The sequence below is a fragment of the Streptococcus australis genome, assembly GCF_003943615.1.
GTDB lineage: Bacteria > Bacillota > Bacilli > Lactobacillales > Streptococcaceae > Streptococcus > Streptococcus australis_C.
Window position 1 is genome coordinate 57672 of the sequence record NZ_RJPZ01000003.1, and the last position, 115343, is coordinate 173014.

Genomic DNA, 115343 nt, shown 5'->3' on the forward strand with positions numbered 1-115343 from the left:
CTTTACAAGAATGCAGAAGCTACAGTTTCACTTTTGACTATCACTTCTAACGTTGCTTACTCTAAACAAACTGGTAACTCACCAGTCCACAAAGGGGTATACCTCAACGAAGATGGTTCTGTGAACACAAGCAAATTGGAATTCTTCTCACCAGGTGCTAACCCATCTAACAAAGCTAAAGGTGGATGGTTGCAAAACTTGAACTCACTTGCTAGCCTTGACTTTGGTTACGCAGCTGACGGTATCTCACTCACTACTCAAGTGTCACCTCGTGCTCTTGGTAAAACTCGTGACGAACAAGTAGACAACTTGGTAACTATCCTTGATGGATACTTCGAAAACGGTGGACAACACGTTAACTTGAACGTTATGGACTTGTCAGACGTTTACGAAAAGATCATGAGCGGTGAAGACGTTATCGTTCGTATCTCTGGATACTGTGTAAACACTAAATACCTCACTCCAGAACAAAAAACTGAATTGACACAACGTGTCTTCCACGAAGTTCTTTCTATGGATGATGCATTGAGCTAAGATTCAAATAGATTTTTCAAACCAGTCGGAAACGGCTGGTTTTTTCTTGTCCTGTCTTGACTAAATCCGTGGTAACACTAGTACAAATCAGTGAAATTTTGATATAATGGAAGCAATCTATTAACAGAACAGGAAGAACAATGGAATCGTCTAAAGATATGGACCGCGTGATTGATGTCCTCATGTTGGCAGGAACCCTCCTTTTAGAGAGTGGTTCTGAAATCCATCGGGTGGAGGATACCATGATCCGGATTGCTCATTCTCAAGGAATCGATGATTGCAATGCCTTAGCGATGCCAGTCGCTATTTTCTTTTCAATCGAAAATGCCAATATCACGCGGATGAAGCGGATCCTGCGGACCAATTACAATATCGAGAAGGTCTGTGATGTCAATCAGATTTCTCGCCAATTAGTCTCTGGGCACATCAATCTCGAAGAAGCCTACCAAGCCTTGATCCAATTGAAGCAGAAGGAAGTCCCCTATACCAATTTGCAGTTAACCATCGCGGCAACTCTTAGCGCCCCTTTTTTCTCCATTATGTTTGGCGGGAATTTTTATGATGCGATAGGAGCAGGTATTGCGACTGTCTTTGCCTATGCTTTCTCTCTAGTAGTTGAGAAATACGTGCGCATCCCTTTTGCCACTGCTTTTGCGGCAGCCTTTGTCTTTGGCTTTTTGGCCCATATTTGGGCCCGCTATAGTGGTTTTCCTTCCAATACCGATCTCATAATTGCTGGTTGTGTCATGCCTTTCGTTCCTGGGATTGCCATGACCAATGCCGTCAGGGATCTGATGAACAACCACCTCAACTCTGGGATGAGTAAACTCTTTGAGACCCTGCTCATTACTCTTGCCCTTGGTGCCGGAACGACCGTCGCTCTTGTCCTTATGAAATAGAATCATGAATCTAATCGAATTTTTAATCCAAGCCGTGGCGAGTTTGATTGCCATCATTACCTTTTTAATCGTCCTCAACGTGCAACGTTCCATGCTACTCCCTGGAGGAATTTTAGGGATGGCTATTTGGTTGCTCTACTATATCTTGAAAGGACCTACCAATGTTATCATTGCGACTTTTATCGCCGCCATTGTCGGTTCTTGTATCAGTCAAATTTTAAGTATCATCTACAAGACGCCTGTCGTTGTCTTTATGCTAGCTATTCTCGCTCCTTTGGTTCCTGGATATATTTCCTATCGGACCACCTCCTTCTTTGTTAGTGGCCAATATCAGCAAGCCGTGACCAGTGTGACCCTAGTTGTTATTCTGGCCTTGGTTATCTCTATCGGGATGGCTAGCGGGTCTGTCGTCTTGAAACTCTACCATTCTTACCAACGCCATCAAAAAAGAAAAATGACCAATGCCAACTAGCATTGGTTTTCTAAATTTTTATATGTAATCGCTTGCATTTTTATTTAAAAGGAGTACAATGATAGTGAAAAAAACAAATCCTTTAAAGTATGCGAGGTGATGTATGATGCTAAACAAGTATATCAAGTATCTTCCTTGGATGATCCTAGGAGCCCTCCCCTCCTATCAATCAGCGACTATCTATGCCCGTAATTCATTTGACTTGTTCTATCTGACCTTGAACTTTCTGATTGTATACATCGCTTTAATCGTCTTCTACGAAAATGTTCTAAGAGACAAATGCAAAGAGCTCTTCATACGAATCATGAGCAATCCTAAAAAAGATAAGCAAGCATAAGAGTTGAAAAGCCATCTAGGGATGGCTTTTTTGTTTTTCGTCCTCTTTTTTTCAAAAAATCCCCTTGCCCAACTCGGTCCTAAGAATGATTTCCAAACTGTTCTGGCTTTTTCAAGGGAGTTTTGCTCTCAAATATGGTAAAATAGTAACGAAATATACTAGTAGATATCAAATTAAAAGAGGTTATTTATGACAATCGGTATTGATAAGATTGGATTTGCGACCAGCCAGTATGTCTTGCGCTTAAGTGAGCTAGCGGCTGCTCGAAATACAGATCCAGAGAAACTCAGTAAAGGGCTCTTATTGAAAGAACTGAGTATTGCCCCTATTACAGAGGATATCGTCACACTTGGAGCAAGTGCCAGCCATAGTATTTTAACCGAAGAAGAAAAAGAAGAAATTGATATGGTCATCCTGGCGACCGAGTCAGGAATTGACCAGAGTAAGGCTGCTGCTGTTTTCGTTCACGGTCTCCTAGGAATCCAACCCTTTGCTCGGAGCTTTGAAATGAAGGAAGCCTGCTATGCTGCAACGGCCGCTTTGGACTATGCTAAGCTTCATGTTGAAAAGTTCCCACTGAGCAAGGTGTTGGTCATTGCCAGTGATATTGCAAAATATGGGATCGACACCCCTGGAGAACCGACTCAAGGAGCTGGATCTGTCGCTATGCTAGTGACGCAGAACCCACGTATCCTAGCCTTTAATGATGATAATGTAGCTCAAACCCGTGATGTCATGGATTTCTGGCGTCCCAACTACTCAAGCACTCCCTTTGTCAATGGGATCTATTCGACCCAACAGTACTTGGATTGCTTGAAAACAACTTGGACAGAGTATCAAAAACGGACTGGTCTGACATTGGATGATTTTGATGCGATCTGCTTCCACCTACCTTATCCCAAGCTTGCTCTTAAGGGCTTAAAAAAGATTCTTGATAAGAGTCTTTCTCCTGAGAAACAAGCCCAATTGCAATACAATTTTGAACAGTCCATTCTCTACAGCCAAAAGGTTGGGAATATCTATACGGGTTCCCTCTTCCTAGGTTTGCTTTCTCTCTTAGAGAATCAGCCTCAACTAGTGGCTGGCGACCGGATCGCCCTCTATGGATATGGAAGTGGCGCAGTCGCTGAGATTTTTAGTGCTCACTTAGTCGAAGGATATGAGCAAATGCTCCATCCAAATCGTATGGCAGAATTGGATCAGCGAAAAGCTCTTACGATTGCCGAATATGAGAAGATCTTCTTCGAAGAGGCACAATTAGATGCTGAAGGCAATCAAACCTTCCAAGGTTACCAAGATCAAACCTTTGCCTTATCAGAAATCAACGAACACCAACGAACCTATGTAAAGGTAGAACACCATGGTTAAATTAACTGGTTTTTCAAAAGCAAGTCCAGCAGAGCGTATCGAGAAACTGGCTCAGGCCGGACTCCTTTCAGAAGAAGGACTACAAACAGTAAGGGACAATGACACATTGCCCCTTTCTCTTGCCAATGAAATGGTCGAAAATGTCCTCGGCACCTTAGCCTTGCCCTTTGGTATAGCTCCTGGCTTCCAGATAGATGATCAGGAAATTCAGGTCCCAATGGTGACGGAAGAACCCTCTGTCATTGCTGCTGCTTCTTATGCTGCAGGGTTGATCAAGCGTTCAGGTGGGTTTCAGACCCAGGTTCACAAGCGTCAAATGATTGGGCAAGTGGCTCTCTATGATGTCAGCAATAAAGAAAAGGCCAGTCAGGCGATTACAGAAGCTAAAGAAGAACTGCTCCAACTGGCCAATCAAGCCTATCCTTCCATCGTTAAACGGGGAGGTGGGGCACGAGATCTCTGGACAGAGGTGAAAGGTGACTTTCTCATTTGCTACCTATCCGTTGATCCAAAAGAAGCCATGGGGGCTAACATGCTCAACACCATGTTGGAAGCTCTGGTCGACCCTTTAGAAGAGTTATCCGGGGGCCAAGGCTTAATGGCTATTTTGTCCAACCTAGCAACAGATGCCCTCGTCACTGCAAGGTGTCACATAGACTACCGCTTTCTCAGTCGTGATCCCAAGGAAGCTGCCGAAATTGCTCAGAAAATAGCTCTGGCCAGTCAATTAGCGGCTGTTGATCCTTATCGAGCAGCGACTCACAACAAGGGAATTTTCAATGGCATCGATGCTGTCGTCTTAGCAACTGGAAATGACTGGCGGGCGATTGAAGCAGGTGGCCATACCTATGCCAGTCGATCCGGACAAGCTCTAGGACTATCTAACTGGATGGATCATCCAGAACAGCAAGTCCTAGAAGGTCAGCTGACCCTTCCCATGCCTATCGCTACCAAGGGAGGCTCCATCGGACTCAATCCAAGTGTTCAAGTGGCTCATGAACTACTTGGAAATCCTGACGCCCAGACTCTTGCACGGATTATTGTATCCGTTGGCCTAGCTCAAAACTTTGCAGCGCTTAAGGCCTTGGTCAGCACCGGTATTCAACATGGGCATATGAAACTCCAGGCTAAGTCACTCGCCCTACTTGCTGGAGCTACTCCGTCAGAGGTGGCTCCGGTGGTGCAAGCATTGCTAGAGGACAAACCCTTTAACCTGGAAAAAGCCCAAGCTGTTTTAGAGGAAATTCGTCAAAGTAAGTAAAAAATCCTTCCGTGTAAACGGAGGGATTTTTGCTAGTTTCTTCAAGTTAATCATGGATGGAAGAGATTTGTTCGTGTCCTTCTTTTACTCGTCCGTAAAGAATATAGGGAACCTTTCTTAAATCGGCAATTGTCTGACAAGAAAGGGCACACATAATCAGGCGTAAATCCTCTTTCCAAGCATTGACTTGGGCGATGGCCTCGTCAATCGGCTTTGTCTCTACCAATTCTAAAATGGTCCGAGAAAGACCGACCCCCTTGGCTCCTAGAACCAGTGCCTTGATCATATCCAAGGGATGACGAACGCCACCAGAGGCGAGAACCTCGACCTGATCCATCAGTGGTTGAGCCCCAAGTAGGGCTTGGACCGTTGTTTGTCCCCAGTCATTGAGATAGGAGCGATTGCCTCCCCGACGGTTTTCGATATAGGCAAAACTGGTCCCACCTCTACCAGAAATATCAACTGTCCTGACACCTAGTTCGATAGCTCTTTGGATAGTTCCGGCATCCATACCAAAACCGACCTCTTTTAGCACCAAGGGCACTGGAAGTTGCTTTGCATAACCTGCTAAATGGCCTTGCCAGTTTCTAAAGCTTCGTTCCCCTTCGGGCATGAGAAGCTCCTGCATGAGGTTGACATGGAGTTGGAGAAAGAGGGGCTGGGTCTCTTCAATCGTCTGTATGCCCAATTCAAGCGGTTTGTCAATCCCGATATTGGTCGCAAAGAGTAGGTCCGGATGAAGGTCCTTGACTCGATAGGAGCTATCCTGAGGATCCTTCAAAGCTGCACTATAAGAACCTGTCACAAAGAGAATACCACAGGCTTCTGCCACCTGGGCCAACTTCCGATTGATTTCTCCCCCCTTGGCACTGCCACCTGTCATGGCATTGATATAAAAAGGGTAGTCCCAATCACGACCCGCAAAATGAGTTGTCAAGTCCACCTCATCTAAATCGATAGTTGGTAAAGAGGAATGAATCAACTCAACCTCATCAAAGCTATTGTAACCCGGAGTTTGTTCCAAGGCCAAACGAATATGTTCATCCTTTCGGTTGGTCGTCATACTCTCCCATCCTTTCTGAATATAATAAATCAATCCCTGCTTCTTGCCAGCGTCTGACGATTTCTTGGGCAGCAGCCTCCTCAAATGCGAGGGCGATTCCACAATCTCCTCCTCCAGCGCCACTGGATTTTGCAATGACCTTTAACCCCTCTTCTGCCCTCTTTAATTGGGCTAGTTTTTTGGTATAAATTACCTCATTAAGAGATAGAAGTAAGTCACTAGCCCGACCGATAGAGGACCAGGCTAAGTCTCTGTCTGCTTCTTGAAAGGCCACTAAGAGGTCTTGTACAGCCTGCTCCGTCCCCTCTAAGAAGACAGGATCAATAGCTGAACGAACCTGGTTAATCAAGTCCCTTGAAATAGCAGGTTCTTGGGTCCAACCCACTAAAAAAGTATAGGACAACTGAGGGGAAAGAGGCCGGATTTCATATCCCCAATCAAGGGCTAAGACCTGGTCCAGATCCTGATCTTGTAATTGATCAGCCAGCGCCCGTCTGTCAAAAGAGCGGTAGCTAACCAAGCCTTCATAGGCAATACAAGCTAGGTCTCCCATTGACCCATTGTCACCACGCTGAATCAAGACCAAACAGGCCAAACGAAAGAGCAAGTCTGCAGGCAGGGGGAAATCATAAAGAGCTGCCATGGCTTTGAGGGTCAACAAGACCACACTGCCACTAGAGCCAATTCCGAATTTCTTACCCTCTCGCTCAAATTTCCCCCCAATACGTAAATCAAAGGGAGAAATCGCTACTCCTTGTGACTGGAGGTAGGCGTTCATCAGATGCACGGTTTCTTGGATCAATGCATAGTCCGTATTCGGAGTCAAATCAACCGCAAAAGGAAACATGTCCGACTGAATCCGATAAGTAGATGCTGGTTGGATTTCTGCCTGCATGTAAATAGGGATAAACTGAATGATGGCTGTTTGTCCAGGAGTTAAGATAGAATATTCCCCAGCGACATACAGCTTCCCACCTGCACGAACTTCTTTCTTAATCTTCATGGGATAAATCCTTGGTCTTGGAGACAATGATACGGTAGTCTTGTTCAAAAAGTGGAACCAATTGGTCCAGATCCTCTTCTAGACAGAGAACCTTCACATTCGGACCTGCATCCATGGTGAAGTAGCAACGTTTCCCTTCTTCACGAAGAGAGCGCACGAACTCCATGGCCTCGTAGCTCTTATCCGTCAAATAGGAAAAGGCTGGACTTGCAGTCTTGGTTGTAGAATGCATGAGAAGAGCATTCCGTTCGGTCAATTCCCCTACTTTTTCAAAATCATTGTCCTTCAGGTAACCCAGCATATCTTGGTAATCCCGGGCTGACTGGCGGATCCATTCTTGGAAATTGGTAGAGGTTTCCGTGCACCGTTTCATCCCTTCCCGACTAGAAAGAATTTTTTGTTGGTCGTTTAACACTAGCATGATCATAGCCAGTTTGAGGTCCGTTTCCACCTGGTAAATTTCCCCAGTATCCTTGTCCCAAGCAGCTAAAGGCCCAAAGAAGGAACGAGATGACGAGCCGGAAGCAAACTTAGCCGCTTGAGCTTGTTCTGCCTGAGTCATGCCCAGTTGGTAATAGCGATTGCAGGCTTTTACCAATGCAGACAAACCACTAGAACTAGAAGAAAGTCCTGCAGCTGTCGGCATATTGTTGCTGGTATCAACCCGAACAAAGCCTGTCTCCCCTTCTGGTTTAAAGCGGTCGATGACTGCTCCAATCTTGGCCTGCTCCGCTTCATTTTGGAAGACCCCATCAATATAGAAGGCATGAGCCTTGGCTTCAGGTCCCAAAGGGCTGATGCGAGTCTCCGTATACATATTTTCCAAGGTCAAGGAAATGGAACTAGTTGATGGTACCATCGCTTCACTGTTTTCCTTACCCCAATACTTAATAATGGCGATATTGGCATACGATTTCACACTTACAGGCTTTCGATCCATAACTCCTCCACTCCTTTATTTCTTAGTTCTTTTGCGATCATTTCTGCTTGTTCTTGGTCTGTAGCAAGGGCAATGATACAGCCACCGAGCCCGCCACCGCTCATTTTGGCTCCCAAAGCTCCATTCGCTAATGCTAGTTCTACCAGTTGATCCGCTTCTGGACAACTCACTCCTACTGCCTGCAAATAATGATGACAGTCTGTTAAGATACGTCCCAAGGTGGGAGCATCTTTTTGGGCAAGAGCTTTTTCTGCTTGCTCAGTTAGAAGTCCAATTTCATGGAAACTTGCCAGGGCCGCTGTTCCCAAATCCTTGACCTTCTGAATGACTTCTTTGGTATGGCCACGGATACCTGTATCTGCAATAACCAGCTTGGCACCCAAATCAACCTCTAATTCACTAAAACCGACATTTCGAATGAATTTAATAGGCTTATCACTTAGACAGGTCTTGGCATCCAGCCCACTAGGATTCATATGGGCAATCATTTCCGCTCGATTCACCAAGATTTCCAAAGTCTCTTGACTCAAATCCCGCTTGAAGTAATCAAAGACTGCTCGAATTGCTGCAATACTGACAGCAGCCGAGGACCCCATCCCCCGCTGGGACGGAATCATGGAGTCAATTCGGCAAGCGATGGCCGCCTCCTCAATCCCCAAATACTCTAAGGAAGCGTAAACAGCCATAGATAAGCTATCATTCTCAAAAAGGACCCACGGACGATCCGCAGGTACAATCTGACAGGTGACCTGAATGTGAAGGAGAGGCAAGGCAATGGCTGGATAGCCATAAACAACTGCATGCTCTCCTATTAAAATAATCTTGCTATGTGCCTGTCCGACACCTATCGATCTAGTCATACGTCTCTCAGTTATCTTCATTCTTTCTGCTATAGATTGCTTGATACAATCCTCTCTCCTACCATTTTAATATAAAAAAAGAAAAAAAGCGATGGCTAAACCACGCTTCTTTCTCCGTCTTAGGAAGGATTTTTACTGGCCACTTCCATTTCTGTTTTGATGAGCTCCATCAGTTGATTTCGATCTAGGATCCATTGGGCCCGCTCATCTTTTTCATAGGTCCGATTGGATAGAAAAATAGCCGCCAATTGGAGCTTGCGGTTATAGAGAAGGAAGGTCCCTGTATAACCTGTATGGTCCAACCAGTCTCCTTCCAGATTCCAGGCCAGAGAGCGCGTCTTCCCTTCTTCTAAGGCATAGTTCTGCGATAGAATCCCTGCAAAAGGATCCTGTAAATAATGCTCCAGGAAAATTTCCATATCTCTAATAGTCGAGAACAGGCCTGCACTTCCAGCATGGACTCCCAGCACACGCGCTTTCGGATCATGGACAACGCCACCTGGAAGGCCACGAATGGTTGGAACAGCTTGAGAAACCGGGCCAAAAGTAGTCTCCTTCATTTGCCAAGGTTCAAAGACTTGCTCCTGAAAAATATAGTCTAAGTCCAGACCAAACCACTTCTCCAGAAGAAAGCCCAATAAAAGAAAATTGACATCCGTATAGTGGAACTGGCGATTGTCCTTGAGTTTCAAGCGGTGCAAGGCTTCTTTTAAGCCCTCAGCATCCAAGTCATCTCGTCTAGGGATGAAAGGATCCAGCCCAGAAGTATGGGTTAAAAGCTGACGGATGGTCACCTCTGCCTGCTCCATATCCGGATAGTGAGAAGCTAAGGGACGATCGATATCAATTTGCCCTTGTCGGACCAGAAAAGCAAGAACCGTTCCAACTCCGACGACCTTACTCACACTGGCTAAATCATAGGTCAAGCCAGGAATAACTGGCTCTTGCTTGTCTGGATCAGCTAGTCCCAAGTAATACTCCTGCCAGCTTCCTTTCTGATAGAGCGCAAGAGAGGCACCTGGGTAGATGCCTGCTCCTATTTGCTCTTGAATTTTTTGGATGATTTTTTCCATTTTTCTTCACTCATTTCAATCAGCCAAAGACTTGCTTAGGCTTCGAACCACCATTCAATCTTGCTTGGATCCTCAACCAAGACAAATTGCTCTTTTCTCGGTACAAAAGTCACCTGATCTCCAAAGCAAGAGGCCACTTCACTTGCTACAAATGGCTCTAGAATGACCTTGACCTGACAAAGGTCCCAAGTCTGTCCATTAGCTAGTGTGAGGTCCGGACCATCTGATGCTTCTAAGTCTAAATACTCTTCTAAGCCAGGTAGTTGTTGATAGAAAGCTGTAGAAGTCTCTACATTAGGTACACGAAGAACTATCTTTTCTACGAAAAACTCCGTCAAGGTTGTAAACTCTTCATTCGCTTGAAAATCTGGAACTTCCTCAATTTCAGTTAAACTGTCCACTTGCTCTTCCGCATGGAGCAAGATACGATCTCCTTCTGGCGAAAGAGCTTCAAAGGCATAGCCATTTTCCCCTCTGAAGAGGCGATCAACTTGATGACCACGAGCCAGAAGCCACTCAATTTCTTGCGGGTTGGTCACGCGAATCTTTAAGCAAGCCAAGCGTTTTGGTCCCTCAACCTTACGGGTTCTCATACTAGGGGATTCCTCTAAATAGAGGCGGTCTGTCTTCGATTGATCTCCAAGGGATAATAAAGCCCCATCTTCCAACAGGGTTTTCATTCCTAAGACCTTTTCAAAAAATTCTTGATTGACATTTCGATTGTTTGTTTTTAATACGGGTGAAATACTACTAATCTTATTTATGCACATAATTCCTCCAAGTCTTTTATATTTTAAAAGATTTTCTTTTTTTTTACAAGAAATCTTGTGCAAAAAAGACAGATTTCTCAAAATTTTGAATCTGTCTTTCTTTACTTAATATACTGTTCGTGTATGGACCCGCCCGTTTGGAGCTTCAAATTCGTATTCTAAGTAATCCTGATAGGTCCCTGGTGCAATCACTCCACGCACATCTAATACAGCCGTTCCCGCCTGTCCCACAATGGAATCTGCTAACAGGCAGCAATTCGTAGACAGAACAAAGTAAGATTTAAAACGCGAAGAAGTAAATTTATATAGCTCAGCCCCTAAATCATATTTCAATTTGTAAGCGTAGGTCGGCTGACCGTCTTCCAGTAACCTACTAGGTGGATACCAAGGTTCTAACAACTGATCAATTTCAGCTAGACGCTTCTCTACTGCCTGATTCTCTTCTTCGGTAAGGGATAGGCTGTAGCCAAACAGCGTCTTTTGACTCTCTTTTTTACATAGTTCGATGTATGGTTCCTTATCCACTTTAAACAGTACGCCATCCCCAATCGTCCCAAATAGACGCTCTGAAAAGGGATCGTAACTTCCGTAAGAAATGACCTTCCCCTGATAACAAATATCTACATGCCCAATCGCTCCAAATAAGTTGCTGTCAGAAGTATGAACCAAAATTTCTAATTCCCTTGCCTCTTCTTCTTTTTTCACCAATCGATAAGGGCCTGTGTGTCCCGCCGAGCTCCCTTTTTGAAGAAACTGGTTAAACCGTTTTAACTCCTTAGCAGGGATAAAGGCTGCAAAGATAACCGGTAGGCTAATACGAAAGCGACGTTTTAACTCTTGGCCTTGTTGGTCTTTGTCAAATAAAATACCATCTCGAATATTAGAAATCCCCAACAAGACCAGATAAGCCCCCAAGAGGATAAATTGGAAGTGCCCATCTGAACCAGGTTCCAAGACAGTTGCTAGACCAATCCCACCGTTTAAAAGCGCATCCCATAAATAGAGCCAGCCTCCTTTTACCCGATTGGCCTTATAAAGCCAAAATGTGATCCCATAGACAATGGCACTCCCCAACTGATATGCCCCTAAACAAATCACAACTAAGTTTACGGGCAGACTACTCAGTCGATTCAACCAGATCAACGCAAGTGAAAGAAAAATAAACCAAATAGAGTGGCTATAGGAAATAGACTTGCTACGTAACAAAAAGCGAAGAAGAAAGCTTCCTAGTCCATCAACTAAAAAGTAAATGGCTAATAGATCCAAGGAAAATTTTGTGAAACCAACACCGTTTCGAAAAATGAGGATCCCAAAAATGACGGCAAGAACCCCAAACAATAAAGTCCGTCTTCTTGCAACTTCTTCAACAGATAATTTTCTCACCATGACACCCTCCTTCAGAGATCAAAGGTCTTTAGACAAATACTATTTTATCACGTATAATATAAGAAGTAAAGAAACAGTGAAGCTGATAAAAGGAGCATCCTATGAAATTCAATCAATATAGCTATCTACCAGTCGACCAAGCAGACATTCTAAAGGAACTGAAAGAAATCGGGTTTGACCTTCCCCTTCATCTTACAGAGAAAGAACTGTTTGAATGGTTTGTTCGCAAGGTTTATTTCACCTACAAAAATACAGATTATCCTCTCTCTAACCTAGTGGCGGATGCTGAAACAGATCTCCTGAGCTATTTCCAATCTGACCGCGAATGGTCTCCAAATATTTTCTACACAGTGGCCCTCCAATTGCTCGGTTTCCGCTATTTTATTGACTTTGAAAATACGGACAGCTTCTTAAAAGAAGTCCAAATTCCGATTGAGTATGGAAACTTGGTAGAGAACCTCTATCACCTCCTTAACACTCGTACGGTCAAAGGGAATTTACTAATTGAGCAGTTGGTCAGCGATGGCTTGATCCCCGAGGACAATCGCTACCACTTTTTCAACGGAAAAAGTCTAGCTACCTTTAACTGCCATGATGTAATCCGTGAAGTGGTCTATGTGGAGAGTCGAGTTGATAGCGACCAGGATAGTCTTCCAGATTTGGTCAAGGTCAATATTATTCGCCCACGCTATGAAGGAAAAATCCCAGCCGTCATGACTGCCAGCCCTTATCACCAAGGAACCAATGACAAGGCTAGCGACAAGGCTCTCTATAATATGAATGTGGACCTCGAGGTCAAAGAACCTCATACCATCCAAGTAGAAGAACCTCAATTAGAATTGGTGGATCCTGTCGGTTCAGCTCAACTAGTCTCTGAGGCTGAAGAAACCCTCACTCATATCAACTCCAGTTATACCCTCAATGACTACCTTCTCGCTCGTGGTTTTGCCAATCTCTACGTCTCCGGTTTAGGGACCAAGGACTCTCAAGGCTTGATGACCAATGGAGATTACCGTCAAATCGAGGCCTATAAAAATGTTATCGACTGGCTCAACGGCCGTTGCCGGGCCTTTACAGACCACAGTCGCCAACGCCAAGTCAAGGCCGATTGGTCTAACGGCAAAGTTGCTACGACGGGCTTGTCCTACCTAGGGACCATGTCCAATGGACTGGCTACCACCGGTGTCGATGGCCTAGAAGTTATCATCGCAGAAGCCGGTATCTCTTCTTGGTACAACTACTATCGGGAAAACGGACTCGTGACGAGTCCTGGCGGCTATCCTGGAGAGGATTTTGATTCGCTTGCTGAGTTGACTTATTCACGTGCCCTTCGGGCTGGAGACTATCTCCGCCACCATGCAGCCCATGTCGCTGATTTGGAAGAGGTTAAGAAGCAATTGGATCGCAAAACAGGGGACTACAACCAATTCTGGCATGACCGCAACTATCTCCTTCAGGCAGACAAAGTCAAGGCAGAGGTCGTCTTCACCCATGGTTCCCAAGACTGGAATGTCAAGCCCCTCCATGTATACCAAATGTTCCAAGCCCTTCCAGCCAACATCAAGAAACACCTCTTCTATCACAATGGAGCCCATGTCTATCTCAACAACTGGCAGTCCATTGACTTCCGTGAGAGTATGAATGCCCTCCTCTCTAAAAAATTACTGGGCTATGATTCAAGCTATGAATTGCCAACCGTCATCTGGCAGGACAATACAGGGGAACAAAGTTGGACTTCCTTGGAAGACTTTGGCAATCAAACAGCCCAGCGGACCTTCCCACTGGGAGATGGTGAGAGAGTCATCCAAAACCGCTATGCGACAGAAGATTATGAGCGCTATGGCAAAGCCTATCCAACCTTCCTAACTGATCTTTACCAAGATAAGGCCCAACAGGTGACCATCGATCTTCCGATCGCAGAAGACTTACACCTCAACGGAAAAGCTCGCCTTCACCTGCGGCTCCAATCTAGCACAAACAAAGGCTTGCTCTCAGCCCAACTCATGGAGCTAGGAAGCAAGAAATATCTCCAACCCTATCCAGCTGTCCTATCCGTCCGCACCCTTGATAACGGTCGCTACCATATGCTAGACAATTTGACCGAGTTGCCATTTAAGGAAGCCGGTCAACGGGTGATTACAAAGGGCTATCTCAACCTTCAAAACCGTCATGATCTCTTACAAGTCGAACCTGTAACCCCAGGGGAATGGATGGAATTCGACTTTGAACTCCAACCAACCATCTACAAGCTGGAAAAAGGGACTACTCTTCGTCTTGTCCTTTATACAACCGACTTCGAGATCACTGTCCGCGACCAAACGGACTACCAACTCACCATTGATCTGGCTAACTCCAGATTAACCCTTCCTAAGATGGATTAAGGAATTTCATGCTTTTTCCTTGTCGTCCCTTCCCTTGCTTGATTTGACAGCCTTGCCTACTTATGATAATATCTAAGAGAGTATTTCATAGAAAAAGAGTTTAGAGGATATTATGGCTATCGAAAAAACAGTCAGCGAAATTGCTGAAATTCTAGGAGTTAGTCGCCAAGCGGTCAACAACCGTGTTAAGGCCCTAGATCCTGAAGATACAGAAAAAAATGATAAGGGAGTTACCGTCGTAACCCGTAGTGGCTTGATCAAGCTAGAAGAAATCTACAAAAAGACCATCTTTGAAGACGAGCCTGTCAGTGATGATGTGAAACAGCGTGAATTGATGGAAATTTTGGTAGATGAAAAAAATGCCGAAATCGTCCGTCTCTACGAACAACTAAAAGCAAAAGACGACCAGCTAAAATCCAAAGATGAGCAATTAGCTAAAAAGGATGAGCAGTTGCGTGTCAAAGATGTTCAGATTGCTGAAAAAGACAAACAGCTCGACCAACAACAACAGCTAACCCTTCAGGCTATGAATGACCGTGAAACATTGAAATTAGAATTAGATCAAGCCAATGAAAAGGTTCAAGAACAAGAGAGTAAAGGCTTCTGGAGACGCGTCTTTGGTCGCTAAAAACTGACTTCGGTCAGTTTTTTCTATGCCTTTGCCTCCCCTCAATAATTAGAAAATCCAAAAACACCCAATAGATGAAGGAGTTCCCTTGAAAGAATTAAGCCACTATGTCTCCTTTGATTTAGAATTTAATCAATTTGAAGGAAAGTACCACATTATCCAAGTTTCTGCTGTCCGCTTTGCAGATGGCCAAGAAGTTGCCCACTATGATTCCTATGCCTATACGGATAAACCACTAAAGAGCTTTATCAATGGCCTCACCGGGATCACATCTGATAAAATCCTCCAAGCTCCCCCACTCGAGCAAGTCCTAGCGGAGTTCCGAGATTTTGTTGCAGATAGTCCCCTCATTGGATACAATGCCATCAAGAGTGACCTCCCTATCCTAGCGGAAAATGGGCTAGAGTTCACGGACCAATATGCTGTCGATGTCTTTGAAGAAGCTTCTAAACGCCGACCTTCTGACCTCCATGGGATTAAGAACTTGCAGCTTCATACAGTTGCTCAGTTTTTAGGAGTGGCTGGAAAATCGCATGATAGTCTAGAAGATGCACGAATGACCGCCCTTGTTTATGAAGCCTTTCTCGAATCAGATCGGGCACGGCAACTCCTAACCGAGCAAGAATCCTTTTCTACCTCTCCTTTTGGTGGATTAGACCTCTCCAATTTTTTTAACGACTAAAAAGAGAGTGGGACAGAAATCGGTCATTCGTTAGAATTCGATTTCGTCGTCCCACCTCCGCACAGTTGAGTAGGGCTGTAAAAGCTGATGAAATCAGCGTAGTAGAGCCCACTCAACCACTGCGTCTTGCTCGACAATCCTAAGACAATTGAGAGGCTAGGACTTTTGTCCCAGCCTCTTTCTCTGTATGCTTAGAATGGTAATTTACCAGCAAAAGCTCCCAATTTTTTCTTGGTTGCTGCATCAATTTCTTCGATGGCTGCATTGATAGCTTGAACGGTCATATCAGCAAGAGTTTCTGTATCTTCGGGGTCCACAACTGCTGGGTTAAATTCGATGGATACCACCTTCTTATCACCTGTCAGAGTTGCAACCACCAAATCCTGAGCGGATTTACCAACAAATTGAGAAGCAGCCAATTCTGCCTGACTTTGTTCCATTTGTTTCTGAAGCTTTTGTGCTTGCTTCATCATATTTTGCATATTCATCATAAGATTTTCTAGATTCCTTTCCTAGCAAGGGTTTAGACCCTTTTGTTTAATGCTTATTGCCCATTTCTGCCCAATTTCTAGTAAGATGAGCAGTTTTCTTCTATTATAGCATGTTTTCTCCGTCCGACAAAGCTGATTTTTTATTTAAACAGCGTTGTGACAATGAGTTGGACATTTAAAAGAGTCAGAAGAGTAGCTACTCCATAAGCTAGGTAGGTATTCCATTTTGCATTGACAAATTCTCCCATGATTTTTTTATTGGAGGTAAAGTAAACCAAGGGGAAAATTGAAAATGGTAAAGCCAGAGACAAGAAGACTTGAGAATAGACCAACAAATCATCTAGAACACTTTCCTGATCCCTAAATAGAAAGGCGACAATCAGGACCGGAGTGAGGGCCAACATCCTAGTAAAGAGGCGGACAAGCCATTGAGGAAGCCGGAATTTAAGAAAACCTTCCATGACAATTTGTCCCGTCAGAGTGCCTGTAATGGTTGAATTCTGACCACTTGCTAACAAGGCAACGGCAAACAGAGTGGACAGAAAAGGACTCGCAATAGCTCCTGCAATGGCATTGTTTTGCAAGGCATCATACATACTAGAGAAGGCTCCAATTTCTTCTGCGTGTCCAAAAAAGAGGGCTGCTCCGAGAATCAACAAGAGAGAGTTGACAACAAAAGCCAGGGTTAATTCAATATTGGAGTCCCAGGTCATGAACCGCACAGCCCGACGAATATCTGCAGGATCCTCATAATCGACCTTTCGTGTTTGTGAAATGGAAGAATGTAAATAGAGGTTATGAGGCATGACAGTTGCACCAATAATCCCCAAGGCTAGCGTCAAGGCTTGCGATCCCTTAGGAAGACCTATGCCTACGATTTCCTTTTGGGGAATAAACCCAGCAAAAATTCCACCTATATCTGGTTTTGATAAGACCACAAGATAGATAAAAATCCCCAGAATGGTCAAAATCAAGGTAGAGACAATGGCCTCAATCTTACGAAAACCCAAGTGCATGAGTCCAAGGAGGAGGAAGACATCCAGGATGGTAACCAAAATAGAAAAGAGCAAGGGCCATCCGAACAGCAAATGGAGCGCAATCCCCGAACCAATGACTTCTGCTAAATCTGTCGCCATCAAGGCTAATTCAATCACTATCCAGAGAATATAGCGGAGCCACTTAGGTAAATGTGTCGCCGTTGTCTGGGCCAAATCTTTCCGATGGACAATACCTAGTTTCCCAGCCATCTGTTGCAATTGCATGGCAATCAAGGAAGATAAGAGAACCACCGACAATAACAAGTAACGATAGTGAGCCCCTCCAACAACGCTGGTAATCCAGTTCCCAGGATCCATATAACCCACTGCTACTAGACTCCCCGGACCTGAAAACAATAATAAGGTCTTCCAAAAAGAAGTTCCCTTGGGAACCCTGACGGATTGATTGATTTCTTGGAGTGATTTCCGCTCTAACTGTTCTAAACTCATGATACTCTTCTTTCCACGACGTTACTTCCCCTTGATTATAGCACAAATGAAATATTTCGGTAAATTTTCTCTTTATTTTCAAAAAAAGATTCCCTTCCCAACTCCCACTTCACCATTGTCTTCGTATTCCTTTAGCGATTTTTTCTCCTTTGCTCCTCCAAATTGAACCGAATAGCTTCAAAAATGAACCAAATAGATTTTTCCCCCTATCCGGCTTCAAAAGCTTGTATACTAATCGTAACTGAAATATAGCTCAGTTATTTATTGAACAGCAAAGGAAAGAAACTATGATCTATGTCATTGAATACAATTATCCCTCTAAGATGTTGGTCGAACATATTAACAACTATCTGGAGAAAAAACGAGTTCGTAATCTACCAGTCAAGCTGGTCTATAATGGAAATATCTCCTATATTGATTATGACTTAAAAAACATCTACTTCTTCTCCTGTCAAGGAAATTCTGGAATCAACGCCTACAAAGAGCTCGAACGCATCCGGAGAAATGATCCTTTCGGACGCATTATCGTTCACTCTAACAAGGTGGACGGACGCAGACTCATGGACCACAAACTGCAAGTCTATGGTTTGATGGAACTAAGCCTTAGTGACTACGGTAAGCCAGACCTCTATTATCAAGAGCTTGACTTTTTGCTAGGTGATCTCTACGAAGAGCTCTGGGAAATGGCTGCAGAAGCCAAGTACGCTGCTGGGAAGAAAACCAATCAGCTCTTCCCACGCTGGGGTCCTGAAATCGGAATTTACCCACCTAAGCGTTATTCCATCCATCTCCGTCAAAATCCAAACGAAGACGATTAACTCATAAAAAGTGGAGCCTGGGGACAGGGTCCATTTTTTATGTTACAATGAACTGGAAATGAAATGAGACGAGAAAAAGGAGATCTTATGAACCACTACGATACCATCGTCATCGGAGGAGGCCCTGCTGGTATGATGGCTACAATCTCTAGTAGCTTTTATGGTCAGAAAACCCTTCTCATTGAAAAAAATCGGAAACTAGGGAAAAAACTAGCTGGGACTGGTGGAGGACGATGCAATGTGACCAACAATGGAAGCCTGGACGATCTCCTTGCAGGAATTCCAGGCAACGGACGCTTCCTTTACAGTGTTTTTTCTCAATTTGACAACCATGATATCATCCGCTTTTTCACAGAAAACGGGGTCAAACTCAAGGTCGAAGACCATGGTCGTGTCTTTCCAGCTTCAGACCGTTCCCAAACGATTATTCAAGCTCTGACAGATAAGATTGCCGAGCTCGGCGGTCAAGTCCGCTGCCAAGTAGAGGTAACCTCTGTTAAGAAAATCGACGGACAATTCGTCATCAAATCCAAAGATGAAACCTGGACTGCAGACCGCTTGATTGTGACAACTGGTGGAAAGTCCTACCCTTCGACAGGCTCTACCGGTTTCGGCCATGAGATTGCTCGCCACTTCAAACACACTATTACCGAGCTTGAAGCTGCCGAGAGTCCTTTATTGACGGATTTTCCGCATAAGGCCTTGCAGGGTATTTCACTGGACGATGTGACTCTCAGCTATGGCAAGCATGTCATCACCCATGACCTGCTCTTTACTCACTTTGGCTTGTCAGGCCCTGCTGCACTACGCATGTCTAGCTTTTTCAAGGGTGGTGAAATCCTCTCTCTAGATGTCTTGCCACAACTTTCTGAAAGTGATTTGCTATCATTTCTTGAAGAAAACCGTGAAAAATCCTTGAAAAATGCTTTGAAAATCATGCTCCCTGAACGCTTGGCAGAATTCTTTGTTCAAGGATATCCTGAAAAAGTCAAACAGCTAACTGAAAAGGAACGTGAGCAACTTGTCCAGTCTATCAAATCTCTCAAAATCCCTGTGACTGGAAAGATGTCGCTAGCAAAATCTTTTGTAACTAAAGGTGGTGTTAGTCTCAAGGAAATTAATCCTAAAACTCTGGAAAGCAAATTAGTTCCTGGCCTTCACTTTGCTGGCGAGGTACTAGATATCAATGCCCACACGGGTGGCTTTAACATCACTTCTGCCCTCTGTACCGGATGGGTGGCAGGCTCAAACTTAATCTATAAATGATTTAGTATCTAAGGATGTTAGATAAGAAAGGAGCTATTTTGGAACATATTATTTTACTAAGAGGTGTTACACCTAATGGACAAAATGCTATTCCTAAAATGTCATTTCTGGTAGATATCTTGACAGAGGCTGGTTTTAAACACGTTCGAACTTATATTCAAAGTGGGAATATCATTCTTGAAAGTGATTTATCCCTGGAAGAAATACGAGAACAGGTTCACACTCTAATAAAGGATAAAATTGGTGCTGACTTAAAAATGGTAATCAAGAGCAAAAGTGATTTTACGAAAATTGTCCAAGAAAACCCGTTCGGAGAACACTATCTTTATGACCGAATACATGTGATTCTTTTTCAAAATGCTATTCAAAGTCTACCATTAGAAAAATTGGATATTGACTATGGTGAAGAAGAAATTTGTATTGGAAACCATTGTCTTTACCTCTATCTCCCAAGAACTGCAAAACGAAAAAAGCTCAATACCAACTATCTTGAAAAGCTATTTGGTGTTGATCTGACCATGCGAAAGTTAAACGTGGTAGAAAGATTACTAACAAAATAGGAAAAATAAAATGAACAGAAGAGAATCAGTCGAATTTGTTAATATGTGCATGATTAAAAATGGGGATAAGGTCCTAGTTCAAGATCGAGTTAGTCCTGACTGGCCTGGCATTACTTTTCCTGGTGGGCATGTTGAACGTGGGGAATCCTTTGTCGATGCCGTCATTCGTGAAGTGAAGGAAGAAACTGGGCTGACCATTTCTAAGCCTCAACTCTGTGGTATCAAAAATTGGTATGATGATGAGGATTTTCGCTATGTTGTCCTCTTTTACAAGACCGAACACTTTTCTGGTGAGCCCCAATCTTCAGACGAAGGAAAAGTCTGGTGGGAAGAGTTTGAAAATCTATCTCGTCTTAAACTTGCAACCAATGATATGTCTGATATGCTTCGTGTTTTTTTGGAAGATGATCTCAGTGAATTCTTCTACTATAAAGACGGTGACGACTGGCTTTATGATTTAAAATAGAAAATAATCGGCGGAGAGTCCTCCGCCGATTATTTTATTTGCTCTGTTTTTCAACATAGTGGGCAATCACATCTGATGTGTACTGGGCTGTTCCAGGTCCAAATTTATCAATATTCTCCTTGAACTCAGGGTTATAGACGTATCCTTTACCGATATATCCGAAGACTTCAATAGAGCAGTCAAATCCATAAGTACGGATGGCTTGCAAGAGCTTGCCTGCTTGCTCTTGGTTTTCAGTTGCTGTTGCAGGTAAACCAGCTTGAAGATTTTGTGCTAAGGTTTGAAAGACTTGGTTAAAGGCGACCGTAGACTCATCTTCGCGACCATTTTGGCGTTCGAGGGCTTGATCCATGACTTCTTGTCCATACTTCTCTACCGCTTCTTGGTGATATTTTTGATGATCTTGATAGCTAAATCCAGTGAATTTTTCCTCAATGGTCATTTTTCTTTCTCCTTTTTGTTCTTGAATGGTTTTTTGCAAGGTGGAAATCAAGGTATCCAGATGTTGCCTTTCTCGAGTTAGATAGTCCAACTGCCTAGTCAAATGGGGCAATAAATCTATTCTTTCTTCCTTTAACAGCTCTGCTATTGTTTCTAAAGAAAAGCCTAGATATTTGTAGTAAAGAATGACCTGAAGGCGTTCCAAATCCTCTTGACTGTATGTTCGATAGCCGTTTTCCGACTTTAAGGGGACCAAGAGTCCTATCTTGTCATAGTGGTGCAGGGTCTTGACAGAGACACCTGAAAGCTGCGCAGCTTCTTTTATTTGGTACATGATTTCCTCCTTATACTCAATGAAAATCAAAGAGCAAACTAGGAAGCTAGCCGCAGGCTGTACTTGAGTACGGTAAGGCGACGCTAACGTGGTTTGAATTTGATTTTCGAAGAGTATTACATTGATAGTATAAACCCTCCCCTTAGGTCAGAGTCAAGTATTTTTGAGAAAATTTTTTAACTTTTTGAGAAAACTATGAAAACATGAAAATCGCTTTCTTGACAGTCTTTAAAAATCATGATAGGATAATCAAGTCTATCAATCAAAGAAAAAACTCAAAAGAGCAATTGAATGAAGGCTATTTGACAATTCAAGTAGCCTTTTCTTATTTAAAAATAGATCGGAGTCTTAAAAATGTCTGAAAAATCGCAATGGGGTTCCAAAATTGGCTTCATCCTAGCCTCTGCAGGTTCTGCAATTGGGCTTGGGGCTGTTTGGAAGTTCCCCTATATGACCGCTGCTAACGGAGGCGGAAGTTTCCTCCTCGTTTTTTTGATAGCGACTCTACTCATCGGCTTTCCTCTCTTACTGGCTGAATTTACGCTAGGCCGTGCAGCTGGTGTCTCCGCCATTAAAACCTTTGGAAAACTCGGTGGCCTTCGCTTCTACGATGGAATTGGTTGGATTGGTGCCTTTGCCCTCTTCATCCTTCTCTCCTTCTACAGTGTCATCGGTGGCTGGATCCTGATTTATTTAGGAGTCGCTTTGGGAGAGTTATTCCAAGTTCTTTCAGTTAACGACTACACCCAGCTCTTTAGTGAAATTATTTCAAATCCCTGGTTGGCTCTTGGAGCCCAAGCGATCTTCATCCTCCTCAATGTCTTGATTGTTTCCAAGGGGGTGGAGCAAGGGATTGAAAAGGCCTCAAAATTCATGATGCCTCTTCTCTTCATCATTTTCTTAGTCATGATTGGTCGTTCCTTGACCTTAGCTGGTGCTTGGGAGGGAGTCAGCTATTTCCTCAAGCCAGATTTCTCCAAGATGACTAGCCAAGGTCTGCTCTATGCCTTAGGCCAATCTTTCTTCGCCCTCTCTCTAGGGGTAACGGCCATGTTGACCTATGCTTCCTATTTGGACAAGGATACTGATCTGGTCCAATCCGGGATTTCCGTCGTCTTCATGAATATCGCCGTTTCCATCATGGCGGGCTTGGCGATCTTCCCAGCTATGTCAGCCTTTCAAATTCCATCTACTAGTGGACCGGGACTCCTCTTTGTAGTCCTTCCACAAGTCTTTGACAAGATGCCTTTTGGGACCCTCTTCTACCTGCTTTTCCTTCTCCTCTTTCTCTTTGCGACCATTACCTCATCCGTCGTCATGTTAGAGATTAATGTCGGAAACGTCACCAACCAAAACAACAAAAAGCGGGCTAAATGGAGTCAAATTATTGGCCTTCTGACCTTTATCTTTGGGATTCCATCAGCCCTATCCTATGGCATCCTCTCTAAATGGACCCTTTTTGGCAAATCCTTCTTTGATTGCATGGACTTTTTGGTTTCCAATCTCCTTATGCCTTTTGGAGCTCTCTGCCTCTCCCTGTTTACAGGCTATATCTTTGACCAAGTCCTAGCTCAAAAAGAACTCAAGGTTGGAGAAGAGAAAGCCAAACGCTTCCTCTTCAAGACCTGGATTTTCTTGCTTCGCTTTGTGATTCCAATCGTCATCCTCATTGTCTTTATTACACAATTTATCTAAAACAAAATCCACGAGTCCATAGGGATTCGTGGATTTTTCTTTATTTTGTTAGGGAAACACGGAAATCATTGTATTTGCTATAATCAAAGTCTTCATTAAGTCCTGTTACAAATACAATCGGTGTATAATGGCCCTCTTCCAAAATGAAACCAGCTTTTACCTTAGCATTGGCTCCCCCAAGTCCAGCAATACCAGGAAGAAGAGCATCAAAAGCTCCAGGTTCGTCTGTTTCCCAGTAGTAGATATTACCAGAAGCTTGGACTGCCTTTGCTTTCGTCGTTGCAGTACGAACAGGATTCAAATCAGCTTGATAAAAGTTCGCTGTCGTAGTAACTGTTCCGTCCGCAGCCACTGTCATTTGGACATCTTTTGCAATTTCAGTTGTTCCTGTCCAAGTCCCTACTAGCTCTTCTGGAACCATTTGAGACGAATCTGCGGCCTTATTAGCGCTTGCTGAAGCAGATCCTGCTTCAGTTTGACCTGAGTTTGCTGCATCTTGTGAAGCAGCTTGTGCCCCTTCTTGTGAAGCAGCTTCAGTAGCTTTTGTTTCTTTCTTTCCAGAAGCTGCCTTTGCTTTTTTCTGACTAGATTTCACCGTCGTTTGTGCTTCTTTGGCAGAAGAGTTGCTCTCCTCTTTTTTTGAACCACAGGCTACGAGTAGGCTTGCAGAAGTTAATCCTAAAACTGCTAAACTTGTCCATTTTTTCATCATCATGATCCCTCACTTCATTTGATGAAAATAATTATATTACAATATGACACAATGTCAAGTGTTTTTTGAAATATTTTTGTAATATTCGTAATAAAAAGAAATCTATCTAAAAATTCAGGAGATTCAAGCAACAAGCAATCGTAAGAGAGCGACCAAGACAATTCCAAATAGAACAGTGCCCATTAGGTTTTTGTAGCGAAAGGCTACCAGCATGGTCGGGATGGTTGCTAGCAGATCCACCCATCGAACCTGAGGGAGCTGGCCCACCTTCCCATTCACTAAACTTGAAAGGATCAAGGCAAAAATGATGGCAATGGGAAGGTACTTTAGAAAACGTAGGACTGGATCTGGTAGCCCCCTGTATTTGACTAGCACAAAAGGTAAAATACGTGGAATCCAGGTGACAACTGCAGAAATTACAATAACCAAGAAAACCCAACTATTCACGCGCATCGCAAATCACCCCCACTAAACAACCTATTAAGGTAGCTACTAAGACCGCCAACGATTGGCTCAAAAAGAAGGTCAAAAGGAAAAAGCTTAGGGCCACAGCACCTAAAACAAGGAGCATCGTTTTCAGCTTTTCCGTCAAACGCATCCCCTGAAATTGACCAGCAAAAATCCCAATAAACATAGCAACTAGGGCAAAGTCCAGGCCAAAGGCACTAGGATTGGGCAAGAGTGAACCCAAGGCGGTCCCCAAAATAGTTGATGAGCCCCAGGCTAGATAACCAACCACGTTATTGCCATGCATCCAGGGAACCGTTATCCGGTCATTTTTCAATTTTTCGCTCAAATAAACCCCGTAACTTTCATCTGTCAGCAAACTACCAATACCAATATTATGAACCAGGCTAGCCTCCTTAAAATCAGGGGTGGTATGCAGACTCATGAGCATATTGCGCAAATTAATGAAAAAGACGGTTAAGGCAATATTCATAATGGACGAATGAACCGCAATCAAAGAAATCATGGCAAACTGAGAAGCCCCTGCGTATACCAAGAAACTCATCAGCCCCATTTCTAAAGGAGAGAGATAAGGCGATGCTACCACACCACAGGCTAAGCCAATACTGATGTAACCTAAGGCTGTCGGGAGGGCATCCCTAACCCCCTGCTGAAAATTCTTCTCCACTCCTTCTTCCTTTCCATTTTATGATGCTACCTATTATAACAAAAGAGAGACGGGAATCGTACTCCCGTCCTTTCTGTTCGTTAGTTAACTATTCTAAGTTTTCTTCTCTCGAATCAAAAGCAAGACTTGGTTTGGCATTTAAGTCTAAGCTAGCAAAATTTCCCTTATTCCATTCGCTAATGCTGGCATAGGCAATCATCCCAGCATTGTCCCCACAAAGGCGTAAAGGTGGAATAATCACCTTGACATCCGTAATTTCTCTTGCTAAACGTTCTCGTAAGCCTTGGTTAGCCGCGACTCCTCCCGCCACCACCAGGGTTTTAACTGGGTATCTTTCTAAGGCTTTTTTGGTCTTGGCCATCAAGATATCCATCACCGCTGCTTGGAAGGAAGCCGATAGGTCTTCCTTGGACAGGCTCTCGCCTTTTTGCTCAGCATTGTGGTGGAGATTGATAAAGGCAGACTTAAGCCCTGAGAAGGAGAATTCCAGATTGTCTTCCTTGATCATGGCACGGGGGAAATCATAAACATCCTGACCTTGGTGGGCCAATTCGTCAATCTCGCGACCGGCTGGGTAGGTCAAGCCCATGACGCGTCCAACCTTATCATAGGCCTCACCAACCGCATCATCACGTGTTTCTCCAACAATCTTATAATCACCCGCCTCCGATACATAAACTAACTCAGTGTGTCCACCACTAACCAATAGAGCTAGCAAGGGGAACTCCAAAGGCTCGACACTCTGAGCCGCCATCAAATGACCGGCCATGTGGTTCACAGGAATCAAAGGAATTCCATGTGCCCAAGCAAAGGCCTTGGCTGCAGCAAGGCCTACCAAGAGAGCTCCAACGAGACCTGGTCCGTAGGTCACAGCAACCGCTGTGACTTCTTCTTCTGTAATTCCCGCTTCTTCTAGCGCTTCCTCGATACAGGCCGTAATGACTTCGACATGATGCCGACTGGCCACTTCTGGAACCACTCCCCCGAAGCGTTTATGACTTTCAATTTGACTGGCAATGACATTGGACAAGAGCTCATCATCGTTTTTTAAGACGGCGACACTGGTCTCATCACAAGACGTTTCAAATGCCAAAATATATCTATCCTTCATTTGCTTCCCTTTTCATCATAATGGCGTCTTCGGTAGGTGCATGATAATACCCTTTCCGGCAACCAATTTCTTTAAATCCTTGTTTCTGATAAAGAGTCCGAGCTGGAGTATTTCCTTCTCTCACTTCTAAAAAGACCTCTTTCTCCCAGGGGACTGTTTCGAACAACTGACGAGCAATCCCTTGACCTTGCCACTTTTTTCGAACAGCAATTTGAACGACTTCTAACTCGTATAGGTTTTCTTGTATGGCCAAGAAACCGACCAATTCTTCCCCATGATAGGCGAAGGCATACCAATTTTGAGCTTGTCCAAGATCCGCTAGGATTTGCTCCAAGGTCCAAGGACTTTGTCCATAGACATCGTCTAAGATTTCTAGCATCTGAGGGGCTAAATCTAATCGCCCCTCTTCCTTCTCGATTCTGATCATAGGCGTTTGATGTAGGACTGACCAGACTCTTGATGGTCCTTGAGCCAGTTTTCCTCTGCCTCTACGCGCTTGAGGTAGTTGGGTACAAAGCCATGGACAGAGACAGGTTCTTTTTTAAGTCCCAATCGGCCGATCCGTACCGCATCCGGTAGACTTTCTCTTATCAAAGCATGTGGCAAGGCTTCTTGAATCTGTTCCCCAAAGGCTTCTACTTCACCAAGAAAGGTCACCTTCTCAGCGCCCTTGGCTCTTTCTAACACAGCCTCAAAAGAGAGGTGAGCCTCCGGATAGAGAAGAACATCCTCTTGGTAAAAGCCCGCATAGACATGGTTGCGCCGCGCATCCATTACTGGAATGGCCAGACCTTCTATCCCTTCTGGCACCAAGGCTAGTAAACTAGATACCCCTACCAAATCAATCTTTAGTGTTTGAGCTAGAGTTTTAGCCGTTGCTACTGCAATCCGCAAGCCAGTATAGGATCCTGGTCCCTCTGCTACTACAATACGTTCCAAATCAGTTGGTTTCCAATCAATGCTGGCCATCAAAAATTCAATGGTGGGCATTAAGGTAATGCTATGGTTTTTCTTGATAGTAAGCGTCAACTCCGCTAATCGGTTTTCTTCCTCCAAAAGGGCAACGGATAGGGCCTTACTGGATGTGTCGAATGCTAATACTTTCATATTTTCTCCTCGTTGTCTGTCTCATATTATACTACAAATAGACGCCAAACGGTAGAGGAAGCACCCCCAGACTGTCAAATCACCCGCTCTCTATTCCTTTTAAAAAAGCGCTTCCTTCTGCTTTCAGAACCTGCTTGCATCTTTTCCTTAGAGCCTATTTATGGTATAATGAATAATAATTATATCGAATCAGGACAACACAAAGCAAGAATAGGTGTCTCAGCTAGCTACTAGCTGTTTCTTTTCTGCTACAGTCCGAACAAGTGAAAGGAACCGAAACGAAATGATTTACAAAGTTTTCTACCAAGAAACAAAAGAACGCAACCCTCGTCGTGAAACGACTCATGCCCTCTATCTCGATATTGATGCTAAGAATGAATTAGAAGGACGCATTGAAGCTCGTCGCCTTGTTGAGGAAAATACACCTTACAACATCGAATTTATCACCCTCTTGTCAGACCAACACCTAGAATATGAAAAAGAGTCTGGCGCATTTGAAATTACGGAGTTCTAATCCATGGCATATACCTTAAAACCTGAAGAAGTTGGTGTTTTCGCCATTGGAGGTCTCGGGGAAATTGGTAAAAATACCTATGGGATTGAATACCAAGACGAAATCATCATTGTAGATGCTGGGATCAAGTTCCCTGAAGATGATTTGTTAGGGATTGATTACGTTATTCCTGACTATTCCTATATCGTTGAAAATATCGACCGTGTCAAAGGGGTCTTGATTACTCACGGACACGAAGACCATATCGGAGGAATTCCCTTCCTCTTGAAGCAAGCCAATGTACCCATCTATGCGGGACCTTTGGCCCTAGCCCTTATTCGTGGAAAATTGGAAGAGCATGGCCTCCTTCGTGGTGCTAAACTCTATGAAATCAACCAAAATACGGAGTTGACCTTTAAGCATATTAAAGCGACCTTCTTCCGTACGACCCACTCTATTCCAGAACCTTTGGGGATCGTTCTACACACGCCTCAAGGGAAAATTGTCTGCACGGGAGACTTTAAATTTGACTTTACTCCAGTTGGTGAGCCGGCCGATCTGCACCGGATGGCCGCTCTAGGAGAGGAAGGCGTCCTCTGTCTTCTTTCTGACTCAACCAATGCGGAAGTCCCAACCTTTACCAACTCTGAAAAAGTCGTTGGCCAATCCATTATGAAGATTATCGAAGGCATTCATGGACGCATCATCTTTGCTTCCTTCGCCTCAAACATCTTCCGTCTCCAACAGGCTGCAGATGCCGCTGTTAAAACTGGCCGTAAGATTGTTGTCTTTGGACGCTCGATGGAAAAAGCCATTGTCAACGGGATTGAGCTGGGCTATATCAAGGTACCACCTGGAACAATTATTGAACCAAGTGAGATCAAAGACTACCCGGCAAACGAAATCCTCATTATGTGTACAGGGAGCCAAGGGGAGCCAATGGCGGCACTATCTCGTATCGCTAATGGAACCCACCGCCAAGTGCAATTGCAACCGGGTGATACCGTTATCTTCTCATCTAGTCCGATTCCTGGCAACACAACTAGCGTCAACCGCCTGATCAACATCATCTCTGAAGCAGGAGTCGATGTCATCCACGGTAAGATTAACAATATCCATACCTCAGGACACGGTGGTCAACAAGAACAAAAACTTATGTTGCGCTTGATCAAACCAAAATACTTCATGCCTGTCCACGGTGAGTACCGTATGCAGAAGATTCATGCTGGACTTGCTCGTGATTGCGGAGTAGAAAAGGATAACATCTTCATCATGAGCAACGGTGATGTCCTTGCCCTCACAGCCAACTCGGCTCGTATCGCAGGAAGCTTCAATGCCCAAGATATCTATGTCGACGGAAATCGCATCGGAGAAATCGGAGCTGCTGTCCTTCGTGACCGCAAAGATTTATCAGAAGACGGTGTCGTTCTAGCTGTTGCGACAGTTGACTTCAAGTCAAAAATGATTTTAGCTGGACCAGATATTCTCAGCCGTGGCTTCATCTATATGAGAGAGTCCGGTGATCTGATCCGTGAAAGTCAACGTATCCTCTTCAACGCTATCCGAATCGCCTTGAAGAACAAAGATGCCAACATTCAAACCGTACACGGTGCTATTGTCAATGCCCTCCGTCCTTTCCTTTACGAAAGTACGGAACGTGAACCCATCATCATCCCGATGATTTTGACACCAGATGAAGAAAATTAAGTAAAAAGAATGAGGCTGGGACAAAAGTCCTAGCCTCTCAATTGTCTTTGGATTGTCGGCAAGGCGCAGTGGTTGAGTGGGCTCTACTACGCTGATTTCATCAGCTTTTACAGCCTTACTCAACTGTGCGGAGATAGGATGACGAAATCGAATTCTAACGAATGACCGATTTCTGTTCCACTCTCATTTTCTATCTATGAAAAATGAGCCAGGTAATCAAACCTAGCTCATTTTTGTATGGATTTGCTTAATACAAGTCCAAGTAGTTATCAATTTCCCATTGTGAAACGAAGGTTGCATAGCTTGCCCACTCGATGCGTTTGGCTTCTAAGAAGCTCGTGTAGATGTGTTCACCAAGAGCATCCTTAACGACTTCATCTTCTGTCAAAGCTTTCAAAGCATTGTGAAGAGTAGATGGAAGGTCAGTGATTCCAGCTTCTTTACGCTCTTCAGCTGTCATGATGTAAATATTTTCTTCGATAGGAGCAGGTGCTTCGATTTTATTCTCAATCCCATGCAAACCAACTTCCAAAAGAACAGCCATCGCAATATATGGGTTAGCCATCGGATCTACTGAGCGCAATTCCAAACGTGTTCCCATCCCACGAGTAGCTGGTACACGAACCAATGGGGAACGGTTGCGGCCAGCCCAAGCAATATAGACGGGTGCTTCATAGCCTGGAACCAAACGTTTGTAGGAGTTGACAGTCGGGTTCATGATGGCTGTGTAGTTGTAAGCGTGCTTGATCAAACCGCCAAGGAAGTGATAAGCTGTTTCTGACAACTGCATTCCTTTTGGATCATTTGGATCAAAGAAGGCGTTGTTCCCTTCGGCATCAAACAAGGACATATTGCAGTGCATACCGGAACCAGCGATCCCAAATTTTGGTTTAGCCATAAAGGTAGCATACAAACCATGTTTGCGAGCAATGGTTTTTACAACGAGTTTAAAGATTTGAATCTTGTCACAAGCGCGAAGAACTTCATCGTACTTAAAGTCAATTTCATGCTGACCTACAGCGACTTCATGGTGACTGGCTTCTACCTCAAATCCCATTTGAGTTAAGACATTGACGATTTCACGACGAGTGTTATCCGCAAGGTCTGTAGGCGCCAAATCAAAATAGCCACCCTTGTCATTCACTTCAAGAGTTGGGTCTCCATTTTCATCCAGTTTAAAGAGGAAGAACTCTGGCTCTGGTCCAAGGTTGAACGATTTGAAGCCAACTTCTTCCATGTGACGAAGGGCACGTTTGAGGTTTCCACGTGGATCTCCTGCAAATGGTTCCCCTTCTGTTGTATAGACATCACAAATCAAGCCTGCGACACTACCGTTCTCATCTCCCCAAGGGAAAACAGTCCAAGAGTCCAAGTCAGGATAGAGATACATATCAGACTCATTAATCCGAACAAACCCTTCGATAGAAGATCCATCAAACATGGCCTTATTTGAAAGAACCTTTTCCAACTGTTCATCTGTTGCTGGAATTTCAACGTTTTTCATGGTCCCTAAGATATCTGAGAACATCAACCGAATAAAGGTTACGTTTTTTTCTTTGACTTCGCGACGAATATCTTCAACAGTAATTGACATGTGTGTCTCCTTATGAATAAAGCAATAAGTAAAAAGAATGATCAGCGTAACTGACCATATGGCGATGAGGTCGTATGAAAGCGACTTTGCTGAAGAATGTCGCGATGAAGGGCCTTGCGAACTTCCTTCTCGCTAACTACCTTGGCAGCTTGGCGTTTAGCTTCTTTCTCAGCAATCCGTTTTTTAATTCCTGCAATATTAAGGCCTTCAGATAAGTAATCCTTAATCTCCAACAGGCGGTCCATATCGTTGAGAGAAAACATCCGACGATTGCCCTCTGTACGATCTGGAGTAATGAGTTGTTGGTCTTCGTAGTAGCGAATCTGACGAGCTGTTAAATCTGTCAATTTCATAACACTACCAATCGGAAAGACCGCTAACGTTCGTCTTAATTCCTTTTCTTTCATACAAGACCCCCTTTCTATTCTATTATAACGCAAAAAAAACCGATGTCAAGATTAAAATGTTATATAATCTCACATGGTTTTTTTTCTTTCATTTATAAAATCCCGAATGCGATCCACATCTGAATTGACTAAAATCGCAATAAAGACTCCGATAAAGGTTTCAAAGATGCGTGCAAAAACATATAAGAAGGTTTCTCCCGTAGGAATGGAGAGGGTGATGATCAACATGGCTGAAACACCACCGATGATTCCAGCTTTGTTGTTCATGGCGACATTTGTCATAATGGTTAGCATGGTCGCAATGGGCACAAAAATCAGTGTGACCCAAAAAGCATCGTGGAAGAGGATCTTGATCATAAAGAAAAGTAGAGCATAAAAACCACCGATGCTGTTGCCCATCACACGCGAAGCACCGAAGTGAACACTCTTATCAAAATCTTCTCTCAAGCTAAAGACAGCTGTCAGTGCCCCAATCTGCAAGCCCCGCCAACCAAAGATACCAAAAATCAATAGAACCAGAAAAACGGCTATCCCTGTTTTGAAGGTCCGCATTCCCAATCGAAATTTGGAACGGTCAAATTTATGTCGTTTAAAGTAATCCATTGTCCCCTATCTTTCTATCTCTTTTATTCTAACATATTTCCAGAAAGGTTCAAGCAGGGAAATGAGGAATATCTGGCTCCCTTCTACTCTCGTCCAATAGAAAAAGCACCTTTCGGTACTTTTTCTATGGTTTATGAGGAACCGTCTTATTTTTCAGTCAAAGCTGCAAGTCCTGGAAGAACTTTACCTTCAAGGAGTTCCATTGATGCTCCACCACCAGTAGAGATCCATGAGAACTTGTCTGCACGACCAAGGTTGATCGCTGCAGCAGCTGAGTCACCACCACCGATGATTGATTTAACGCCTGGTTGTTTAACGATAGCATCCATGACACCGATTGTACCAGCTTGGAAGTCAGGATTTTCAAATACACCCATAGGTCCGTTCCATACAACTGTTTTAGCACCAGTCAAAGCTTCGTCAAATTTAGCGATAGATTTAGGACCGATATCCAAACCAAGGAATCCTGGATCAACTGCTTCACCTTCAGTGTCTTTTACTTCAGTGTAGTCAGCAAATGCGTTCGCTTCTTTTGAGTCAACTGGCAAGATCAATTTGCCGTTTGCTTTTTCAAGAAGAGCTTTAGCAACATCCAATTTATCTTCTTCTACAAGTGAGTTACCGATTTCGATACCTTGTGCTTTGTAGAATGTGTAAGTCATCCCACCACCGATAAGAACTTTATCAGCTTTTTCAAGCAAGTTTTCGATAACACCAATCTTGTCTGAAACTTTTGAACCACCAAGGATAGCCACAAATGGACGTTCTGGAGCTTCAACTGCTTCTTGGATGTAGGCAATTTCGTTTTCAAGAAGGAATCCAGCAACAGCTTTTTCAACGTTTGCTGAGATACCAACGTTAGATGCGTGTGCACGGTGAGCTGTACCGAATGCATCGTTTACGAAGATACCATCTCCAAGTGATGCCCAGTATTTACCAAGTTCAGGATCGTTTTTAGATTCTTTCTTGCCGTCAACATCTTCGAAACGAGTGTTTTCAACCAAAAGAACTTGTCCATCTTCAAGAGCGTTGATCGCTGCTTCCAATTCAGCACCACGAGTAACACCTGGAAGGAAAGCAACATCTTGACCCAATTTAGCAGCCAAGTCAGCAGCTACAGGAGCAAGGGATTTCCCTTCTTTATCAGCTTCTTCTTTTACACGTCCAAGGTGAGAGAAGAGGATTGCACGTCCGCCTTGCTCAAGAATGTACTTGATTGTTGGAAGAGCAGCAGTGATACGGTTGTCGTTTGTGATCACGCCATCTTTTACAGGAACGTTGAAGTCAACACGAACGAGAACTTTTTTCCCTTTCAAGTCAACGTCTTTAACAGTCAATTTTGCCATTGGATATGACTCCTTCTATTTTTAATACATGATAATTATATCACAAAAGCTGTAAAAGAGGTAGAAAAATCCAATGCTTTTCCCTCTAATTGACAGTCCTATCCAAAGAACCTATAATAGGATAAAAAATGGAGAACAAGATGAAACAAGAATTATCCACTCAACAAAAAGAAGTTGATAAAGATTTAAATATCCTAAAACTTTTCACCTTCCTTTGTAATGTCTTTTAAGCTCTTTTCAACAGAATCCAACCTCCTTTGACAGGTACGAGGGGTCTGAATCTTTTAGCCAGTCAGGCCAGAAGATCATCGCTAGAAAGATAGGGTTGTACTTCTTCCCAGCTTAGAGGGACTTCAGAGCGATGTTAGAAGAATTTAATCTCCCCTTTCAGGAGCATGCTCTGGATTTGTCCTTGCTAAAACTGCTTATGTAACATCTGCCCTTAGTCAAGAATACGATAATCTCATCGATTCATCACTTCATTACATATAGTATTAGACCATAACTTTAAAAAGAAAAAAAGAGGAGGGAACCCTCCTCTTTTCATACACATGAATTATTTAGCAATTTTTGCGAAGTATTCAAGAGTACGTACAAGTTGTGCAGTGTAAGACATTTCGTTGTCATACCATGAAACAACTTTAACCAATTGTTTACCATCAACGTCAAGAACTTTAGTTTGAGTTGCGTCAAACAATGAACCGTAAGCCATACCTACGATATCTGAAGATACGATTGGATCTTCTGTGTAACCGTATGATTCGTTAGCTGCTGCTTTCATAGCTGCGTTCACTTCATCAACAGTAACGTTCTTTTCAAGAACTGCAACCAATTCAGTAACTGATCCAGTTGGAGTTGGAACGCGTTGTGCAGATCCGTCCAATTTACCGTTCAATTCTGGGATTACAAGACCGATAGCTTTAGCAGCACCAGTTGAGTTAGGAACGATGTTAGCTGCACCAGCGCGAGCACGACGAAGGTCACCACCACGGTGTGGTCCGTCAAGGATCATTTGGTCACCAGTGTAAGCGTGGATAGTAGTCATCAATCCTTCTACAACACCAAAGTTATCTTGAAGAGCTTTAGCCATTGGTGCCAAGCAGTTTGTAGTACATGAAGCACCTGAGATAACTGTTTCAGTACCATCAAGAATGTCGTGGTTAGTGTTAAATACAACTGTTTTAACGTCGTTTCCACCAGGAGCAGTGATAACAACTTTCTTAGCTCCACCTGGGTGCAAGTGTTTTTCAGCAGCTTCTTTCTTAGCAAAGAAACCAGTTGCTTCAAGAACGATTTCTACACCGTCGTTAGCCCAGTCGATTTGTTCTGGATCACGTTCAGCAGAAACTTTAACGAATTTACCGTTAACTTCGAATCCACCTTCTTTAACTTCCACAGTACCGTCGAAACGACCTTGAGTTGTGTCATATTTCAACAAATGTGCAAGCATAACTGGATCTGTAAGGTCGTTGATGCGAGTAACTTCAACACCTTCTACGTTTTGGATACGACGGAAAGCAAGACGACCGATACGACCGAAACCGTTAATACCAACTTTAACTACCATTCGTGATTTCCTCCTTATGAAAATCAAAAAATTTTTTATGTGAAAAGAGTAACTTGATAGGTTACAAATCATCTTTCAACAATATTATTATATACTTTCTTCCCCTAAAATGCAACTGATTTCAGTAGGATTAGAAATATTACACAAACTTTCATATTCATTTTCACTATCTCTTATGAGGAAGAGGAGTTGAACTCTTTCGAATCAAAAAAGCCTTCCTTCTAAGAGGAAAGCTTTTAGCTAGACGGCAAAATTATGCTTCACCTTTAGCTTTTTTAATGATTTCTTCTTGTACTGATTTCGGTACATCTTCGTAGTGGTCAAATACCATCATGAAGGTACCACGTCCTTGAGTTGCAGAACGAAGGACAGTAGCGTAACCGAACATTTCAGCAAGTGGTACATAAGCACGAACGATTTGGCTTGCACCGTGTGCTTCCATACCATCTACACGTCCACGACGAGCAGTTACGTGACCCATAACATCCCCAAGATTTTCTTCAGGAACTGTGATGGTTACAAGCATCATTGGTTCAAGGATAGCTGGTTGTGCTGATTTAGCTGCTTCTTTAAGGGCAAGAGATGCAGCGATTTTGAAGGCAGTTTCAGATGAGTCAACATCGTGGTATGAACCATCGTAAAGCTTCGCTTTCACGTCAACCATTGGGTAGCCAGCAAGAACACCGTTCGCCATAGATTCTTGAAGTCCTTTTTCTACTGCAGGGATGAATTCACGTGGAACCACACCACCGACGATTGCATTTTCGAACTCGAATCCTTTTCCTTCTTCGTTTGGAGTAAATTCGATCCAAACATCACCAAACTGACCTTTACCACCAGATTGACGTTTGAAGAATCCACGTGCTTGTGTAGAAGCGCGGAATGTTTCACGGTAAGATACTTGAGGAGCACCAACGTTTGCTTCAACCTTGAATTCACGTTTCATACGGTCAACAAGGACATCCAAGTGCAACTCACCCATACCAGAGATAACTGTTTCACCAGTTTCAGGGTTTGTTTCAACTCGGAATGTTGGATCTTCTTCAGCCAATTTTTGAAGGGCAATACCCATCTTGTCTTGGTCTGCTTTAGATTTAGGCTCAACCATCAATTGGATAACTGGTTCTGGAACTTCGATTGACTCAAGGATAACTTTTGCTTTTTCATCTGTCAATGAGTCACCAGTTGTTGTATCTTTCAAACCAACAGCAGCTGCGATATCTCCAGAGTAAACTGTTTCGATTTCCATACGAGTGTTGGCGTGCATTTGAAGGATACGTCCGATACGTTCACGTTTACCTTTAGTAGTGTTCAATACGTAAGAACCTGAGTTCAAGACACCTGAGTAAACACGGAAGAACGTCAAACGACCTACGAATGGGTCAGTCATGATCTTGAAGGCAAGCGCTGCAAATGGCTCTTCGTCAGAGGCTGGACGTTCTACTTGTTCGTCTGTATCTGGGTCGATACCTTTGATTGCTGGGATATCAAGCGGGCTTGGAAGGTAGTCAAGGACCGCATCCAACATCAATTGAACCCCTTTGTTCTTGAAGGCTGAACCACACAATACTGGGAAGAATTCAACATTGATAGTCGCTTTACGGATACCAGCTTTCAATTCTTCGTTAGTGATTTCTTCACCTTCAAGGTATTTCATCATCAAGTCTTCGTCAGTTTCAGCAACTGCTTCAACTAATTTTTCACGGTATTCTTGAGCTTGTTCAAGGTATTCAGCTGGGATATCTTCTTCAAGAATATCTGTACCAAGGTCGTTGGTGTAGATTTCAGCTTTCATCTTGATCAAGTCGATGATTCCACGGAAGTCATCTTCTGAACCGATTGGCAATTGGATTGGGTGAGCATTTGCTTGAAGACGGTCGTGAAGAGTGCTTACTGAGTAAAGGAAGTCAGCACCGATTTTATCCATCTTGTTCGCAAATACGATACGAGGAACTCTGTATTCAGTTGCTTGGCGCCAAACAGTTTCTGTTTGAGGCTCAACACCTGATTGTGAGTCAAGAACGGTTACAGCACCGTCCAAAACGCGGAGTGAACGTTGAACTTCGATTGTGAAGTCCACGTGTCCTGGTGTGTCGATGATGTTTACACGAGTGTCTTTCCATTGAGCTGTTGTAGCCGCAGAAGTGATAGTGATACCACGTTCTTGCTCTTGCTCCATCCAGTCCATTTGTGACGCACCTTCGTGAGTTTCACCAATTTTGTGAATCTTACCAGTGTAGTAAAGGATACGCTCAGTTGTAGTTGTCTTACCAGCATCGACGTGGGCCATGATACCGATATTACGAGTTTTTTCAAGTGAAAATTCGCGTGCCATGAGGTTTTGTTCTCCTATATTTTTTATTTCTATACTATTATAACATGATTTAACAAAAACGGATAGGCAGGACCTACCCGTTCTCAGTGTTCTCATGTATGTGTTGGTTTCAACTTACAAATAAGTTGAATTGAACTAAAGAGCGGACCGAGCTCAATTGAACCCGGGCTAAAAGCTCGGAAAATAGATAAGCTTTCCTAGAATCTTTGATTCTGCGTCAAACTTCCTAATTTTCAGTCGCTTTTTTAACGCCCTCAGTATCTTATTCTTACCAGCGGAAGTGTGCGAAGGCACGGTTAGCTTCAGCCATACGGTGAGTGTCTTCACGTTTCTTAACAGCTGCACCAGTGTTGTTTGCAGCATCCAAGATTTCTTTAGCAAGGCGGTCAACCATTGTGTGCTCACCACGTTGACGAGCGATTGTTACCAACCAACGAAGTCCAAGTGTTGTACGGCGTTCTGGACGAACTTCAACTGGGACTTGGTAGTTTGATCCACCAACACGACGTGCACGTACTTCAAGTACAGGCATGATGTTTTCCATAGCTGTTTCAAATACTTCAAGTGCGTCATTTCCAGTAGCTTCTTTGATTTGCTCAAAAGCACCGTAAACGATTGAAGCTGCTGTACCACGTTTACCATCAAGCATAACGCGGTTGATAAGACGAGTAACTAGTTGTGAATTGTAAAGCGGATCTGGCAATACGTCACGTTTTGGAGCTCTATTTTTACGACTCATTTCTCTTTATCCCCTTTCCTTATGCTTTTTTCGGACGTTTAGTACCGTATTTAGAACGGCCTTGTTTACGATCGTTAACACCTGCAGTATCAAGTGCACCACGAACGATATGGTAACGTACCCCTGGAAGGTCTTTTACACGTCCACCACGAAGAAGCACCACGCTGTGCTCTTGCAAGTTGTGTCCGATACCTGGGATGTAGGCAGTAACTTCGATCAAGTTGCTCAAACGTACACGAGCAAATTTACGAAGGGCAGAGTTAGGTTTTTTAGGTGTCATAGTTCCAACACGAGTTGCTACACCACGTTTTTGTGGTGAAGAAACGTTTGTTTGAACTTTTTTATGACTGTTGTAACCAACGTTCAAAGCTGGTGATTTAGATTTTTCTACTTTTGATTTACGCGGTTTGCGAACCAATTGGTTAATTGTAGGCATCTACATTCTCCTGTGTTTTTTTTTATTTTTGGTGATGATACACTTGGTGACAGCTATCATCTGTGTGTACTTTTGCAACATTTGTCAGCACGTCCCTGTACACTCTTGAGAGACCAAAAGTAAAAAGTACCGTCTATTATTGTAACATAGCGGTACTTTCACTGTCAAGATTTTTTTCTCTTTTTTGCACGATTGCTTCTTCTTAAAACCGTGCTAAATTATTGTTCATATTGTTGCGTTACAGCTGGAATTGTAGCATTCGAAACTTGAGGAACTTCATTGGACTGATATTGAGGAACTTCTGCCGGAACCACTTGTTGAGGTTGCCCTGTTTGACTAGCTTGATTCGTATCAGTTGATTGAGTATTCTGGTTGGTTTGCATTCCATAGTAGTCTACAATGTACTGAATTCGAGCTTGGAAGGCCTGTTTCTTTGTTTCGTCCTTCACTTTTTCCACGGCTTCTCGGGCAGCTGTTAAGGTTTCTTGGGTTGCAGTCGTTTCAAAATGAGCGACTGCCTTTTCTGCATCTTCAGCGATTTTCGCTTCCTCTTCTTCTTTTGCTTTTTTAGGGTCTTTCTTTTTAATAGGAAGAGAACCTGTCTTTTTGGCTTCTTGTTTCACCACTGTAACTTGGTCTGCAGAATTTTTTCGAACCGTATAAAGCCCACCGACAAGAACTCCTGTCAAGATGAATATCGTTGCCAATCGAAGCCATAGGGGGCTACGATCAAAACGGTCTAAAATTGTTTTCATTTTCCTATCTCCCTCTCCAGACTTAATCCTTATCGAAAATATTTCCGATTTCTACATCAATTTTATTTTCTGCTACATCAATGTTGGTTACACGTAGAAGTGACTTGTGATCAAATAAATCTTTACTTCTAGCCGAAGCATTGTCCGCAAAAATAGCGACTCCTGCTAACTCTGATTCAAACTCAGCTAAGAGGCTAACCATCCCACTGATAGTCCCCCCCCCTTTAAGGAAGTCATCGACAATCAAGACACGGCTGCCCGCTTTCAAACTGCGTTTGGACAAAAACATTTTCTCAATCCGATCGCCACTGGAACCTGATACATAGTTCACACTGACCGTTGATCCTTCTGTAATTTTTAGATCTCGTCGCACAATGACAAAGGGAACATTTAAGACATTGGCTACCGCGTTTGCTAATGGAACTCCCTTGGTTGCCACCGTCATAACAGCATCGATTTTTTGATCTCGAAAAGCCTTGGCAATAATGCGCCCAATATTATTTAGGATTTTTGGATTGCTCAACAGGTCTGAAAGGTAGATATAACCACCTGGTAAAATCCGATTGCTTTCTGACAATTGATTGCACAAGTTTTGGACAATTTCTCTTGAATCTGCATCCGAAATCGATGGTGTAAAGATGACCCCTCCACCTGCCCCAGTGAGAGTTTCAATGTGTCCAATTTCCATTTCTTCAAAGGCCCGTTTAATAATAACAATGTCCTCAGAAATAGAGGATTTGGCAGATTCATATTTCTCCGCAAATATATTTAAACTTGTCAATTCGTAGGGATGATTAATCAAGTAGTTCGAGATCACAACCATCCGCTCACTTCTTCTTAGCTTCATTATCTCTCCACATAGTTTTTTTATTGTATTATACCATATTATACCAAAAAACGAACATTGTTAGTCTTACAACATTCGTTTCTCGTTTTTTTACTAACAAACTAAGAGAAGGCTTTTTTGCTCTAGTTTATTAGGAATCTTTTAAATTTGGCTTATAGAAGGAGCGGTTATCCAAGGCAAAAATCTTATTGGTCATTTCACCAGGACCCACTAAAGCCAAGGCTGAAGTCATCATCATCATTTCGGCATCTAGATTATCAATCATATGAATGATCTCTGCTTCCATAATTTTCGGACGAACTGGACTACCATACTCTAATAGACCATGGTGACTTAAAATGACATGTCGTAACACAATCACATCTTCTTTTTGATCATCAATCTTCAGCTCTTGTAAGACCTTGGTAATTTCTTCATCAATCAGAGCAATGTGTCCGATGAGATTTCCCCTGACCGTATATTCCGTATTTTCAGGACCTGAAAGCTCCAGTACCTTGGCAAGATCATGGAGCATGATCCCTGCATAGAGGAGACTTTGATTTAATTGAGGATAAACCTGAGAAATGCTCTCGGCCAATCGAACCATGGTTGCTGTATGATAGGCCAAGCCAGTCTCAAAAGCATGGTGGTTGGTTTTGGCCGCAGGATAAGAGTAAAACTCCTTGTCGTACTTGTTGTAGAGCGCCCTCACCACACGTTGCCAAACTGGATTTTCTATTTTGAAAATCATCCCCGACAGGTAATCTTTCAAATCAACTGGATTCACCGGAGGTTTTTCTTTAAAGTCTGCTGGATTAGACGGTTCCCCGCTTTGAGGCAAACGCAAGGTCAATTGATTGACCTGGGGCGTATTGTTGTAGACCTCCCGGCGTCCGCTCATATGAACTACGCGACCAGCTTGGAACTGCTCCACATTATGCGGCTGAGCATCCCACAATTTTCCTTCAATCGTGCCTGTCTCATCTTGGAAGACAAAGGCAAGATAATTCTTTCCAGCCCGTGTCTGACGAACATCTGCTGACTTAATGAGGTAGAAGCCTTCAAACAATTCGTCTTTTTTCATTTGATTAATTTTGACCATCATCTTCTCCATCTTCTAAATTCAATAGGCTTGCCATATCTAGATTTTCTGACGTTTCTATACTTCGAAGAGTACGCTCGATAGCATTTGTTCTTCGGTTTAAGAGCTCATCGATGTTTCCAGAAGCATGTTTCAACTGCCGTTGGGTCTTTTCTAAAACGCCTCCAAATTTTTGGAACTCTGTCTTGACTGAAGCAAGGACCTTGCTAATATCATCTGCACTTCGTTGAATATTCAGAGTCTTAAATCCGACCGATAGGGAATTTAACAAGGCTGAAAGAGTACTTGGCCCCGCGACGACGATCTGTTCCTCTCTTCGGAGGCGATCAAAGAAGGCTGGGTCGCGGACCACTTCTGAATAGAGGCCTTCCGTCGGTAAAAAGAGAATCCCAAAATTAGTAGTGGCAGGCGGATATAGGTATTTTTGATGAATGTCCTTGGCAAATTGTTTAATACTAGTCTGAAGGAGCTTGCGACACCGTTCAATCTCCTCTTTCTCTCCACTTTCATAGGCTTCTTCCAGTCGGTAATAACCCTCCAGAGGAAACTTAGAGTCGATTGGCAGATAGACGTATTCCCCTCTTACCTGACCAGGCATCTTGATTGCATACTCGACGCGTTCGCTGGAATGAGGAACTGTTACAAACTCTCTCTCGTATTGAGCGGGAGTTAGGATATCTTCAATGATCTGGCCCAGTTGAAGTTCTCCCATAATCCCACGGGTTTTGGTATTAGAGAGGACCTTATTGAGACTCCCCACATCTCTAGCGACCGTCTGCATTTCCCCAAGGCCTTTATTAACCGACTCCAATTGTTTGGAGACAGTCTCAAAAGAGGTTTGGAGACGACTATGCAAGGTTTTTTCCAACTTTTCTTCGACCGTTTGACGCATCTGCTCCAACCGCAAATCATTGGAGGCTTGAATCTGTTGCATCCGTTCGTCCGTTTTGTCTCGGTTTTTAGTAAAATTCTCAGCAAGTTCTGCTCGTAAAGCAGTCGTTTGCTGATGCATTTCTGTCCGTAATTCCATTAGACGGTCACTGATCGCCATCTCTATCTGCTGACCAGTGATTTGCTGAGCTTGTCGCTCTCTCTCAAATCGGTAATCCAGCTGATCCGAAAGATGATCTTCTTGGTCTTCTAGTAAGTCACGGATCCGTTTGTTATCAGCTGTCCGTTGTTGGTACAGCAAGAAGAGCAAGACAAGATTTCCCACTCCTAATACAAAAAGGATTAATTCCATCTTATTTCCCATCCTTGCTATAAATGATAACAGCATAGCCTCGATCAACGCTTAAGGTTATCGGCTGATTGCTAAATTCGTTGGAACCATAAATAGCCTTTTTAAAATAATTGATCGGATTTAAGGGATACTTGGCTCCTTCAATCTGGATGGAAGCTCCCTCAACCGGCATAAAAGCAACATACGTATAGCCTGCTATGGGCTGAATAGTGTGGCGACCTGCTGGACGATAGCAGAGATAATTTTGTCGGTCCATCAAGCAAAGTTGCGTCATAAAGGGACCAATCTCTGGATCAGTGGGCAAAAAAACGCTGGCCAAGTGGTGATCCAGGCGACCACCAAAGGCTCCAAAGATTAAAATTTCCGCTTGAGGCCAACGTTCTAGTACTTCCTTAATCGCCAATTCCAGGTCAGTATCATTTTTTTCTGCTGCCGAAGTCCGTAATTTGTGAGCCGTAGATTGAATCCTCTGAAATTCTTCTGGCTCAACAGAGTCAAAATCTCCAACTGCTAAAGAAAGTTCCAATCCTTGCTCTAATAGGAAAAGGCAGCCTGCATCCACCCCGACATAAACATCCAAGTCTAGCGGAATGGTTTCCACTCGGCCACCAGCTACAATCGCAACCTTAGTCTTGGATGGCTGCTCGAAGGGTTTGAACTCGTTCATTCACATCTCCATTAAACACATAGGAACCTGCTACAAAGACGTTTGCCCCTGCTTCTTTCGCGGCGTGAATCGTCTTATCATCAATTCCCCCATCGACTTCAATATCGAAATCCAAGCCTTTTTCTTCACGCAATTGAACCAATTGACGAATCTTATCCATGGTTTCTGGCAGGAAGGCTTGCCCACCAAATCCTGGGTTGACAGTCATGACAAGTACTTGGTCTACCAAGTTTAAGATATGTTGGATACTTTCAACAGGGGTTCCTGGATTGATGACCACACTTGGTTTCACCCCTGCCAAACGAATTTTTTGAAGGGCGCCATGGATGTGTGGAGTCGCTTCGACGTGAATGCTGATGATATCTGCCCCAGCACGCGCAAACTCTTCGATATGTTTCTCAGGATTGGTCACCATCAAGTGGCAGTCAAAAACTAGCTTGCTGTGAGGACGCATACTAGCAACTACACCAGCACCAAAGCTGATATTAGGCACAAAGTGACCGTCCATTACATCGATGTGAGCGTACTCCGCACCAGACGCTTCCAATTTCTTCAATTCACTTTCAAAATTTGCATAATCTGCACTTAAAATAGAAGGGGATAATTTGTTTGTTTTCATATTATTCAGGTCTCCTTATTTGGGTAATTTTTTCGATACTTTTTTATAGGTTTCTCGTCTATTTTCGATCTCACTCAAGAACTGTAAGTAATTCTCAAAGCGGAAGGAAGCAATGATCCCTTCCTCGACAGCAGGCTTGACGGCACAAGATGGTTCATGTGTGTGGGTACAAGTACGGAACTTGCAATCCTGGCTTACCTTGGCGATGTCTGGAAAAGCATGATTAAGATCTTCTGCATTGTCGACTTCATAATCTAAAGAGGAGAAGCCAGGGGTATCCGCAATCTTGCCACCATTGAGATCATAAAAGCTGACGGCTCGCGTCGTATGGCGGCCTCGTCCGAGGCTGTCGGAGATCTCTCCTGTCTCTAGTTCCAACTCCGGGGCCAAGGTATTCAAGAGGGTTGATTTCCCCACTCCTGTTTGGCCCATAAAGACCGTCACCTGATCCTTCAAGAGAGGCAAGAGCTCTTCCTTGTCAGTGACAAAGTCATACCCCATTTGGCGATAGACTTCTTGGAAAGGAAGCATGACAGCCGGATCTTCTAGTAGGTCCATTTTTGAAATATAGACAATCGGATGGATCACTTTTTGCTCCAAGAGGACCAAAAAACGATCCAATAAATTAACATTAAAATCGGGCTCTTTGGCAGACATGATGACGACAGCCTGATCAATATTAACAATCGGTGGACGGACTAAGCTATTCTTTCGCGGGAATATTTTTAAAATATAGCCTTCCGAATTTTCTTCTGCTGAAAATTCTACCTTATCTCCAACATAGGGAGTTTGTCCTTTTTTCCGGAAATTTCCTCGAGCGCGTGTTTGGTAAATTTCCCCTTCGCACTCCACATAATAAAAACCGGCCAAGGCTTTAACAATCGTTCCTTGCAACTAGCACTCCTTTAAAGTTAATACTACTATTATATCAAAAAATATAATATAGCGCTTGCTTACTTGAGTATGAAAAAAACGAAGGTATCTCAATTTTTTTGAATAGAATTCACATAAGAGGTTGTAAACGTTTTGGGATAGATTTGTAATAGAGAAAAGGGGATGATATATATGTTTCTTATGGGAAGTACAAACCATTTTACAGATAGTAAGTGACGGAGACTGATACAGTTATTGACGAAGCTATCTGATTAGTAATGAAAGAAGCCGATTTTGGTGGGAGTATTTCTGACTTTCTTACTAATCCCTGCCAGTTATAAGGAGGTCCTTTATCCCAGACGATGAGCTTGAACCTGAAGGTGGGCCCCCAGTCTCAATCGTCTTTCTTCTTGCTCTCTTATGGGTTATCTTTCTTCTCAAAGATACCTCTGCAGAACAAGAAGAACTTTATCCTCAACTGAGTTATGAATAAGTAAAAGAAAGAAGAGAGTGGGACAGAAATCGGTAATTCGTTAGAATTCGATTTCGTCGTCCCACCTCCGCACAGTTGAGTAGGGCTGTAAAAGCTGATGAAATCAGCCTAGTAGATCCCACTCAACCACTGCGTCTTGCTCGACTATCCAAAGACAATTGAGAGGCTAGGACTTTTGTCCCACTCTCTTTTCTGCTAGCTCCATACATTCGATAGAAAGGATGCTATTTTTTCTTGGCATTTCTGTCAAAAAGAGTATAATAGAACTATGCGGAGGTGGTGGAACGGCAGACACGCATGCTTCAGGCGCATGTGCCCCTTCGGGCGTGAGGGTTCAAATCCCTTTCTCCGCATCTTGGAAAGGTGGCCCAGTTTGGTACGGCACCGGACTCGAAATCCGGCAAGTGGATTTTCTTCACGCGCGGGTTCAAATCCCGTCCTTTCCTTTTATTACTCAAAAAGACATGGGCTTTGAAGCCCATGTCTTTTCCATTATTTAATTCCTGCTTCTAGAAGACTGTCAGCTAGACGGGCGAAGTCTTCTAAACTAAGAGCTTCTCCTCGTACAGAAGGTTTCAAACCGGCTGCTTGGATCCCGGCTTCCAATTTTGCCTTCACGTCTTCGGTCTTGCCAAAGCGACTGGTCAAGTTGTTCCAAAGAGTTTTGCGGCGGTGGACAAAGCTAGCCTTGCTGACGGAGAAGAGAAAATCTTCATCCTTGACTGCCACAGCTGGCTCTTCACGACGCACCATCTTGAGGATGGCAGAGTCGACGTTTGGTGCTGGCACAAAGACGGTGCGTGGCACGATAAAGGCTACCTTAGCCGTCATATAGTATTGGACCGCAATGGACAGAGATCCATAAGCCTTGGTATTCGGTTCAGCTGAGATGCGGTCTGCCACCTCTTTTTGCATCATCACCACAAATTCTTGGAAAGGGATTTTGGATTCGATCAAGTGCATGAGGATCGGAGTCGTAATATAGTAAGGAAGGTTGGCCACTACCTTGATCGGAAGGTCTGGATTTTTAAACTCTGCGATGTACTGGTTGAGGTCCACCTTGAGGATGTCTTGATTGACAACCGTTACATTGTCAAAATCCCGCAAGGTATCCGCTAAGATGGGAACCAAGCGGTCATCAATTTCAAAGGCCATCACTTCTGCGGCATTTTCCGCCAAAAACTCAGTCAACGCTCCGATTCCGGGACCGATTTCGATCACATTGACCTGTTTATCAATCTCAGCAGTGTCCACAATCTTTTGAAGGATGTTGGTGTCGGTCAAGAAGTTTTGACCAAAGGATTTTTTAAAGGTAAAGCCGTGACGCTCCAGCACTGCCTTGGTCACGCTATAATCTGCAATTCTCATATCTTCTCTTTTCTAATCAGTTTAGGAGGAGAAATAATCTCTATCTCACTTTTTTCTCCACAAGCTGGTCTAACAGTCTTCTACGAATGCGTTCTTCTCCGCTTGGTAGACATAAGCTTCCCCATCCTTGTCTAGGACCGTCTCCAATAAGGGTTCGATATCCAAGGCCGCTTCAAGGCTAATGAGGGTAATCTTAGATGGATCGTCCAAGTCTTCTTGAGACTCATAGCCTGTAAAGAATTGCCAACCGCTGTCTTGCGGGTGATGAGGTACATCGTGAACTGCCCAATTTATCTCACGTCGTAGGAAGCAATCCTTGGTAATTATCGCCCCTTTTTGTATATCAAGATTCAACTGGGGGACCATCAGGCTCGCAATATGTTCCCGCGCAAAATCCAGCTCATCTCCAAGCTGGATGGAGGTAATATAAGCGGGTTGATTGGTTAAACGTCCTTTGAACTTTCCATCGCGGATTTCAGTGAGTTCGACCCACATACGCTCTGCTCGACACCCATTCTCCAAGACTGTATCCAGCACAAAGATGAGGCGAACCTGGTCCCCAGGCTTCAATTGGTTGATTTCTTCTCGACTCGGAATCAAAAATTGCCGTGGATTCTTTTGATGCTTTGCTTGAACATCCTCTAAAGAATAGCCGATCCCTTTTTTCTTATCTGTAAACAGATTGAACAATCCCATCTTCCACCTCCATCACTATTTTTTATAAGAAGCCAAGGCATCTTCTACTCGAGACAGACAAACCCCAAACAACTCCAAACGTTTGAGCAGTTGTTTGCCATTGCAGTAGCCGATGCGCAAGGCTTCGCCTAGATATTCCCGTCGTTTGCGACTGTCACTGCCCATCAAGAGACCGAGACGCATCAGATCTGACTTGGTAATATCAAAGAAATGCTCATCTTCATAGGAGCCAACCAGTCCAGATAAGGCCTTTTCTAAGTCTTCAAAGCTGGCATGCTCCACTCCCAAGGAACGGCCCTTGGTTTTGGAGTTGGGCACTGCCTCACCACGATTTAAAAAGGCATGCTTGGCCTGCGGAATTTCTTGCATGATGATCTTACGAATCCGCTCCCCATTGTAATCTGGATCCGTAAAGACAATGACCCCACGCAACTCTTGCAATGTAGCAATGCGTTCTAAATCATCCTGATTAATAGCCGATCCACGTGTCTCATAGGTATCCACCTCATAATAGCGTTTCAGATTGGCCGTATCGTCCTTGCCTTCAACAACAATCACTTCTGGTATTTTTCTTTTCTCAGTCAAGGCCAAATACCTTTCTCGCATTGTCATAGGTGGCTTGTGCCACCTCTTCACTAGTCATTCCACGAAGCTCTGCGATAAAGTCTACTACATAACGGGTATAAGCTGTTTTATTTTCTCGGCCACGCTTAGGAACTGGTGCCAGATATGGTGCATCTGTTTCAACCAAGATTTTGTCCAAAGGTAATTCTTTGGCTGCCTCCTGAATGTCTGTCGCTTTTTTGAAGGTCACCACTCCCGAGAAAGAGATCATCATGCCTAAATCCATAAAGCGTTTGGCATCTTCTAGGCTTCCTGAGAAAGAATGCATGATCCCACCGCGTGGGCCAACTCCTTCACTCTTGATAATAGCATAGGTATCTTCTAGCGCATCACGCGTGTGAACCACAAATGGTAAGTCTAGTTCCTTAGATAGCTGAATCTGACGGCGAAAGACCTTTTCTTGAACGTCCTTTGGTGCTGTCATCCAGTGGTAGTCCAGACCGATTTCCCCTAAGGCGACGACTTTGGGATGTTTCAGCCGTTCCAGTAGATAGGCCTCTACCTCAGGACTATAATCGCCTGCCTCAGTAGGATGCCAACCAAGGGTGAGATAAACTTCTGGGTACTGGTCTGCCAATTCTATTGCTCGTTCAATGGTTGGTTTGTCAAAGCCAACAACATTATGGGCAATGACTCCCAGCTCTTTTGCTAATTCTAATTCCTCTTGTTCTCTTCCTGCAAACTCTTCAACGTTGAGGTGAGTATGGGTATCAAAAATCTGCATATGAATCCTTTTCTACGATTTTTCTCACTCTATTATAACAGAAAGCATAGCTGAATACACTTTTGGCAAAACAAAAACCAGTAGTCTCGAGTTTCTACTGGTTTTTAGGTTTTTATCTGAATTACGCAGCCAAAACTTTGCGTCCTTTACGACGACGAGCTGCCAATACGCGACGACCGTTTTTAGTTGCCATACGGTGACGGAAACCATGTTTGCGCGCACGACGAAGTTTACTTGGTTGATAAGTACGTTTCACGATGAATACCTCCTCATAGATTTTGTATTCGTTTAGCCGGCTATAATGTGATCAGTTACTAAACATACTTTACTATTCTATCTGATTCAAGGCTGTTTGTCAATAGCTATGAAAAATTTGTTGGATCAAGTTCAATGATACCGTATTTATTGGGCATCTCCTTCTATCCTTTGACGAGTTGCTTCATAGTAAGGAAGCAAGTAGGCCATTCCTTTTTTTAATTCCTCAAGAATAGCATCTCGGCTAGGCGCTTGTGATAGATTTACATCGACTTTTACCAAGACCTTTCGGACCTGGCCAGCTTCCACACCTTTGAGAAGTCTCAGACGATTGGCTTCTGTCCCTTGAAATCGTTGGCTGACACCTTCTATTTGGGCGAAGTAATAGACTGGCCAAGAAACCGGAAGAGTTATAACTTGGTTCTGTTTTTGTAGACTCTCCTCATCCTTCTTGCGTTCAATAAAACTCACTTCCAAGGATACACCAAAATTTTCAGCATCCCCATAAAGTCGCAAGGCAAACATCGGATCTGTGATTTCTCCCTCTCCTTGAAGGTAGGCCCAAAAATGAGGGCGAAGGATTTGAGCTTGATTCATCCACTGACTAGTCCGGTCTTGTTTTAAATGCGGAAAAATCTTCTGAAAATCACTGACCAAATCAGTGAACTCCTTGCGAGCTTCTTGTCCTAACTCGCGATAGGTCAACATTCGCTCCGCATCCTCTCCCGCTTTAGCAGGGGCTAGGTACTTGATTCCCTGACAATGCAAAAAGTCTCTCATCTTACCATACATTCCAATTTTCCTTTCTCAAACAGAAAAGGAGAGACCAAGCTTACACTCCTCTCTCCCTTTTTAGACGGTAGATTAGCCTTCAATATCAACGACAACGTAACGATTTGGTTCTTCCCCTTCTGAATAGCTCGTTACTCCATCCATTTTCGATACGATACGGTGGATGATCTTGCGTTCGCTATTAGACATTGGATCTGTATGTTGTGCTTGACCTTCTTCTAGAGCACGACTTGCCAATTTTTGCGCATAACTTTGAAGGACTTCTGCACGGTGTTCAACATAATCATTGACGTTGATAGCAATGTAGAAATTCTTAGAATACTGATTGTATAGGTAGTTCTGCGCCAACAATTGAAGGGCCTTGAGAACTTTCCCGTGGTAGCCAATCACACGACCCGGCTCATTGGTATCAATCTGCATATTGATGGTTCGACGGTTGTAGCTACTTGAAATGCTAGCTTCTACATCCATTTCGTCAATAACTGTTTGAACATAGGAAGTGACATCAGAAACAACCTTTTCAATGTCATAGCTTTCTTCTACTTCAATGCCCAAGTCAGCAAAATCAGACGTTTGGCGTGACTCAGTATCTTTAAGACTTGAATCGAGAATCTCCCCATGACCTTGTTCTTCAAGAATGGTTTCAGGAGCCTTTTCATGTTTGAGAATCTCAGCCTTCACTTCTTCCGAAACTTCTTGACCTTCTTCTTCAACTTTTTTAATCGCAGCTACCACGCGACCCAAATCAACAGTCTCTTCACTGACACTCTTGACTGGTTCGTTTTGAGCATTAATTTCCTCAGGAACTCCCTTAACAGCTTGTTGATTGGCTTTTGATACTGTAGTTTCTGCAATCGGTTCGATGTCTACCACAGCTGGCTTCTTACCAAAGAGACCGAGGAACCCTTTCTTTTCGCGAGAAACGACAGTAATATGTGCTTTCATGCGCGGGATATCTAATTCTTTCAAACCATTTTGAATGGCTTCTTCAACATTGACTCCTGTATATTGGACCATCTGTCGAACTCCTTCTTAGTTTTTCTTTTTCAGTGCTTTATTAAATGCACGTCGTTTTTGTTTTTCTAAATCTTTGATTGCCTGTTGCTCTGCTTCACGCGCCGCAATGATCTTAAATGGATTGTTCAACAGGTAAGTTTGCCCAACTTGGTAGGCATTGGAAACTACCCAGTAGAGAGCAACCCCGCTGGCTGAGTACATGGCGAAGAAGAAAATCATGACTGGCATTGCATACATCATGGCTGTCATTCCACCATTTTTTTCTGGCATGGCTTTGTTGCTCAACCAGGTACTAAAGAAAGTGAAGACGGCTGCCAAAACTGGCAAAATAAAGGTTGGGTCTGTTGCGCTCATATCCAACCAAAGGAAATGACCGACTTTTAGGAATTCTACCCGACTCAAAGCTTGGAACAAGGCCATCAAGACTGGCATTTGAATAAACAATGGCAAGAAGGCCGAGGAAGTCTTGACTCCTTTTTCTTTATAGAGGGCCCGCATTTCCTCTGACATACGAGTGCGACTTTCCAAATCCTTCCCAGGGTATTTAGCCTGGATTTCTTTCACTAGTGGCTGAATCTCCTGCATTTTGCGCGAGGAGGTCATTTGATATTGGAAAACTGGCAAAAGAATTGTCCGAATCAAGAGAGTGAAGAGGATAATCCCAACTCCGATGTTTCCTCCGATTGAAAGAAAACGGATAACTTCTGCAAAGAAGTAAACGAATTTTTCCCAAACTCCTGATGATTGGGAAGTCACTTCAGACGTTCCACAGGCAGTTAATAAAAGGAGGGCTCCTCCTAATAAGCTAGCTACTTTTAGTTTCTTTTTCACGTAATTACCTTTCCTGACGATAGACTTGCGCTAATTTTAATACATGGACTAGATTTTTTTCAACTTGGTCAAAATCCAGCTCTTCAACACCCTTTCGAGCAATCACAACAAAATCATCTGCCACAAGATGATCCTGGTGCTTCATCAAAACATGACGAATCAAGCGCTTGATTCGGTTGCGTGTCACAGCATTTCCTAGTTTTTTACTAACAGATAAGCCGACACGGAAATGGGGCTGCTCTTGTGGCAAACGGTAGATCACAAATTTTCTATTCGCACAATTCACACCACTTTTAAAAATGGCATTGAAATCTTTTTCTCGCTTGACACGATAGCTTTTTCTCAAACTCCCACTCCCTCTTTTAAATTTATTCTATTATACCATAATTTCAAAAAAAACCAACGACCTTCTGGCCCTTGGTTTGAAGCCTCCTCCATTACTGTTAAAACGACTAGGAGAAGAGTTGCTGGATAGTTGCCAAGATGATGGGTAAGCTATAAATGAAGTTCAGTCCGATATGAGCAAGGATAGGATAATACAAGGAACCCGTCTTTTCATTCAGTAATCCAAACAGGAGAGAAGGGATCGTATAGATTAAAAAACTCAAGACAGTAAAGGGATGGTGGAGGAATTGAAATCCGCTATAGATGAGGGCAGGCGCCCATACACTCGCATAGAGGGGCCATTTTTTAAAGTAGGCTTGGACAAGCGCTCCACGGAAGATCAATTCCACTGTCATCGGTCGAATGATGACCACTAGGACAAAGAGGATGAGAGATCCTAAGGCTTCCAAGGTCACGGGAAAGGAGTGATAAATAGCTAGACGTCCTTTGGTAAAACCACTGAGAAAATAGTCCAGCCAATAGATTGCACAGCTAGTGAATATAGTGGCATAGACAGCGGGGAGAAATTGTTTCTTCTTTGCCCACTGAAAAACAGTACGTGGACTGTACTTCTTTACGAATGAAAAAACCAGCATCAGATAACCTGCCTCTAAAAAGAGAAGGGTCCAAAAATAGCTAAGGGCTTGGCCGACTTGGTTGCTGACTAGCTGGGCTAACTCGCGGAATTGCGGCCGCACCAAGATGTAAAAGACCAGCAGTAAAAGTGGATAAAAGAGCTTGGCCTTTGTCTTTAAAAATTTCATACATTCCTTTCAAGGGATTAAAAATGATTTATTCATCTTACCATAATCATTCCTAGGATTCAATTAGAAAGTGGACAAAAAAGAGGTCGAGACAGCCGTCTCTAACCTCTAGTTTCTATTAGAATACAAGCTTATTGTAGGGGGCGTCCGCTTCCTTCTACCCTTTTCTGTAAATCATAAAACCCACTAGCACGGACACAAGAATGGCTAGGCAAAGAATGGTCTCTAACCAAACAAGGGGCCTTAAAAGAGAATTTTGCAATAGGCCTTGGGCCATTTTCAGGGATGTAGCTGTGATGACCGTGGGGAAGGTTAAGGCTGAAAAGGCTGGTTGGAAGCCCTCTTTTATCATTCTGGGCAGACGCGTTAAAACGAAGAAATAAAAACCTTGAGAGAGACCGATCATGAGGTATAAGAGCCAAACCGGTAGACTGGCTCCACCAAGACGGACAAGGGCTGCTAACAGAAGAGAAAAGGGCGCACAATAAATGCCTTCTTGCCCCAATAAGTGGCTCGGTAAAGGGGTGATTTTCAATCCCTGATAGATCAGTGGGTAAAGAATCAAGGTTAAGACAAAACCAAACCCGAGAGCCAGATAGGCCAACTCAACCACTCCTACCACTGGATAGGTCAAGGCTGCCACTGCAATCCCCACATAAAGGACGGTCCAACTAGGGGTGGCATTGGCTCTTGGTTTTGCCAATATATGGGTCTTGGTAAAGTAGAAAATTAAGCTACAATCTAAAAGGAAAGCAGACCACCAAACTGTCTGGGCAAGTCCTCCAAATGTAGGAAACAGTCGGAGGAGATAAGTCGATAGAATCATCCCAGCCATGGGAAAGGTCGCCATTCCAGATAGAAGGGCTGGTTCTTGAAGTTCTATCTTGGTTTCTTGCCAGTAGATCAGATGGTGAAACAAAAAGAAAACCCATAGGATCAAACCCGTCAGACTGAAGAAATGGGCCAGAACTGGGAAGGTATCAGACAGAAGGTTTCCCGCTCCTGCTAAACCTAATAGACAACCTGAAAATGCTAAAGGAATCTTTTTCATCTTGATCTCCAATTATTTTATCGCTTTCAGTATAACATAAAATATCAGGAGGCATCATCAAAAAAAGAAGTAGATATAAAATCTCCTTCTCATTTTCTTATTTTTAAGCTTTGCTCCATCATTTCATGCACAAGCTTGGTTCTTTTACGCGTAGGGCTGCAATTCTGGATTGATAGGTGTATTGGCCAAGTTATTGGCATAGTTACAGAGACTAGCCAGACTCACACCTAGGACCACATCCAAAGCATTTTGGTGACTATAACCTGCTTCTAAAAATTCAGCTAAGGCCTCATCTCCAACGCGTCCCTTGGTATTGATCACTGCTAGGGTGAATTTAGCCAAGGTATCCAATTTCGGATCTGTTTCAATCGGAGTACGATTGCGCAGAGCTTGAAGAAGGTCGTCATTCATTTGGATCTGTTTGATCGAAAAAGCTGTATGCCCTGCCACACAGAAGGCACAACCGTTGGTCACCGCAGCAGTGATTTGGACAACTTCACGTTCAACTGGTGTCAAACTGTTGCGACGGTTAATCGCACCGACTGTACGATAGGCTTCTAGAGCTGTCGGCGCATTTGCTAAAAGACCGATGAGATTTGGAATATAGCCGTTATTATCTTTTTGAACAGTTTCAAGAACCTCTTTTACCTCTTCTGGCGCTGTCTCAACTGTATGAATCTGAAATGTTGTCATAAATCTACCTCTTTTTCTCTTGGTGACACTTAGTCTATCATAGAATAGAAAGCTTGAAAAATATATATTTCATATACCTTCCATAAAAAATAGTTATCACCAAGAAGAAAAGATTCAGACGTATCGACCCCACTTCTGCTCCCGTTTAAAGTAGCTGTTTCAAGAGAAAGGTCCTTCTTCTTATTTTCCTATCCTTCTAAGCCCGAGCAAGTAGCAGATAGATTAACAAGACTAAGAAAAAGAGGACACTAACGATCAAGGTCGCTAGCTTCATCCCTCGACGGGCTAGCCAATAATTTGGCTTCCCTAAGTTACTGGTCGCATCTGTTGACAGCGATTGTTGTTGACGAGGTTGAAACATCACCAACAAAATTAAACTGATCGATAGAAGGAACATCAGCACAACAAATAGCATTTCCATCTTATCCTCCAAAAACTCGGAAAAGGGTGAGCAGTACCCCCAACAAGATAACGAGACCGATAACAACATTTAAAGTCAGGTTGACTTTTTCCGAGCGGGTTGCTTTTTCTTTTTCCTCGGATCGGCGCTTCAGAGCATTCATTCGTCCTTCTACTTCTTTATAGAACAAGTCCTTCTTCTGATCAGGCATTTCTATCACCTATCCCTTCTTGGAATCTCGAACGGAATACTTCCTGTTCGATCGCATTAGACTGTGCAATTTGATTTGAAACTGCGTGTCGATAGTTCTCTATTGATTGATAAATTTCTTTAATACGTGCTACGAGTTTGTCTTTTTCTCCTTGCCTAAAGACATTTTCTTGAGCAAGATAAGGCGGGTCATGTAAGGTCTGTTCAAAGCCAAGGATTAGCTGTTGGTGCTCAAAGGCCTTGCGAACAATCCCTTGTACCTCCCCAAAATGATTGATGTCTAGATAGATACTAGATTGGTGGAGGAGCTCCTTGATCCGCTCCTGGCTAATATTCTGATACAGGACCAAATTGGGGTAGCGGACTAGAGACATGAGCTCTGGAGACATTTCTGTCACTGCAGCAACTCGGAAGGTCACATCCGGTAATTGCTCTAACAAATAAGGTAAGGCTTCAATTTGATCTGAATTTGTTAATACAAAAGCATCCTTACGAACATCATCTTTGATTACAAAATCATAGATATAGCCAAGAGGGGCAAAAAAGCCCTGCTGCTCTGGTGATACCAACTGTAGAGCACGGAGATAAGTCTCCCTTTGAGGGATGAAGATCTTCTTCGTCCGTATCTCTGGACTGTTTAGGATGAGTTGCATATTGCCTGGCAGACTATCCCGTAGTGGCTCTTGCCAAACCAAGACATCCCGGCCTACCAGCCCCATTTTGCCGAGTTGCAAACTCAAAGCAAAAGACTGAGCCAGCGTATTGAAAAGCACCTGATCTAAAGCAAATCCTCGGTATTGGACATAAAAGACGCAGAAATCTAGTCGATTTTTGAAGATACGCATAGGCTCATGATCCAGTGTCAAGAGCAGATCACCTGTTTGATGATTTTCTGTCAGGCGTTCAACTTCTTCTTCAAAGTAGGTGGTTAACAAAGGATTGCCCTGACCATCACAACTGGTTACCGCTATTTTGCGACCATACTGATCATAGCGATCCACTGTCCTTACTTGTCCCTCTTGATTGAACCACTCTACCCGCTCAACAATTCGCTTATGAGTCGCTCCTTGGTAATAGATACGCGCTTTTTCTTGGCCGTAATAGGAAATCCGGCCACCGGACGCATCTCCAGTGATTTCCCAAAAATCAGGAACTAAAATTTCGTTAAAGAAGCGCCCCCGCTTTTCACCTGTCGGTCGACCTAAAAAGTAAAGAAAGGGCGACTCCACTCCATCGGGTAAAAAACCATTTGGTTCCAAGACAATTGTTGGATGCGTGTAATCTGCTCTTTGTAAAGAATAGAGCAGATCTTGGCTTTCGCGCGAAAACCGATCAAACACATTAAGCATGGGTCACCTCCTCAATCAATTGAAACCAAGCTTTTTCAACCTTACTGGTTAGAAAATCTTCTGCACGCGCATAAGATGCTTGACGCATGGATGCCACATTTTGACTCTGGTATAGCAAGCGGATCTTTTCAGCGAAGGACCTCGCTATCCTGTCCACAATCTGGTCTGGTTCAGTCGGAAGCAAGTAGCCATTCTCCCCATCTCTAACAAAGTTCTGATTGCCGTAGGGTACATCAAAGCCAATGATTGGAAGACCAGAACCAATTGCCTCCATCAAGGTGAGACCAAAGCCTTCACTGGTTGAAGCCGATAGGTAGACTTCATAATCTTTGTAAATAGCGGTCAAATCCATATGCCCTTTGAGCTGGATATAGTCCATCGCTCCTAACTCTTCAATTAGAGACCGCAGTTTCTCTTCCTCTCCGCCTTTTCCATAAATATCAAAAGAGAGAGCAGGTAGCTCTTTTTTTGCTTCGACAACTGCTCGAATTAACCAGTCGATGTGTTTTTCTGTCGCCAGACGCGAAGCAGTTATCAAAGAAAAAGGTTTACGAGAGTCCTTTTGCGGTAGACTTTCAAGACTTCCTACCGGAATGGTATAAATAGCAGGAGAATGCTGGGTATATTTTTCAAATTGCGCTGCCAAAACTTCCTTTTGGCGATCTGTCGCGACAATAAAGAAGTCCACCTTATCCGCATTAGTAAATTGGTAATCGTAATAATTGTTCCACAAAATATATTGATTATCAGTACTGTTGACACTATAGTGCTCCGCATGGACCACGACTCCTAGACGAGCTTTTTGGGCCTCTTCAAAAATGGGTTGGCCGATGTCCGTCTCCCGATCCAAAATCACCAGATCTTGTTTGGTCAAGTTGAGGGTTTGCATGAAGTAGCGAATCAATTCCTGCCGGCCCAGGAGATAACGATCCGGGAAACGGTAAATCTCCTGACCATCTGCCACCTGCATCCGATAGGCCACACTTCCGTCCTCATTGTAGAAACGTCGTTCAATCAAATTGGCTTGATTATTTTTTGGGATAAAGTACTCTGTACAGTAGCGAGTATAGGAAAAATAATCCTTTCTGACTAGGATCCCTCCGGAAACATACTCACAACGCTCTACATAGGGACTCTTTTCGTCCCGAAAATAGCAGGTCAAAAAACTGTCCTGGTCTTCGTAGAAATAGCGTTTCACCTTCCCCGTGGTCTCTTCTCGCGTTGGGCTCCCAGCGAACCCAGCCAGGACTTGCTCCACCGTGTAAGTCGTTGGCGCAATTTTGATATCTGTAAAATGGGTGTAGAGCCATATGATTTCATGGTCTTTAAAGCCAATATTCTCTGTTAAGTGTTGAATATTGTCTGCTAATATCATATCCATAAAAATAAACTTTGCGGGTTCTTGGATCTGTCGTAGCAACTTGGCCCGATAGGCTTGTGCATACTCGACGCCACTACTGGCCCATCCAATCCCAAGATTGATATTGTATACTGTCATAAATCCTCTTTTATGGGAAATACAGGACAATTTCCCCTTTTGTATTGATTTCTACTCGACTGAGTAAAAGATTGCGAACCATCTGCTCTTTTGCCAAAGCCTTCATCCGATCGAAAGACAAGTAGGCTTCTTGGTAAAATTCGACCAGCGGATTCTTTTGACTGGTGTACTGGCCAGATAAGGCCACACGTAATTGTTGCAAATAATCCACTTGTTCCACCCAATTTTCATCAATAGCCTTTAAAAGTACCATCCGTTGAAATTGAGCAACTACCTCATCGGATTCAAGCGTTTGATATTTAGCAAGTAACTCAGAGCGGGCTAGCTCCCAGAGAAAATCCTCTTTTGCCTGTTTGGAAGGAAAGGCTTGAGGGATCTGGGCAGGAACAACCTGATAACTGATATGATCTAGAATATAGTGATAGAAGGCAATCGGGTCTTGATACTTCTTGTTTTTGGCTACCTGGGCGAAAACTTCTCGGGCAATTTTCTCGATTAGTCCGTCCAAACGTCTACCTAACCTGATTAAACGATCCCGTTCCTTATAAACCAAATCACGTTGAATATTCATACTCTCTGCAAACTCTAAGGTCAAGCGACGACTAGCTTGCGCAGCACTTTCACTCGCATCCTGAGCTTGAGCGATTATACGTTGGTATTTTCTCCGAGATAGAGGTTTGGCTTCTTGAAGTCGATCCTCTACGTCATAATCTTGGTACCTATCTTGGATCCAATTTGGTCCCCAGTTTTTGATCAAGTCATCCTCCAGAGAGACAAAAAACTTGGTTTTTCCAGGATCTCCTTGACGTCCTGATCGTCCTCGAATCTGGAGATCTATCCGGCGATTCATCATCCTCTCCGTCCCGACGACCACTAATCCGCCTAAGGCAGCTACACCGTGCCCTAATTTGATATCTGTCCCCCGACCTGCCATCGAGGTGGCAACTGTTACCGCTCCTTTTTGACCAGATTCAGCAATCATCTGTGCTTCACGAGAAGCCTTGTTGGCATTCAAGAGATTATGGGGAATTCCTTCACGAAGCAGAAGGTTTGAGTACAAGATAGACGTCTCAACCGATCCAGCAAAAATCAAAATCGGATTTCCCTTTGCATGGACTTCTTTGATGTAGGCCACAGAGGCATAGACTTTTTCTGGCAAGGTCTGGTATATCTCATCTGGAAGATCCTGGCGAATGCGTTTTCGATTGGTTGGGATCTGAACCACTGACATGGCATAGGTCTCCAGAAATTCAGCTTCTGCAACCTTCCCAGTTCCCGTCATACCGCCGAGTTTCCGAAACATCTTGAACAAGTTTTGGTAAGTGATCGAAGCCATGGCCCGTGTCTCTGGTGTCAAAGGAAGTCCTTCTTTGGCTTCAAGTGCCTGATGAAGTCCCCCTTGAAGGCGAGTCAATTCCATGAGACGCCCCGTTGCCTGATCTAGAAGGACAATCTCCTTCTCCCCTTTTTCATTAACACGGACGACATAATCCTTATCTTTTGTATAGTTTTGATGCGCTTGTAATGCCAAATTGATATGGCGGACGAGATCACGATGTTGAGGATTATACAAATGTTGAATGGATAAAAAAGCCTCGGCTGCCTTCACCCCTTTAGGGGTCAACCAAACTTGTTTCTTGTCTCCGTCAATCTTGTATTCTTCTCCTTTTTGAAAGGTTCGGACCAAGGTATCTACAATCCCATATAGATTGGATTGAACTCGAGGAGAACCTGAGATAATCAAGGGCGTCTGAGCACTATCCAACAAGATAGAATCAATTTCATCCACAATAGCATAGTTAAACTTTGCTAGGAATTGACCTTCGACAGAGGCTGTTAAATTTTCTGAAAGATAGTCGAAGCCCAAGCTACTATTAGTAGTGTAGACAATGTCAGCTTGGTAGAGCGTCCGCTTCCTAGCTGGGGAGAGTTCGCCCTCCCTATCTTGGAGTGGAACCCCGACCGTTAAACCTAGGAAACGATAAATCTTACCCATTTCTTCCGCATCACGAGTTGCCAGATAAGTATTGGGGGTAATCACCATAACCCCCTTCCCTTCTATAGCATTCAGGTAAGCTGGCATGGTTGCCGTTAGGGTCTTTCCTTCCCCAGTTTCCATCTCTGCAATATTTCCTTGGTGGAGAACGATAGCTCCCATGACTTGAACATCGTAAGGAAACATCCCCAAGACTCGCTGAGAGACTTCTCTCACGACTGCATAAGCTTCTGCTAGCAAATCGTCCAGTGACTCCCCTTTTCGGAAACGACGGCGGAATTCCTCTGTCTTTTCTTGTAACTGCTGGTCTGTCAATTGAGACATTCTATCTTTCCAGCCATTAACCTTTTTTAAAATCTTTTTTATTTTTTTCAATTGAATAAAATCCACTAGGTCCTCATTTACTGCAATCTATTTAGTCTGTATCAGAATAGCTCCTTGTTCAGACGAAATCGGAGAAATCGTGATATGGTGAAAGGTAAACTCTTGCATCCCAGCACTGAGGAGACGCACTTGGTAAGAATAAGCTTGCTCTGGATAAACAAACCTGACCTGCCCCTCTGTACTGACCTGCCGGTCCACCATCTTACCAAAACGGTCTTGGCAAACAATTTCCAACATTACCGTATGAGCAGGCCTAGAAGTCATATGAACCTCAAGTAAGTACGTTTGTCCTCTCTGCAAAAGTGGCAGACTGGGTGCCATCCGATCCTCCCCATAGCTTGTGAGGGATTTCCAGGTTTTTAAGACTTGGCCAGAAGGCATTAAAGGATTCGTAAACCGAATCTGATCGACTGCCAATCTCTGAATAACAGACCCCCATAAATAGTCTGCCGAAGAGGTTGACCCCCAATAAATCTGGCGACCTTTTTGTTTTCTCATCCTAATCATCCGCTTCTACCAAAATCTCTTTCCATGATTTCTTTGTATTGGGTCAAGAACCACTCGATGATGGATTCCGTTGCATCATTGTGGCGACCCGGCCGACTCGAACTAATGATCCGAACAGGTTGGTGATAAAGAGCTTCTAAAATATCCGAATAAGCCTTCTGGTCGTAGTCATCATCTCTCATGTAAGCCAAGGCTAATAGAGTATCCTTTAACGCTGCTTGACCAAATCGATCCCAAAAACGCTTGTTCAAGGCCTCAATCCCTTCACTCGTCACTTGACCGACTAGCAACTGCATCATATCGAGTGATGTCCCAAATTCATCTGGCCGTTTAAACTTCAGATTGGCCGCTACATCCCCAAGATTGACAATAGGTTTTCCAACCAAGATTGCATGGGGTGAATATGAAGCTCCATAGTAGAGGGCTCCATAAGTGCCCATTGATAGACCTGAAAAGTTCAATTCTTTTGGACCAAATCCTAAGGCTTGGAGATGGTAATCGATAAAATCCTGAATCTTCTTTTCTAACTCTGGAGAGCCTAGATAGAAGCATCCTCCCTCTAGACGCGGATCCGAAAAGAGAATGAAGGGAGCTCCCATATTTTTCATCATGGAAAAGCCTTCAAAACCCTCCGCAGGACGATAGCCAGAGAAATAGATATTCAGCGGTGGCTTCAGGTCTCCTGGATGGAAATAAGCAAAAATTTCCTGACGCTTGCTGTCTCTGAGAACCTGGGACCCAAGAGAAATTTCTCCAAAGGGACCGTGAGAGAAGCGCTTGTGCAAAGCACCGATAATGAGTTGTCCCTGCCCCCTCGCTTCCAGTAAAAAGGATAGGTAATAAGGACTAGTCTCGTCAATTAGAACCGGCCTTTCCAAGTCTACTTCCGAATAGACGAGTTCCTTCTCTAACGATCCCAGACTACCACTCTGGAAAAATTGGACCCGCAAACGGATTCGACAGCCTGCCGTTTTCTCATACTCTAACCATAAATCCGCAGGAATGGTCCCATTATAAGAATAGGTGTTGACCCACTGGGCTATAGGAGTAAACTCCTCTCCATATGAACCATCTAATTCCAAAAAGTGTTTCCCTCTGACCGTTTGCATCCCTTCAAAGTCTGCTCTAATTCGTAAATCTCTGACGCTAAAAGCATCTCCGTACTGACCGTCATAAAGGAAACGATGAAGTTGATAGAGAAAGTGAGCCTTATCAGAAAAATCCCAAGCCTTAGCCTGAACCAGTTGCATCAAACGAGCCAGTTCTTCTGTAAATGACTCTTGATCATATGTTTGATCATAGAAAACAGTGTAGGGCTGAAATAGAGCCAGTTCTTCTTTGAAGTTCAATAGCCTTTCAGGATGATCCAGCACCAAGGCCTTAAACTGCTTGATGCCTTGCTCCGCCATGTAATCCTCTATCTGTAGAGGTGTTTGGATAGAAAAATAATGCCAGTTCAGACCTTCTGGGATCGTCACTTCTCCTTGCCAATTTGTAGGTCCAATTTGAAGAATATGGCCTGTTTCCAACTTTCTGTCCATCCTAGTTTTCCATCCATCCTTCCCATTTGGCGATCAAGCGCTGGCCTGTGTATTCTTGAATCTTTTCGACGGAATAAATCAGCGATTCATTCCATGGTTTAAGATCTCTAAGGAAATAGTCCATCGCTTTTTCTAGCTCTTCCTCCAGCTCCCCCAGGACATATCCATTTTTTAAATGGTCTACATACTCTGTTTGGGTGCGATTGATCTGAGGAATCCCTGCCGAAATACCTGCAATCTGTGTATACAGATTGGGTTCCTCACTCATATCTACTATTAAGCGAGTCTGTTCTAATTCTTTGATGATGTCGTTCTCATGAAAGAAATTTTGAACCTTATAACGATCTAGCTTCTTTTCAAAGAGAGAAGCATCTTCGAGGATGTGGTTTTCTCCCAGCTCGCGAGAATCAACCTGAACACCTCTAGCAGCCATCCCCATCTCGCCAGCTAAGTCTTCTAACTGCTGATCCAGTGTCGCTACTGCTTCATCAGAAGCATTGTAGATCGCGAAAACGACTTCAAATAAAGGGTTTTTCGCTAAGATTTCGAACACTTTCTCTAAAGCGGATGGAGAGGGGAGGTTCTTTTCATCCAGATAGAAAAAGATTTTCGACTCTTTCCTCTCCTGACTGCTTCCCAATCTCAGCCGCGAATCAAAGGACGTCAGGCGATGGACCTTAGAAGCAATACTTGGAGCAAGACGAAGCAAATCTTGTTTCGTTTTTTCACTATCAGTTAGCACCAAGTCAACCTCTTTTAAAGAAAAATGAAGCAAGGAATCTTCTTGTGATAGTGGCTGGCGTTGCCCATAAAAAGAGAGAACCTTTGAAATGCCCCGCTCCACTTGTTGGATAAAGGGTAGGTTAGCTGGATGGGCCGCAATCACCATACGATCGTGACCGGGAACTAGGTCTTCTAGTATAGCTTTCATTTTTTCAGCAACCACTTCGCCCATGTCCGAGTAAGTTTCTCGTTTAAACTGCTTCTGAAAGGCTTCATTAACAAAGACCATGTGGCTAGCATCCATCAATAACTCTCTCAAAACCCAGTCCCCTTCGGGGGTTAGATAGTCTTGGAAATACGGACTTCCCTCTTTGTAGTATAAGACACTGGAAATAAAGCCTCGATCATCTAGATACTGCACATAAACCGTTTCTTTATCCTTTAGCCGATTAACTGAAAGAAGATTCCCATCTGTCCCCAAATCGATACTAGCGATGACCTGACCGCGACAGAAAGCCACTATTTGAAAAGGAGTATAGGCAAAGCTTGTTTGAGCTGGCCATTCCAAATCCTCGACCTGGACCGGTATCATCTCTTGGCGAGGGGAAATCCCCTGAATGTGATCAAAAATTGACAGATAGTCTGTTTCCAACAAATCTTGCCGATGGAGGTAGTAACGCAGTTGTGGGCAATAATGTGGAAGCACTAATTTCCGCTCCACTCCCGCTTCCTGGAAGACTAGAATTTGATGAATGGTCTCATCAAATTCAATCATATCTTTCGACCAATACCAAGGCGTCGTCGTACTGTGCCAAATACGCTCGCTGCCATACCAGGCTGGTATAAAGTAATACATAGCAACTCCTAAAACAATCTTGTATAGCGTTGGTTCACGCGAAGAGCTCGAACTTCCTCCCGGATCGTCGAGATCATCCCCACAAACATGAGAAAACTTCCGGGAATCATGACCAAACGCAAGAGTCCTCTATCCCAAAGCAGAAGAAGGAAGGGCAGCACGGTAAACAGGATTAAATACAGCGTCCCAAAAACCGTTAAACGAAAGACAATTCGATTGATGTACCTACGCGTCTCTTCTCCAGGATAAACGAAATCAATATACTCTGAGTTTTTCATCATTTTGTCTGCAATTTCTTCCCCATTGACCGTTACAAAGGCAAAAGCAAAGGACAGAAGGACCATCATCAGACCGTAGAGAAATATCCACGCTGGCTCTCCTATTACCAACTCCTTAGCAATAGTGCCAGCCCATGAAGCACGGGGATTAATGGCTTGGACCAGCAAAAAGATGTATTGCGGGATAGAAACCAAGGTCATGGCATACATAAAGGGCATGCCTCCAGCTGGATTGAGCTTTACATCTAAAAACGTGTGAGCTTTCAAACTGTTGTGAATCCCCAGCTTATTCACAGGGATCCGATAGCGAGCATACTCGATGCATACGACCATATACATAAATGCTAACAAGAGGAGAAATAGAAACAGAAGGCTGTATGCTGGAAGCCCACTCTTTGATAAGGTCCCAAGGACATCCTCTGGTAAGTACAGAAGCATCCCCGCCATCATGATCACAATAGAATTCCCCAAGCCTAGTGCGGTATTTAAATCAGCTAACCAGACTAAGAAAAAAGTACCTGCTATCATAATCAAGGCATTAAGCGAGACCACTAGAAGAGGGCTCAGGTCTGTTTCTAACGGGAGATAGAGGGAAACTGCCAAAGATTGCACAAGAGCCAAAGCAAGTGTCAGATACATCTTCCGTCGCTCCACAAGGTCCGAACTGGTTCTCTCCAGGTTATGACGTTTAGATACTGTAAACAACCGCCACAAGATCATTGAAGACATCCAAGGCGAAAGCCCGAGGGCAAAAATGGACAAGCCACGAAGGTTTCCACCCATGATAGCACTCGTCAACTCCAGACCCCTTGCAGTACCTTCGTTCACATTTAAAACCTTTGCTAGGTCCACAAAGGGTAAGGTGATTTTACTTCCTAAAACATAAACAAAGATGAATAGGATCGTCCAACATAATCGATTCCTAACTCCAGATTGTTTCATCATATCCTACTCTTCTACTCCCCCTTCTCTCAAATGGTTATCCTACCTAAATCCGCTCATCAAACACTCGCATAAGACTGAACCATTTCACCTAAACAATCTCTTATCTATAAGAGAAAAAAGTTCTTCAGAAGATGATCTGAAGAACCACTATTCATCTAGCTTTTCTCCATTCATTATACCATATTTCACGAGGCTTTTCACCCCGACATTCTCAAAGAAAACCGACAAATCCTCTCATGGATCTGCCGGTATATCAGTAGAATCGAAATAAGCAAATTTTCAATTTTAAGAAAGATAATTGTATTTACTTTTTACGATGGAAAAATGAGGCCAAGCCTGCAAAGAAAGCTACTACAAGCGTGATGAACAGCTCACGTGAAGTCACTCCGAGAGAGTCCGACGTCGATTTTGCTTCGGATACAGAAGCAGCCGATTTCTCTCCAGAGGAGCTCATCTGAGGAGTCGCTTGACTTTCTGAATGAGATTGGCTTGCCGAGCTAGAAGTAGACCTACTCGTTGAAAGAGAAGTCGATTCCGATAAGAGCTGGCTTGCTTTTGATGAAACAAGTGTGCTCCTTGGTTCCTGAGGGCTCGCCGAAGCAGACTCGTACACCACTGTAGATTCGTTTACCGCGTTTGAAGCCAAGGCGGAAACGGATGACCAACTTGATGTCAGTGACATCGAATAACTAGACGAAGTCGATCTATCTGTCGAAGGCTGGTTGGATGCACTCACTTGGAGCGATGCTGATGCCAATGTTGAGATAGACCCAGATGTTGAGGCTGACTCTAAGGCAGAAGCTTGGTTACTTGAAGTTGGCACGCTAGTGGATGCCGAAGTCAATTCAGAGACTTGCTTAGTTGAGGCAGATTCTGAGGCACTTGCTGAAACCGATGTAGAATTCAAAACAGACTCGGAGCTACTTACTGATAATGACTCAATAGTGGACACTGAAGCAGATGCCGAAGCTGACGCCAACTCAGATGCTTGCGTGCGTGAAGTGGATTCAGAGCTACTGATTGAAACAGACTCTGAACTCAAGACTGATTCTGAGGCACTTGCTGAAATCGACGCACTTGCTTCTGACACACTTATCGATGCTGAAGTTGACACGCTAGTGGATTCTGAAGTCAACCCAGATACTGAGGCAGACTGAAGTTCAGACGACTCCACTTGAGCTACAGATGCTGATGTGCTGGTTGAAACTGAATCAGATGCTGAAACAGATTCCAACTCTGAAGCTTGTTTGCGTGAGGTTGATTCTGAGGCGCTTGCTGAAACCGATGTAGAATTCAAAACAGACTCTGAGATACTTACTGATACTGACTCACTAGTTGAAACTGACTCTGAGGATGAAGCGGATGCCAATTCAGAGGCTTGCGTGCGTGAAGTGGATTCAGAGCTACTGATTGAAACAGACTCGGAATTTAAGACTGATTCGGATGCGCTTGCCGAAACTGACTCTCTAGATTCTGAAGCACTTGTTGACGCTGAAACGGAAACGCTCGTTGATTCCGAAGCCAACTCAGATACGGATGCAGACTGAAGTTCAGAAGATTCCATTTGAGCTACGGATGCTGAAGTGCTGGTTGAAACTGACTCTGAGGCTGAAACTGATTCCAACTCTGAACTATGTTTGCTTGAGGTTGATTCAGAGGTACTGGTCGAAACAGATTCTGAACTCAAGATTGATTCGGATGCGCTTGCTGAAACTGATGTAGAATTCAAAACAGACTCGGAGCTACTTACTGATAATGACTCAATAGTGGACACTGAAGCAGATGCCGACGCCGACGCCAACTCAGATGCTTGCTTGCGTGAAGTTGATTCAGAGCTACTGATTGAAACAGACTCTGAACTCAAGACTGATTCTGAGGCACTTGCTGAAATTGACTCTCTAGATTCTGAAGCACTTGTTGACGCTGAAACAGAATCGCTTAGTGATTTCGAAGTCAACTCTGATGTTTGCTTACTTGAGGTAGATTCTGAGCCACTTGCTGAAACTGATTCAGAATTCAAGACAGATTCAGAGCTACTTGTTGAGGCTGACTCTGAGGCTGAAACAGATTCCAATTCTGAGCTTTGTTTGCTTGAGGTTGATTCAGAGGTACTTGTTGAAACCGATGTAGAATTCAAAACAGACTCTGAGATACTTACTGATACTGACTCACTAGTTGAAACTGACTCTGAGGATGAAGCGGATGCCAATTCAGAGGCTTGCGTGCGTGAAGTGGATTCAGAGCTACTGATTGAAACAGACTCGGAATTTAAGACTGATTCGGATGCGCTTGCTGAAACCGATGTAGAATTCAAAACAGACTCTGAGTTACTTACCGATTCAGACTCACTGGTTGACACTGACTCCGAGGCTGAAGCGGACGTCAACTCAGATGCTTGCTTGTATGAAGTTGATTCAGAACTACTGATTGAAACAGACTCGGAACTCAAGACTGAATTAGATGCACTTGCCGAAATCGACGCACTTGTTGATGCTGAAACGGAAACGCTGGTTGATTTCGAAGTCAACTCAGAAACTGAGGCTGATTGAAGTTCAGAAGATTCCATTTGAGCTACAGACGCTGATGTGCTGGTTGAAACTGAATCAGATGCTGAAACAGATTCCAACTCTGAAGCTTGTTTGCGTGAGGTTGATTCTGAGGAGCTTGCTGAAACCGATGTAGAATTCAAAACAGACTCGGAGCTACTTACTGATACTGACTCACTAGTTGACACTGAATCAGATGCCGAAGCGGATACCAATTCAGAGGCTTGCTTGCGTGAGGTTGATTCTGATGTACTGATTGAAACAGACTCGGAATTCAAGACTGAATCAGATGCACTTGCTGAAATCGACGCACTTGTTGATGCTGAAACGGAAACGCTGGTTGATACCGAAGTCAACTCAGAGACTGAGGCTGATTGAAGTTCAGAAGATTCCATTTGAGCTACAGATTCTGAAGTACTTGTTGAGACTGATGCAATCGATTCTGACACAGACAGGGAACTACTTAATGACTCAGAAGCGGTTTTCTCTGAAGTTGATAGAGAGCTGCTTACTGATTCCGAAACGGTTGCCTCTGAGGCTGATACCGAAGCGCTTGTCGATGCTGAAGAGATCGACTCCGATACAGACATGGATCCACTCACTGATTCAGAAGCGGACTTCTCTGAAGCTGATAAAGAGCTACTTACCGATTCCGATACAGAGACCTCTGATGCCGATACCGAAGCACTTGTTGATGCTGAAGAGATCGACTCCGATACAGACACAGATCCACTTAATGATTCAGAAACTGTTTTCTCTGAAGTTGATAGAGAGCTACTTAATGATTCAGAAACGGCTACCTCTGATGCTGATAGAGAAGCACTTGCCGATGCTGAAGAGATCGACTCCGATACAGACAGAGATCCACTCTCTGATTCAGAAACTAACTTCTCTGAGCCTGACAAGGAGCTACTTACCGATTCGGAAGCTAATGCCTCTGAAGCCGATACCGAAGCACTTATTGATGCTGAAGAGATCGACTCCGATACAGACACAGATCCACTTAATGATTCAGAAACTGTTTTCTCTGAAGTTGATAGAGAGCTGCTTACTGATTCCGAAACGGTTGCCTCTGAGGCTGATACCGAAGCGCTTGTCGATGCTGAAGAGATCGACTCCGATACAGACAGCGATCCGCTCTCTGATTCGGATGCAGACTTCTCTGAAGCTGACATCGAAGTACTCGTTGAGGCTGATGCAACTGACTCCGATACAGACAGGGAGCCACTCACTGATTCAGAAGCGGTTTTCTCTGAAGCTGATAAAGAGCTACTTGCCGATGCTGAAGCGATTGACTCTGATACAGATAAGGAACCACTTAATGATTCAGAAGCTGACTTCTCTGAGGCTGATAGAGAGCTACTTAATGATTCAGAAACGTCTACCTCTGATGCTGATAGAGAAGCACTTGCCGATGCTGAAGTGATGGACTCCGATACAGACAACGATCCACTCTCTGATTCAGAAACTAACTTCTCTGAGGCTGACAAGGAGCTACTTACCGATGCTGAGGCAGAGACCTCTGAATCATTCTGCAAATCAGACTGAGAAGAAGATAGCGATTGAGATTCAAGTACCTGTGAAATGGATAGACTATCTGATACTGAGTCACTACTTGACACCGACTCAGATAAGGAGGTTGATTGACGAGCCGACAGAGAAACAGCTGCAGATAGAGATTGAGACTCTGAAGCAACTACTTGTGAGCTGCTTTCTGAGTAGGAAAGACTATCTTGTGCTGACATCGAATGAGAAGCTGAATAACTGAGTGATTGAGATCGCAATTCAGAAGGAGTCATTCTTCGGTAATAGTAATTCACACTCTTCGATGGCGAGTAACTCACCCCGGTCGAAACTGTATGATAAAACTTAGAAAATCCGTCAGCGCCTTGCAGTGATGCATCATCACCCACAATATGGCTACCACTCAGCTGTGCCTGCTTTTCTGGAGCGGAAGTATATGGTTTACGAAAAGAATATTCCTTACCCGTTTTTTCATCCGTATAGCTTACCTTCTCTGTCAAGGAGAACCAACCTGAGATTTTTAACTTAAAGTTTTTTCCATCTGAAAAATCAGGAGTAACTGTAAGAGAATAATCTTCTTTCTTGCTTTTTACCTCTCGCGTCTCAAGATGTTCAAAGGTTTCATTCCAATGATCGTTTCTAAAGGCCTTTTCATACACTAAGGTATAATTTGCAAGATCAAATACTGTACCGTTATCTCCTTTGCGGTAATTCCATAGTTTAGAAGGATCCAAGACATAGTATTTTAAGGTATAATCACCATTTGGACTCGTTACTTCTCGGACAAGCTTAATATAGTGGTCTCTTGCCCCTCCTCGATAGGTTTCGACAGTCTGTTTCCCGACTTCACTAAGATCAAAGACACCAGACATCTTATTCTGATGATAGTCTACCAGTGGAACTTGCACAAATCCGTCCAATTGTCGAGCAGCTGAAGCTGTGTACTCCTGACCTTCAATACCAACCTGGGCATAAGAGGCCAAAACAGTTTCTCTACCATTCGGAACGTAAGCTCCTTGCCGGAATTCTCCCTTGTCGTCAACGAGCTTGTAATAAGTGACGTGTTCAGCACTTCGTGATGGGACAATTGATGCTACGGTCGATGGTGCATAAATACCTACATTCTTAGGTTCTACCACATCATAAAGCTGATGGATCATAAACTTAGGAGTCTGGTAATCCACACTTTGCATCCGTATAACTCCAGGTTTCCCATCATCATAAATTGAGTAAGAAACCCTATATTGGCGGTTTGTATCTGAACCTGTTAATTCCTTTGGTAAATCAAATTCAACCACACTATTTGCTTTAACTGTTTGAGCAAAAACCTCCGTACCACTAGATTTTTTAACCAGACGGAAGTATACATCGAGACCTTTAGGAGTAGTTGAACCAATCGAGCTACGGTCGACGGATAAGGTTGCATAATAATCCAGAGGGTCCGGCTTCACTCGATTAACGAAATCCCAAATAGCAAAGGTATAGCGCGTCACATCATGTTTCTCAGACAGAGACTTAAGAGTCACAGGATCGAGATTTATTACCGATTTATCTAAATTCGGATCCTTTTCTATGTCTTCATATTTCAAAGCAACGTCTTCTATGCTAGCCCCGTTTCGATCATCCAAATTAGGAGTGATATTGGACAACTCTTTAGAGTCTGTTACGATTTCATAAATCGGTGCCAACTGAGCTACAATAGCAGGTTTGCCGTTTACACTGCTATTCCCCACAAAACCTGTCGCTTTCAGTACAAGCATCATTTCATCAACAGACTTATTTAATCGTTGACGTTGATCCACATAGGCTTGCATCGCCACATGTTCATTAAGCAACTGAGTACCAGTTGACAATTCTGTTTGTACCTTAGCAATCGCAACTGAGAGAGCTGTTTTCTGATCCGCATCTGCAAGGTTTGAGGCATGATTTTCAGCCATCTGGGTCAATAAGGTAGCCTCTGACATATTCTGTTCCAAGATAGCCTTATCCGTTGCTCCTAGAACCGTTTCGGTCGTTTCCTCGTTTGACTCTGATGTCGTCAATGTTTCTGAAGTAGATTCACTCTGAGACACAGAAAGACTCTCAGATGTTTGCTCGCCTAAAGAGGCAGAAGAACTTGTCGATTCTAGACTTTCTTCTGACATTGATCTAGCATCAGATACAGAACCAATCACCAAGCTATTCGCTTCTGCTAAGGTTTCTTTCTGTAATTCAGAAGTTGTAGCCACATCAACACCTGCTTCATCCGCATAAGCCGTATTGATAATGGCGGTGGCACCAACAGTTGCTCCCGTCGCCAATAAGCCTTTCAGTACGAATTGACTTGTAGAACGGATCCCATACCGCTCCTTATCTGACTTCGTTCCGACTGTTGTTTTCACTTCTCCACGAACAATTTTAAATAAACCTAAGGTAGAATTTTCAGATCGAACCCAATGCTTCCCAGACTTGATTAACTTGAAACGAGTCGTTCGATCCAGCTCCCTAACTTTTCCATTCAAACGTTTAAATAACATGAATATCCCCTAAACATTATAGTCATTAATATTATACATCATTACTATACATATTCAAGTAATTTGAGGTAGATAACCATTCAATTTTCAAAAAATTTCCTTCCCAAAAGTAATTCCGTTTTCTTTTACTAAAATCCGTGAAATCTACTAGGGTAAAATAGAAAAAAAGAACCTCAAAATGAGATTCTTTTGTAGACACTTTGAATACTAGATGGGTGTTTCCCTATAAAAAAATACCGTTATTCTTCCTCTTCTTTTTTACGGCGTCCCAATAGAGTTAGTCCAATGAAAGATGCAAGAGTAGCAAATAAGGTTGATGTCGCAGATTTCTTTTCACCAGTTGCTAGAAGAACGGCTTTCGATGAGCTTTCTTTATTGGATAGGATCACTGGAGTAGAAGAGGATAGGGACTGAATGAGCACTCCCGAAGTCCCACCAGAATGAGCTTCACTTGCTGAATCTAGCATTGAAACGGACTGAGAATGACTGATTGACTCTGATTGTCTATGCGAGTTAAATGAGGACTCTAAAAGGGTTTCGCTTCTTGAGATCGAACCACTCAAGGATTCTGATGACGACTCGGTTAGACTGAGTGAATCAGACTGACTGTTAGACCTAGACTCCGGTGTCGAAACAGACTCACTTGATGGAGCAGATTGACTCGAAGAACTCGAAATAGATTCTGAACTCCTTACAAACTCGGATTGAGAAGCCGACATAGATTCACTGGCGAAAATTGAGGTACTCATGAATTTAGAGACTGACTCTGATAACATGGCTGATGTCAGCTGGCTTGTCGACTCGAACTGGGAAGTTGAAACCGACTCTCTTGTAGAATCCAAGGTACTCAAAGAAATGGATTCTGATTCAGAACTACTATGCAATTGACTATCAAAGACAACTTGAGAAGCTGAAACACTTTGAGAGTCTGAAAGGGATTCTAAGATACTTGCCGACGCAGACTGGCTGACCGACTCGGATTGAGAAGTCGAGATAGAATCACTTGTGGAAACAGAGGTGCTCAACGAGTCCGAGACTATTTCTGAGACACTTGCCGACGCAGACTGGCTGATCGACTCCGACTCAGAGGTCGAAATAGAATTGCTTGTAGAAGCCAAAGTACTCAACGAGTCTGAGGCTGATTCGGAAACACTTGCCGAGACTGACTGACTTAACGACCCTGACTCAGATTTCGAAATAGACTCACTGGCGGAAATCGAGGTGCTCAACGAGTCCGAGACTATTTCTGAGACACTTGCCGACGCAGACTGGCTGATCGACTCCGACTCAGAGGTCGAAATAGAATTGCTTGTAGAAATCAAAGTACTCAACGAGTCTGAGGCTGATTCGGAAACACTTGCCGAGACTGACTGACTTAACGACCCTGACTCGCTTTCGGAAACTGAAGCACTCTCCGATTCTGAAATTGATTTTGAGCTACTTGCTGACATCGACTGACTGATCGACCCTGACTCAAAGGTCGAAACAGAATTGCTTGTAGAAATCAAAGTACTCAACGAGTCTGAGGCTGATTTCGAGACTGATTCGGAAACAATTGCCGATAGCGACTGACTGACCAACTCGGATTGAGAAGTCGAAATTGATTCACTTGTGGAAACAGAGGTACCCAAAGAGCCTGAGACTGACTCGGAAACACTTGCCGATACCGACTGACTGATCGACTCGGATTCTGAGGTCGAAGCTGACTCACTTGTGAAAACCGAGGTACTCATGGAGTCAGAGACTGACTCTGAAATACTTGCCGACGCAGACTGGCTTACCGACTGACTGATCGACTCGGATTCTGAGGTCGAAACTGAAGCACTCGTGAAAACAGAGGTACTCAAGGATTCGGAGACACTTACCGATACTGACTGACTTAACGACTCTGACTGAGAAGTCGAAAGAGACTCACTGGCCGAAACCGAAGCGCTCAAGGATTCGGAGATTGTTTCTGAAACACTTGCCGATGCAGACTGGCTGATCGACTCGGATTGAGAGATTGAAACTGACTCACTTGTAGAAACCGAGATACTTAACGATTCTGAGATCGACTCTGATACACTTGCCGATACCGACTGACTAATCGACTCGGATTCTGAAGTCGAAAGAGACTCACTTGCTAAAACAGAGGTACTCAAAGACTCTGAACCACTTACAGATTTTGACTGACTCTCCGATACCACCAAACTGACTGATGTAGACTCACTCTCTGAGGCCAAAGCAGATTCTGAACGTCTTTCTGATTCTAAAACACTCAAAGATTGAGATGTCGCTTTTGATACCGAGAGACTTGTAGAAAGCGAGGTGCTTTGAGAAGCGACGATTGATGTTGAAGCACTCTCCGATTCTGAATAGTTGTCAGACAAAGACTCTGATAACTTAGCCGATTGCGACCGCATTTGAGAAGTACTTTGCGCTTCAGATACGCTCTGTGAATAACTCACCGAGAGCGACTGCGTTCGAGGATCCTCTGTCAAAGGCACCTTCACAGTATTGGACGTATCATCCTTGAAGACAACCGTAATTTCTCCAGTTGCAGAGACTGAATAACTCTTAAAATCTTTGGACGCCAGTAGACGTGGATTTGCCTCCTTGAACTTTTCCCAAATCTGCGCTTTTTCAGACTCTGTCAGATTGGTCAAATCAGTCACTTGAGTATTAGAAGTCACTGGAGCAATCGGATTTCGGATGCCATCATTTTGAGGCAAGACTTTAATACGGAAAGAACGGTCAAGAAACTGATTTCTAGAATTGGTAAAACGAACCGTGATTGTATAAGTTTTCCCAGGTTCGACAACCTCTGTACCTCCCACTTTTCCTTCGATCAACATGGGCGCAAAAGGCGATTTCAAGGTTGCATTGGGAACGAGAACCCCCTCAACCCGTTCACTATTGGGAGCATAGCCCATATAGGTGAGAATGACGCCACCATTTTGCTCTCTCACAATGTACTGCAACCTAATCGGATCAGAATTATAAGCTGTAATGAGATGATTATTTGCAGGACCACTCATGACAAAAGGAGCACGAAATGCACTGTCCGCTTCTAAGGCACCACCTGTACGCAGATCTCTCTTCCCTGATTGCTCTCTTAACACAGCATTGACCAAGCGATTCCGGGTAGACTTGACCTGAAGAAGAGTCGCCTCTCCATCTTGATTCGGATCGGCTAATTGGTTACGGATCGCTTCCAGAGCCCCTTCCGCTTCCAACACAAGTCCTTCTCCATCCTTCAATTCTTTCGCTTGTTCTATATACGAATAAAGATCTCGGGCAATACTTTGAAGCTGTTTTTCCCGAGCAGGATCTGAGACGGCTACAGCCTTTTGATTCCCATTTGAAAGGACGCTAGCTTCCGTCATTGAAGTAGAGCGTACTTCTGAATGCGTCATGGACAAAGTAGTAGAAAGAGAGCCACTCTGTGAGTCTAATGGAGACCACTCGCTCGTAGACAGACTCGTCGTTGACGACTGTCCCACACTGCTCAGCACTAAGCTATCTTTGCCTACTACGCCCACTTCCGAAGCTATTTCTGACTGTAAAGTTGGACCTGCTAGCTCATCAGCATCCGTCGGATGCACGATTGACGTAGCACCCATAATAGAACCAGTAGCAATCAAACCTTTTAAGGCTATAGATCTTGGAGCATCCATACTAGAATAATTGGAAACATCTCTTTCTTTTTTAGGGCGCAAAAAAGAAGCATTCGAACAGGCTACTCGAATCCAATGTTTCCCTGATTTCACTAATTTAAATCTTGTCACTCTATTCCATGTTTTTTTCAGCAAGGTAAGGATGCCCCTCTCTCCTCAAAAATTATTCTCTCTTGATTATACATGATTGAATCCTATTTTCAATCATTTTGGCTATATCAATGCTCTATCTCAGCAAAAAAGCCATCGAATCGATGGCTTTTTAGAAATGAACAGCATATTTTCAAAAGCTGATTCCTATTTTGCAATTTCTTCCAACATTTTTTCAATGTGTTGGATAGATTTTTCACGGCCTAGCAAGTAGATAGTATCTGGCAATTCTGGACCATGCATTTCCCCTGAAACAGCGATACGGATCGGCATGAAGAGGTTCTTCCCTTTGATACCTGTTTCCTTTTGGACCGCTTTGATTTGTGGGAAGATGTTTTCTACCACAAACTCTTCGTCTGACATAGCCTCAAGTTTTGCCTTAAAGGCTTCAAGTACAGTTGGCACCGTTTCACCCGCCATGACTTCTCGTTCCGCTTCTGTCAATTCTGGGAAGTCTGAGAAGAAAAGGTCTGTCAATGGAACGATTTCGTCAACTGACTTCATTTGTGGTTTGTAGAGTTCCACCAATTTTTCAGCCTTATCCGTCAAACGACCAGCTTCTTCAAGGAATGGTTTGGCCATTTCAAAGATAGTTGCCAAGTCAGCTCTCTTAATGTAGTCGTTGCTCATCCAGTCTAGTTTCTTCTGATCAAAGGCTGCTGGAGACTTACTAAGGCGGTTTTCATCAAAGAGTTTGATCAGTTCTTCGCGAGAGAAAATCTCGTCCTCGCCACCAGGGTTCCAACCTAGAAGGGCAATAAAGTTAAAGACTGCTTCTGGAAGATAACCTTTCTTGCGGTAATCTTCGATAAATTGAAGGGTATTGGTGTCACGTTTAGACAATTTCTTACCCGTTTCAGAGTTGATGATCAAAGTCATGTGACCAAACTCGGGTGCTTCCCATCCAAGCGCTTCATAAACCATGAGCTGTTTTGGTGTATTGGCAATGTGGTCATCTCCACGGATAACGTGAGAGATTTGCATATCGTGGTCATCGATGACAACGGCAAAGTTGTAAGTTGGGTAGCCATCTTTCTTTTGGATAACCCAGTCACCACCAATATTGCCACCTTCAAACTCGATATCGCCTTTGACCATATCATGCCACTTGTAGATACCTGACTCATTAACAGCTAAACGAACTGTAGGAACAATACCCGCCGCTTCACGTTCAGCGATATAAGCTGCTTTTTCTTCTTCGCTCATACCAAGGTATTCGTTAATGTAACGAGGTGTTTCACCAGCAGCTTCTTGACGTTCACGTTCCGCTGCTAATTCTTCTTCTGTAACGTAAGATTTGTAGGCTTTTCCTTCAGCCAAGAGTTGGTCGATGTATTTTTGATAGAGTTCCAAACGCTCAGACTGGCGGTAGTTCTCATGCGTCTCAGGACTTTCATCCCAGTCCATGCCCAACCAACGAAGGTTTTCAAGTTGGGAACGTTCGCCGTCTTCCACATGTCGCTTGCGGTCCGTATCTTCAATACGGATGATAAAGGTTCCACCATGGTGGCGCGCATATAAGTAGTTAAACAATGCAGTACGGGCATTACCGATGTGTAGTAGTCCTGTTGGACTTGGTGCATAACGCACACGAATATCTTTAGTCACGTATATTTCTCCTAATTGTTCATTGATTCTGGGCTTCTCATCTAACTGGCCCAGCACTTTTCACTCTATTATAGCACATCTCCGAAGGAGTAGCTTCCTAATCGAGTCGTTCTTCTAGTTCAAAATCGATCGGCAGGGTTGCTAAGAAATGCTCCAACTCCCGCTCCCAATAAAACCATTCATGTTTTCCTGGCCCATGGCTATAGGTGATATCAAATCCGAGGTCCTTCAGATGATCCACAGCTGTATTGTTGGCCTCATACAGAGCATCTTGCTCTCCACACCAAGCCCATAAGACCGTCTTTTTATCTGAATACTTGTCCGCAATACTTTCCAAGGAGTAAGGACTCGTCGTCCAATCTTCTAGCTCTCCAAAGACCCCTTTCCAGTAAGCTGCACTTCCAAGGTTGGTGTCTGCCAGTTGACGCCCCTCAAAGCTAAGAGCACCAGAAAAGCTAGCGGCATGGGAGAAGCGATTGGTTTGAAGGGCCAGTTTGAAAGATCCATAGCCCCCCATCGATAGACCAGCGATAAAGGTCTTCTCCCGTTTCTTGGTCATATTGGGGAAGAAACGCGCCAAGGTCTTAGGCAATTCCTCTGCAATGGCTGTGTAGTAGGGATAACCATACTGAGTATCCGTGTACCAACCATTATTGGTATTAGGCAAGACGACAATCAAATTGGTCGAACGTAGGATTCGTTCTACATTGGTCCGTTTCAACCAGGAGTACTGATTACCATTCATCCCATGAAGGAGATAGAGGACCGGGATATCTTGATCATCCGGATTTTTCACTCGAGACGCATCTGGATAGAGGACGTTGATCCCCCACTCCATTGCGAGCGCTTCTGAATAGTATTCAATCTGCATTACTGCCATCTATCTTTCCTCACCATTTCTTTCTTCCTTGACAAGAAAAAGCCGACGATCGACTTTTCCTCTTATGTTCATCCTAGCGTACTTCCATGATTACTGGCAAGATAGCTGGTCGACGTTTGGTCTGGTCAAAGAGGTACTTAGCCAAACTATCACGAACAGCACCCTTGAGCTCACCCCAGTCGAAGCTATCCTGAGCCAAGTATTCTTCCACACTTTGGTTGACAATCTCTGCACTTTCGCGCAAGATGTCGCGACTCTTCTTCACATAGATAAAGCCACGGGTGTGAACTTTTGCCTTCGAGATAATGCGTTTCTCACGACGGTTAACCGTAATAGCCACAATAAAGATCCCATCTTCTGAAAGGACTTTCCGGTCACGGAGAACGACATTCCCAACATCTCCAATGGCATTCCCATCAATGAGGACATCTCCAGCAGAGACACTGCCAGCAGGAACGAAGTCACCATTGTCATATTCCATGATGGCGCCTTTCTTCGGAATGAAGATATTTTCAGGCAAAATCCCCACTTCCATAGCAAGCCGTGCATGGGCATCCAATTCGCGGTATTCCCCTTGGATTGGGAACAGATAGTTCGGACGAAGGAGGTTGATCATCAACTGCAAATCACGCGCATTTCCATGTCCTGATACACGCAAGCTTTGAGTAATTTGTTTGACGACTCCGCCTGCTTGGTAGACCATGTTTTCTACACGTGCCATAACCGCTTCTTTGGCGATAGATGGAGTCGTTACGATATAGACCAAGTCACCATCCTTGATTTCGACATAACGGTGACGGCCAATGGACATCTTACGAAGTCCGTTAATCGGCTCACCCATACGTCCAGTTTCAAGAATAATCAATTCATGATCCTCAAAACGAGACATTTCTTTTGGCTTAATCAATAATTTTTCGTTGGCCAAAGAAAGCTTATTTAAACGAATCCCTGTCCGGACGATATTTTCTACGTCAAATCCAGTCAAAACAACCCGACGCCCTGTCTCTGCAGCTGCGTCAAAGACCTGCTGGATTCGTGATAGGTTACTAGCAACAGCAGCAACAATGACACGGCCATCCCAGTCCCCAATGGTATCCAGGATTTCATCTCCAACTTCTTGCTCACTAGCAACTTGAATCTTGCTATCTGCATTTGCAGAATCACTCAGGAGCGCCAACACCCCTTCACGACCAATCTCTGCTAAACGACCAAAATCTGTCGCATAAGACTCACTCGCTGTTTGGTCAAACTTGAAGTCTCCTGTATAGACGATATTTCCCTCAGGAGTCTTGATGACAATTCCTAAACTTTCTGGAATGGAGTGGGTGGTCTGGAAGAAGGAAACAACGGTTCCTCCAAAATCAATTTCTGAATTGGCATCGATCACATGGAAGTCATTGAACTTCTTGACACTGTCATTGCTCTTGACAAAGAGCTTGGCCAACTCGACGGTCAACTCCGACCCAAATACGGGAACTTTAGCTTCCGCTAAAAGATAGGGAAGAGCTCCGATGGCATCCGCATGCCCGTGCGTTAAAAAGACTCCTGCGATACGATCGCTATTCTCAAAGAGGTAGTCCATGTTGGGAATAACAACATCGACCCCTAGTTGCTCATTTTCTGGATACTTGAGTCCAGCATCCAAAACAAAAATAGAGTCATTTACTTCAGCTATGTAGAGGTTTTTCCCGTTTTCACGGACTCCACCTAAAGTAATCAACTTAATGTTACTCATGTTTTCTCCTTTATGTGATGGTTCATACTTACGGTCCTTGGCTCACCAAGTCGAATTACAGTTTTGCAAATTTCTTGCATATCTAGAACATTATACTATTTTTTCACGATTTTTTCAAAAATCAGATCAAACAAAAGCCCTCCATCATCTGATAGAGGACCCTTTATTAAGACGAAGATCAAGAGCCTAGATTGTCAGCTTGGTAAAGAAACACTAGTCCGTATGATAATCATTTTTCTTATTCTCAATCACCCGTATCGCCGCCTTGATCACGTGAAACTCATTTAGCAGTTCTTCCAAATGCTGGTAATTCCGATCGCTGAGAGCCCCCTTCTTAAGGGTTTGAGACAAGCTATAAAATCGATCCAGATGCTCTTCAATATTGGCTAGTAACTCTTTGGCTTCTTTCAAGCGATAGCGATTCAGGAGCTTGCTTTGACTATGTTTATAGGCTAGCACATTCTCACGATGAATATCTTGACAAACCTCCTTCTGCTCTTCATCCACCGTCAAATTGACAGCTTGGAAGCAGGTAATAAATTCCCGATTCTTCAGATCACACACAAAGACGACACCGTCCTCTGCTACATAGGCTTCCGTATCGGGCCGTTGATCAAAACTGCTATCAAAATGATGAAGCGAGGGCACGTGTTGATTGACCCAGCGTCTCAACTGATCTTCATCGACTCCAAATCGTTCCATTGCTCTTTCTTTAAAGTGAGCTCGACAGCTATATTCATGTGCATACGGCAATCCCACTGCCCTCACCTCGACTTTCTACCATGACAGACAAAAAGACCTCCAGTCTTACGGGACTAGAGGTCTGGTCTGCTTCACTGACAAGAGGCGATTAACCATTTAGGCTAACGAAAACAACAGTTATGATTTTCATTTCTATTCATGGTACGTTTTTACATACCAGTGGTTTTCTTTGCAATTTCTCTTTCAGTTTTGTTACAAAGCACTCAGTTGAGCATACCGAAGTTCGAAAACCATCTAAAGCTTCCACTACTATTTCCACGTATTTCAATGTCATTTAGTAAGTTAAGCAGACTTACTTGACGGCTCAACCGATTTAACATTTCCGACGTTCTAGCTTTTTTATAAAAAGCACAATCAAGTGTCAGCGAAGACAGACCTAAAGCGAAGTAACCTAATGTATGAATCTATAAGGCATTGGTATCAACCCCTTCTCCCTTATCTTCACCTATAGTATACTCCTTTAATATCGGTATTGCAAGCGATTACACACTGAAACTAGTTTCTAAATTTACTCAAAGAAACGGTAGTAATCAGACAAGGCCATCTTAGCCTTTTCCTCTTGATTCAAGTCCTGGATAATCTTTCCATCCTGCATAACAATCAAGCGATTTCCGTACTTGAGCGCATCCTCCATATGGTGGGTAATCATCAAGGCAGTCAGTCGATCTGTTTTGACAAAACGATCCGTCAGCTCCATCAAGGCTTGACTCGTCTTGGGATCGAGCGCAGCTGTATGTTCGTCCAAGAGTAAGAGTTCAGGGCGTTTCAGGGTAGCCATCAAAAGGCTCAAGGCTTGACGTTGTCCGCCAGATAAGAATTCTACCGCCGTATCGACATGCCTCTCTAAACCATTGCCAATCTGGCTCAAAACCTCTTTAAATTCGTCTTTGTAGTGGGCAAGGCGACGAGGAACCAAACCCCGCTTTTCTCCTCGGAATTTTGCAATCAGGAGATTTTCAGCCACTGTCATACGAGGGGCTGTCCCCATCTTTGGATCTTGGAAGACACGGGATAGGTATTTTGCCCGTTTTTCTGGACCATAGTGAGTCACATCCTCTCCCTTGATCAAGACTTGACCACTCGTCAGCGGAAGGGTCCCAGCCAAGGTGTTGAAGAGAGTTGACTTCCCAGCACCATTGCCCCCAAGAATGGTGATAAAGTCATGCTCATGAATCTCCAAAGAGACATTATCCAAAATGACTTTTTCTTCATTCAAGCCATTGTTCACCACTATGGTGGCATTTTTTAATTCTACAATTGCGGTCATTTGCTGAGTTTGACTCCTTTCAGCAGTTTCTCTTTAAAGGTTGGAATCATGAGACAGATAGCCAAGATGATAGCACTAAAGATACGGATGTAGCTGGTATTGACCCCAATAGCAATCACAGCCCAAATCAAGAATTGATAAATGATCGATCCAATAACGATACTAAGTAAACGTTCTGCTAAGGTCAGTTTTGAGAAAAGGACCTCTCCGATAATCAAGCTAGCCAAGCCAACGACGATAACCCCGATTCCTCGAGATGCATCTGCATAGCCTTCTTGCTGGGCCATCAAGGCACCCGACAAGGCAATAATCCCATTAGAAACCACTAGCCCCATCAACTCCATCCGGCTGGTATGAATCCCAAAGCTCTTAGCCATCTCAGGATTATCCCCTGTCGCAATATAAGCCTGCCCCAGTTTAGTATCTAAAAAGAAAAGCATGGCAGCAATCACTAAGGTCACAAAGATGATCCCAATGATAATCTCGTTTACGCCACTGGCGATAGGAATCATATCTTGGATTTTTGAGTATCCTAATAAGCCTAGGTTGGCCCGTTGCATCACAAAGAGAATGACTGAGTTACAGGAAGTCATCACCAAAATCCCCGATAAGAGCGTCGGAATCTTCCCTTTGGTATAAAGTAGACCTGTAGCCAATCCAGCCAAACACCCCGCGCCTACGGCCACTAGAGTGGCTAATAAAGGATGAACCCCTTTGGTGATCAAGGTTACTGCGACTGCTCCCCCTAGTGGAAAGGAGCCCTCTGTGGTCATATCTGGGAAATCCAAGATACGGAAGGTCATAAAGATCCCTAGCCCTAAAATAGCCCAGATCAAGCCTTGTGAAATAATCGAAATAAGCATACCTTTGTCCTAACTATTGTAAATATCCTCTATTGTATCATATTGCAAGACGTGATTTCAATGCTTTCAAGAAATAACAAAAAGGCCCCACTCCTTAGAGCGAGGCCTCCTTGTGGAAAACTAAACTAATCACGACACTAGTTCGAATCAGTAGTTTCAACTACTTGTTTAGTCTTCGTTTTTCTTGCGTCTTGCAAGGCCAGCCAATCCAACCAAACCAAGAGCAGCGCCTAACAATGCAACAGAAGCTGATTGTTCTTCACCAGTAGAAGGAAGTTCTGGTGCTGGCGGTGTTACCGGTGGTGTTGGCGGTGTTACCGGTGGTGTTGGTGGTGTCACCGGTGGTGTTGGCGGCGTTACCGGTGGTGTTGGTGGTGTTACTGGTGGTTTTGGTGGAATTACCTTGTTGTTGAACTCAGCATCTTCCGGTAATTGAGAAGTTGCTGTTAAGACTTTGCCATCTTTAGTAACTGTTACTGTTACTGTAGCTACCATCTTATCGTATTCAACTCCTGCTTCAGTACCTTTGACTTCTTCCACTGTGTAAGTGTGAGTTCCTTCTTCACCACGTTTGAACTCTAATGCAGAGAACTTGATGTTTCCTGATGCATCGTTCTTAACTGTTTCAATAACTTTTCCATCTTTATCTTTAAGTACGAAGCTAAATTCACCTTCTTTTAGCTCACGTCCTTCAAGTTTCTTAGTGAAGTTAAATTCAACTTTAGTTGGGATGTTAACAACACGTTTTTCTGTTGGTTTTTCTGGTTTTTCAACAGATTTCTTAGTTGGATCGTATTGGTGAACAGTTTGTGAAGCAGTGTTTTCGATATCTACACCATCTTTAGCTGTCGCTTTGATAGTTGCAGGGATCTCAAACTTGTAGTAACGTCCGAATGCCAATTTAGCAGTGTCGATTACTGGAGTGTTTTCTGCATCTCCAAGTGACTTAGTCAAGTCTGTCTTAGAAGTTGCAGTGATCACACCATTTTCAACCTTGATATCAAATTTAGCTGTCACATCTTCTCCTGTTACAGAGTCGTATGCTTTAATTTCTGCTACGTTGACGTCTAAGTTTTCGCTGTCATATTTATCTGTTACACCTACAGATTGAATATTGTGCGCTTCAGTGAACTTAGTTGTATCCAACCATACTTGGTAGTATACTTTATCACCCTTCTTAAGTGTCTTCGTATTGATATTTTGAGCTTCGTTGTTATCAACCTTATCGGCATATGGATCTTTATTAGTATCCGCTACCTTGTTTGCTAACTCTTTATCATCATCAACGAGTTTGTCACCTGTAATATCGAATTTAGATTCATTCAGGATATACTTCTCTGGATTGAATTCTGGAGTTTCTGGCGGAGTCACCTTGTTGTTGAACTCTTTATCTGCTGGATCTGTTACGTTAGTGATGAGAGCTTTCGCTGTTCCATCGTGAGATACCACAACTTTAACAGTCGCAACCATTGTGTCGTATTTGACTGTTGCGTCTGTTCCAGCTACTTCCTCTACAGTATAGTTATAAGTCTTACCAAGATCGTCTTTACCAAATTCAAGAGTCTTGAAGGTAATTTTACCAGCAGCGTCATTCTTCACTGTTTCGACAACATTGCCATCTTTCTTAAGAACGAATGTGAATTCTTGATCTTGCAATTGACGACCTTCAAGAGATTTCGTGAATTTAAGATCAAGTGGAACTGGAACGCTATTTACACGTTTTTCAGTTGGTTTGCTTGGTTTTTCAACTTTCTTAGTTGTTGGGTTGTAGTAGTTGACTACTTGAGCCGCAGTATTTTCGATGTCTACACCAGCTGCCACATCAGCTTTAACTTTTGTTGGGATGTCGAACTTGTAGTAACGTCCAAATGCGAACTTAGTTGTATCGATGATTTGAGTGTTTTCTGCATCACCCAATGACTTCGTGAAGCCAGCTTTAAGAGTTGCAGTGATCACTCCACCTTCAACTGTGATATCGAATTTAGCTGTTACATCATCGCCAGTTACTGAATCGTAAGCTTTAATCTTAGTAGCATCAAGGTCCAATTTAGCTTCATCATAGTCATCAGAGATTCCTACTGATTGAATATTGTCCTTGTTAGCTGCGTCGAATTGAGTTGTATCCAACCATACTTGGTAAACCAATTTAGCGCCACGTTTAACAGTCTTAGTGTTCAAGTTTTGTTTTTCGTTGTTTGATGCATCGTCCGCATATGGGTTAGTATTTGTATCTGCGTACTTGTCTGCCAATTCTTTGTCATCATCAACGAGCTTGTCGCCTGTGATATCGAATTTCTCTTCAGAAACAACGTATTTCTCTGGTTGGAACTTAGGTTCTTCTGGTGGAGTTACCACGTTGTTGAACTCTTTGTCTTCAGCGTCTGTCACGTTTGTAACTAATGCTTTAGCTGTTCCATCATGAGATACCACAACTTTAACTGTAGCTACCATTGTATCGTATGTAACAGTTGCGTCTGTTCCAACAACTTCTTCAACAGTATAGTTGTAAGTTCCTTCATCACCCTTCTTAAATGTAAGAGCTGAGAATTTAACTTTTCCGTCAGCATCATTCTTCACAGTTTGAAGTTCTTTACCTGTCGAATCTTTAAGCACGAAGCTGAATTCTTGATCTTTCAACTCACGTCCTTCCAACTTCTTCGTAAAGTTGAATTCTACTGAAAGTGGTACGTTGTTGACACGTTTTTGAGTTGGTTTTTCTGGTTTTTCAACTTTCTTAGTTGTTGGGTTGTAGTAGTTGACTACTTGAGCCGCAGTATTTTCGATATCTACACCAGCTGCAACTGATTGTTTAACTGTTGTTGGGATGTCGAACTTGTAATATCGCCCGAATGCAAACTTAGTTGTATCGATGATTTGAGTGTTTTCTGCGTCTCCAAGTGACTTAGTGAAGCCAGCTTTAAGAGTTGCAGTGATCACACCATTGTTCACAGCGATATCGAATTTAGCTGTTACATCATCGCCTGTTACTGAGTCGTAAGCTTTGATCTTAGTAGCATCAAGATCCAACTTCGCTTCATCGTAGTCATCTGAGATTCCTACTGATTGAACATTTTCTTTGTTAGTTTCTGAGAATTTAGTTGTATCCAACCATACTTGGTAAACTAATTTATCACCGCGTTTCACAGTCTTGGTATTGATGTTTTCTGCTTCGTTGTTTGAAGTTCCATCTACATATGGGTTTGTATTTGTTTCACCATATTTATCAGTCAACTCAGCATCATCATCAAGAAGTTTGTTTTCAGTGATTGAGTATTTCTCTTCATTCAACACATACTTCTCTGGTTGGAACTTAGGTTCTGTTGGAGGAGTTACTGTATTGTTGAACTCTTTATCAGCTGGTTCAGTTACGTTAGCAACCAATGCTTTAGCTGTACCGTCGTGAGATACTGTTACAGTCACTTCTGCCTTCATTGTATCGTAAGTGACAGTTACGTCTGCACCTTTAACCTCTTCAACAGTATATTTGTGAGCTCCTTCTTCACCTTTTTTGAATTTCAATGCTGAGAACTTAACGTTTCCTGCCGCATCATTCTTAACCGTTTGAATTTCTTTACCAGTTGAATCTTTCAGTACGAAGCTAAATTCGTTCGCTTTAAGCTCACGACCTTCCAAACGTTTCGTGAAGTTGAATTCTACAGTGATTGGCACACTGTTCACACGTTTTTGAGTTGGTTTTTCTGGAGTTTCTACAGATTTGCTTACTGGGTTGTAAACGTGAACAATCTGATTGGCTTTGTTTTCGATGTCTACTCCACCTGCAACGTCTGCTTTAACAGTTGCTGGAATATCGAATTTGTAGTAGCGACCAAATGCAAATTTAGTTGTGTCGATAACTTGAGTATTTTCTGCATCACCTAAAGATTTGTTCATAGAAGCTTTAGATGTAGCTGTAATGACTCCGTTAGCTACTGTAATATCAAATTTAGCTGTTACATCTTCACCAGTTATGCTGTCATAAGCCTTGATGTCAGTAGCGTTAACAGTCAATTTATTTGCTTCGTATGTATCAGAGATACCTAAAGATTGGATGTTATTCTTGTCAGTGAAATTCTTAGTGTCCAACCATACTTGGTAAACTAATTTATCACCGCGTTCAACAGTTTTCGTATTGATGTTTTCTGCTTCATTATTGTTTGTATCATCAACATATGGGTTAGCATTTGTTTCTGTATACTCATCTGTCAACTCATGATCATCGTCAACGAGTTTTGAACCAGTAATATCAAATTTTTCTTTGTTAAGGACGAACTTTTCTGGTTGGAATACAGGCGTTTCTGGAGGAGTTATTTTGTTATTGAACTCTTTATCCTCAGTTCCATCAGTAGCGTTACCGTTCGCATCTACCCCACCTGTTGATGATACATTTGTTACAGTTGTCAGAGTATGACCGTTCTTAGCAACTTCAACAGTGATAGTTGCTTTCATAGTATCATATACCATTCCAGCTTCTTTCGCTGCAGGGATCACTTCTTCTACTGTATACGTGTGAATACCCACTTTAGAGTTGTCGAATGATAATTCTGTAAATGTTACAGTCCCGTCTGCTTTGTTGGTTACAGTTTCAACTTCTTGTCCGTTTGCATCTTTAAGAACGAATTTGAATTCTCCGTCTTTCAGTTCACGTCCAGCTAATTTCTTAGTGAAGTCGAATTTAGTTTTAACTGGTGCTACAACGTAATTGTTGAAGATTTTATCATCAGCACTTGACTTGAATCCACCTTCAGCACTGTATTTAACTGCAGCTTGTAAATCACCTTGAGCATTCTCCGTAACAGTAACAGTCATAGTAACTGTCATTGCATCATAATCAACATTTGCATCTGAACCTGGTGTTTCAGTGATGGTGTAAGTGTAAGTACCCGCTTTGTTAAATGTTAATTTGCTGAATGTAGCTTTTCCATCTGCTTTGTTCGTAACAGTTTCTTCATATGAAGGAAGTGACTTATTTGGTTGTACTTCTTTTAGCTTGAATGTGAACTCACCGTTTGCTAATACACGTCCTTCCAATTGTTTTTCAACTTCTGGAGTGACTTCAACTGGCTCTTGTTTGACATAGTAGTAGACCGGTTGTTTATGTGGCGTCAAAGTGTTAAGCAAGTCAACGTTTGTACCGATACCACCAACTCCACGTTCTAATTGTGCGTTAGCTGAACCGTGTCCAATTCCATCTCCCAAGAATGGTACGAATACTGTTTTCTTAGGTGTATATCCTGCTGAACTTTGGAAATCGAATGCAACTTCTTTACCATTTGGATATTGAGTTTGCGCTCCTGTTTTTGGATCTGTTACAGTATGTGCAATCGTATTAAGAGGTGATTTTTTAACAACTAGTTCTTGCGTATTAGCTTCACCTGGTTTAATCGGTTTCGTTTCTGCTATCAACATGTAGCCATCAGTACTTAATGAACCATCAGAACGTTTACTTTGTTGTTTTGGATCTAGTAAGTAAACACGAATAACTACCGAACCATCTTCTCCAACAACTTCTTTAATCCGTTTAATACCATAACGGTCTGCATCCATAAATTTCGTCCCAACAGTATAAGGACGACTGACATAACCAGATTTATCGTTTGCATCAGCTGTTTGATACAATTTATATCCATCAAATTGACGTTCACCAGATGCTGTGAAGCTTTGACCTTCCATAGCTTTAGTAGCATATCTAGCTAAATCTACTTCATTACCATTTTCTTTGTAATCTTGAACAGTTTTATCTGTTTTATTTGCATTGAATGTAGGATTGTTTTTATCAACTACTTTATAGTAAGTTGTTTTATTAATTGCCTCTGGTATTTTAGCATTTGAATCAGTAATTGTACGACCGTTATAAGCTGGTTCAACAACGTTTAGAATATCTGTTGTTGTACGAGCGTTATAAACCGCAGTATGAAGTGCTTGCTCTGCAGGTGTCAATTGGTGTCCAGCAGCCACTAAATCTGTTATACTCTTTCCAACTTCATACCCATTTTGAATGAATGGTTGAATTGTTTTACCTTTTTCTTGAGCAAGTCCAGCTTTATAATCTACTTGGAAGGTTAATTCACTATTAGACGCAGCTGTGGTAGTAGTGAATTTTTGAACGCCACTTGATGAAGTAACCGTTCTTGTTTCTACCACATTACCAGTCGTTTTATCGATTAATTCAACAGTTGTATCTGTAGATTCATCAAATCTCTTATAAGCACGAGCATAGTATTTTGTACCATAACGTTCATTGAATCTAGTAAGATCCCAAATAGCGTATGTATAGTAATCGCCTTCTTTAGCAGAGTAACCAGCTGGTACAGGTTGAGAGCTTACAGTTGCACCGTTAGCATCTTTAATTTCTGGAGTTACTTTTTCCCCATCTTTTAAGTAAGTGCTTACTGCTACTGGGTTAGAGTTGTGGTCTCCAGATACAGCTTCGTTAGTAGTAGCACGACGACTACGTACTTTTGGTTTGTTTGATTCGTCTGTTGCTGGTTTTGCTTCAGCTGCTGTTGTAGCTTCAGTTGCTTTTTCTTCTTTTTTAGTTTCTCCTTCAGCAACTTCTGGTTTTGCTTCTTCCTTAGTAGCCTCTGGTTTAGCAACTTCATCTGTAGATGGTTTTGCTACCTCAGCTTTTTCTGCAGTTGCTACTGGAGTTTCAGTTGCTGCTGGTGTAGCTTCAGCGGCTTTTTCTTCAGCAACTGGAGCGCTCTTAGGGGCCTCTGCTCCTTCAGCGTTGGTGTTTTCAGGGGCCACTTCTTTAGCCGACTGAGATTCTTCAGCTTGGGGACTTGAGACTGCAACCACTTCGCTTGGCTGAGAAGCAGAAACAGCTTCATCCGCAGCTACTGACGGCGCTCCGACAGCAAAAAGTGCTGTCCCTAGTAACACAGAACAAACACCAATGCTATATTTTCTTAAAGAAAAGCGCTGGCGCCTATTAAACAATTCCTTCATTTGTTGTATCTCCTTTTTCATATTATTTTTTTCTTTGATACACATTGAATGGTAACAAAGAAGTAGTGTTTCGTCAACAAATTATAGAATTTTGGTTATTTTAACTATTTTTTTTACATAATCTTAGTCATATTGCAATTGTTTTCACAAAATTGTCACTTTATTTCCCACTTGGTACGATTTTTTACTATCTTCTAATTTGGTGGATCTTCTTTTATAGATGATGGAGCATTCGGCTATCAAGATACGTCACCTAGCCCTTTTCAGTAATCTTCTACATCACTTCATTTTCCTTTCCTTTTTGACAAGTACATTTCACGCAAAAGAAAATAAAAAGAGACTGGGACAAAAGTCCTAGCCTCTCAATTGTCTTTGGATTGTCGAGCAAGACGCAGTGGTTTAGTGGGCTCTACTACGCTGATTTCATCAGTTTTTACAGCCCTACTCAACTGTGCGGAGGTGGGACGACGAAATCGAATTCTAACGAATTACCGATTTCTGTCCCACTCTCTTTTTAAAAGATAGTAGACCTACATGCTTAGACAGTTTCTTTCGAACGCTTCATGATAATCACTAAGGAAGTAATTGAAACGATTGATAATAAGCTACCAAGGATAATTCCTTTTTTCTTAAAGACGAACTCAATCTTATGCTTCCCTTTTGTGATTGGGAAGGATAAGAAGGCATTCCAAGATTTTTCAGTTTGGACAAATTTCCCATCTACTTTGACCTTCCATCCATCGCTATATGGGATTGAAGTCATCATAAATTTACTATCATCCGTAATGTTTACATTACCGACAATATGGGTATTAGAAAACTTGGTTACTTCTAAACCTTGTTTCTTACGATTATCTAAAACTTTTTGAATTTGATCAAGATCTGCACGATATACTCCTGCATGGCTCATATCAATTTTATCTGTTCTGAATCGAAACTCAATCACAGTTTCTTGATTTTCAGTATTATCAGTTAATTGCCAAAGTTGTCTTTGAGTAAATGTTTTATTATTTGGCAACCATTTCCCTCTCACTAAAACTGAGTAATCTTGTTTTGGAATCAACCCCACTGGTGTGAAAAAGTAATAAGTATAGTTTGAACGTGGCACTACCTTATATCGAATGATGGCCTCTTTAGAAGAATCTGCTCTTTTATAGATTGCCTCCCCAGTGTTCTTATCTACTTTTTCTTCAATGACATTCTCCGTTTCAATGGCACTAAAAGCTAACGGCTTAAAGTAGTCATAATAATCACTCGTTTTCTTTTGATGCCCTTCCATTGAGTTCAAAATAATATTTTGGTTTGCGATAGCATTGTTCACCCCAAATTTTATATTTTTAACCAGAGCATTTGTTCCATATCCAAGAGGGAAAGAATTTGGGTTCTTATAGACAACAAATCGCTTGTCTTCATATACTTTTTCTGTATAATAGCGCTCTAGATCAAAACGATTTGTAAAGCGATGGAAGTACATCTTTTCTGGATTTGCTTCCATTTCTTCTGGGTCAAAATCTTTCACCGTCATATAATAACGAATCCCGTACAAGGCATCTGTTAGAGGTGTCCCGTTTGTATATTCGGTAGCAGCATTAACACCAAGGTCTCCCATTAAAGCAAAGTGATCCAGGGTGCTTCTTTCTAAACTCGAACTAAAGGTACTTAAGCCAGGATAAGATACTAGAGAAGGTACCGTCCGTGAATATGCAAAAGTCGTTGCAATCCGATAAAATTCTTCATCTGCATTTTCTTGAATATTATCTGTCACGCGTTTCACTGAAACAGCTGCGTCTGAAAATTTATTGACGTCGTCATAACCTAGAGTAACCTGAGAAAGGTATGCATTATATCCAAATTCAAAGATACTCAAAGCTGACACGATGACAACTGAAAGACGTGATAGTTTAGAATTTAATAGGAGCAATAAAAGCAGATAGATTATTGCTGTTAGACTTAATTGTGAGAATAGATAGCCTTGTTTCAACAAGAATCCTGCGATCACTAAGAAAAGAGTAGTAGCTCCAATTCGAAGGATTTTCTCTCTTTGATTGCTCTTTGATTTTTCCCAGTAGGTATAGAAACCAAAGCAAGCAACAGCCAGAAGACCTAGTATGTGAAGAATTGAGTATCTTGAGAAATAGGATGTTACTGCTTTTGGTTGAATTTTCGAAATAAAGGTATAGCTATTTGAATGGATGTAGATAACAGCTAGAAGCAAACCAAGTGTAATGACTAGATTAGTTAGCTTAGAGATAACTACTTTCTCTTTCATTACTTGGTAAGCCAATACCAACATGAAGAATGAGAATAACCAAGAAAAACGGAAAAAGAAACCGGCAGGGTTTTGCCCCATATGCCAAATCTTACTTACAAACTCATTGACGAATGATGTCAAGAATACAAGAGTAACAATCCCAGCAGCCCATTTCTTAACTTTTGAAACATTCTTAGAGAGAAAGTAGAGAACAAAGCCAAGAAAACCAAACGCTCCAATATAGATATTTGGTAAGTTTGGTCCTGCAGACCAACCAGAGGTCGTATCAAAGCCACCAATCACCATCTTAGCAAGAATATCCAATGGATTAATCTGGAAGGCTAAAGAGAAGGTCATCCCTCCACCAACTTGAGCTTTACTTTCTACCAAGTTGAAGAATACAGGAAGAATTAGGATTGCGGCTGTCCCGATCCCAATAATAGAATAAATGACAGCCTGTAACAAAGGTTCAATAAAGTTTTTGATCTTCGCTTTAAGATCTCCTTCAATCATCAATCTAGGAGATACATAGAAGCAAGCATACAGAGCAACAAAGATCGAAATCATGTACCCCATGTAAAATTGAAGTAGGACGGTCAGCCCTAATGCAAAAGAGTAACGATAAGGGGCTCCACCATCTAATAATTCTTCCAAGTAAACAATGACAATCGGCAGCATGATCATAGCGTCATAAAAAATGACGTTCATTTGATAAGAAACCAACATCCCTGAAAGGGCATATGCTGTCGAAAATAGCGGTACTAACCATTTTCTTTTCTCTAATCCTTTATAGCGCTTGATAAGAAGAAAGGCGAAGGCCATTCCTATTGCGCCATAACGGAGCCAAATTGTCAAAAATACTGCAAAACCGAAATGCTTAAGTGGTGTCAAAATATAAATGATATTGAAGGGACTCATTAAATAATATCCGAGGACCCCAATCATATCTCCACCAAGGGACTTAGTAAACGAATAACTCAAACTTGAAAGATCCCCAGTGAGTACCGCATTTTTTAATAAACCAAAGAAACTGATGTATTGTTGACCAAAGTCAACTGCCATCAAACTTTTGGTTCCAAAAGGATATGATCCCATGAAGGCCCAAACAACAAGCATAATTGTCATTGGGAGTAAAGCGCTAAAAGCATATAGAAATCTCTTGGGATTCTTTTTCCAAAGCTCTTGCAAGCGCATGAACCAAACTAACATTTTTATCTCCTATACATCTTAACCTATCTTATTCTCATTGGCTTGATCAATATTGGTATCTTCAATGATGAAATGAGGACGGCGCTTCACTTCGTAATAAATTTTTCCAATGTATTCCCCAAGAATACCGATAAATATTAACTGAACACCACTAAATAGAATGATCGCAGCTATGGTTGTAAAATAGCCACTCACATAATTCCCTTGTGCAAACATGTACTTCATCATTTCAAAAGCAAGATACAAAATAGCAAGTCCCAAACAGATAAATCCAAACTGAATACAAACACGAAGGGGACGATCATTAAATGAAATAATCCCTTGAATGGCATAGTTCATTGATTTTTTAAAACCAAACTTACTCTTACCAGCTTTACGGATTTCGTTTTTATAAGGAATTACCTTCTCTTTGAAACCAATCCATTCATACAAGCCTTTATTGAAACGATTGTATTCTGGCATAGAAACAAACGCATCAATTGCTTTACGGCTAAGGAGTCTCAATTCGGATTTTCCATCCGTTAGTTTAACATCCATCGACCGATTGGACAAGAAATAGAACATACGAGCAAAGGTGCTTCCGATAAAGGACTCCCCTTCTCGAGTTCGTTGGCCACTGACGATATCATAGCCCTCATTATAGGCTTCTAAAAAGAGGGGGATCAGATATGGTGGATGTTGTAAATCTCCATCCATTACCATCACAGCATCACCACTTGCATATTTGAAGCCTGCTAAAATACCACTCTCACGACCAAAATTACGACTAAATCGAATATATTTTACATGAGGATTCTCTTCTGCAATGGCTGTAATGAGTTCAAATGTTTTATCACTACTTCCATCATCGACATAGAGAATCTCATAGTCGGTAAGTTCCTTCCCAAGCATTTGCTCCAATTGATCAGATATAGCAGCATGCGTTTGAGAAAGGACCAACTCCTCATTCAATAATGTAATGAGTATCGATAATTTCATCTCTATTCTCCATCTACTCTATTTCCAAAAAAGAGAGAGCTTTCGCTCTCTCCTTTATACGGAAACTCTTTTTCTATTATTTAGACATTTTACGTTTCATTACAATCGCACCTGATAGGACAAGTACTCCTGAGAATACTAGGCCAGTTGCTACGACTTCACCAGTATTTGGAAGGACTTTGCGTCCACCACCGTTACCATCTGCATTTCCGCCAGGGTTTCCTGGTGTTGGAGTTGTTGTTGGCGCTGGAGTCGTTGTTGGCGCTGGAGTTGTTGTTGGCGCTGGAGTNGTTGTTGGCTCTGGAGTTGTTGTTGGCTCTGGAGTTGTTGTTGGCTCTGGAGTTGTTGTTGGCTCTGGAGTTGTTGTTGGCTCTGGAGTTGTTGTTGGCTCTGGAGTTGTTGTTGGCTCTGGAGTTGTTGACTCTGGAGTTGTTGACTCTGGAGTTGTTGACTCTGGAGTTGTTGACTCTGGAGTTGTTGACTCTGGAGTTGTAGTCGTTGTGGTTGTTGGTTCTGGAGTTGTAGTCGTTGTGGTTGTTGTTGGTTCTGGAGTTGTAGTCGTTGTGGTTGTTGGTTCTGGAGTTGTAGTCGTTGTGGTTGTTGGTTCCGGAGTTGTGGTGGTTGTAGTTGTTGGTTCNGGAGTTGTAGTTGTGGTAGTTGTTGGTTCTGGAGTTGTAGTTGTGGTAGTTGTTGGTTCCGGAGTTGTGGTGGTTGTAGTTGTTGGTTCCGGAGTTGTAGTGGTTGTAGTTGTTGGTTCCGGAGTTGTGGTGGTTGTAGTTGTTGGTTCCGGAGTTGTAGTGGTTGTAGTTGTTGTTGTAGTAGTCGTTGTGGTTGTAGTTGTTGTTGTTGTAGTCTTATCACCGCTACCTTCACCTGAACCAGTCTCTAAACGAGTTTGTTTAGTGATAGTACGTTCATCAGGGAAGTTAGTTGCTTTCCACTTCAATGTGTTAGCTACTTTAGTTTTTGCAGGAAGGTCTTCTGTAAGTTCGGTTGTGTACTCAATCCAAATTGGCCATCCCCAAACTTCTTTTAATTCAAATTTGAATCCTGTGATTTGACCTGCTGCATTTCTTGTATATTGAGCTGTCTTAGTGAAGTTATCATCTGGGTTCAACTTGAAGAGTTCGTTTTCATTTTGGATTCTGTTTGGTTGTTTTGGATAACGAACTGCACGCAATGTACCTTCTACAAGAACTTGACCATGATCGCTGAAGTCATCTTCGATAACCATGTTATCCATTTTATCTTGAACAGCGTTCAAAAGGATACGCCATTTGATACGTTTAGGGTTTTCTTTGTCTTGGTAACCATATTTGTACTCGTAGTCACCTGGAGTACCTACGTATTGCTCATAGGTTACATTGTAAGTTTCTTTACCAAACTTAAATGTGTACTTACCAGATTCTTTCAAATTTGTTGCGTTCGGACGAACTGAGTATTTCAAAGACATGACTTTGTCTTTGTAGTTTTTAGAGAAGTAGTCCGTGAAAGTAATAGTTACTTTACCAGTTTTTGGATCCGTTACGGCATCCCCAACTTTATCACCATTGGCGTGAAGGATTGGGAACTCAAGTTTAGTAACAAGTTCCAATTCTTTTGGAAGGTCCAAAGTCAAGGTATCCCCAGCATTGATTGCTTGAGAATCTGGGAAAGTAAGGCTATTTGTTGCTTCCAAGACACGACCAGTCGTAATCTTAGTATCCGCAGTCAATGGCTTACCATCAACTTTAACTTCTGTGTTCAAAGTATATTGAGTTACTTCATTAGCGAAAACTGTCGTCAGTGTCACTAATGAAAAAACCAAGATACTTAAAAGCGCTAAAACTCGCTTAACGCTCGTTTTTGTGGTTTGCATAATAAACTCCTTATTTATTAATTTTTTATCATTGTAACATAATCGTTTCAATTTGCAAAGTATTTTTTACCTTTTTTCACTTATCGTTCATTTTTTTGTCGATTGAAAAAACGAAAAGTGATAATTGAGAGGATAAAGCCCATGATAGAAAGGATCCAACTCTCTTCTGCACCTGTATTTGGCAAGCGATTTTCTTGGATTTCCCCACTATCTTTTTGGCTATTTATTATAGATTCAACTTTGGTTTCCGCTTTTGGATTTGTTGAAACATGATTGAGTTCCTCAACTTTATCACCAAGTTGAGCCTGAGGTTGGTCGTTTTTCTCGCTCTTCTTCACTACTTTTGTACCAAGTTCAGTAATTTCATGAATAGGTTCTTCGATCAGTGTCACTTGGATTAATTCCTTCTTGATGACACGACCATCTTGAATAGTCAAGCGGTATTTGTATTGACGCTTACCTGTTTTTCCTTCCTGTAAGAGGGCGACTGTCCCTTCTGCTTTATTAGGATTCTCGACAATAGTCTTGTCAAAGGCGACATCTTCTATCTCAATTAGCTCCTCTGTTGTAATAGTAGGAAGTTGTTTTGTTCCAACTAAGATTACACGAGTAACTGCCTTTCTGATAACCTTGGTATCAACCAATGTAGAAGAACGCTCTTCATCATTAAAGTAGTATTTTTCAAAAGTCTTATGGATGAGTCCATCTTGGCCTTCTTGGAAAACTTTAGTCATACCTTCTTGCAAAGTATCGTCATTGCGATATTCTGTCTGATGAGTAATGACCTCATCCTCAGTCACCAAGACTGTACGCTCAACTCCAGTACCCACTACAACGACTTTGTTAACAGGGTGAGTCGTGATGACAGTTCTTAGATGCTCACGTTGAGTTTCTTTACCATTGACATAGGTTACTTGGTAGTAGTCAGTTTGACTTCCTTCTTGGCCTTCTACTTCGACCAAACGATAAGTCACAGGTTTAGACTTATCTTCCCGAACGATGGTGTTGTATGGGATTCCACTTGTGAAGCTGATCTCCTTGGTTTCAGTAACTTGAGAACCGATATGGATAATCTGTTCGAGTGCTGGACGTAACTCTTTGACGCTAATCAAGTCCGTCTTGACTAAGATGCCATCTTTATAAGTAAGCTGATAAATTTTTTCTACTAAGCCCGCACGACCTTCTTGAACAAGCTTACGTTCACCTTTTGGCAGGCTTTCATCAATAACGGTAACTGTTCTAAAGTTAGTCTCTTCAGTTCGCGTTTCCTGCTTCACTTTAACATTTGGAACATGTTTTGTACCTACTAAAATGATGGTCGGAACTGCTTCTCTGACAGTTTTACTTTCGATCAGTTTTGAAGAACGTTCTTCGTCATTGAAGTATTGTTTCTCGATCGTCTTACGGATCAATCCATCCTGACCTTCTTGGATAATCTTCGTTTCACCTTCTGGAAGAGTGTCGTCATTACGGAATTCCGTTGGACTTGTGATTCGCTCTTCCTGAATTTCAAACATTATACGCTCGATTCCAGAACCTTCAACTAGGACTTTATTAACAGGCTGAACTGTAATGACCGTTCTGAGGTGTTCACGTTTTGTTTCCTTACCATTGACGTAAGTTACTTGATAGTAGTCTGTTTGAATCCCTTCTTGGCCCTCTACTTCAACAAGGCTGTAACCAACTGGCTTGGTCTTGTCCTTACGAATAATAACATTGTAAGGTATTGGACTTGTCGTGTTGATTTCTTTGGTTTCAGTGACTTGAGTACCAATATGGATAATCTCGTCTTGGACTTTCTGAATTTCCTTGCTACTGATCAAGTCTGTCTTGATCAAGACGCCGTCTTTATAGGTTAGTTGGTAAACTTTTTCAATGAGACCAGTTCGTCCTACTTGGACCACCTTAGTCTCACCTTTTGGTAGATCTGAATCTTCTATGTTTTGAGTCTTATAGGCAATCTTCTCAGTTTGAGTATCCTGTTCTACCTTGATAGTTGGTACATGTTTTGTACCTACTAAGATGATCGTTGGCGTTGCTTCTTTGATTAGTTTGCTGTCTACTAATTTCGTAGAACGCAACTCGTCATTGAAGTATCGTTTTTCGATCGTTTTACGAAGGAGTCCTTCTTCACCAACTTGAGAAATCTTCGTTTCGCCTTCTGGAAGAGTGTCATCATTTCGATACTCAGTTGTGCTTGTAATCTTATCTTCTTGAATTTCAAAGAGGGCACGTTCTACTCCAGCACCTTCGACAATCACCTTGTCAACAGCTTCTTTAACGACTGTTGTCTTAAGATGTTCACGTTTTGTTTCAGTGCCATTGATGTAGGTTACTTTATAGAGGTCTGACTTCTCACCGTCTTGACCTTCTACCTCAGTCACTCGGTAGCCAATTGGCTTCGTAGTGTCTTTACGAACCTTGACCGTAAATGGAATTGGACTTGTCTCGCTTGCTTCTCTAATTTCTTTGATACGAGTTCCAACTTGGATGATCTCATCCACTGGATCTGTAGTGATATTAGATTCTACAAATGTACGAGATGTCTCTTCTCCATTCACTTTCGTTACAGAGTAGCGATTTGTTTTCTGCCCCTTCTTACCTGCCTGAATAACCTTGGTTGTCCCTGCAGGAAGTTGATCTGAAAACTCTTTGAGAGTATTGTAATCGATTGACTCTGTCTCATCTACAAGCTCAGTGGTTTCAACAATAGGTGTCGCATTTCCGACACGAACGACACGGTTGACAGCCTCTGTAATCTGGTGTTCAGAAACGATGGTACGACCGATTTCTTTACCATTTCTATAGCTTACCAAGAAAGTACGGATAATTTGTCCTGGAGTTCCTTCTTCATCGACGACACTTTCTCCTGGTGGAAGTGTATTGTCAGAGACATAAACCGTCTTGAATGGAACATCAACTTGCTCATCCACTGTGCGTTCTGTCATCTTAGAAGTACCGATTACTGTGATTTCATCAACAGCTTTTGGATTCTCGACTTTTGAGATTTCCTTACGAGAAACTTCGACATCGTCCTCATAGGTAACCTCATAAGTTGTTGTGATGGTACCAGGAGATCCGACTTGAGTAATTTTGCTGTAGCCTTCTGGTTGGGTTTCATCTTTTTCGATAACCTTGTTGAAGTCTTTTTCTTCGACAACAACTACGGATTTGATCGATACAACCACACCTAGACCTTTAACAATGACTTTGTTTTTCTTCTCTTTGAGGGTGTTTTCATTGACCAAGGTACGATCAACGAGTTCATCATTGAGGTAGGTAAGTTTATACTGACTTTCAATACGACCTTTTTCACCTTCTTGACGAACTTCTTCGTAGCCTTTTGGTTTCGTGTAGTCGTATTCAACTACAGTTTCAAAGTCAACATCCTTGACCTCAGTAGTGTATTCTACTTTTTCGACTGCACTACCAACTGTGATAATGCGTTTGACTGGTTGGTCAACCACTGTTTCAGACGTCAATGTCTTACCGGCTTCCTTACCATTCAGTTTTCTGATTTGATAAGTCTTTTCAACCGAACCATTCTTACCAGCTTGATTTTCAAATTGATAAGTCTTTGGTTTTGTTGGGTCAGTTCTGATTTCTGTTTCGTATGCAACAGTTTCTTTCTCAGTAACAGTCTCAAATGTTTCTGTCGCTGTACCAATCAAAACGATTTCTCTCGTAGGCTCTTGAATTACTTCCTCAGATTCAATCTGACGACCTACAATTGCATTACCAACTTTGGTAATCTTATAAACATTAACTTTCTTTCCAGGTACACCTTTTTGTACAGTTTCTTTAAATCCGATAGGAAGTTCATCTGTCTCACGAGTTTCGATGATGTACTCTGTCGTTGTTGTTGTACGAAGTGTTTCAACCGTTTTATCACCAACGATATCTACTGGAGCTAATGGCTTGCCATCTAGAGTGTTACGTCCAAGGAAGACATTATTACTCTTAGCATTCAAGTTCACCCACTCACCATTGTATAGTCTAAAGAAACCATTTTTGTTTGGAGTGTCTGCAATGAATTTGTTGTCTGTAGCTGTTACTTTAACAGTATCATTGAGACGGTTGATACCAAAGAAAGCTTGCATGATGTCTTTGATAACTGCTCCATCTGATTTACGAGTGACATCGTAACGTTGCCATGGCTCATTGTCTTTATACTTGAAGGTATTGCTATTAACGTCAATAGTAGATGCGTTAGTGCTTTCAATAGCAACTGCATTTTTCCATCTAGACTTAATCTTAGAAACGGTCAACTCATTGTTATCAATGTTGATGCTTCCTCTAGTCTTGGTAAATGGTACTTTTGTAACCTTGTTTACACGTTTTCCAGTAGTACGGTCAATAACGCTTGCTACATAAGTTGTATCATCATTGATGTAAATCGGTAACTGCTTGATGTCATCTACTTCAATCTTGTTTCTTGAAATAGTGATGTCACCTGAACCACCACCCTCAACACCTCTAGATGCTTGGGCTGTATTATTGTTAACAGAGATGATATAGTCTGTTGAATCACCAGTGATGGTATTACCTTCGATATTCAGGCTATAATCATTTGAACTTTCATTATTTCTAAAGAGAATACCAAAGGTTCCAAGTTGGCCATTTTCAAATGATTTTGTTAAACCTTCAATGGTGTTATTTGAAATGACATAACGACCTTTATCAAGAGGTTTGGTCCATTTATGGTTTTTCTCATTTGTTAGGATAGAGATGGCTGTGTAACCACGGTAACGAGCTGGATCATCATCATCGTTTTCCAGCTTAGAGTTTGGATCTTGTGTTACCTTGTTGTTACGAATAATGACATCCGTCATTGGATTGGCACGGTTATAGACCTCAATACCATTCAAACGGTCTCCGAGCGAAACGTTGTTTTCGATGAGGATCTTATTCCCGTCGTGAATATCCAAGCCTTTACGGTAGTTGTAGTTTGTATAGTTTCCAGTATAGGTAATACCATCATTATAAGATCCTGCCATTGAGGCCGCACCATATCCAGTACCACCATCCAATACATGACCGTTGTATGACAAGATATTATTGTCTACAACAAAATTACGTTGGTAACCAAACATAACACCCGCAACACGGTTGTTATGAAGGAAAGAATTGGTTACCTTATTACCGTCCATGATTGGAACATCTGGATCTCCGATAGACTTGACTTCGTTTGAAACCTTTTCAGAAATACTGCTATAACGGATTGGTCTTCCATTGCTATCATACTCTTGCGCTGTTGCCTTACTTGAACTAAAGAAGACACCGGCTCTGTTGAATTTCATAGCACGAACATCATTGATCGTAACATTTGAAGAATCGTTTACGTAGATCCCGTTTGAACGTCCAAAGTAAGATTTCCCTTTACGGTAGAACTCATTATCCTTAGTGTAGTCTGATGAATCATAGGCATGCTCAACAGTTAAGCGACCCACAGTAAAGTTATTCTGATTTTGAATGAGCACTGCAGACTCGTAACGGTTATCCGTCAAGTTTGTTTCAGGATCATGTTCTCCGTCTTGCTTCTTATTAAATAAGATTTTTGTGTTGTTACGACTTGGACCACTACCAATCAAACCTTTTACATTGGCATAGTTTTCATCAATAACCAAGGTATTCTTCAGCAAAACTGTCCCTGATAGCATAACAGAAGCGCCTCCCTCAACCTCGTTGGCCGCAGAGAGCGCCTTTTTGATTGCTTCACTCGCTTCAACTTTTCCTGTCGTATCAAGACCAAAATCTGTTGCTTTTACATATTTACCATAATCCGCATCATCGTATACTTTTGTATTGCTAGCTGCAGCTCTTCTACGACGAATTTTAGGAATTGGAGTTGCAGCCGTTTCAGCTTCGTTTGTACTTGCATTGGAAAGTTTATCTGGAGCAAGAGTTGGATCTTCCTTCTTTTCTACACTATTAAGAGTTGGATCGGTTTTACTATCTTTACCAGGACTTGCTTCGCCTTCACTATCCTTATTAAGAGTTGTTTCGGCTTTACTATCTTTATCAGAAGAAGATGCTTCCGTCGAAGGGTTCTTAGCATCCTCCTCAGAGCTTTTTGTTTCCTTTTCCGTTAAAGCTGGAGCTGGATATTTCTTATCTCCCTGATCAACTGCCGGCTTTTCTTCTGGATTTGGCTCTGTAACCGCTCTAGTTTCAGATTCTGGAATAGAAACTGTCGTATTCAATGCAGGCTGGTTTTCATCCTGATTCTTAATAAGACTTTCATTTGAATTTTCGAAAGAATCCGCACTGGCTTTTACCTGGCCTAATTGAAATGTTGTTAACACCCCAATTGCTAACAAAGAGTACTTGGTTGTTTTTTTAATATTCATGAATCCTCCTCTTTTATTTAATTCTTCCCACTTTTCTCAGTCTATACGTTTCAACTAAACCAACCTTTTAACAAAGATTCAATTATTTATTTTATAAGGTGGATACAAATGGATTTTACTTTAATGATACTTATTGTTTGATAGAAAGTCAACTATTTTATTCTATAAATTTTTACCTAAAAGAATTCCTTTTCTATTTTCCTTTTATCCTCTATAAAATGGAAGAAAGTTCACTATTTATCTTGTATCAACCTCCTATTAAATAATAAAAAGCTGCCGCATATAACCGACAGCTTTATTCAAATGTCATTAGTGATGTAACAGCATTCAAGACACTTGCATTTTACTCCAAAATCAAGAAAAAATTCTTCAAATTACTTCTCTAACACAAGAACGTCTTCTGTAGAGAATAAGCTTTCTTTATAGCCAGAAGCTTCATATGCTTTCAAGATATCCGCCTCAAAAAATCCTTTGCCTTCTTGCCTTGTTTCTCTCGGTACAACAACATAATCAATATTGAAGTCAACTTTTTTATCATTATGATAGTAGATATCATATAGTTTTTCATGCTGTCGAAGGCTTGGAGTATAACTCCCCGTCGTTACTACTGAAGACTCAATTGGCAAATCTTTTAATACTGATTGTATCCCTTCAAAATAATCCTTTCGATTGTGGTAATATTTCATTTCAAAGTTCCATTTATGAGTGTAGCTATAGAGGATCCCTCCTGAAATCACTAAAGACGAAGCAACGAGAGCAACAAGGGCCTTCTCCCCTACTACTTTATAATTACTCAATTGATCCAACGCCAATATTCCCATAATGAATAAAAGAGTAACTGATCCATAGCTATATTGGAAATTAATATCATATTGATAAAGCCAATCTGTTAGCAAATTAATCGCTAGCAGAGGAAGCATAAGGAAATAAGTTGATAGGCGTCGTTGGACAAGTGGCAAAAAGCCTAGAGGAAACAGAACTAAAAAGATATATCCAAGTTTCTTAGCCGTAAACAGACTTCCCAGAACATATAGTGGATTTAAGAAAGTGTTTTTCATCACCATTAACAATCCATTTTCCCCAGACATTAACAAATGACTGTATCGAGAAACCATTGCACCTTCACCATATTTTGTCAGTAGAAGCATAGCAAACCCAAAGTAGATTACCGGCAAGAAAAATGTACTAGCATATAACCACTTTTTGAATCTCGGAGATATAGAAAAACGATTCTGAAAGACAAAATAGAGTCCTAGTGATAGTACGTAAATAAAGGAATCCTCTTTTACAAAAAGGATGAGGAGGGCAAACAAGATAGTTCGCAAACGCCATTGAGAGATTATAGCGTAAAAGAGCCATAGAATTAAAGGGGGTAAAAAGCAGTTCTCATGAATGTGGTAACTGCCACTGGTTGTCATTGCTGGAGTAACAAAAAACAATGCAATGACTAAAGGATTTAACAGTTTTGGCAATTGTAATTTCTTCAATACCAGCCCGAGGGGAATTACAGCAGAAAACACAATAAGAATTTGTAAAATTTCTAATGTTTCTACATAAGGAAACAACATGTAGAATGGAAGAATCGCATAAAAAATCGGAGAAATATGGACAGCAAAGTGCGATAAAGCCTTATCTCTCTCAAGCGTTGTTATCTGTGTGAAGTCTGTCTTCATCCTCTCAAACATTTGAGAGAAAATCCCAATATCAAATGTCGAACCTGAATTTGCCTTGACTTTATAATACACTACAACAGATAAGTAAAGGACATAACAAACCCCAATAATGAAAGTAATCAAGGTAAGCCGTTTAACCCATACTTTACTGATTTTATCTACAGCCAACCTACTAATAATTAGTCCGATTAATAATGCAATAACAACTGAAGTCAAAATTGGCCAAATTAAAGAAGTAAATTTTGATTCAGCGATATTAAAAGAGTGAATTTTTAGAGCTTCATCTTGAAAATTACCACTTGCTTGAAGGAGAAGCTTGGGAAAGGACAGCACCACTAATACTGGAAAAACAATTGCAAACCTTATTTTGTCTAGATAGAAAAATAAAAATAGAGCAACTGAAACCATAATCAAGCCCAGAGATAAGAATAAGGTTGGACTTTTAAGAATTGCTACAAATAGAATCAAAGCTGTCAAAAAAGTATTGAGAACACCGATATCAATGAGTTTCTTATACTCACCAATAAACCATAGAAATGGGTAACTGATGACAACCCCGATAATTGTCCCAACAATTCCTACTTCTCCTAATTTTAGAAAGAGCGCTTCAGTCGAATATCTAAGCAAATTAAACAAAACAACAATAAAATAGGACCCTAACAGCAACCACAAGTAGTTCATGTTGGCTACATTCTTAATTTTTTTCATTTAAACCTCCCGTAATTATAAAATATTTTACCATAAACTGAAGAACTTGCCTATTTAAATATAGTTAAAGGAGATAATTTTCGACTACAGATTTCTCTTTAAAATCGATTCATAAAAAAACTTATTTCTCACGAGAAATAAGCTCCCATATACAGATAAAATTCTTAATTCACCTCAGTGATCAATCCTGTATCAACATCATAGACAGCTCCTGAGATAATGACATCGTCTGGAATCAGCGGTGAGGCTTTTAATAGAGCGACATCTTCTCGGACGCTCTCGTAGATATCTTGAAAGGGTAAGAAATCTTGGTCTCCGACATCAACTCCCAGTTCCTTCTTCAGATGCTGACGAAAACTTTCATTCTCAAAGGTTTGCGCCCCACAGTCTGTGTGGTGCAAGACGACGATTTCTCGAGTGCCCATCTGTTGCTGGGAAATGACCAAAGAGCGAATCATGTCCTCTGTCACGCGCCCCCCTGCATTCCGCAAAATATGGGCATCTCCAAGAGCCAGACCTAGTGCCGGTGCGACGTGAAGACGGGAGTCCATACAGGTTACAATGGCCACTTGCGTTTTCGGTTTGATCGGGAGATGAAGGTCTCCGTGCAATTCAACATAGGCTTGATTGGCTTTTAAAAAATTCTCAAAATAGGACATAAGAACTTCCTTTCTGGTTGGCAAAATAGTTTGAATACCAAATTATTTACTCTCTATCTTACCATCTTTTTCCCAGATTGTCAGTTGTCAGCCTACATGAAAAAGAGAGTGGGACAGAAATCGGTCATTCGTTAGAATTCGATTTCGTCGTCCCACCTCCGCACAGTTGAGTAGGGCTGTAAAAGCTGATGAAATCAGCGTAGTAGAGCCCACTCAACCACTGCGTCTTGCTCGATAATCCAAAGACAATTGAGAGGCTAGGACTTTTGTCCCAGCCTCCTTTATGTATTATGATCGTCTTGGTAAATAGCGATTCAGCAAGCCAGCAAAGGTCTGAAGATTGAGACTTTGAACATAGATCTCACCAGTCCCTCTAAAGGTATTGACGACTCCCTCTCCTGTTCCGATTGATTGCCAGAAACCATTTTCCAAATGAATACGATAATCCAAAGACTGGCTCCAAGCAACGACATGGGCATTATCGATGGTGATTTCTTGATTGTTTAGCTCAATTTTTTTAATAGAGCCGTAAGCATTGGCCAAGAGAGTCCCCTGACCTTGGGTCGTCATGACGAAGAATCCTCCCTGACCACCAAAAAGAGCCTTACCGATTGATTGGAACTCCATTGTATAGAAGGCCGTACCATCAAGGGCTAGAAAGGCACCATCGTTCAATCGATACTGTTTTTCACCCAAATACAGTGGTATAACCTGACCTGGTGAGTCGGGCGCCAATGCTAGGTAAGCATTATTAGACTGGGCAAATACCTGGGTGATAAAAGTACTTTCACCAGAAACCATTGACCGTCCAACTGCTTTTACAAAGCGTCCCACACCAGAGCCGCTTGCATTTAATTTGGTGTTGAGGGTCACATTCGGTGTATGGTAGACCATACTCCCCCGTTGAATATAGACAGTCTCACCTTGATCGAGAGATAACTCGACCAAAGGGAACTGCACATTGTTATCTGTGAAAAATCGCATGATAATTAACCCCTATCCTTAAGTAAGTATAGAAAAAGTATAGCACAGGAAAAATCTTTTTGCAAACGATTTCAAACTCTGGTTAAGAAAAGACCTTTTTCAGAACCTCTCCTACAGTGGAGACCGCTATCACTTGAATACCATCTGGGATTGTGATGCCTTGGAGAGAATTTTTTGGGGCATAAATCTTAGTGAAGCCAAGTTTGGTCGCTTCGTTGATCCGTTGCTCAATCCGAGTCACTCGTCGAATCTCCCCAGTCAAGCCAATCTCACCGATAAAGGCCTCTTGAGGATTGGTTGGAAGCTCCTTGTAGCTAGACGCAATGGCCACCGCTACGGCTAGGTCAATGGCTGGCTCGTCCAGTTTGACACCACCAGCTGACTTGAGATAGGCATCTTGATTTTGGAGAAGAAGACCGCAACGTTTCTCTAAAACAGCCATAATGAGGCTGACCCGATTAAAGTCAAGACCCGTCGTCGTCCGCTTGGCATTTCCAAATACAGTCGGAGTCACCAAGGCTTGAACCTCCGCCAAGATCGGTCTGCTTCCTTCCATGGTGACGACAATAGCAGAACCAGTCGCCCCATCCAAGCGTTCTTCTAGGAAGACCTGACTCGGATTGAGGACCTCTACTAGCCCACCTGATTGCATCTCGAAGATCCCGATCTCATTGGTCGAGCCAAAGCGGTTCTTGACCGCTCTCAGGATCCGGAAGGTATGGTGACGTTCCCCTTCAAAGTAGAGCACCGTATCCACCATGTGCTCCAACATACGCGGGCCCGCCAAGGTTCCTTCCTTGGTCACATGGCCCACGATAAAGATGGCAATGTTATTGGTCTTAGCCAGCTGCATGAGCTCAGCCGTTACTTCCCGCACCTGAGAAACTGACCCTTGAACTCCTGAAATCTCAGGAGAAATAATAGTCTGGATAGAGTCGATGATAAGGAAGTTAGGCTGGATGCGCTCCACTTCTGCTCGCACGCTCTGCATATTGGTCTCAGCATAGAGGTAAAACTCACTGTCAATATCCCCCAAGCGCTCTGCCCGAAGTTTGATCTGCTGGGCCGATTCCTCGCCACTGACGTAGAGAACCGTTCCCACTTGAGACAGCTGGGTCGATACTTGAAGGAGCAGGGTCGATTTCCCAATCCCTGGATCACCACCGATGAGGACCAAACTTCCTGGGACGACACCGCCTCCAAGGACGCGGTTGAATTCTTCCATCTCCGTCTTGGTACGATGTACATTGATGGAGGTCACATCCGCCAGTTTCATGGGTTTGGTCTTTTCACCTGTCAAGGACACTCGTGCATTCTTGACCTCTGCGACCTCGACCTCCTCGACAAAGGAAGACCAAGAGCCACAGTTGGGACAGCGCCCTAGATATTTGGGTGAATTATAAGCACAATTTTGACAAATAAATGTCGTTTTTTTCTTAGCGATACGATACCTCTTTCTAAATCTCTATTTCACACTCAATCACTTGGCAAAAATCAATCTTCTCATTTGGCACAAACTGGCGCATCAGCATTCCGTGAGTTACAATGATAATAGTTTTATAATTTTTATATTTTTCCAAAGTTCTTAAAAAACGACGACGCATCTCCAGAGCTGTTTCATAGCGACAAGGAGAATCTTCAGATAAACTTCCTTGATGTTTTAGATAATATTCATGAGCTACCAATACACTAGTTAAATCAAAGTTAGTACCGTCTAAGTCTGGACGCCACTCATGAAAAAATGGCTCCACAAATAAGTCCAATCCTGTTTCAACTGCTATATAATGGGCTGTTTCTAAAGCCCTCGTCACAGACGATGAAATAATAATCTCTGCCTTTCCAAAACATGCAGTTTTAGCAACTTCTTTTGCCAGACAGCGACCTTTTCCTGTCAATGGTGCTAAATCACGACCAAAACCACTATAGAGTTGTGGATTTTCAAGTTTATCAAGCATACTATAATCTGGCTCTCCATGACGCACAAAGATAATCTTCATCCTAGTGCCCTGTACTTCCAAATCCGCCAGTCCGCACACCGTTTGCCTCATCTCCATCTGCGATTAAAAACGGTGCAAAAACAGCCTGAACCACACGTTCCCCTACAACTTTCTTATAGCCTTGACAATTCTCCGGAGTAAATGATTGAAAATCTTTATAACTCATTACTTTCTACTTCTTTCTATAAATCAAGCTCACACTCAATCACTTGGCAAAAATCAATCTTCTCATTTGCTACAAACTGCCGTATCAGCATTCGATGGGCTACAACTACCACAGTTTGATGTTCCCGATACTTAGCCATGCAATCTAGAAAACGAGACTTCATCTCTACAGCTGTCTCATATTGAACAGGAGAATTTGGGATCAACTCCCCATTATTTTCTAAAAATAGTCTTCTAGCTTCTTCAAATCTATCTATGCCACTTTCATAGACCTGCCATTCATGCAATAATGGCTCCACTCTCAAAGGAAGCCCAGTAGCACAAGATACATAAGAAGCCGTTTCTAATGCTCGCGTCACTGCAGAAGACACCAGTATATCAGCTGAGCCAAACAAAGGATTTTTGCAAAGTTCCTGAGCTTGTTGTCTTCCTTTCACCGATAAAGGAGCCAAGTCTATCCCAAATCCCGTATAAGAACGCTCCTCTAACTCACGGTAATCTGGCTCTCCATGACGTACAAAGATAATCTTCATCTTAGTGCCCTGTCGATCCAAATCCGCCAGTACGAACTCCGTCTGCCTCATCTCCATCTGCGATTAAAAACGGTGCAAAAACAGCCTGAACCACACGTTCGCCGACTTCAAGAACCACTTCCTGGTCGGTAATGTTTTTCATCTGAGCAAAGATATGGCCTTCATTTCCAGGGTTTCCATAGTAGTCACCATCAATGACACCAACAGAGTTAATCAAGACTAGACCTTTTTTGCGAGGATTAGAGGAACGGTCATAGAGGTAGAGAACCTCTGTCGGTTGCATATAAGCCTTGACTCCTGTTGGCACGAGGACAATCTCTCCTGGCGCAATCACCGTGCGTTCTGCAACCTTCAAGTCGTAGCCAGCTGCATGGGCCGTCTCCCGTTTTGGTAGCAAGTCCTGATTTGTATAGGTTGATACAAGTTCAAATCCACGAATTTTTGTCATCATAATTCCTCTTTCATTCTAAATAGTTTCCATCTCTTCTATTATACCATCACTTTGGCCTAGCGTCTCCCCTATACTACTATTCGTATTTTTTCTGACAAAGACACAAAAGCCCCCTCAAAGGAGGAGACTTTTGCAGGAGATTATATGAAAAAAAGTAAACTGTATCAAACAAAGTTAGGAGGTCTTTGTTGATGAGACTAGTTTACCTCTTTCTCCTTAAAAAAACCTAAAGAGCTTACAATTCTTGTAAAAGATAGCGGAAGAGTTCGAGATTGCCTTTTTCTTCTTTGACCAGAAACTCTGGATGCCATTGCAAGCCGATGATGCGATGACCGTCCACTGCTTCGATAGCTTCAATGGTCTGATCTCGTGGGTCAATGGCTGTCACTCGAAAGTTAGGCGCCAAATCCTTGATGCTTTGGCGATGAACAGAATTGATCTGGCTAGCTTGCCCAAAGAGACGCTCCACCACACTGCCTTTTTTGGTCTCAATTGAATGAGAAGTGCCAAAAGGGAGGCCCTGCCAGTGCCCTTCCACTTCTTGATGGAGAGTCCCACCGAAGGCGACATTAACCAACTGAACCCCTCGGCAGATAGCTAGAACTGGCTTGTTTTGACGGACCGCTTCTTTTAACAAGGCCAATTCAAACTGATCGCGCTCGAGATTGTAGTCGTCACTCTCGATGGCGATCTCTTCTCCATAAAAGCTAGGATGGACATTTTGCCCCCCACTGAGGATAAGCTTGTCCACTGTTTCGATATAATCTTTGGCAAAAGATGGGTCTCCCACTGGGATGACCATAGGAAGGCCACCTACTTGCTTAATGGTTTCCGCAAATTTACAAGATACAGACGAATGGATATTTTTCCCATCTGGATCCACTGCACATAGATTGGCAGAGACTCCAACAATCGTTCTACACATGGCCTTCCCTCCTTTGATATTTCTATTCCCTATTTTATCATCCCACCCTTAGAGCGTCTAATATGTATTTTTTAAGGGCCTGATAAATATTTTTTATCACCTAAAGCATAGATGTTTTCCCTTAAAATCTTCCTATGTCAAGTGAGTTTTTTTCCTTTTTGTATGGTAAAATAGAAATGAAATCTTCACGAAGGAGAATGCTATGGATAAACAAATCGTTGCGGTCATCGGTCCTGGTTCTTGGGGAACTGCTCTTTCTCAAGTCCTCCACGATAATGACCATGAAGTACGGATCTGGGGAAATGTCCCAGAACAAATCGACGAAATCAATCAAGAACATACCAACAAACGCTACTTTAAGGATGTCCTTCTAGATCCAGGAATCAAGGCCTACCATAACTTGGACGAAGCCCTTTCTGGTGTGGATGCAGTCCTCTTTGTCGTTCCAACCAAGGTAACACGACTCGTTGCCAAGCAAGTTGCTGAACTCTTGGACCATCCTGTCAAGGTCATGCACGCTTCCAAAGGTTTAGAACCAAACAGTCACAAACGGATTTCTCAGATCTTAGAAGAGGAAATCCCCGCTTCTCTCCGTAGCGAGATTGTGGTCGTGTCTGGGCCAAGTCACGCCGAAGAAACCATCGTTCGTGATATTACTTTGATTACAGCGGCTTCTAAAGATTTAGAAACAGCTCGCTATGTTCAGGAACTCTTCAGCAACCACTACTTCCGCCTCTATACCAATACAGATGTGATCGGAGTTGAGACAGCCGGTGCCCTGAAAAATATTATCGCTGTTGGTGCTGGAGCCCTCCATGGACTCGGCTTTGGGGACAATGCCAAGGCTGCCATCATCACACGTGGACTAGCTGAAATTACCCGTTTAGGTGTTAAACTTGGCGCCAGCCCATTGACCTATAGTGGGTTATCCGGAGTTGGGGACCTGATCGTGACAGGGACTTCTATCCACTCTCGGAACTGGCGAGCTGGGGATGCCCTCGGTCGCGGTGAAAAACTAGAAGATATCGAAGCCAACATGGGTATGATCATTGAAGGGATTTCAACCACTAAGGCTGCCTACGAACTGGCCCAAGAGCTAGACGTCTATATGCCGATCACACAAGCCATCTACCAAGTAATTTATGAAGGACAAGATATTCGTGAAGCCATCAACTTCATGATGAACAATGAATTTAAAGAAGAAAATGAGTGGAACTAAGGGATTCTTCCTTGCCAATCAGATTTAACAACTAATCATTCTTTAGTTAGAAAGGAATTATTATGACAAAAGTTAGAAAAGCAGTCATTCCTGCGGCCGGACTTGGAACTCGTTTCCTACCTGCCACCAAAGCCCTGGCCAAAGAAATGTTGCCAATCGTAGATAAGCCGACCATCCAATTCATCGTTGAGGAAGCCCTTAAGGCTGGCATCGAGGATATTCTCGTTGTCACTGGTAAATCAAAACGTTCGATCGAAGACCACTTCGACTCAAACTTCGAACTTGAGTACAACCTCAAGGAAAAAGGGAAAAATGACCTGTTGAAACTGGTCGATGAAACTACTGGGATGCGCCTCCACTTCATTCGTCAAAAACATCCGCGCGGTCTTGGAGATGCTGTCCTTCAGGCCAAGGCCTTCGTCGGAAGTGAGCCTTTCGTCGTGATGCTGGGTGATGACCTGATGGATATCACAGATGATACAGCCACTACTCTCACCAAGCAATTGATGAATGACTACGACGAGACACATGCTTCAACCATTGCCGTCATGAAAGTTCCTCATGAAGAAGTTTCTGCTTACGGAGTCATTGCTCCTCAAGGGGAAGGCATCAACGGACTCTATAGCGTTGAAACCTTTGTCGAAAAACCGACACCAGAGGAAGCACCGAGCGACCTTGCCATTATCGGTCGCTACTTACTGACTCCTGAAATCTTCCAGATTTTGGAAAACCAAAAACCAGGCGCTGGAAATGAAATCCAATTAACTGATGCCATCGACACCTTGAACAAGACCCAACGAGTATTTGCCCGTGAATTTAAGGGCAGACGTTACGATGTGGGGGACAAGTTTGGTTTCATGAAAACATCTATTGATTATGCCTTGAAACACCCACAGGTTAAAGATGATCTCAAACAATACATCATTGATCTTGGAAAAAAATTAGAAGAAACAGGAAAAGTGACCGAGGAGTAAAAAATGCTCCCCTCGAATTTTCGACTATGAAGTAAAGAGACCGGACTAAACGTCCGGCCTCTTTTTAGTAGTGCATAAAAAGCTCAGCTACTTCTTAAAAAAAATAATTTACTATTTTTTGAGTCATTGAAGAAGGAACTGGAACTTTCCGCAGTGAGAAAAGTACTTGAACCATTGGTGTTTCAAGTACTCGGGAGTTTTGGAACCTTAGATCCAAAACTAAGTCATGGAATTTCTTCGAAGTTCGCTGACGTCCGTACTCACCTAAGGAAAGTTTCTAAGATCACTTTATATTCAATCTGAAGAGGCTGGGACAAAAGTCCTAGCCTCTCAATTGTCTTTGGATTGTCGTGAAAGATGCAGTGGTTGAGTGGGCTCTACTACAATGATTTCATCAGCTTTTACAGCCCTACTCAACTGTGCGGAGGTGGGACGACGAAATCGAAGTCTAACGAATGACCGATTTCTGTCCCACTCTCTCCTTTTATTTCTTAAAAAGTTGCTTTTTAGGCTTTGTTCTGTTTTCGTTTTTCTACATAGAAGGCAAATCCAAGTGCACTAATTAAGACACCTCCGATGATACCAACCATTGAAATGGTTTGTCCAGTAGATGGCAATTTCTTGCTTTCTGTCTTTTCTTCTACCTTGGCTGCTGTTTTGTAAACAACTCCATAAGATGAGAAGTGATTGGTTGTGAAGGTTACCTTGCTCTTGTCTTCATTCAAGCTGAACTGGTAAGTCTCAACCTTGCCATCTTCTCCAATGCCTACAACAGATTCTACTTCTTTAGTAGGATCAACTGGCATGGTCACCACAGTTGGGCTGAATTGATGAACGGCTCCATTTTGATTTGACAACTGAATGTCATAAATCTTATAATCTTTACCTTTAAGAGCTTGGACATCCTTCAAAACAGCAACTGCCAAATTAAAGCCACCTTGGGCAAAATCTGGGTTTTGCAGGGTGATTCCAGTAACAGGATCTACTAAAATATAGGAATTCGTCGGAAGAACTGGACGATTGTTTGTTGTTGGAGCAGGGACAATCTTAGTTGATGTGTTTACATTCTTGTTTGGATCGGTACTTGGTTGAGTTGGCTTGGTTTCGTCCTTGCTTGGTTTAGTAGTTGTAGTTGTTGTCGTGGTTTCATCCTTACTTGGATCGGTAATTGGCTCACTTGTCGTAGTTTCTTCCTTACTTGNATCGGTAATTGGCTCACTTGTCGTAGTTTCTTCCTTACTTGGATCGGTAATTGGCTCACTTGTCGTGGTTTCTTCCTTACTTGGATCGGTAATTGGCTCACTTGTCGTGGTTTCTTCCTTACTTGGATCAGTAATTGGCTCACTTGTCGTGGTTTCATCCTTACTTAGCTCGGTACTTGGANCTGTTGTCGTGGTTTCATCCNTACTTGGATCGGTAATTGGCTCACTTGTCGTGGTTTCTTCCTTACTTGGATCGGTAATTGGCTCACTTGTCGTGGTTTCTTCCTTACTTGGATCGGTAATTGGCTCACTTGTCGTAGTTTCATCCTTACTTAGCTCGGTACTTGGAGCTGTTGTCGTGGTTGTGTCCGTTGGATCCTTGTAATCATCTGGAAGAGATGCCCGGTATGGATCATCCGTTCTACCTGCTTCTTTCAAGGTTGCTGAAAGCTCTGATTCGTATTGTTTAAATTGTTTGAACAGACGTTCAGAACGCGCTATTGCTTCGGCAGTCACTCGATCCTCTGCCCCTTTTGCAGCTGCTTCATCAGCTTTCAAGGCAGCATATTTTGCATCACTCACTTTTTGTTCAATAATGAGCTGTTCTTCTAGTGCTTTCCAGTGATTTTGGATAGATTTTCCAAAGAGATCTTGGTTATTGATGGCCATTTGGTCGATGTGCCAAACTGTCCAATACCATGAATTTGGATCATAAGTAGCTGTTTGAGGTTTAAAGGCTTCGTAAGTATCTTTTACGTTTCCATAGAACGGAACATAAGGGGTATTCCGTGAAGGACCCATTCCTAGCCAAACTGTACCACCAAATGATTTTGGAAGGTTTGGATTGATTTGATAGACATGGGCATCGATAACATTTTCGTTTCCTAAAGCATATTTATATTGGTCTTTACGAACAGTATCGTTGCTACCATCATCACCTTGCTTCTTAACACCAATTTGATCATCTGGTACAAAGCGTCCATTCAAGTGTTCAAAACGATTTCGTTGCAATGCAAAAGCATCTTCTAAGGTGTATTTTTTGTTTGGATCGGTTGGTGAACGGAAGAGCTCATACTCATCATCCTCATAAGTAACTTTAGAGTCTGGATCTAGCAAGGTGATTCCTGCATAGGTCCGTGAGCGGTCTCCTTCAGCATATTTCTCTGGGCCATAAGATTTAGCAATATGGAAGTTTCCATCTTTATCAGTTTTGTAGTTGCCAGATTCCTTGGCTACTTTTTCAACATCTTTAGAGGCAATGACATTTTCAGTATCATTCAAATCAACATGACCTAGGTAGTAGGTATTTGCAAAGACTGCGTACTTATCTTCTGGCACCTTCACCGCTACATATTGGTGACCAGAAAGAATTTCCATATACCAAGTTTCATTTTGGTCTGCAAAGACCACCACGTTTCCTTCAGCTGAACCTTTTTCTTCGATAACTTTAGCCAGTAATTCAACCCCTTCACGGGCAGTTTTAACACGTGGTAAGATAACATCTAGCATAGCTGATTCTGGAAGTCCGTCAGCTTTCAAAGGATCCGTTGTCAAGACCTTCTTATTTGGGATAGCTGTCACTGTCGCAGTCATGGATACTCCGGCCTCATTAAAACCGTGTTCCCCGAAAGCACCATTGCTACCGTCACCACGAGCAGAGTCATAAGCAGCTGTGTATTTCATTTCGTTGGCAGCATGCGGGTAGGTGAATCCGTTGGATTCATCCTCGATTTTATCTCCCTCATTATAGTTCTTGGCATCGACAACAACATAGTTTTTGT

97 protein-coding genes, 2 tRNA genes and 2 pseudogenes (2 of these 101 cut by a window edge) are annotated in these 115343 nt (G+C 42.7%); 25 read left to right on the forward strand and 76 right to left on the reverse strand.

Features of this window, described 5'->3' with window-relative positions; translation table 11 throughout:
- From pflB to D8785_RS03975, 6 genes are all read left to right on the forward strand, one after another.
- Positions 1–534: the final stretch of a formate C-acetyltransferase gene (gene pflB, locus D8785_RS03950; protein ID WP_125334958.1), read on the forward strand. It extends 1782 nt beyond the left edge of the window; only the last 534 of its 2316 coding nucleotides appear in the window; its start codon lies off the left edge, out of view; it ends in the stop codon at positions 532–534.
- 140 nt (positions 535–674) lie between these two features.
- Positions 675–1433 carry a threonine/serine exporter family protein gene (locus D8785_RS03955; RefSeq protein WP_125334960.1) on the forward strand — a complete coding sequence of 253 codons (759 nt, stop codon included), beginning with the start codon at positions 675–677 and terminating at the stop codon, positions 1431–1433.
- A 4-nt stretch (positions 1434–1437) separates the two neighbouring features.
- Positions 1438–1905, forward strand: a complete 468-nt coding sequence (locus D8785_RS03960) for a threonine/serine exporter family protein (RefSeq protein ID WP_048688397.1) — start codon at positions 1438–1440, stop codon at positions 1903–1905.
- Positions 1906–2011: 106 nt separating this feature from the next.
- Positions 2012–2242, forward strand: a complete 231-nt coding sequence (locus D8785_RS03965; RefSeq protein WP_042759938.1) for a hypothetical protein — start codon at positions 2012–2014, stop codon at positions 2240–2242.
- A gap of 189 nt (positions 2243–2431) precedes the next feature.
- A complete protein-coding gene (locus D8785_RS03970) occupies positions 2432–3610 on the forward strand; it encodes a hydroxymethylglutaryl-CoA synthase (protein WP_125334962.1) in 1179 nt (392 codons plus the stop codon).
- A complete protein-coding gene (locus D8785_RS03975; protein WP_125334964.1) occupies positions 3603–4871 on the forward strand; it encodes a hydroxymethylglutaryl-CoA reductase, degradative in 1269 nt (422 codons plus the stop codon). The genes D8785_RS03970 and D8785_RS03975 overlap by 8 nt, the downstream gene beginning before the upstream one ends.
- 46 nt (positions 4872–4917) lie before the next feature.
- Here D8785_RS03975 and fni read toward each other — a convergent pair whose 3' ends face one another.
- From fni to D8785_RS04010, 7 genes are all read right to left on the reverse strand, one after another.
- Complete coding sequence (fni, locus tag D8785_RS03980) at positions 4918–5934, reverse strand: type 2 isopentenyl-diphosphate Delta-isomerase (protein WP_125334966.1); 1017 nt, start codon at positions 5932–5934, stop codon at positions 4918–4920.
- Positions 5912–6937: a phosphomevalonate kinase gene (locus D8785_RS03985; RefSeq protein ID WP_023027282.1), complete on the reverse strand. Its 1026-nt coding sequence runs from the start codon at positions 6935–6937 to the stop codon at positions 5912–5914. The genes fni and D8785_RS03985 overlap by 23 nt, the downstream gene beginning before the upstream one ends.
- Positions 6927–7877, reverse strand: a complete 951-nt coding sequence (mvaD, locus tag D8785_RS03990; RefSeq protein ID WP_125374556.1) for a diphosphomevalonate decarboxylase — start codon at positions 7875–7877, stop codon at positions 6927–6929. Before mvaD ends, D8785_RS03985 begins: the two co-directional genes overlap by 11 nt.
- The gene (gene mvk / locus D8785_RS03995; RefSeq protein ID WP_125374557.1) at positions 7859–8737 is read right to left on the reverse strand and encodes a mevalonate kinase; all 879 of its coding nucleotides are present in this window, start codon (positions 8735–8737) and stop codon (positions 7859–7861) included. Before mvk ends, mvaD begins: the two co-directional genes overlap by 19 nt.
- A 119-nt stretch (positions 8738–8856) precedes the next feature.
- The gene (locus D8785_RS04000; protein WP_125374558.1) at positions 8857–9810 is read right to left on the reverse strand and encodes a serine hydrolase domain-containing protein; all 954 of its coding nucleotides are present in this window, start codon (positions 9808–9810) and stop codon (positions 8857–8859) included.
- Positions 9811–9845: 35 nt separating this feature from the next.
- On the reverse strand, positions 9846–10580 hold the full coding sequence (locus tag D8785_RS04005) for a CppA N-terminal domain-containing protein (protein ID WP_125374559.1): 735 nt from the start codon (positions 10578–10580) through the stop codon (positions 9846–9848).
- Between the two features lie 105 nt (positions 10581–10685).
- Positions 10686–11966, reverse strand: a complete 1281-nt coding sequence (locus D8785_RS04010) for a DUF308 domain-containing protein (RefSeq protein WP_125374560.1) — start codon at positions 11964–11966, stop codon at positions 10686–10688.
- Positions 11967–12067: 101 nt separating this feature from the next.
- On the opposite strand from D8785_RS04010, the gene D8785_RS04015 reads away from it, so the two are divergent.
- The 3 genes from D8785_RS04015 (at position 12068) to D8785_RS04025 (ending at position 15657) form a co-directional block, all read left to right on the forward strand.
- Positions 12068–14347 (forward strand): Xaa-Pro dipeptidyl-peptidase, encoded by a 2280-nt coding sequence (locus D8785_RS04015; protein ID WP_125374561.1) that lies wholly within the window; start codon positions 12068–12070, stop codon positions 14345–14347.
- A 112-nt stretch (positions 14348–14459) separates the two neighbouring features.
- Complete coding sequence (locus tag D8785_RS04020; RefSeq protein ID WP_048690819.1) at positions 14460–14975, forward strand: DUF536 domain-containing protein; 516 nt, start codon at positions 14460–14462, stop codon at positions 14973–14975.
- A gap of 88 nt (positions 14976–15063) precedes the next feature.
- On the forward strand, positions 15064–15657 hold the full coding sequence (locus D8785_RS04025; protein ID WP_061564416.1) for a 3'-5' exonuclease: 594 nt from the start codon (positions 15064–15066) through the stop codon (positions 15655–15657).
- A gap of 191 nt (positions 15658–15848) precedes the next feature.
- Here the strand turns inward: D8785_RS04025 and D8785_RS04035 are convergent, their stop codons facing one another.
- Positions 15849–16148, reverse strand: coding sequence for a YbaB/EbfC family nucleoid-associated protein (locus D8785_RS04035; protein ID WP_023024462.1), 300 nt, complete (start codon positions 16146–16148; stop codon positions 15849–15851).
- A gap of 140 nt (positions 16149–16288) precedes the next feature.
- Positions 16289–17635, reverse strand: coding sequence for an Nramp family divalent metal transporter (locus D8785_RS04040; RefSeq protein WP_125374562.1), 1347 nt, complete (start codon positions 17633–17635; stop codon positions 16289–16291).
- 287 nt (positions 17636–17922) lie between these two features.
- Between D8785_RS04040 and D8785_RS04045 the strand changes: the two genes are divergently transcribed.
- The 4 genes from D8785_RS04045 (at position 17923) to D8785_RS04060 (ending at position 20745) form a co-directional block, all read left to right on the forward strand.
- Positions 17923–18453, forward strand: coding sequence for a hypothetical protein (locus D8785_RS04045; RefSeq protein ID WP_023024466.1), 531 nt, complete (start codon positions 17923–17925; stop codon positions 18451–18453).
- A gap of 87 nt (positions 18454–18540) precedes the next feature.
- Complete coding sequence (gene aao / locus D8785_RS04050; protein WP_125374563.1) at positions 18541–19719, forward strand: aminoacetone oxidase; 1179 nt, start codon at positions 18541–18543, stop codon at positions 19717–19719.
- A 38-nt stretch (positions 19720–19757) separates the two neighbouring features.
- Positions 19758–20279 (forward strand): DUF1697 domain-containing protein, encoded by a 522-nt coding sequence (locus D8785_RS04055; RefSeq protein WP_125374564.1) that lies wholly within the window; start codon positions 19758–19760, stop codon positions 20277–20279.
- A gap of 10 nt (positions 20280–20289) precedes the next feature.
- Positions 20290–20745 (forward strand): 8-oxo-dGTP diphosphatase, encoded by a 456-nt coding sequence (locus D8785_RS04060; RefSeq protein WP_125374565.1) that lies wholly within the window; start codon positions 20290–20292, stop codon positions 20743–20745.
- Between the two features lie 34 nt (positions 20746–20779).
- Here the strand turns inward: D8785_RS04060 and D8785_RS04065 are convergent, their stop codons facing one another.
- Positions 20780–21520 (reverse strand): MerR family transcriptional regulator, encoded by a 741-nt coding sequence (locus tag D8785_RS04065; protein ID WP_125374566.1) that lies wholly within the window; start codon positions 21518–21520, stop codon positions 20780–20782.
- 354 nt (positions 21521–21874) lie between these two features.
- Here D8785_RS04065 and D8785_RS04080 point away from each other — a divergent pair, with 354 nt between their 5' ends.
- Positions 21875–23215: a sodium-dependent transporter gene (locus tag D8785_RS04080; protein WP_125374568.1), complete on the forward strand. Its 1341-nt coding sequence runs from the start codon at positions 21875–21877 to the stop codon at positions 23213–23215.
- Positions 23216–23255: 40 nt separating this feature from the next.
- On the opposite strand, the gene D8785_RS04085 is transcribed toward D8785_RS04080, so the two are convergent.
- From D8785_RS04085 to tsaB, 6 genes are all read right to left on the reverse strand, one after another.
- Entirely contained in the window at positions 23256–23930 is a 675-nt protein-coding gene (locus D8785_RS04085; RefSeq protein WP_125374569.1) for a hypothetical protein, read from the reverse strand.
- Between the two features lie 120 nt (positions 23931–24050).
- Positions 24051–24380, reverse strand: coding sequence for an AzlD domain-containing protein (locus D8785_RS04090; protein WP_125374570.1), 330 nt, complete (start codon positions 24378–24380; stop codon positions 24051–24053).
- Complete coding sequence (locus D8785_RS04095) at positions 24367–25062, reverse strand: AzlC family ABC transporter permease (protein WP_125374571.1); 696 nt, start codon at positions 25060–25062, stop codon at positions 24367–24369. The genes D8785_RS04090 and D8785_RS04095 overlap by 14 nt, the downstream gene beginning before the upstream one ends.
- An 88-nt stretch (positions 25063–25150) precedes the next feature.
- Positions 25151–26173, reverse strand: coding sequence for a tRNA (adenosine(37)-N6)-threonylcarbamoyltransferase complex transferase subunit TsaD (gene tsaD, locus D8785_RS04100; RefSeq protein ID WP_125374572.1), 1023 nt, complete (start codon positions 26171–26173; stop codon positions 25151–25153).
- Positions 26163–26600 carry a ribosomal protein S18-alanine N-acetyltransferase gene (gene rimI, locus D8785_RS04105; RefSeq protein WP_125374573.1) on the reverse strand — a complete coding sequence of 146 codons (438 nt, stop codon included), beginning with the start codon at positions 26598–26600 and terminating at the stop codon, positions 26163–26165. Before rimI ends, tsaD begins: the two co-directional genes overlap by 11 nt.
- On the reverse strand, positions 26597–27280 hold the full coding sequence (gene tsaB, locus D8785_RS04110; RefSeq protein ID WP_125374574.1) for a tRNA (adenosine(37)-N6)-threonylcarbamoyltransferase complex dimerization subunit type 1 TsaB: 684 nt from the start codon (positions 27278–27280) through the stop codon (positions 26597–26599). The genes rimI and tsaB overlap by 4 nt, the downstream gene beginning before the upstream one ends.
- 283 nt (positions 27281–27563) lie before the next feature.
- Here tsaB and D8785_RS04115 point away from each other — a divergent pair, with 283 nt between their 5' ends.
- On the forward strand, positions 27564–27794 hold the full coding sequence (locus tag D8785_RS04115) for a DNA-dependent RNA polymerase subunit epsilon (RefSeq protein WP_123160642.1): 231 nt from the start codon (positions 27564–27566) through the stop codon (positions 27792–27794).
- Between the two features lie 3 nt (positions 27795–27797).
- A complete protein-coding gene (gene rnjA / locus D8785_RS04120; protein WP_023027298.1) occupies positions 27798–29480 on the forward strand; it encodes a ribonuclease J1 in 1683 nt (560 codons plus the stop codon).
- 247 nt (positions 29481–29727) lie between these two features.
- Here the strand turns inward: rnjA and glnA are convergent, their stop codons facing one another.
- The 15 genes from glnA to rsgA all read right to left on the reverse strand — a co-directional run bounded on the left by glnA (position 29728) and on the right by rsgA (position 44613).
- Positions 29728–31074, reverse strand: coding sequence for a type I glutamate--ammonia ligase (glnA, locus tag D8785_RS04125; RefSeq protein ID WP_125374575.1), 1347 nt, complete (start codon positions 31072–31074; stop codon positions 29728–29730).
- A gap of 41 nt (positions 31075–31115) precedes the next feature.
- Positions 31116–31481, reverse strand: a complete 366-nt coding sequence (locus D8785_RS04130) for a MerR family transcriptional regulator (RefSeq protein WP_023024490.1) — start codon at positions 31479–31481, stop codon at positions 31116–31118.
- Positions 31482–31550: 69 nt separating this feature from the next.
- Positions 31551–32084: an FUSC family protein gene (locus tag D8785_RS04135; RefSeq protein WP_125374576.1), complete on the reverse strand. Its 534-nt coding sequence runs from the start codon at positions 32082–32084 to the stop codon at positions 31551–31553.
- Positions 32085–32230: 146 nt separating this feature from the next.
- A complete protein-coding gene (locus tag D8785_RS04140; RefSeq protein WP_048715731.1) occupies positions 32231–33430 on the reverse strand; it encodes a phosphoglycerate kinase in 1200 nt (399 codons plus the stop codon).
- A gap of 556 nt (positions 33431–33986) precedes the next feature.
- On the reverse strand, positions 33987–34997 hold the full coding sequence (gene gap, locus D8785_RS04145; protein ID WP_006595530.1) for a type I glyceraldehyde-3-phosphate dehydrogenase: 1011 nt from the start codon (positions 34995–34997) through the stop codon (positions 33987–33989).
- 253 nt (positions 34998–35250) lie between these two features.
- A complete protein-coding gene (fusA, locus tag D8785_RS04150; RefSeq protein WP_023024498.1) occupies positions 35251–37332 on the reverse strand; it encodes an elongation factor G in 2082 nt (693 codons plus the stop codon).
- A gap of 268 nt (positions 37333–37600) precedes the next feature.
- Complete coding sequence (rpsG, locus tag D8785_RS04155) at positions 37601–38071, reverse strand: 30S ribosomal protein S7 (RefSeq protein WP_003003105.1); 471 nt, start codon at positions 38069–38071, stop codon at positions 37601–37603.
- A 19-nt stretch (positions 38072–38090) separates the two neighbouring features.
- The gene (gene rpsL / locus D8785_RS04160; protein ID WP_001142333.1) at positions 38091–38507 is read right to left on the reverse strand and encodes a 30S ribosomal protein S12; all 417 of its coding nucleotides are present in this window, start codon (positions 38505–38507) and stop codon (positions 38091–38093) included.
- A 218-nt stretch (positions 38508–38725) separates the two neighbouring features.
- The gene (locus D8785_RS04170; RefSeq protein WP_023024500.1) at positions 38726–39262 is read right to left on the reverse strand and encodes a hypothetical protein; all 537 of its coding nucleotides are present in this window, start codon (positions 39260–39262) and stop codon (positions 38726–38728) included.
- A 22-nt stretch (positions 39263–39284) separates the two neighbouring features.
- Entirely contained in the window at positions 39285–40109 is an 825-nt protein-coding gene (purR, locus tag D8785_RS04175) for a pur operon repressor (protein WP_125374577.1), read from the reverse strand.
- 130 nt (positions 40110–40239) lie between these two features.
- Complete coding sequence (locus D8785_RS04180) at positions 40240–41190, reverse strand: 3'-5' exoribonuclease YhaM family protein (protein ID WP_023024504.1); 951 nt, start codon at positions 41188–41190, stop codon at positions 40240–40242.
- Positions 41177–42433: a DNA recombination protein RmuC gene (locus D8785_RS04185; RefSeq protein ID WP_023024506.1), complete on the reverse strand. Its 1257-nt coding sequence runs from the start codon at positions 42431–42433 to the stop codon at positions 41177–41179. Before D8785_RS04185 ends, D8785_RS04180 begins: the two co-directional genes overlap by 14 nt.
- Before the next feature lies 1 nt (position 42434).
- Positions 42435–43100, reverse strand: a complete 666-nt coding sequence (locus tag D8785_RS04190) for a thiamine diphosphokinase (protein ID WP_125374578.1) — start codon at positions 43098–43100, stop codon at positions 42435–42437.
- The gene (rpe, locus tag D8785_RS04195) at positions 43060–43719 is read right to left on the reverse strand and encodes a ribulose-phosphate 3-epimerase (RefSeq protein ID WP_125374579.1); all 660 of its coding nucleotides are present in this window, start codon (positions 43717–43719) and stop codon (positions 43060–43062) included. Before rpe ends, D8785_RS04190 begins: the two co-directional genes overlap by 41 nt.
- A 15-nt stretch (positions 43720–43734) precedes the next feature.
- Entirely contained in the window at positions 43735–44613 is an 879-nt protein-coding gene (rsgA, locus tag D8785_RS04200; protein WP_042361264.1) for a ribosome small subunit-dependent GTPase A, read from the reverse strand.
- Positions 44614–45355: 742 nt separating this feature from the next.
- On the opposite strand from rsgA, the gene D8785_RS04215 reads away from it, so the two are divergent.
- Positions 45356–45438: transfer RNA gene (locus D8785_RS04215), tRNA-Leu, on the forward strand.
- Between the two features lie 4 nt (positions 45439–45442).
- Positions 45443–45531: transfer RNA gene (locus D8785_RS04220), tRNA-Ser, on the forward strand.
- Positions 45532–45577: 46 nt separating this feature from the next.
- Here D8785_RS04220 and rsmA read toward each other — a convergent pair.
- The 22 genes from rsmA to D8785_RS09740 all read right to left on the reverse strand — a co-directional run bounded on the left by rsmA (position 45578) and on the right by D8785_RS09740 (position 65653).
- Positions 45578–46453, reverse strand: a complete 876-nt coding sequence (gene rsmA, locus D8785_RS04225; RefSeq protein WP_125374580.1) for a 16S rRNA (adenine(1518)-N(6)/adenine(1519)-N(6))-dimethyltransferase RsmA — start codon at positions 46451–46453, stop codon at positions 45578–45580.
- A 69-nt stretch (positions 46454–46522) separates the two neighbouring features.
- Positions 46523–47149, reverse strand: coding sequence for an immunity protein Imm33 domain-containing protein (locus D8785_RS04230; RefSeq protein ID WP_125374581.1), 627 nt, complete (start codon positions 47147–47149; stop codon positions 46523–46525).
- Between the two features lie 15 nt (positions 47150–47164).
- Positions 47165–47761 carry a ribonuclease M5 gene (rnmV, locus tag D8785_RS04235; RefSeq protein ID WP_125374582.1) on the reverse strand — a complete coding sequence of 199 codons (597 nt, stop codon included), beginning with the start codon at positions 47759–47761 and terminating at the stop codon, positions 47165–47167.
- Positions 47727–48497, reverse strand: coding sequence for a TatD family hydrolase (locus D8785_RS04240; protein WP_125374583.1), 771 nt, complete (start codon positions 48495–48497; stop codon positions 47727–47729). Before D8785_RS04240 ends, rnmV begins: the two co-directional genes overlap by 35 nt.
- A gap of 121 nt (positions 48498–48618) precedes the next feature.
- The gene (gene rpmH / locus D8785_RS04245; RefSeq protein WP_003003086.1) at positions 48619–48753 is read right to left on the reverse strand and encodes a 50S ribosomal protein L34; all 135 of its coding nucleotides are present in this window, start codon (positions 48751–48753) and stop codon (positions 48619–48621) included.
- A gap of 146 nt (positions 48754–48899) precedes the next feature.
- Entirely contained in the window at positions 48900–49550 is a 651-nt protein-coding gene (locus D8785_RS04250) for an HI_0552 family protein (RefSeq protein ID WP_398575131.1), read from the reverse strand.
- A gap of 66 nt (positions 49551–49616) precedes the next feature.
- Positions 49617–50561 carry an RNA-binding cell elongation regulator Jag/EloR gene (gene jag / locus D8785_RS04255; RefSeq protein WP_125374585.1) on the reverse strand — a complete coding sequence of 315 codons (945 nt, stop codon included), beginning with the start codon at positions 50559–50561 and terminating at the stop codon, positions 49617–49619.
- 15 nt (positions 50562–50576) lie between these two features.
- Complete coding sequence (locus D8785_RS04260; protein WP_125374586.1) at positions 50577–51392, reverse strand: YidC/Oxa1 family membrane protein insertase; 816 nt, start codon at positions 51390–51392, stop codon at positions 50577–50579.
- Between the two features lie 4 nt (positions 51393–51396).
- On the reverse strand, positions 51397–51738 hold the full coding sequence (gene rnpA / locus D8785_RS04265; protein WP_125374587.1) for a ribonuclease P protein component: 342 nt from the start codon (positions 51736–51738) through the stop codon (positions 51397–51399).
- Between the two features lie 106 nt (positions 51739–51844).
- A complete protein-coding gene (locus D8785_RS04270; RefSeq protein WP_125374588.1) occupies positions 51845–52540 on the reverse strand; it encodes a CPBP family intramembrane glutamic endopeptidase in 696 nt (231 codons plus the stop codon).
- 157 nt (positions 52541–52697) lie between these two features.
- On the reverse strand, positions 52698–53591 hold the full coding sequence (locus tag D8785_RS04275; protein ID WP_125374589.1) for a TDT family transporter: 894 nt from the start codon (positions 53589–53591) through the stop codon (positions 52698–52700).
- Positions 53592–53735: 144 nt separating this feature from the next.
- Complete coding sequence (locus tag D8785_RS04280) at positions 53736–54284, reverse strand: carboxymuconolactone decarboxylase family protein (protein WP_023024535.1); 549 nt, start codon at positions 54282–54284, stop codon at positions 53736–53738.
- Positions 54285–54480: 196 nt separating this feature from the next.
- Positions 54481–54705 (reverse strand): accessory Sec system protein Asp5, encoded by a 225-nt coding sequence (asp5, locus tag D8785_RS04285; RefSeq protein ID WP_023024536.1) that lies wholly within the window; start codon positions 54703–54705, stop codon positions 54481–54483.
- A gap of 1 nt (position 54706) precedes the next feature.
- Complete coding sequence (asp4, locus tag D8785_RS04290; protein WP_123160653.1) at positions 54707–54895, reverse strand: accessory Sec system protein Asp4; 189 nt, start codon at positions 54893–54895, stop codon at positions 54707–54709.
- A complete protein-coding gene (gene gtfB, locus D8785_RS04295; protein WP_125374590.1) occupies positions 54888–56243 on the reverse strand; it encodes an accessory Sec system glycosylation chaperone GtfB in 1356 nt (451 codons plus the stop codon). The genes asp4 and gtfB overlap by 8 nt, the downstream gene beginning before the upstream one ends.
- Entirely contained in the window at positions 56236–57741 is a 1506-nt protein-coding gene (gene gtfA / locus D8785_RS04300) for an accessory Sec system glycosyltransferase GtfA (protein ID WP_125374591.1), read from the reverse strand. The genes gtfB and gtfA overlap by 8 nt, the downstream gene beginning before the upstream one ends.
- Before the next feature lie 10 nt (positions 57742–57751).
- Entirely contained in the window at positions 57752–60127 is a 2376-nt protein-coding gene (gene secA2, locus D8785_RS04305; RefSeq protein ID WP_125374592.1) for an accessory Sec system translocase SecA2, read from the reverse strand.
- A 21-nt stretch (positions 60128–60148) separates the two neighbouring features.
- Positions 60149–60619: an accessory Sec system protein Asp3 gene (gene asp3, locus D8785_RS04310; RefSeq protein WP_227877759.1), complete on the reverse strand. Its 471-nt coding sequence runs from the start codon at positions 60617–60619 to the stop codon at positions 60149–60151.
- A gap of 5 nt (positions 60620–60624) precedes the next feature.
- Complete coding sequence (gene asp2, locus D8785_RS04315; RefSeq protein ID WP_125374593.1) at positions 60625–62169, reverse strand: accessory Sec system protein Asp2; 1545 nt, start codon at positions 62167–62169, stop codon at positions 60625–60627.
- 1 nt (position 62170) lies between these two features.
- Entirely contained in the window at positions 62171–63748 is a 1578-nt protein-coding gene (asp1, locus tag D8785_RS04320; protein WP_125374594.1) for an accessory Sec system protein Asp1, read from the reverse strand.
- Positions 63749–63756: 8 nt separating this feature from the next.
- Positions 63757–64971: an accessory Sec system protein translocase subunit SecY2 gene (gene secY2, locus D8785_RS04325; RefSeq protein WP_125374595.1), complete on the reverse strand. Its 1215-nt coding sequence runs from the start codon at positions 64969–64971 to the stop codon at positions 63757–63759.
- A gap of 304 nt (positions 64972–65275) precedes the next feature.
- Complete coding sequence (locus D8785_RS09740) at positions 65276–65653, reverse strand: hypothetical protein (protein WP_185759625.1); 378 nt, start codon at positions 65651–65653, stop codon at positions 65276–65278.
- Between the two features lie 40 nt (positions 65654–65693).
- Here D8785_RS09740 and D8785_RS04330 point away from each other — a divergent pair, with 40 nt between their 5' ends.
- The 5 genes from D8785_RS04330 to D8785_RS04350 all read left to right on the forward strand — a co-directional run bounded on the left by D8785_RS04330 (position 65694) and on the right by D8785_RS04350 (position 69065).
- On the forward strand, positions 65694–66128 hold the full coding sequence (locus D8785_RS04330; RefSeq protein ID WP_125374596.1) for a hypothetical protein: 435 nt from the start codon (positions 65694–65696) through the stop codon (positions 66126–66128).
- A gap of 36 nt (positions 66129–66164) precedes the next feature.
- Positions 66165–66518, forward strand: a complete 354-nt coding sequence (locus tag D8785_RS04335) for a hypothetical protein (protein WP_125374597.1) — start codon at positions 66165–66167, stop codon at positions 66516–66518.
- 36 nt (positions 66519–66554) lie between these two features.
- The gene (locus D8785_RS04340; protein WP_125374598.1) at positions 66555–67520 is read left to right on the forward strand and encodes a cell wall anchor protein; all 966 of its coding nucleotides are present in this window, start codon (positions 66555–66557) and stop codon (positions 67518–67520) included.
- A gap of 36 nt (positions 67521–67556) precedes the next feature.
- Positions 67557–67895 carry a hypothetical protein gene (locus D8785_RS04345; RefSeq protein WP_125374599.1) on the forward strand — a complete coding sequence of 113 codons (339 nt, stop codon included), beginning with the start codon at positions 67557–67559 and terminating at the stop codon, positions 67893–67895.
- Between the two features lie 210 nt (positions 67896–68105).
- The gene (locus D8785_RS04350; RefSeq protein ID WP_125374600.1) at positions 68106–69065 is read left to right on the forward strand and encodes a midas domain-containing protein; all 960 of its coding nucleotides are present in this window, start codon (positions 68106–68108) and stop codon (positions 69063–69065) included.
- Between the two features lie 2252 nt (positions 69066–71317).
- Here D8785_RS04350 and D8785_RS09935 read toward each other — a convergent pair.
- The 22 genes and pseudogenes from D8785_RS09935 to D8785_RS04470 all read right to left on the reverse strand — a co-directional run.
- A pseudogene (locus D8785_RS09935) lies at positions 71318–71557 on the reverse strand (accessory Sec-dependent serine-rich glycoprotein adhesin); the annotation flags it as partial.
- A gap of 239 nt (positions 71558–71796) precedes the next feature.
- Entirely contained in the window at positions 71797–75324 is a 3528-nt protein-coding gene (locus D8785_RS04360) for a KxYKxGKxW signal peptide domain-containing protein (RefSeq protein WP_125374601.1), read from the reverse strand.
- A 186-nt stretch (positions 75325–75510) separates the two neighbouring features.
- Positions 75511–76971, reverse strand: a complete 1461-nt coding sequence (gltX, locus tag D8785_RS04365) for a glutamate--tRNA ligase (RefSeq protein WP_023024559.1) — start codon at positions 76969–76971, stop codon at positions 75511–75513.
- A 97-nt stretch (positions 76972–77068) separates the two neighbouring features.
- Complete coding sequence (locus D8785_RS04370; protein ID WP_125374602.1) at positions 77069–77851, reverse strand: alpha/beta hydrolase; 783 nt, start codon at positions 77849–77851, stop codon at positions 77069–77071.
- A gap of 73 nt (positions 77852–77924) precedes the next feature.
- Positions 77925–79586, reverse strand: coding sequence for a ribonuclease J (locus D8785_RS04375; RefSeq protein WP_125374603.1), 1662 nt, complete (start codon positions 79584–79586; stop codon positions 77925–77927).
- Between the two features lie 213 nt (positions 79587–79799).
- Complete coding sequence (locus tag D8785_RS04380) at positions 79800–80288, reverse strand: hypothetical protein (RefSeq protein ID WP_125374604.1); 489 nt, start codon at positions 80286–80288, stop codon at positions 79800–79802.
- 568 nt (positions 80289–80856) lie between these two features.
- Positions 80857–81615 (reverse strand): ABC transporter ATP-binding protein, encoded by a 759-nt coding sequence (locus D8785_RS04385; protein ID WP_120701530.1) that lies wholly within the window; start codon positions 81613–81615, stop codon positions 80857–80859.
- A complete protein-coding gene (locus D8785_RS04390; protein WP_023024568.1) occupies positions 81612–82478 on the reverse strand; it encodes an ABC transporter permease in 867 nt (288 codons plus the stop codon). Before D8785_RS04390 ends, D8785_RS04385 begins: the two co-directional genes overlap by 4 nt.
- Positions 82479–82646: 168 nt before the next feature.
- On the reverse strand, positions 82647–89426 hold the full coding sequence (locus tag D8785_RS04395) for an SspB-related isopeptide-forming adhesin (RefSeq protein WP_125374605.1): 6780 nt from the start codon (positions 89424–89426) through the stop codon (positions 82647–82649).
- A gap of 538 nt (positions 89427–89964) precedes the next feature.
- A complete protein-coding gene (gene pgfM1 / locus D8785_RS04405) occupies positions 89965–92886 on the reverse strand; it encodes a glycosyltransferase PgfM1 (protein ID WP_125374606.1) in 2922 nt (973 codons plus the stop codon).
- A gap of 18 nt (positions 92887–92904) precedes the next feature.
- Positions 92905–93864, reverse strand: coding sequence for a glycosyltransferase PgfS (pgfS, locus tag D8785_RS04410; RefSeq protein WP_125374607.1), 960 nt, complete (start codon positions 93862–93864; stop codon positions 92905–92907).
- A 76-nt stretch (positions 93865–93940) separates the two neighbouring features.
- The gene (locus D8785_RS04415; RefSeq protein WP_125374608.1) at positions 93941–95722 is read right to left on the reverse strand and encodes an Ig-like domain-containing protein; all 1782 of its coding nucleotides are present in this window, start codon (positions 95720–95722) and stop codon (positions 93941–93943) included.
- 80 nt (positions 95723–95802) lie between these two features.
- Positions 95803–102072 (reverse strand): G5 domain-containing protein, encoded by a 6270-nt coding sequence (locus D8785_RS04420; protein ID WP_125374609.1) that lies wholly within the window; start codon positions 102070–102072, stop codon positions 95803–95805.
- 374 nt (positions 102073–102446) lie between these two features.
- On the reverse strand, positions 102447–104453 hold the full coding sequence (locus tag D8785_RS04425; protein WP_125374610.1) for a DUF2079 domain-containing protein: 2007 nt from the start codon (positions 104451–104453) through the stop codon (positions 102447–102449).
- A gap of 164 nt (positions 104454–104617) precedes the next feature.
- On the reverse strand, positions 104618–105112 hold the full coding sequence (locus D8785_RS04430) for a beta-class carbonic anhydrase (protein ID WP_125374611.1): 495 nt from the start codon (positions 105110–105112) through the stop codon (positions 104618–104620).
- A gap of 288 nt (positions 105113–105400) precedes the next feature.
- The gene (locus D8785_RS04440) at positions 105401–106096 is read right to left on the reverse strand and encodes a TIGR00266 family protein (protein ID WP_125374612.1); all 696 of its coding nucleotides are present in this window, start codon (positions 106094–106096) and stop codon (positions 105401–105403) included.
- Positions 106097–106178: 82 nt separating this feature from the next.
- Positions 106179–107540: a DNA repair protein RadA gene (gene radA, locus D8785_RS04445; protein WP_125374613.1), complete on the reverse strand. Its 1362-nt coding sequence runs from the start codon at positions 107538–107540 to the stop codon at positions 106179–106181.
- 13 nt (positions 107541–107553) lie between these two features.
- The gene (locus D8785_RS04450; RefSeq protein WP_125374614.1) at positions 107554–108093 is read right to left on the reverse strand and encodes a histidine phosphatase family protein; all 540 of its coding nucleotides are present in this window, start codon (positions 108091–108093) and stop codon (positions 107554–107556) included.
- Position 108094: 1 nt separating this feature from the next.
- Positions 108095–108199 (reverse strand): annotated as a pseudogene (locus tag D8785_RS04455) (dUTP diphosphatase); the annotation flags it as partial.
- 76 nt (positions 108200–108275) lie between these two features.
- Positions 108276–108842, reverse strand: a complete 567-nt coding sequence (locus D8785_RS04460) for a histidine phosphatase family protein (RefSeq protein WP_125374615.1) — start codon at positions 108840–108842, stop codon at positions 108276–108278.
- The gene (locus D8785_RS04465; protein WP_042361437.1) at positions 108793–109239 is read right to left on the reverse strand and encodes a dUTP diphosphatase; all 447 of its coding nucleotides are present in this window, start codon (positions 109237–109239) and stop codon (positions 108793–108795) included. Before D8785_RS04465 ends, D8785_RS04460 begins: the two co-directional genes overlap by 50 nt.
- Positions 109240–109477: 238 nt before the next feature.
- Complete coding sequence (locus D8785_RS04470; RefSeq protein ID WP_048716619.1) at positions 109478–110167, reverse strand: gamma-glutamyl-gamma-aminobutyrate hydrolase family protein; 690 nt, start codon at positions 110165–110167, stop codon at positions 109478–109480.
- 202 nt (positions 110168–110369) lie between these two features.
- Here D8785_RS04470 and D8785_RS04475 point away from each other — a divergent pair, with 202 nt between their 5' ends.
- On the forward strand, positions 110370–111386 hold the full coding sequence (locus D8785_RS04475) for an NAD(P)H-dependent glycerol-3-phosphate dehydrogenase (RefSeq protein ID WP_125374616.1): 1017 nt from the start codon (positions 110370–110372) through the stop codon (positions 111384–111386).
- Between the two features lie 62 nt (positions 111387–111448).
- A complete protein-coding gene (gene galU / locus D8785_RS04480; RefSeq protein ID WP_125374617.1) occupies positions 111449–112360 on the forward strand; it encodes a UTP--glucose-1-phosphate uridylyltransferase GalU in 912 nt (303 codons plus the stop codon).
- 506 nt (positions 112361–112866) lie between these two features.
- Here the strand turns inward: galU and D8785_RS09915 are convergent.
- On the reverse strand, positions 112867–115343 hold the 3' portion of the coding sequence (locus D8785_RS09915; RefSeq protein WP_125374618.1) for a C69 family dipeptidase. The gene runs 175 nt beyond the window's last position; only the last 2477 of its 2652 coding nucleotides appear in the window; its start codon lies off the right edge, out of view; its stop codon occupies positions 112867–112869.

Excerpts from the sequence above, each read along its gene's own strand:
- D8785_RS03955 (WP_125334960.1), top strand. The coding sequence starts at position 675 with ATGGAATCGTCTAAAGATATGGACCGCGTGATTGATGTCCTCATGTTG.
- D8785_RS03960 (WP_048688397.1), top strand. The coding sequence starts at position 1,438 with ATGAATCTAATCGAATTTTTAATCCAAGCCGTGGCGAGTTTGATTGCC.
- D8785_RS03965 (WP_042759938.1), top strand. The coding sequence starts at position 2,012 with ATGCTAAACAAGTATATCAAGTATCTTCCTTGGATGATCCTAGGAGCC.
- D8785_RS03970 (WP_125334962.1), top strand. The coding sequence starts at position 2,432 with ATGACAATCGGTATTGATAAGATTGGATTTGCGACCAGCCAGTATGTC.
- D8785_RS03975 (WP_125334964.1), top strand. The coding sequence starts at position 3,603 with ATGGTTAAATTAACTGGTTTTTCAAAAGCAAGTCCAGCAGAGCGTATC.
- fni (WP_125334966.1), bottom strand. The coding sequence starts at position 5,934 with ATGACGACCAACCGAAAGGATGAACATATTCGTTTGGCCTTGGAACAA.
- D8785_RS03985 (WP_023027282.1), bottom strand. The coding sequence starts at position 6,937 with ATGAAGATTAAGAAAGAAGTTCGTGCAGGTGGGAAGCTGTATGTCGCT.
- mvaD (WP_125374556.1), bottom strand. The coding sequence starts at position 7,877 with ATGGATCGAAAGCCTGTAAGTGTGAAATCGTATGCCAATATCGCCATT.
- mvk (WP_125374557.1), bottom strand. The coding sequence starts at position 8,737 with ATGACTAGATCGATAGGTGTCGGACAGGCACATAGCAAGATTATTTTA.
- D8785_RS04000 (WP_125374558.1), bottom strand. The coding sequence starts at position 9,810 with ATGGAAAAAATCATCCAAAAAATTCAAGAGCAAATAGGAGCAGGCATC.
- D8785_RS04005 (WP_125374559.1), bottom strand. The coding sequence starts at position 10,580 with ATGTGCATAAATAAGATTAGTAGTATTTCACCCGTATTAAAAACAAAC.
- D8785_RS04010 (WP_125374560.1), bottom strand. The coding sequence starts at position 11,966 with ATGGTGAGAAAATTATCTGTTGAAGAAGTTGCAAGAAGACGGACTTTA.
- D8785_RS04015 (WP_125374561.1), top strand. The coding sequence starts at position 12,068 with ATGAAATTCAATCAATATAGCTATCTACCAGTCGACCAAGCAGACATT.
- D8785_RS04020 (WP_048690819.1), top strand. The coding sequence starts at position 14,460 with ATGGCTATCGAAAAAACAGTCAGCGAAATTGCTGAAATTCTAGGAGTT.
- D8785_RS04035 (WP_023024462.1), bottom strand. The coding sequence starts at position 16,148 with ATGATGAATATGCAAAATATGATGAAGCAAGCACAAAAGCTTCAGAAA.
- D8785_RS04040 (WP_125374562.1), bottom strand. The coding sequence starts at position 17,635 with ATGAGTTTAGAACAGTTAGAGCGGAAATCACTCCAAGAAATCAATCAA.
- D8785_RS04045 (WP_023024466.1), top strand. The coding sequence starts at position 17,923 with ATGATCTATGTCATTGAATACAATTATCCCTCTAAGATGTTGGTCGAA.
- aao (WP_125374563.1), top strand. The coding sequence starts at position 18,541 with ATGAACCACTACGATACCATCGTCATCGGAGGAGGCCCTGCTGGTATG.
- D8785_RS04060 (WP_125374565.1), top strand. The coding sequence starts at position 20,290 with ATGAACAGAAGAGAATCAGTCGAATTTGTTAATATGTGCATGATTAAA.
- D8785_RS04065 (WP_125374566.1), bottom strand. The coding sequence starts at position 21,520 with ATGTACCAAATAAAAGAAGCTGCGCAGCTTTCAGGTGTCTCTGTCAAG.
- D8785_RS04080 (WP_125374568.1), top strand. The coding sequence starts at position 21,875 with ATGTCTGAAAAATCGCAATGGGGTTCCAAAATTGGCTTCATCCTAGCC.
- D8785_RS04085 (WP_125374569.1), bottom strand. The coding sequence starts at position 23,930 with ATGATGATGAAAAAATGGACAAGTTTAGCAGTTTTAGGATTAACTTCT.
- D8785_RS04090 (WP_125374570.1), bottom strand. The coding sequence starts at position 24,380 with ATGCGCGTGAATAGTTGGGTTTTCTTGGTTATTGTAATTTCTGCAGTT.
- tsaD (WP_125374572.1), bottom strand. The coding sequence starts at position 26,173 with ATGAAGGATAGATATATTTTGGCATTTGAAACGTCTTGTGATGAGACC.
- rimI (WP_125374573.1), bottom strand. The coding sequence starts at position 26,600 with ATGATCAGAATCGAGAAGGAAGAGGGGCGATTAGATTTAGCCCCTCAG.
- tsaB (WP_125374574.1), bottom strand. The coding sequence starts at position 27,280 with ATGAAAGTATTAGCATTCGACACATCCAGTAAGGCCCTATCCGTTGCC.
- D8785_RS04115 (WP_123160642.1), top strand. The coding sequence starts at position 27,564 with ATGATTTACAAAGTTTTCTACCAAGAAACAAAAGAACGCAACCCTCGT.
- rnjA (WP_023027298.1), top strand. The coding sequence starts at position 27,798 with ATGGCATATACCTTAAAACCTGAAGAAGTTGGTGTTTTCGCCATTGGA.
- glnA (WP_125374575.1), bottom strand. The coding sequence starts at position 31,074 with ATGTCAATTACTGTTGAAGATATTCGTCGCGAAGTCAAAGAAAAAAAC.
- D8785_RS04130 (WP_023024490.1), bottom strand. The coding sequence starts at position 31,481 with ATGAAAGAAAAGGAATTAAGACGAACGTTAGCGGTCTTTCCGATTGGT.
- D8785_RS04135 (WP_125374576.1), bottom strand. The coding sequence starts at position 32,084 with ATGGATTACTTTAAACGACATAAATTTGACCGTTCCAAATTTCGATTG.
- D8785_RS04140 (WP_048715731.1), bottom strand. The coding sequence starts at position 33,430 with ATGGCAAAATTGACTGTTAAAGACGTTGACTTGAAAGGGAAAAAAGTT.
- gap (WP_006595530.1), bottom strand. The coding sequence starts at position 34,997 with ATGGTAGTTAAAGTTGGTATTAACGGTTTCGGTCGTATCGGTCGTCTT.
- fusA (WP_023024498.1), bottom strand. The coding sequence starts at position 37,332 with ATGGCACGCGAATTTTCACTTGAAAAAACTCGTAATATCGGTATCATG.
- rpsG (WP_003003105.1), bottom strand. The coding sequence starts at position 38,071 with ATGAGTCGTAAAAATAGAGCTCCAAAACGTGACGTATTGCCAGATCCG.
- rpsL (WP_001142333.1), bottom strand. The coding sequence starts at position 38,507 with ATGCCTACAATTAACCAATTGGTTCGCAAACCGCGTAAATCAAAAGTA.
- D8785_RS04170 (WP_023024500.1), bottom strand. The coding sequence starts at position 39,262 with ATGAAAACAATTTTAGACCGTTTTGATCGTAGCCCCCTATGGCTTCGA.
- purR (WP_125374577.1), bottom strand. The coding sequence starts at position 40,109 with ATGAAGCTAAGAAGAAGTGAGCGGATGGTTGTGATCTCGAACTACTTG.
- D8785_RS04180 (WP_023024504.1), bottom strand. The coding sequence starts at position 41,190 with ATGGTCAAAATTAATCAAATGAAAAAAGACGAATTGTTTGAAGGCTTC.
- D8785_RS04185 (WP_023024506.1), bottom strand. The coding sequence starts at position 42,433 with ATGGAATTAATCCTTTTTGTATTAGGAGTGGGAAATCTTGTCTTGCTC.
- D8785_RS04190 (WP_125374578.1), bottom strand. The coding sequence starts at position 43,100 with ATGAACGAGTTCAAACCCTTCGAGCAGCCATCCAAGACTAAGGTTGCG.
- rpe (WP_125374579.1), bottom strand. The coding sequence starts at position 43,719 with ATGAAAACAAACAAATTATCCCCTTCTATTTTAAGTGCAGATTATGCA.
- rsmA (WP_125374580.1), bottom strand. The coding sequence starts at position 46,453 with ATGAGAATTGCAGATTATAGCGTGACCAAGGCAGTGCTGGAGCGTCAC.
- D8785_RS04230 (WP_125374581.1), bottom strand. The coding sequence starts at position 47,149 with ATGGGATTGTTCAATCTGTTTACAGATAAGAAAAAAGGGATCGGCTAT.
- rnmV (WP_125374582.1), bottom strand. The coding sequence starts at position 47,761 with ATGACAATGCGAGAAAGGTATTTGGCCTTGACTGAGAAAAGAAAAATA.
- D8785_RS04240 (WP_125374583.1), bottom strand. The coding sequence starts at position 48,497 with ATGCAGATTTTTGATACCCATACTCACCTCAACGTTGAAGAGTTTGCA.
- jag (WP_125374585.1), bottom strand. The coding sequence starts at position 50,561 with ATGGTCCAATATACAGGAGTCAATGTTGAAGAAGCCATTCAAAATGGT.
- D8785_RS04270 (WP_125374588.1), bottom strand. The coding sequence starts at position 52,540 with ATGAAATTTTTAAAGACAAAGGCCAAGCTCTTTTATCCACTTTTACTG.
- D8785_RS04275 (WP_125374589.1), bottom strand. The coding sequence starts at position 53,591 with ATGAAAAAGATTCCTTTAGCATTTTCAGGTTGTCTATTAGGTTTAGCA.
- D8785_RS04280 (WP_023024535.1), bottom strand. The coding sequence starts at position 54,284 with ATGACAACATTTCAGATTCATACAGTTGAGACAGCGCCAGAAGAGGTA.
- asp5 (WP_023024536.1), bottom strand. The coding sequence starts at position 54,705 with ATGGAAATGCTATTTGTTGTGCTGATGTTCCTTCTATCGATCAGTTTA.
- asp4 (WP_123160653.1), bottom strand. The coding sequence starts at position 54,895 with ATGCCTGATCAGAAGAAGGACTTGTTCTATAAAGAAGTAGAAGGACGA.
- gtfB (WP_125374590.1), bottom strand. The coding sequence starts at position 56,243 with ATGCTTAATGTGTTTGATCGGTTTTCGCGCGAAAGCCAAGATCTGCTC.
- gtfA (WP_125374591.1), bottom strand. The coding sequence starts at position 57,741 with ATGACAGTATACAATATCAATCTTGGGATTGGATGGGCCAGTAGTGGC.
- asp3 (WP_227877759.1), bottom strand. The coding sequence starts at position 60,619 with ATGAGAAAACAAAAAGGTCGCCAGATTTATTGGGGGTCAACCTCTTCG.
- asp2 (WP_125374593.1), bottom strand. The coding sequence starts at position 62,169 with ATGGACAGAAAGTTGGAAACAGGCCATATTCTTCAAATTGGACCTACA.
- asp1 (WP_125374594.1), bottom strand. The coding sequence starts at position 63,748 with ATGTATTACTTTATACCAGCCTGGTATGGCAGCGAGCGTATTTGGCAC.
- secY2 (WP_125374595.1), bottom strand. The coding sequence starts at position 64,971 with ATGATGAAACAATCTGGAGTTAGGAATCGATTATGTTGGACGATCCTA.
- D8785_RS09740 (WP_185759625.1), bottom strand. The coding sequence starts at position 65,653 with ATGTCACTGACATCAAGTTGGTCATCCGTTTCCGCCTTGGCTTCAAAC.
- D8785_RS04350 (WP_125374600.1), top strand. The coding sequence starts at position 68,106 with ATGGATCCACTCACTGATTCAGAAGCGGACTTCTCTGAAGCTGATAAA.
- D8785_RS04370 (WP_125374602.1), bottom strand. The coding sequence starts at position 77,851 with ATGGCAGTAATGCAGATTGAATACTATTCAGAAGCGCTCGCAATGGAG.
- D8785_RS04375 (WP_125374603.1), bottom strand. The coding sequence starts at position 79,586 with ATGAGTAACATTAAGTTGATTACTTTAGGTGGAGTCCGTGAAAACGGG.
- D8785_RS04380 (WP_125374604.1), bottom strand. The coding sequence starts at position 80,288 with ATGGAACGATTTGGAGTCGATGAAGATCAGTTGAGACGCTGGGTCAAT.
- D8785_RS04385 (WP_120701530.1), bottom strand. The coding sequence starts at position 81,615 with ATGACCGCAATTGTAGAATTAAAAAATGCCACCATAGTGGTGAACAAT.
- D8785_RS04390 (WP_023024568.1), bottom strand. The coding sequence starts at position 82,478 with ATGCTTATTTCGATTATTTCACAAGGCTTGATCTGGGCTATTTTAGGG.
- D8785_RS04395 (WP_125374605.1), bottom strand. The coding sequence starts at position 89,426 with ATGAAGGAATTGTTTAATAGGCGCCAGCGCTTTTCTTTAAGAAAATAT.
- pgfM1 (WP_125374606.1), bottom strand. The coding sequence starts at position 92,886 with ATGTTAGTTTGGTTCATGCGCTTGCAAGAGCTTTGGAAAAAGAATCCC.
- pgfS (WP_125374607.1), bottom strand. The coding sequence starts at position 93,864 with ATGAAATTATCGATACTCATTACATTATTGAATGAGGAGTTGGTCCTT.
- D8785_RS04420 (WP_125374609.1), bottom strand. The coding sequence starts at position 102,072 with ATGAATATTAAAAAAACAACCAAGTACTCTTTGTTAGCAATTGGGGTG.
- D8785_RS04425 (WP_125374610.1), bottom strand. The coding sequence starts at position 104,453 with ATGAAAAAAATTAAGAATGTAGCCAACATGAACTACTTGTGGTTGCTG.
- D8785_RS04430 (WP_125374611.1), bottom strand. The coding sequence starts at position 105,112 with ATGTCCTATTTTGAGAATTTTTTAAAAGCCAATCAAGCCTATGTTGAA.
- D8785_RS04440 (WP_125374612.1), bottom strand. The coding sequence starts at position 106,096 with ATGCGATTTTTCACAGATAACAATGTGCAGTTCCCTTTGGTCGAGTTA.
- D8785_RS04450 (WP_125374614.1), bottom strand. The coding sequence starts at position 108,093 with ATGAAGATTATCTTTGTGCGTCATGGAGAGCCAGATTATAGTATGCTT.
- D8785_RS04460 (WP_125374615.1), bottom strand. The coding sequence starts at position 108,842 with ATGAGGCAGACGGAGTTCGTACTGGCGGATTTGGATCGACAGGGCACT.
- D8785_RS04465 (WP_042361437.1), bottom strand. The coding sequence starts at position 109,239 with ATGACAAAAATTCGTGGATTTGAACTTGTATCAACCTATACAAATCAG.
- D8785_RS04470 (WP_048716619.1), bottom strand. The coding sequence starts at position 110,167 with ATGTGTAGAACGATTGTTGGAGTCTCTGCCAATCTATGTGCAGTGGAT.
- D8785_RS04475 (WP_125374616.1), top strand. The coding sequence starts at position 110,370 with ATGGATAAACAAATCGTTGCGGTCATCGGTCCTGGTTCTTGGGGAACT.
- galU (WP_125374617.1), top strand. The coding sequence starts at position 111,449 with ATGACAAAAGTTAGAAAAGCAGTCATTCCTGCGGCCGGACTTGGAACT.